The sequence below is a fragment of the Enterobacter sp. 4974935 genome (assembly GCF_058661735.1).
Window position 1 is genome coordinate 3477218 of record NZ_JBZWGT010000003.1, and the last position, 115343, is coordinate 3592560.

The following is a 115343-nucleotide window of genomic DNA, read 5'->3' on the forward strand; positions in this document are numbered from 1 at the left end:
TAACAATGAAAGCCAGTCCAGCTGGCGCATCATGGTAAACATCCGGCTGTTATACGGCGGCGTGCGGCGCAGAACGGGCGTCAGTTTACGTAGCCCGATCAGACTCAGCGGATTAAAACCGCTCAGGATCAGCCAGCCGTCATCAATCAAAACGCGGTCGGCTTCCCGCAGCAGACGATGGGGATCGCTGCACCAGGGCAGCGTGTGAGCGAGCAGACAGGCATCAATGGATTTTTCCGCAAACGGCAAATACAGCGGATCAGCCTTCACCTGAACCGGGGAGCCATTAAGCGATACGCTAACCTGATGCGAGATAGCGCAGCTTTCGGTATTGATTTCTGCGCTCAGATTGCCAATCTTAAGCAGGTGAAAACCATACATTTTCGCGAGCCAGGGTTTAAGCTGAAGTTCTAAGGCCTCGCGATAATATTCACCCCAGGGCAACTCTGCCCAACGTTCCGGTGGTGCGACAGTCTGAGGTATCCTTGCCGGTTTCATCAAAACACCCGCCACGCTATAAGAGGTAATGCATGAATCTTATCAGTATTTCCGCCTTTCAGGACAATTACATCTGGGTTTTAGTCGATGACGATCGCAGATGCATCATTGTTGATCCCGGCGAATCCGTACCGATCCTGCACGCGATAGAAGAAAACGACTGGCAGCCTGAAGCGATCCTCCTTACCCATCACCATCACGATCATGTCGGCGGTGTTCCCGATCTCCTTGCGCGCTATCCCCATATTCCCGTCTACGGACCAGCAGAGACACAGGATAAGGGTACGACGCAAGTTGTCGAAGAAGGCGAAAGTATCCTCATCCTCGGGTGCGAGTTTTCCGTATTTGCTACGCCAGGTCACACTTCCGGTCATCTCTGTTTCTACAGCAAACCTTATCTTTTTTGTGGCGACACGCTGTTTTCCGGCGGCTGTGGAAGGCTGTTTGAAGGCACGCCAGAACAGATGTATCAATCTTTACAAAAAATTAATGCGCTGCCAGCCGACACCGTAATTTGTTGCGCACATGAGTATACATTAGGGAATATGAAGTTTGCTGCAAGCGTACTACCAGAGGATCGGGCGATTCAGGATTTTTACCAGAAAGTGAAGGAGTTACGTGCAAAAAACCAAAAAACACTCCCCGTAATTCTGAAAAATGAGCGACAAATAAATTTATTTTTAAGAACGAATGACGTTGATTTAATTAATAAAATTAATCAAGAAACAAATTTGTTACAACCTGAAGCGCGATTTGCATGGTTAAGGTCAAAGAAAGATAACTTCAGATAATTGCGGGTTGCCTTTTCAAAATTTCGCCGTTATCATCGCTCGTCTTTTAAGCAACTATTGACACACACATGAAGGCAAAAGCGATATTACTCGCCTCTGTCCTGCTTGTAGGTTGCCAGTCACAAAACGGCAGCAACGTACAACAGCACGCACAGAGCCTTTCTGCGGCTGGTCAAGGGGAAGCAGGGAAGTTTACGAGTCAGGCGCGATGGTTGGACGATGGGACATCCTTCGCGCAGGAACAAGACTTGTGGGCCTCTATTGGCGACGAGCTAAAGATGGGAATTCCGGAAAACAGCCGGATTCGCGAACAGAAACAGAAGTATTTGAGAAATAAGAGCTATCTCCACGATGTAACATTACGGGCAGAGCCGTATATGTACTGGATAGCAGGGCAAGTTAAGAAACGTAACATGCCTATGGAACTGGTACTACTACCCATAGTGGAGAGCGCTTTTGACCCGCACGCGACGTCTGGCGCCAATGCAGCAGGCATCTGGCAGATCATTCCGAGCACAGGGCGAAATTATGGTTTAAAGCAGACCCGCAACTACGATGCGCGTCGTGATGTTGTCGCTTCAACGACAGCCGCTCTCGACATGATGCAACGTCTGAACAAGATGTTTGACGGCGACTGGTTATTGACTGTCGCGGCGTATAACAGTGGTGAAGGTCGTGTACTGAAGGCAATGAAAGCGAATAAAGCGCGTGGAAAATCCACAGACTTCTGGTCGCTCTCACTGCCACAGGAAACAAAGATTTACGTACCGAAAATGCTGGCACTGAGTGACATTCTCAAGAACAGCAAACGTTACGGTGTACAACTGCCAACACCAGACGAAAGTCGTGCACTGGCGCGTGTCCGCCTCAGCAGCCCTGTTGACATTCAACAGGTTGCCGATATGACGGGTATGTCGGTAAGTAAGCTTAAAACCTTTAATGCAGGTGTTAAAGGCTCCACGCTGGGTGCAAGCGGCCCGCGCTATGTGATGGTTCCGCAGAAACACGCGGAGCAGTTACGTGAGTCTTTAGCTTCGGGTGAAATTGCAGCCGTTCAGTCTACGCTGATTGCTGATACGTCGCCTGTAAGCAGCCGCAGCTATAAGGTGCGTTCAGGTGATACGCTTTCAGGTATTGCATCACGTCTTGGCGTGAATACGAAAGATCTCCAGCAGTGGAATAATCTGCGCGGATCCGGTCTGAAAGTGGGTCAAACGCTGACCGTAGGTGCAGGTAGCAGCGCACAGCGTCTCGCTAAAAACAGCGATAGCATTACCTATCGCGTACGTAAAGGCGACTCGCTGTCCAGTATTGCTAAGCGTCACGGCGTAAACATCAAAGATGTGATGCGCTGGAACAACGATACTGACAACCTGCAACCTGGCGACCAGCTGACGTTGTTTGTGAAAAACAGCGCTACGCCAGATTCCTGATAGTACGATCGCTTATTAAAAAGGCACCGATTCCCCTCGGTGCCTTTTTTGTTTATCCCGCTTTTTGCGCTTCAGCCATAATGGTGTCGCTGGTAAACGAACCATCGTCATGCAATTCAAAGTACGCCTTGACATCAGCAGAGGCACTCTCCTGATACAATCGGATCGCCTGAGTTAATGCCTCCGGTGTGCGCATCCGTGCAATCCATGACGTGAACTCCAGCGACAAACGGTCGGTTATCAATGAGCGTGAAATCAAGCCAGCTTCGGTGATAAACGTAAGCCACTCTCCACTGGAGTAGTTTTGCACGTGCGAGGTATCACGCAGCGCTTCAACCGTCTGGAGCCAGATATTCCGTACCGGATGCCCGGGAGACATCACGTCCATGATGATGAATATTCCGCCCGGTTTGAGCACGCGTTTCACTTCCCGTAATGCCTGCCCCACATCATGCCAGTGGTGTGCAGAGTAACGGCTAATCACAGCCTCAAAGGATGCATCCTCAAAGGGTAAAGATTCAGCGTAGCCCTGGCGCGTCGTGACGTTATTCAGCCCTTTCGCTTTCGCCGCTTCAGCAACCACATCCAGCATCTGGCTCGATAAGTCATACGCCGTCACCTGAGCAACCTGCTGTGCGGCGGTAAAACTGGCGTGCCCCGCCCCGCAGCCTAAGTCCAGCACGTGCGTGTCAGGAAACGCGGCGAGCCGTTCGCCGAGACGTACCAGATCGCGGCCAGAGGCATGTACGGCACTGCTCAGGTAGGCACTTGCCTGAGAACCAAACTGTTTTTCGACGTTGTCATGATGGGAGTGTGTTGTTGTCATGTTGCTGTCCTTTTATGGGTTAAAAAATAAAGGGCAGCACCCGCACAGGCCTGCCCCACGGCAGACCTGACGCACCATTATTTATCAGGTTTGCCGGGACTGAATTCGACTAGTAGAGGATTATGATCGGAGGCGCGCGTCACCAGAACGGAGGCGTCGTGCACGCTTAAACCCCGATAGAAGACAAAATCGAGAGGACGACCAAACGCTTTCTTGCGCTGGTCATCGTTAAAACGAACTTCACGCAGCGACATTTCACGCGCGAAGCGGTACAACGCGTTCATACGCGGACGGCTCCAGGCATTGAAGTCCCCGGCCATAATGATCGGCCCACTGTGATGAGCAATCTGATCGCCGATGGGAAGTAACTGCTTACTGTACACATCAACACCCAGGCTGAAGTTCACCGCATGAATGTTTACCACCATCAGCAGGCGGGTGTCGGGCAACGGATAGACCGTGACCAGCGCTGATTTTGCCAGACGCAGGATCGGCTCACGTTCACGCAGCGGGCAGCAATAGACCGGATGTGCGGCTGAAAGGGTCATCACCCCGGAAGGATGCTGTGGCAGAACAAAGGCAGGCACCTGATCGGCTGCAAGATAGTTCGTCGTTGCAAACCTGACCAGTTCAGGCGTGGTTTGCGCCTCCTGTAACAGAACCAGATGCGCATCTTTACCAAAATTTTGAAGTACGGATAACCACTCCGCACGCTGTTGCTTAAAGATGTTCCACACCAGTACGCGAATTTTTTCGTCACTGCTTAATGGAGTGCCCGCTGGTAATGCCTGGCTAAGGCTCGCAAACGACCCCGGAGGTAAGATCCTCTCCGCAGGCATTCCGGCAACATAACGCATGGCATAGGTATTTTTTCGCACTTTTGGAAACGGCCTCTGTAACATGAACCAGCCCGGAAAACGGACTGGTTCTAATGTTATAGGGATTTTAGGTCACACTTTCAACGCAATTACTGAGAAACCGCTTTCCAGTTTTGTAAGCAAGCACTTACTGATACTTATCCAAGTGCAACGCGAGCGGGTTTATCAAGCCGTCCACTGAGACCAATAAGGAGGAAAGCGATTAGCACAATTACCGCACCAATCCATGGCGTTTGGGTTAATCCAACATGTTCAACCACCTGCCCACCGATAACCGAACCGAGTGCGATACCGATATTAAATGCGGCGATATTCAGCCCAGATGCGACATCCACCGCATTAGGCGTATAACGTTCGGCTTTCTGCACAACATATACCTGCAATCCCGGCACGTTACCAAAAGCGAATATCCCCATAACCAACACCGTTACCAGCGCGGCGTATTGCATCGATGCGGTGAACTGGAAAATCATCAGCAGGGCAACCAGGGCGGCGAAGATGAATTTCAGCGCCGGTACCGCACCATGCTTATCCGCAAGCTTGCCGCCCCAGATATTGCCGATTGCGACGGAGATACCGTAGCCCAGTAAAATCCAGCTCACCGCGCCCGGAGAAAAACCAGCCAGTTCCTGCATCATCGGTGCAAGGAAGGTGAACGCAGTGAACACACCTCCATAACCCAGGGCCGTAACGGCATAGATCAGCAGCAGGCGCGGGTGTGTCAGAACTTTAACCTGATCGCTCAGGCTGGCGCTCGCGCGCCCCGGAATACTGGAGGGCACCAGCAGCAGGCTGGCTACCAGAGCAATCACGCCCAACAGCGATACCGCGAGGAAGGTTTCACGCCAGCCAAAATGTTGTCCGATAAACGTTCCTAACGGCACGCCGGTGACCAGCGCGACGGTTAAGCCGCCAAACATAATCGCAATGGCTGACGCCGCTTTCTCTTTTGGCACCAGGCTGGTTGCAATCGTGGAACCGATGGAGAAGAAGACACCGTGCGCGAGGCCTGTCAGCAGGCGGGCAATGACCAGCGTGGAGTAATCCGGTGACTGCCACGCCAGAATATTGCCAGCAGTGAAGAGCACCATCAGGGCAACTAACAGTTGTTTACGTGGAAAGCGTCCAGTCAGTGCGGTCAGCACAGGCGCCCCAACAGCGACGCCTAACGCGTAAATAGATACCAGCAGCCCGGCAGAAGGCAGCGAGATAGCGAGTTGTTCAGCAATGGTAGGAACAAGTCCTACAATAACAAATTCGGTCGTGCCAATTGCGAAGGCACTGATCGTCAGGGCAAGAAGCGCCAGTGGCATAAAATACTCCGTCTCTTCAGGATTAAGATGACAGGCAGTATGCGCCAGTGTTTAAATAACAAAAATGGTTAGAATCTCAATAGAATTTTGCAGGTGATGCAATAATGAAAGCCACATCGGAAGAACTGACTGTCTTCGTTGCCGTTGTTGAAAGCGGCAGCTTCAGCCGTGCTGCCGAACAGCTCGGACAGGCGAACTCCGCCATCAGCCGCTCGGTGAAAAAGCTGGAGATGAAGCTCGGGGTGAGTCTGCTCAACAGAACAACGCGGCAGCTCAGCCTGACGGAAGAAGGTGAACGTTATTTTCGACGCGTGCAGTCCGTTTTGCAGGAGATGGCGGCAGCAGAAACGGAAATCATGGAATCTCGCAGCACGCCGCGTGGGCTGCTGCGCATAGATGCGGCGACGCCGGTCGTGCTGCATTTCCTGATGCCGTTGATTAAACCCTTCCGCGAACGCTACCCGGAGATGACCCTGTCTCTGGTCTCTTCTGAGACGTTTATTAACCTGATTGAGCGTAAAGTTGACGTGGCGATCCGCGCGGGAACCCTGACGGATTCAAGTTTACGCGCTCGCCCTCTGTTCACCAGCTACCGCAAAATTATCGCGTCACCGCAATATATTGCAGAGCATGGCAAACCTGAGACCGTTGAGGAGCTGAAGCAGCACCTGTGCCTGGGCTTTACGGAACCTGTCTCGCTGAACACCTGGCCCGTGGCCTGTCATGACGGACAACTTCATGAGATCACCTGCGGACTTTCGTCTAATAGCGGGGAAACGCTGAAACAGCTATGTCTTGAAGGAAACGGGATCGCCTGTTTATCAGACTATATGATTGATAAGGAAATAGCCGCGGGCCAGCTAGTTGAGCTAATGGCTGACAAACGCTTACCTGTAGAGATGCCTTTTAGCGCGGTGTATTACAGTGACAGAGCGGTAAGTACGCGCATACGCGCATTTATCGACTTCCTTAGTGAGCATATAAAAACAGCTCCCGGAGGAGCTGTATGAGGGTTTAAAGGCACAGAGGGAGGGTTGTTATTAATCCCAGTTAGGTGCTAACCCTTCGGGGCTGACCAGACGATCGTTGCATTCCAGTGCAGCGATCGCTTTTTTGTCTTCATCATCGAGCTGGAGATCCCACGCTAACAGGTTACTTGCCAGGTTTTCACGTTTGGTTGAAGACGGGATCACGGCATATCCTTCACCTATCGCCCATGCCAGGATCACCTGTGCAGCTGTTGCATTGTGTTTTTCAGCGATGCGTGCAATCACTTCATCTTTCAGGGCCTTACCATATGCCAGCGTCATGTACGAGGTGATGTGAATGCCATGCTGTTTCGCCCAGTCCACAACTTTGCGGTTTTGCAGGTAAGGAGAGAGTTCAATCTGGTTAGTAGCAATATTCTCTTTACCCACTGCGGCAATGGCTTTTTCCATCAATGGGATAGTGAAATTCGAGATACCAATTTCACGCGTCAAGCCCTGCTCTTTTGCTTCCAGCAGCGCCTGCATGAACTCTTCTACGGAGACGGCATCGCCAGGTGATGGCCAGTGGATCAGCGTCAGATCAACATAGTCAGTACGCAGCTTTTTCAGACTTTCCTTCAGGCTCAGGATCAGCTTGTCTTTGCTGAGGTTCTCAATCCAGATTTTGGTGGTGATGAAAAGCTCATGGCGCGGTACGCCGCTCTCCTCGATAGCCTGACCTACGGCAGCTTCGTTGTCATAAATCTGCGCCGTATCAATAGCGCGATAGCCCAACTCGAGTGCGGTTTTAACAGATGCGATAACAACGTCGTCCTTCAGGCGAAAAGTGCCCAGACCCAGTGCAGGGATAGTCATATCATTCCTCAATCGTTATGTTCGTAAACTGAGGAGGATTATCGCCGTGGTTGTTATGTCGAAAAAGATCGTAAAACGCAGAGGATTTTTGCTAATTTCGCAATAGTAAAACGACAGATAAGAAAAAAGCCCTGAGCGTTAGCTCAGGGCTTTTAATAAGTGGCGGAACGGACGGGACTCGAACCCGCGACCCCCTGCGTGACAGGCAGGTATTCTAACCGACTGAACTACCGCTCCACCGAATACTTCTGTAACCACCGGATTAATGCACCGGCTTACTACTTAATTTGATGCCTGGCAGTTCCCTACTCTCACATGGGGAGACCCCACACTACCATCGGCGCTACGGCGTTTCACTTCTGAGTTCGGCATGGGGTCAGGTGGGACCACCGCGCTAAAGCCGCCAGGCAAATTCTGTTAATCTGTATCAGGCTGAAAATCGTGTCTGTCTCTCTTCGCCGAAACAGCTTCGGCGTTGTAAGGTTAAGCCTCACGGTTCATTAGTATCGGTTAGCTCAACGCATCGCTGCGCTTACACACCCGACCTATCAACGTCGTAGTCTTCAACGTTCCTTCAGGAGACTCAAGGTCTCAGGGAGAACTCATCTCGGGGCAAGTTTCGTGCTTAGATGCTTTCAGCACTTATCTCTTCCGCATTTAGCTACCGGGCAGTGCCATTGGCATGACAACCCGAACACCAGTGATGCGTCCACTCCGGTCCTCTCGTACTAGGAGCAGCCCCCCTCAATTCTCCAGCGCCCACGGCAGATAGGGACCGAACTGTCTCACGACGTTCTAAACCCAGCTCGCGTACCACTTTAAATGGCGAACAGCCATACCCTTGGGACCTACTTCAGCCCCAGGATGTGATGAGCCGACATCGAGGTGCCAAACACCGCCGTCGATATGAACTCTTGGGCGGTATCAGCCTGTTATCCCCGGAGTACCTTTTATCCGTTGAGCGATGGCCCTTCCATTCAGAACCACCGGATCACTATGACCTGCTTTCGCACCTGCTCGCGCCGTCACGCTCGCAGTCAAGCTGGCTTATGCCATTGCACTAACCTCCTGATGTCCGACCAGGATTAGCCAACCTTCGTGCTCCTCCGTTACTCTTTGGGAGGAGACCGCCCCAGTCAAACTACCCACCAGACACTGTCCGCAACCCGGATTACGGGTCTACGTTAGAACACCAGCCATTAAAGGGTGGTATTTCAAGGTTGGCTCCACGCAGACTGGCGTCCACGCTTCAAAGCCTCCCACCTATCCTACACATCAAGGACCAGTGTTCAGTGTCAAGCTATAGTAAAGGTTCACGGGGTCTTTCCGTCTTGCCGCGGGTACACTGCATCTTCACAGCGAGTTCAATTTCACTGAGTCTCGGGTGGAGACAGCCTGGCCATCATTACGCCATTCGTGCAGGTCGGAACTTACCCGACAAGGAATTTCGCTACCTTAGGACCGTTATAGTTACGGCCGCCGTTTACCGGGGCTTCGATCAAGAGCTTCGCGTTGCCGCTAACCCCATCAATTAACCTTCCGGCACCGGGCAGGCGTCACACCGTATACGTCCACTTTCGTGTTTGCACAGTGCTGTGTTTTTAATAAACAGTTGCAGCCAGCTGGTATCTTCGACTGATTTCAGCTCCGTCCGCAGGGACTTCACCTACCTATCAGCGTGCCTTCTCCCGAAGTTACGGCACCATTTTGCCTAGTTCCTTCACCCGAGTTCTCTCAAGCGCCTTGGTATTCTCTACCTGACCACCTGTGTCGGTTTGGGGTACGATTTCGTGTTACCTGATGCTTAGAGGCTTTTCCTGGAAGCAGGGCATTTATCACTTCAGCACCGTAGTGCCTCGTCATCACACCTCAGCGTTAATAAGGTACCGGATTTACCTGGAACCTCCGCCTACATGCTTAAACCGGGACAACCGTCGCCCGGCTGACATAGCCTTCTCCGTCCCCCCTTCGCAGTAACACCAAGTACAGGAATATTAACCTGTTTCCCATCGACTACGCCTTTCGGCCTCGCCTTAGGGGTCGACTCACCCTGCCCCGATTAACGTTGGACAGGAACCCTTGGTCTTCCGGCGAGCGGGCTTTTCACCCGCTTTATCGTTACTTATGTCAGCATTCGCACTTCTGATACCTCCAGCACCCCTCACAGGACACCTTCAACGGCTTACAGAACGCTCCCCTACCCAACAACGCATAAGCGTCGCTGCCGCAGCTTCGGTGCATGGTTTAGCCCCGTTACATCTTCCGCGCAGGCCGACTCGACCAGTGAGCTATTACGCTTTCTTTAAATGATGGCTGCTTCTAAGCCAACATCCTGGCTGTCTGTGCCTTCCCACATCGTTTCCCACTTAACCATGACTTTGGGACCTTAGCTGGCGGTCTGGGTTGTTTCCCTCTTCACGACGGACGTTAGCACCCGCCGTGTGTCTCCCGTGATAACATTCTTCGGTATTCGTAGTTTGCATCGGGTTGGTAAGCCGGGATGGCCCCCTAGCCGAAACAGTGCTCTACCCCCGAAGATGAGTTCACGAGGCGCTACCTAAATAGCTTTCGGGGAGAACCAGCTATCTCCCGGTTTGATTGGCCTTTCACCCCCAGCCACAGGTCATCCGCTAATTTTTCAACATTAGTCGGTTCGGTCCTCCAGTTAGTGTTACCCAACCTTCAACCTGCCCATGGCTAGATCACCGGGTTTCGGGTCTATACCCTGCAACTTAACGCCCAGTTAAGACTCGGTTTCCCTTCGGCTCCCCTATACGGTTAACCTTGCTACAGAATATAAGTCGCTGACCCATTATACAAAAGGTACGCAGTCACCCCATAAAGAGGCTCCCACTGCTTGTACGTACACGGTTTCAGGTTCTTTTTCACTCCCCTCGCCGGGGTTCTTTTCGCCTTTCCCTCACGGTACTGGTTCACTATCGGTCAGTCAGGAGTATTTAGCCTTGGAGGATGGTCCCCCCATATTCAGACAGGATACCACGTGTCCCGCCCTACTCTTCGAGTTCACAGCAAGTGTGCTTTCGTGTACGGGACTATCACCCTGTACTGTCGGACTTTCCAGACCGTTCCACTAACACACAAGCTGATTCAGACTCCGGGCTGCTCCCCGTTCGCTCGCCGCTACTGGGGGAATCTCGGTTGATTTCTTTTCCTCGGGGTACTTAGATGTTTCAGTTCCCCCGGTTCGCCTCGTTAACCTATGTATTCAGTTAACGATAGTGCAACGGATTGCACTGGGTTTCCCCATTCGGACATCGCCGGGTCAAAGGTTCATATCACCTCGCCGGCGCTTTTCGCAGATTAGCACGTCCTTCATCGCCTCTGACTGCCAGGGCATCCACCGTGTACGCTTAGTCGCTTAACCTCACAACCCGAAGATGTTTCACTTCATGATTGCGAAAATTTGAGAGACTCGAACACACCATTAAAGATGTGTCGTTTCAATTTTCAGCTTGATCCAGATTTTTAAAGAGCAAAACTTCGCAGTGCACCTTTTCAGGTTCACTCTGAAGTTTTCTTGTGTTCGCAGTAAAGGATGGTGGAGCTATGCGGGATCGAACCGCAGACCTCCTGCGTGCAAGGCAGGCGCTCTCCCAGCTGAGCTATAGCCCCATCGTAGTTATCTCTCTACCGGTAATTTTTGTTGAGGCAAGGCGTGGTGACACGAAGCATACTCAGGTATGTGAGTGTCGCCGCAACGCAGCATCAGCAAAAATTTGGTAGGCCTGAGTGGACTTGAACCACCGACCTCACCCTTATCAGGGGTGCGCTCTAACCACCTGAGCTACAAGCCTGCAGAGATTTTTTACTGCTGTTTTTCATCAGACAATCTGTGTGGACACTACAAAGGCAGGTTCTTTAAGGTAAGGAGGTGATCCAACCGCAGGTTCCCCTACGGTTACCTTGTTACGACTTCACCCCAGTCATGAATCACAAAGTGGTAAGCGCCCTCCCGAAGGTTAAGCTACCTACTTCTTTTGCAACCCACTCCCATGGTGTGACGGGCGGTGTGTACAAGGCCCGGGAACGTATTCACCGTGGCATTCTGATCCACGATTACTAGCGATTCCGACTTCATGGAGTCGAGTTGCAGACTCCAATCCGGACTACGACGCACTTTATGAGGTCCGCTTGCTCTCGCGAGGTCGCTTCTCTTTGTATGCGCCATTGTAGCACGTGTGTAGCCCTACTCGTAAGGGCCATGATGACTTGACGTCATCCCCACCTTCCTCCAGTTTATCACTGGCAGTCTCCTTTGAGTTCCCGGCCTAACCGCTGGCAACAAAGGATAAGGGTTGCGCTCGTTGCGGGACTTAACCCAACATTTCACAACACGAGCTGACGACAGCCATGCAGCACCTGTCTCAGAGTTCCCGAAGGCACCAATCCATCTCTGGAAAGTTCTCTGGATGTCAAGAGTAGGTAAGGTTCTTCGCGTTGCATCGAATTAAACCACATGCTCCACCGCTTGTGCGGGCCCCCGTCAATTCATTTGAGTTTTAACCTTGCGGCCGTACTCCCCAGGCGGTCGACTTAACGCGTTAGCTCCGGAAGCCACGCCTCAAGGGCACAACCTCCAAGTCGACATCGTTTACGGCGTGGACTACCAGGGTATCTAATCCTGTTTGCTCCCCACGCTTTCGCACCTGAGCGTCAGTCTTTGTCCAGGGGGCCGCCTTCGCCACCGGTATTCCTCCAGATCTCTACGCATTTCACCGCTACACCTGGAATTCTACCCCCCTCTACAAGACTCTAGCCTGCCAGTTTCGAATGCAGTTCCCAGGTTGAGCCCGGGGATTTCACATCCGACTTGACAGACCGCCTGCGTGCGCTTTACGCCCAGTAATTCCGATTAACGCTTGCACCCTCCGTATTACCGCGGCTGCTGGCACGGAGTTAGCCGGTGCTTCTTCTGCGGGTAACGTCAATCGACAGGGTTATTAACCCTGTCGCCTTCCTCCCCGCTGAAAGTACTTTACAACCCGAAGGCCTTCTTCATACACGCGGCATGGCTGCATCAGGCTTGCGCCCATTGTGCAATATTCCCCACTGCTGCCTCCCGTAGGAGTCTGGACCGTGTCTCAGTTCCAGTGTGGCTGGTCATCCTCTCAGACCAGCTAGGGATCGTCGCCTAGGTGAGCCGTTACCCCACCTACTAGCTAATCCCATCTGGGCACATCCGATGGCAAGAGGCCCGAAGGTCCCCCTCTTTGGTCTTGCGACGTTATGCGGTATTAGCTACCGTTTCCAGTAGTTATCCCCCTCCATCAGGCAGTTTCCCAGACATTACTCACCCGTCCGCCACTCGTCAGCGAAGCAGCAAGCTGCTTCCTGTTACCGTTCGACTTGCATGTGTTAGGCCTGCCGCCAGCGTTCAATCTGAGCCATGATCAAACTCTTCAATTTAAGTTTGATGCTCGTGAATTAAACTTCGTAATGAATTACGTGTTCACTCAGAGACTTGGTATTCATTTTTCGTCCGAGGACGTTAAGAATCCATGTCACTTTGAGTGCCCACACAGATTGTCTGATAAATTGTTAAAGAGCAGTTGCGACGCGCTTCAGCGCTCTGTCGCGAGGTGGCGTATATTACGCTTTCCTCTTTCAGAGTCAACCCGTTATTTCAGGATTTTTTCTCTTCAACCGACCGGGTTGTCTGTGAAGTGATTCACATCCGCCGTGTCGATGGAGGCGCATTATAGGGAGCCGCCGAGGAATGACAAGCGGAAAAATGCATTTTTATTTCAACCGCTCACCTTTTCACCAAAACGTCTATTTTTGGTGCTTTTTAATCTCTTTTGGCAGATCTGCCAGACTAGTTATCACCCAGTCAGCTGCATTTTCTGCTTCTGGGGTGACTGGTTTACCGGTCCGCACTAATACTTTGGTTCCCACACCCGCCGCCGCCGCTGCCTGCATATCCTCCAGTTTATCGCCCACCATAAAAGACGCGGCCATATCAATGTGCAGGAATTCCTGTGCAGAGATAAACATGCCCGGGTGTGGCTTACGGCAATCACATGTCTGACGATACGCTTCTACTGTTCCCTGTGGATGATGCGGACAATAATAGATGCCATCAAGATCAACGCCACGATCGGCCAGAGACCAGTCCATCCATTCCGTCAGCGTCTCGAACTGCGCTTCGGTGAATTTACCCCGGGCGATACCGGACTGATTAGTTACCACCACCAGCGCATAGCCCATCTCTTTCAGCTGGCGCATGGCATCTATTACGCCCTCAATAAATTCGAACTCATCAATCTCATGGACGTAACCGTGATCCACATTAATTGTGCCGTCACGATCGAGAAAAATTGCGGGTACAGATTTTGCCACCGGTTTGCTCCTGAAAAAGGCTTGTTCAGCTAGTATCTCATGAATCGCAGCGCAATAAAGTGCTCATCGCACAGAGGTGGATTGATTTAGACGTCTGGATGCCTTAACATCCATTTTGTTTACGGTCATTCCCCGTATCTGGCAGAAGAAAATGCCACGGCTAACTTACATACGATAAAAATAATCTAATGATTAAACTTTCCAATATCACCAAAGTGTTCCAGCAGGGGAACCGAACCATTCAGGCGCTGAACAACGTCAGCCTGCATGTGCCTGCTGGTCAGATTTATGGCGTCATTGGCGCATCGGGTGCGGGTAAAAGTACGCTGATCCGGTGTGTTAACCTGCTTGAGCGCCCGACCCAGGGCAGCGTAGAAGTTGGCGGCCAGGAGCTTACCGCTCTCTCAGAGAAAGAACTCACCAAAGCGCGTCGCCAGATTGGCATGATTTTCCAGCACTTTAACCTGCTGGCCTCACGCACGGTTTTTGGAAACGTGGCGTTACCGCTGGAGCTGGATAGCACACCAAAAGAAGAGGTTACGCGACGCGTCACCGAACTGCTGGATCTGGTTGGGCTGGGTGATAAGCATGACAGCTACCCGGCCAACCTCTCCGGCGGGCAAAAGCAGCGTGTAGCAATCGCTCGCGCGCTGGCAAGCAACCCAAAAGTGCTGCTGTGTGATGAAGCCACCAGCGCGTTAGATCCGGCCACCACGCGTTCTATCCTGGAACTGCTGAAAGACATTAACCGTCGTCTGGGCCTGACTATCCTCCTTATTACGCACGAAATGGACGTGGTGAAGCGTATCTGTGACTGCGTCGCCGTCATCAGCAACGGTGAGCTGATTGAGCAGGACACGGTCAGCGAAGTCTTCTCGCACCCGAAAACGCCTCTGGCTCAGCAGTTCATTCAGTCCACACTGCATCTGGATATTCCGGAAGATTATCTGGAACGTTTAAAAGCAGACGCAACGCCTGACAGCGTCCCGATGCTGCGCATGGAGTTCACGGGCCAGTCCGTTGACGCACCGCTGCTGTCCGAAACCGCGCGTCGCTTTAACGTGAATAACAACATTATTAGCGCGCAGATGGACTACGCCGGTGGCGTGAAGTTCGGCATTATGCTGACGGAAATGCACGGCACACAGGAAGAAACCCAGGCGGCAATTGCCTGGCTGCAAGAACATCACGTAAAAGTAGAGGTGCTGGGTTATGTCTGAGCCGATGATGTGGCTACTGGTTCGCGGCGTTTGGGAAACGCTGGCAATGACCTTCGTATCGGGCTTTTTTGGTTTTGTGATTGGGCTGCCGGTCGGCGTACTGCTGTACGTCACGCGCCCGGGTCAAATTATTGAAAACGCGAAGCTGTATCGCACGCTCTCTGCGCTGGTGAACATTTTCCGTTCTATACCGTTTATTATCCTGCTGGTGTGGATGATTCCGTTTACACGCGTTATTGTCGGGACGTCGATTGGTTTGCAGGCGGCAATTGTCCCGCTAACCGTAGGCGCCGCGCCGTTTATCGCCCGTATGGTGGAAAACGCCCTGCTGGAAATCCCAACAGGCCTGATTGAAGCTTCCCGCGCTATGGGTGCGACGCCAATGCAGATCGTTCGCAAAGTTCTGCTGCCTGAGGCGCTGCCTGGGCTGGTGAATGCAGCAACCATCACGCTTATCACCCTGGTCGGTTATTCCGCGATGGGCGGCGCCGTGGGTGCTGGCGGTTTAGGACAGATTGGATATCAGTACGGCTATATTGGCTATAACGCTACCGTAATGAATACCGTTCTGGTATTGCTGGTTGTGCTGGTTTACTTAATCCAATTCTCTGGCGATCGTATCGTCCGGGCTGTTACGCATAAATAACGTTACAAACAACACAAACTCGACGAGTTAAGGATATAACATGGCGTTTAAATTTAAGACCTTTGCAGCAGTAGGCGCACTGATTGGTTCGCTGGCACTGGTGGGTTGCGGTCAGGACGAAAAAGATCCGAACCACATCAAAGTAGGCGTTATCGTCGGTGCAGAGCAGCAGGTTGCTGAGGCCGCGCAGAAAATCGCGAAAGAAAAATATGGCCTGGACGTTGAGCTGGTGACCTTCAACGATTACGTTCTGCCGAACGAAGCGCTGAGCAAAGGCGACATTGACGCTAACGCCTTCCAGCATAAACCGTACCTGGATCAACAGATCAAAGATCGCGGCTACAAGCTGGTTGCTGTCGGTAACACCTTCGTTTACCCGATTGCCGGTTATTCCAAGAAAATTAAATCTCTGGATGAACTCCAGCCGGGTTCACAGGTTGCCGTCCCTAACGACCCAACCAACCTTGGCCGTTCGCTGCTTCTGCTCCAGAAAGTGGGCCTGATTAAACTGAAAGAAGGTGTTGGCCTGTTGCCGACCGTTCTGGACGTGACCGAAAACCCGAAAAATCTGAAAATTGTTGAGCTGGAAGCCCCTCAGCTGCCACGTTCTCTGGACGATGCACAGATCGCGCTGGCCGTTATCAACACCACTTACGCCAGCCAGATCGGTTTGACCCCTGCGAAAGATGGCATCTTTGTTGAAGACAAAGATTCCCCGTACGTCAACCTGATCGTGACTCGCGAAGACAACAAGGACGCGGAAAACGTGAAGAAATTCCTGCAGGCATATCAGTCTGAAGAAGTTTACCAGGAAGCCAATAAGGTGTTTAACGGCGGCGCGGTTAAAGGCTGGTAATCTCACCTCAGTGTAATATCATCAAGACGGGCATTTGCCCGTCTTGTCATTTGTGCGGTCAACTGCTTCAATATCTGACGTTTTGATTATCCACTGAGGAACTATTATGCGTGCTTTACCGATCTGTCTTTTAGCACTGATGCTGAGCGGCTGTTCTATGCTAAGCAGATCTCCTGTTGAACCCGTTCAAAGCACTGCAACCCCGCCAAAAGCGGAGCCAGCAAAACCGAAAGCGCCTCGCGCTGCGCCGGTACGTATTATTACTAAAGCCGACGAGCTGGTCGGTAAGCCATTCCGTGAACTGGGCGAAGTGAGCGGCGAATCCTGCCAGGCAACAAATCAGGACTCCCCTCCAAATATCCCAACAGCCCGCAAGCGTATGCAAATCAACGCGTCGAAAATGAAAGCCAACGCGGTGCTGCTGCACAGTTGCGAGGTCACCAGTGGTACGCCGGGCTGCTACCGTCAGGCGATATGTATCGGTTCTGCGCTTAACATCACGGCGAAATGAGTTCATTTCAGTTCGAGCCGATAGGCGTTATCCGCTCCCCTTATAAAGAAAAGTTCGCCGTGCCGCGTCAGCCGGGACTGGTCCTTAACGGCGGCGGCGAGCTGCATCTTGTCGCGCCGTATAATCAGGCCGATGCAGTGCGCGGGCTTGAGGCATTCAGCCATTTATGGGTGGTGTTTGTGTTTCACCAGACCATGGAAGGCGGCTGGCGTCCTACCGTGCGTCCTCCTCGTCTGGGCGGAAATGCCAGAATGGGAGTTTTTGCCACCCGCTCAACGTTCCGACCGAATCCAGTCGGGATGTCGCTGGTCGAACTGAAAGGGATACGCTGTCAGAAAGATCGGGTGATCCTGGAGTTAGGTAGCCTTGACCTGGTTGATGGTACGCCGGTCATCGATATTAAACCTTACCTGCCCTTCGCCGAAGCGCTGCCGGATGCCCGTGCAAGCTATGCTCAGGACGCCCCACAGGCAGAGATGCCGGTTTACTTCACATCTGAAATAACGACGCAAATCAGCCAGCTGGAAAAGCGCTATCCTCGTCTGCGTGACTTTATCGTCGAAGTCCTGGCGCAGGACCCTCGTCCCGCCTACCGCAAAGAGGAAGACGCCGGAAAAACGTACGCCGTCTGGCTGCTGGACTTTAACGTGCGCTGGCGCGTAACTGATGCAGGTTTTGAAGTGTTTGCCCTGGAACCCAGGTAATTTTGTTCTCCTCTCTTTTGGCATCTTTGCCACACTGGTAAACTAAACCACTTTTTTTGTGTCAGGCTGGTGTTTCAGCCTGTTCCAATCGTCGAAATGGAACCGTAACAACATGCGTACTAGCCAATATCTGCTCTCCACTCTGAAGGAGACACCTGCCGACGCCGAGGTGATCAGCCACCAGCTGATGCTGCGCGCCGGGATGATCCGCAAGCTGGCCTCCGGGTTATACACCTGGCTGCCGACCGGCGTGCGCGTCCTGAAAAAAGTCGAAAACATCGTGCGTGAAGAGATGAACAACGCCGGTGCTATCGAGGTGTTAATGCCGGTCGTTCAGCCTTCTGAACTGTGGCAGGAGAGCGGTCGCTGGGAGCAGTACGGTCCTGAACTGCTGCGTATTGCCGATCGTGGCGATCGTCCATTCGTTCTCGGCCCAACGCATGAAGAAGTGATCACCGATCTGATCCGTAACGAGCTGAGCTCTTACAAACAGCTGCCGCTGAACTTCTTCCAGATCCAAACCAAGTTCCGTGACGAAGTGCGCCCACGCTTTGGCGTGATGCGCTCTCGCGAATTCCTGATGAAAGATGCCTACTCTTTCCATACTTCTCAGGAATCACTGCAAGAGACCTACGACAAAATGTACGTGGCCTACAGCAAAATCTTCTCCCGCATGGGGCTGGATTTCCGTGCTGTACAGGCTGATACCGGTTCAATCGGCGGTAGCGCCTCTCATGAATTCCAGGTTCTGGCGCAGAGCGGCGAAGACGATGTAATTTTCTCTGACTCCTCTGATTACGCCGCCAACATTGAATTCGCAGAAGCGCTGGCACCAAAAGAACCACGCGGCGCGGCAACACAAGAGATGACGCTGGTTGATACGCCAAACGCGAAAACCATCGCCGAGCTGGTTGAACAGTTTAATCTGCCGATCGAAAAAACCGTGAAAACCCTGCTGGTGAAATCGGCTGAAGGCAGCGCTTACCCGCTGGTAGCCCTGCTGGTCCGTGGCGATCACGAGCTGAACGAAGTGAAAGCCGAGAAGCTGCCGCAGGTTGCCAGCCCGCTGACCTTCGCGACGGAAGCCGAAATCCGCGCCGTGGTGAACGCAGGCCCAGGTTCTCTGGGTCCGGTGAATATGCCTGTTCCTGTAGTGATTGACCGCACCGTTGCGGCGATGAGCGACTTCGCTGCGGGCGCAAACATCGACGGTAAACACTACTTCGGCATCAACTGGGATCGTGACGTGGCGACGCCGGAAGTGGCTGACATCCGTAACGTGGTCGCAGGCGATCCAAGCCCGGACGGCAAGGGTACCCTGATGATTAAACGCGGTATCGAAGTAGGCCACATCTTCCAGCTGGGCGATAAGTACTCGCGCGCAATGAACGCTGCCGTTCAGGGCGAAGATGGTCGTAACCAGGTTCTGACCATGGGCTGCTACGGCATTGGGGTAACGCGCGTTGTTGCGGCCGCTATCGAGCAGAACTATGACGAACGCGGAATCGTCTGGCCGGATAACATCGCGCCGTTCCAGGTGGCGATCCTGCCAATGAACATGCACAAGTCTTACCGCGTGCAGGAGCTGGCAGAGAAACTCTACGCTGAGCTGAGCGCGAAAGGTATCGACGTGCTGATGGATGACCGTAAAGAGCGTCCTGGCGTGATGTTTGCTGATATGGAACTGATCGGTATTCCACACACCATCGTCATCGGCGACCGTAACCTCGACAGCGATGAGATTGAATACAAGTACCGTCGCAACGGCGAAAAACAGATGATCAAGACGGGCGACATTCTTGATTACCTGGTGAAAGCCATCAAAGGCTAAGAAACAAAAAAACCCCGCCAGTGCGGGGTTTTTTAATGGCTATAACTTATTTGCTTTCGCAGTCTTTACCCGCAGCAAACTTCGCGTCTTTATCTGCCACCAGCGTTTTCACCAGCTCACCGCTATCGGGGTTTGGCTCCAGCGTAAAATGCCCTTCAACCGTCAGCAACACTGGTTTGCTGTCGTTACCGCGCGCGACGGCATAGTCACGCTCCAGCTGGGCATTGTTCGCCACGCTGACTTTCTTCCCGGTTGCACAGTCCGTGAAGATCGCCGCATCCGCCATGTAGAAATACATCCCTCGCATCGCCATTGGGGTTGCAGGCAGGGTCGCTTTTACCGGGGCCAGCGTGTAGTTGAACTGGGATTCAATCGGATTGCCTTCGCGATCGAGCATCTCCATCCCCTCGCCTTTGGCGCGGAAATACGTTTTATCGCCCGTGGTATCAGTCAATACCAGCTTTTCAGCCGTACGCGCCCATGTTCCGTATGTTGCAAAAGAAGACGGCTCTTTCGCCCCCTGATAGCGCTGGTTCATCACCCAGGTGCCATCTTTTTGCAGGAACAGAGAGGTTTCGATGCCTTCACAATCTGCACATGGCAATACGCCGCGCCAGCTCTGCTGCATCGGCTTCAATTCTTCGTTTTGCGTTGGCTGTAGTACCTGTGTTTCTGAACGGTTGTTACAGCCAAAAAGCGCGAACAGGCTTGTCACGGCCAGCGCTGATAATAATGCTTTTTTCACAATACATTCCTTATGAAAAAGTGTGTCCCTTTCGTCACATTACGGGTGACGGACTTTGCCACGCAGTGACTTTACGGTGGATTTCTGCGCCTTCGATGACAACCGACGTTCTTTCGATGCCCGCGTTGGACGTGTTGCCCGGCGACTTTTTTGTACAGCCGTCAGCTCTTTTATGACCGCCGCCAGTCTGGAAAGTGCCGCTTCCCGGTTCATTTCCTGGCTGCGATATTCCTGCGCTTTAATCACAATCACACCTTCACTGGTGATCAGATGATGGCTGGCGGCGAGCAGGCTTTCTTTATAATACTCTGGCAGGCTGGAGGCCCGGATGTCAAAGCGCAAATGGATAGCCGTTGAGGCCTTGTTAACGTGCTGCCCCCCTGCGCCCTGAGCACGGATGGCGGTGATCTCCAGCTCGTGATCAGGGATGCTGACGTTTCGGGACAACTCAATCATGATACGGGCTGCCAGGCCGTGAGATGAATTTCCAGATTATTCTGAGAATCGGAAAGCCAGATGGCGCCGTCCTGAATCGTTGCCTGAAGCGCCATTGTCCGGCTGGCGAACGCGCTCAGCTGTGCCAGTTGTTCATCATCCAGATACCAGACGGTAAGATTTTTGAACTGCGCACATTTATTTTTGTTTTGCTGCCACCAGATCTCCGCCGCGCGCTGGTTATAGGCAAACAACGCCACTTCAGCTGACTGGGTGCACGCCTTTTTGATCCGGCGTTCATCCGGCAGGCCAAGCTCAATCCATAAATCGATACCCAGATGATCGTTGCGCAGCCAGGCTTCCGGTTCATCTTCCGCGCTTAAACCACGGGTAAATTGCAGACGCTCGTCGGCATACTTAATCCACGCCAGCAGGCGCAGCATCATGCGCTCCTGGGTTTCAGAAGGGTGACGCGCCAGCGTCAATGACGCATCCAGAAACTGGTTACGGTCAAGATCCGCCACATTGACCACAGCTTTATAAATTGTCGCTTTCAGCGCCATGAGAGAACTCCTTTCGAATCAGGCGTACATTGTAGCGAAAACCGCAGCAAAAGGCTGTTACGAGGTGGTGGCACCCCGTTATCAAGGCGCTGATATTGCTTAAATGAGTATGGTATAGTCACCTTGCTAAACCGAGTTTAACTTCGTAGGCTTAATGATATCTCACAGTAAGTCAGTACGCTGGCAGGAGGTGATGTGAATAATTATTGTGAGTTGATTCGCAGACGGTATGCGGAAATTGCCAGCGGAGATCTGGGGTACATCCCGGATGCGTTGGGCTGTGTATTGAACGTGCTGAATGAAGTGGCCTCTGATGAGAGCCTTTCTGAATCGGTCAGGGAAAAAGCAGCGTATGCTGCGGCGAATTTACTGGTGAGCGATTATGTCGATGAATGATATCTATCAACCCATCAATTGTGATGACTATGACAACCTCGAACTCGCCTGCCAGCATCATTTAATACTGACGCTGGAGCTAAAAGATGGCGAAGTGCTAAAGGCAAAGGCCAGCGATCTGGTTTCCCGTAAAAATGTGGAATACCTGGTTGTGGAAGATGCAGGTGCAACGCGTGAGCTACGCCTCGACAAAATTGCCAGTTTCAGCCATCCGGAAATCGGCACCGTCGTGGTGAGCGAATCCTGATAACCAACGGGCAGCCAGGCTGCCCGTTACGCTTTCCATTCAAAATTGACACCCGCTTCAGCCCACCCTTCCTGGGTAATAAACACACCTGCCGCCGCGATGAGCGTGTCGCCGTAAAACAGAAGCGGCGTGGTATCACGTCGCCAGGGCGGAACGTTCTGTTCCTGCCAGATTTTCTTCAGTTTACGCCCGCCGTTACGCCCAACGATATGCAGCATGCCGCTGGCCCTGAAGCGTATGGTGACGTTCTCGTCCGGCTCAGGTAGACGCACATTGCCCGAATGGCTTAACGCAACGACACCGGCATTCAACGGTAGCGTTAATGCTTTTTCCGGCGACGGCCAGTCAAGCACAACGTCAGCCAGCGACGGCACAGATTTCACCCACCAGAGTTGCTCTTTATAGCGCCTGACGTCATAACCATTCAGGTGTATACACGGTGCGGCATCTTCCCGCGCCTGTGCAACTTCTTCCCAGATACGGTTGAGCATCGCCCGGGACGGCATAACCGCACGGTGGGAAGCCAGCCAGCGACGAATCAGAGCAGCCCGACGCACGGGGTTCATCACTTTCAACGGCGCAATGTTCAGGGCACCGTCAGCGGTAATCAGCGTATTCAGCTCCCCGCTCAGCAACTCATCCAGCAAGCTTTCCTGTTCAGCACAAAGCATGGCACTTCTGGCCACCGCTTCGGAAAAATGGGCCCAGCGCTCACTCAGCAGCGGTAAGACGCGCAGGCGCAGGAAGTTACGGTCGTAACTGTCGTCCTGATTGCTTTCGTCTTCAATCCAGCGCAGATGATGTTGCTGCGCCCAGGCTTCCAGTGATGCGCGCGTCTCACCCAGTAGCGGGCGGATGAGCTCTGTTTCAGCAAAACCAGCACGCTCAGGCATGGCGGATAAACCCGCAGGCCCGCTGCCCCGCTTGAGCGCCAGTAAAAACGTCTCGCACTGGTCGTCCAGATGCTGCGCGGTGACCAACGCTTCTCCAGGCTGTAACGCGCCGGAAAACGCGGCGTAGCGGGCTTTGCGCGCCTGCGCCTCAATACCCAGCCCTTCATCCTCAAGCGTGACGCGTTCAACGATTAGCGGGATCGCCCACCCTGAGCACACCGCTTCGCAGTGCGCCACCCACTCGTCGGCATGGGGGCTTAAGCCGTGATGGATATGCATCGCCCGCAGCTGGACGTCAGGCTCACGGTCGCGCCAGAGCTTAAGACGGTGCAGCAAAACGGTGGAATCCAGGCCACCGCTGAACCCCACCAGCAGCTGGCGGTAGGGTGAAACGGCGTGCGCGATAGCGGGTAAGGTCATAGGAAATTACACATAAAAAATGCCCGAACTGAACGGGCATTATCACACATGACGGCGATTACTGCTGATAAAGCTCCAGCGGCAGACCGTCCGGATCGTTGAAAAAAGTGAAACGTTTATCGGTGAAGGGATCGATGCGAATTGCTTCACAGGCCACGCCGTGGGCTTCCAGATGCTTTACCGCGCTGTCCAGGTTATCGACGCTGAAGGCCAGGTGGCGCAGGCCGCAGGCTTCCGGGCGCGAAGGACGCGCTGGCGGGAAAGGAAAAGAGAACAGTTCAATCACATATTGTCCGTTTAACGCCAGATCGCCTTTCCAGGAATCGCGCTCCTCGCGGTAGGCCTCGCTCAACAGCGTAAAGCCGAGAATGTCGCAGTAAAAGGCCTTACTTTTCGCGTAATCGGTGGCAATGATCGCAATATGATGAACAGCTTTTAAACCCAGCATAGTTTCTCCTTTTTATGATGTCCTGAACGTTACAACCGACAACCCGCCCCTGGCAAGCGGCCCCTTTTATTTTAGGACTCTCACCCAGTACACGCCGTTATCATCGCGTTTCGCACCGTGAATATCCGTCTCAAAGCCCGGATAGTGGCGCCCTATCGAACAGAGCATCAGCAGGAAATCGAGCACCGCCCGGCTCTCCTCGGTGATCATCTCGCCCGGCATCAGCAGCGGTACGCCCGGCGGATAAGGCAGGATCATGTTGGCTGATACCCGCCCGACCAGGTTCTCCAGTTCAATGGTTTCAACCTCCCCTTTAACCTGGCGTTGCCACGCCCTGTGCGGCGTGAGCTTCATTTCAGGCAGAACATCAAATGCCTGCAGCATCAGGCGCGGCAGATCGTGCTGGCGGATCAGCCTGTGGATCCCCTGGGCCAAATCCTGAATACGCATATTCCGGTAGAAGTCAGTATCTTCCGCGTAGAGATCCGGCAGCATGTTCTTCACCCGCAGGTTAAGATCGTACGCGCGCTTAAACTCCATAAGCCCGCGCAGCAGGCCCATCGCGCGGGTTTTATCGATCCCGATACTGAACAGGAACAGCAAATTATAGGGGCCGGTTTTCTCCACCACCACGCCGCGCTCATCAAGGAACTTCGCCACCAGCGCAGCCGGGATCCCTTCCTCACCCATCACACCCTGCTCATCCATGCCCGGCGTCAGGATCGTCACCTTAACCGGATCAAGGAACATGTGGTCTGCATCAGCATCCCGAAAACCGTGCCAGCTCTCCCCCGGCGCGACGGGCCAGCATTCTGCTTCATCAATCTCTTCCGGCTGCCAGATATCAAAGAACCAGCCTTCCGCTTCATCTTTAAGACGCTGAACCTCTTTTCGGAAATGCAGCGCCCGCTCCACCGAACGATTAATAAGGCGTTTCCCGGGATTGCCGCGCAGCATCGCCGCCGCCGTTTCGATGGACGCCACCAGCGGGTAGCTGGGCGACGTGGTCGTGTGCATCATGAATGCTTCGTTGAAGGTGTCCTCGTCGTACTCACCCTTGATGTGAATGAGAGACGCCTGGGAAAACGCGGCCAGCATTTTGTGCGTCGACTGCGTCTCGAAGAACACCTTGCCCGGCACCCGCTCGCCGCTCATCCCACTTTTACCCGAGTAAATCGGGTGGAAATTGGTGTAAGGCACCCACGCGGAGTCAAAGTGAATCGACGGCACGTCCAGCGTCTGCTTGATCCAGTTCGTGTTGTAAAGCAGCCCGTCATAGGTGGAGTTGGTGATCACCGCATGCACAGGCCAGCTTGCCTCGGGGATCGCCGCGATCTTATTTTCAATGGCTTCATACGCGAACTCACGGCGAGGAATGCCGCCGAGGATCCCCAGCGCATTACGCGTGGGAGACAGCCAGAGCGGCACGACGTCACTCATCATCAGCAAATGCGCCAGTGATTTATGGCAGTTCCGGTCAATCAGCAGCGTGCTACCGGCAGGCGCGGCATACATGCCGACGATCTTGTTCGACGTTGAGGTTCCGTTGGTCACCATGTAGCTCTGCTCGGCACCAAAGGTCCGGGCGATGTACTCTTCGGCTTCCAGATGCGGGCCGGTATGATCCAGCAGCGAGCCCAGCTCGGTCACTGAAATCGACACGTCCGCCTTCAGCGTATTGCCGCCAAAGAAATCGTAGAACAGGCACCCTACCGGGCTTTTTTGATAGGCCGTTCCCGCCATGTGGCCTGGCGTACAGAAGGTGTACTTCCCTTCATTCACATAGGTGAACAGCGCACGCGTAAACGGCGGGGTGATGTTATCAAGGTATTCGCCGGTGTACTGCTGAATGCGGGTCGCAATGTCCTCGGCAACGCCGAGTGAGTATTCGAAGAACCACAGCGCCATACGCATATCGTGGGCGCTGACGTCCATGGTCGAGTGAGTGTTGATAAAGGCGTACAGCGGAAGATATTCGTTGAGCTTATTGATCTCGCTGCACAACTCCATGTCGTATTCGTCCCAGTCGAATATCACGCCACAGATGCGCGGATTGTGTTCGATGAATTTCAGCAGGTCGGCGCTGTTTTGCGGCCAGATTAGCTGATATCCGCGTGCTTTAAGGGCCTGCTCAAGCTCCTTGATGGGTTCGTCTTTATAAAAGACGCCGTGTGGCCCCATGATGGCAATGATGTTCATGGTTTACCTCCTTGAAAAACATCAGATAAGCATAGTTAAGGTAAACGGCAGGTATAAAAAAAGCCGCAACAATGTGCGGCTTTTAGGATAATTGTGAGGCTTACGCGTAACCGTAGGTCATCAGGCGCTGATAACGACGGTTGAGCAGATCTTCTGTGCTCAGCACGTCCAGATCAGCCAGGTCTGCCAGCAGCTGCGCTTTCAGGGAAGCAGCCATCACTTCCGGCTTACGGTGCGCGCCACCCAGCGGTTCAGGGATAACGGTGTCGATCAGCTTCAGCTCTTTCAGACGTGGGGCAATGATGCCCATCGCTTCCGCAGCCAGCGGCGCTTTATCGGCACTTTTCCACAGAATGGAGGCACAGCCTTCCGGAGAGATAACGGAATAGGTGCTGTACTGCAGCATATTCACTTTATCGCCCACGCCAATTGCCAGCGCACCGCCGGAACCACCTTCACCGATAACGGTACAGATGACCGGCACTTTCAGGCGAGACATCTCACGCAGGTTGCGTGCGATGGCTTCAGACTGACCGCGCTCTTCTGCGCCAACACCCGGGTAAGCACCCGGTGTGTCGATGAAGGTGATGATTGGCATATTGAAACGCTCAGCCATCTCCATCAGACGCAGGGCCTTACGGTAGCCTTCTGGTGCTGGCATACCGAAGTTACGACGGATCTTCTCTTTGGTTTCACGGCCTTTCTGGTGACCAATGATCATCACCGGACGTCCATCAAGACGCGCGATACCGCCGACGATAGCTTTATCGTCAGCGTATGCGCGGTCGCCTGCCAGTTCGTCAAATTCGTCAAACGCCAGGCGGACATAATCCAGGGTGTACGGACGCTGTGGATGACGCGCCAGCTGGGCGATCTGCCATGCGCCGAGATCGGCAAAGATTTTGCGCGTCAGTTCTACGCTTTTTTCACGCAGACGATGCACTTCTTCGTCGATGTTAATATCCAGTTTTTCATCCTGACGGCTTACGGCTGTCAGAGAATCGATTTTCGCTTCCAGCTCTGCAATCGGCTGTTCGAAATCAAGGAAATTCAGACTCATAGTATTCCTGTATTAGTCAAACTCCAGTTCCACCTGCTCCGAACCAATGAGGCCACGGAGATCGTTCAGTAAACGATCGCTCGGAGAGACACGCCACGTTGCACCAAAGCGCAACCGCGCACGTGCATCCGCCCTCTGATAGTAGAGATGTACTGGAATGGTCCCCGAGCGGTGGGGTTCCAGAGACTGACGGAGTCGGTTTAAAAGCTGGTCATCAATTTGCCTGTCCGTCAGCGAGATAGCAAGCCCGCGAGCATATTTTTCCCGGGCTTCGTCAATGTCCATCACTTCGCGGGCGGTCATTTTAAGCCCCCCGCTGAAGTCATCAAAGCTGACCTGTCCGCTGACGATAAGTATGCGGTCTTTTTCCAGCAATTGCTGGTATTTATCCAGCGCGTCGGTGAACAACATCACCTCCAGACGCCCGGAACGGTCATCCAGGGTACAGATGCCGATACGATTGCCGCGCTTGGTGACCATTACCCTTGCAGCAATCACGAGCCCCGCAGCCGTGGTGATTTTACCACGTTCTGTCGGATGCATGTCTTTAAGCCTGTGGCCGCCGACATAGCGCTCAATTTCTTTCAGATACTGGTTGATCGGGTGTCCCGTCAGGTACAGGCCTAACGTCTCACGCTCCCCATCCAGCACCACCTGTTCTGGCCACGGCTGGCAGTTGGAATAGGACTGCTCGATCTGCTCTGGCTCTTCCGCCAGCACACCGAACATATCCGCCTGACCAATGGCTTCCGCTTTAGCATGCTGATCGGCCGCTTTCAGCGCATCGCCGAGCGAGTTCATCAGCGCGGCGCGGTGTGGCCCCAGCCGGTCAAACGCACCGGACATGATCAGTTTTTCCAGCACGCGCCGGTTCAGTTTTTTGGTATCGGTGCGGGCGCACAGGTCGAACAGCTCGCGGAAATAGCCGCCGTTGTTACGCGCTTCGATGATCGCCTCGATCGGCCCCTCACCCACGCCCTTGATCGCGCCGATCCCATAGACGATTTCCCCGTCATCGTTGACGTGGAAATGGTACAGGCCAGAGTTAATATCCGGCGGCAGGATCTTCAGCCCCATGCGCCAGCACTCGTCCACCAGGCCAACCACCTTTTCGGTGTTGTCCATATCGGCGGTCATTACCGCCGCCATAAACTCAGCGGGATAGTGAGCCTTCAGCCACAGCGTCTGATACGACACCAAAGCATAAGCGGCGGAGTGGGATTTGTTAAATCCGTACCCGGCGAATTTCTCCACCAGGTCGAAGATTTTCATCGCCAGTTCGCCATCGACGCCGTTTTTCTTCGCCCCATCTTCAAAGATAGAACGCTGCTTGGCCATCTCTTCCGGCTTTTTCTTACCCATCGCACGACGCAACATATCTGCGCCGCCAAGGGTGTAACCAGAAAGCACCTGGGCGATCTGCATGACCTGTTCCTGATACAGGATGATGCCGTAGGTTGGCTCCAGTACCGGTTTCAGGCTTTCATGCTGCCACTGCACATCCGGATAGGAAATCTCTTCGCGCCCGTGCTTACGGTCGATAAAGTTATCTACCATCCCCGACTGCAACGGGCCCGGACGGAACAGAGCCACCAGCGCGATCATATCTTCGAAGCAGTCTGGTTGCAGACGCTTAATCAAATCTTTCATGCCGCGGGATTCAAGCTGGAAGACGGCTGTCGTCTCGGAGCGTTGCAGCATGTCGAAACTTTTCTTGTCATCAAGCGGGATAGCCGCGATATCCAGCGGCGGCTCGCCGTTCTTCTCACGGCGGGCGTTGATCATCTCCAGCGCCCAGTTGATGATGGTCAGCGTACGCAAACCAAGGAAGTCGAACTTCACAAGCCCGGCGTATTCAACGTCGTTCTTGTCGAACTGGGTGACCGGATGCTGGCCCGCTTCATCGCAGTACAGCGGCGCGAAGTCAGTGATTTTGGTCGGGGCGATAACCACGCCCCCCGCATGCTTACCGGCGTTACGCGTGACGCCCTCCAGCTTGCGCGCCATGTCGATCAGCGCTTTCACCTCTTCGTCGGCTTCGTAGATTTCCGGCAGCTGAGGTTCAGCTTCAAAGGCTTTCGCCAGGGTCATGCCCGGATCGGGCGGCACCAGCTTAGAGATTCGATCGACAAAACCGTAGGGGTGGCCCAGAACGCGGCCCACGTCGCGGATAACCGCTTTCGCCGCCATCGTACCGAAGGTAATGATCTGTGAAACCGCATCACGACCGTACATATCGGCCACGTGCTCAATCACCTGGTCGCGTTTTTCCATGCAGAAGTCGACGTCGAAGTCGGGCATGGAGACACGTTCCGGGTTAAGGAAACGTTCGAACAGCAGGTCGAATTCCAGCGGATCGAGGTCGGTGATTTTCAGCGCATACGCCACCAGCGAGCCGGCACCTGAACCACGGCCCGGGCCAACCGGTACGCCGTTATCCTTCGACCACTGGATGAACTCCATTACGATCAGGAAGTAGCCAGGGAACCCCATCTGGTTGATCACCTGGAGTTCAATATCCAGACGCTCGTCATATTCAGGACGCTTCTCTTTACGGACCGCTTCATCCGGGAAGAGGAATTCCAGACGCTCTTCAAGGCCCTCTTTCGATTTCATGACCAGGAAATCTTCCGTGGTCATGTCGCCCGTCGGGAACTGCGGCAGGAAATATTCGCCGAGACGCACGGTGACGTTGCAGCGCTTGGCAATCTCTACGCTGTTTTCCAGCGCTTCCGGGATGTCGGAGAAGAGCTCACACATTTCCTCTTCGCTGCGCATGTACTGCTGCGATGAGTAGTTGCGAGGACGTTTCGGATCGTCGAGGGTGAAGCCGTCGTGGATAGCGACGCGAATTTCATGTGCGTCAAAATCGCCCGGCTCAAGGAAGCGCACATCGTTGGTGGCTACCACAGGCAGGCCACGCGCTTCCGCCAGGGCGACGGCCGCATGCAGATAGCTCTCTTCGTCTGCACGCCCGGTACGGATTAGCTCCAGGTAATAGCGATCCGGGAAATGCTCTTCGTAGAACGAGACGCACTGATCCACCAGCGCGTTGTTCCCGCGCAGCAGACATTTGCCGACATCCCCCATACGACCACCGGAGATCAGCAGCAGACCTTCGTTCAGCTCCGCCAGCCAGTCGCGGTCAATCCATGGACCCAGCGCGCCGTAGCCGCGCTGGTAGGCTTTTGAGATCAGCAGAGTGAGGTTCTGATAGCCCGTGTTATTCATGGCTAACACGGAAATTTGCGTCATCTCATCGCCGAGCAGGTCGCTCTGCACGTGGAAATCCGCGCCGACGATGGGCTTTAATCCTGCGCCATGCGCCGTTCCGTAGAACTTCACCAGGCCACACAGGTTGGTAAAATCGGTGATCGCCAGCGCAGGCATGCCAAGCGAGGCCGCCTTCTTTACCAGCGGCCCGGTCTTTGCCAGCCCATCGATCATGGAGTAGTCGCTATGCACCCGCAGGTGTACGAAACGTGGTTCAGCCATCTTCAGATCCCGCGTTACTTAATTGCTTGCGTCTTGATTCAGGACACCAGTCCCAGCGCGCGTTTCACCGGGCCAAAGCTGCGCCGATGATGTTCAGTTGCGCCATGTTCAGCCAGCTTTTCCAGATGGAAAGCCGTTGGATATCCCTTGTGCTGGGCGAAACCATACGCGGGATAAGTGAGGTCCAGCGCGGCCATTTCGGCATCGCGCGTCACTTTGGCAATGATTGACGCCGCACTGATTTCTGCGACGCGGCTATCGCCTTTAACAACAGCCATTGAAGGCATCGGCAGCGTCGGGCAACGGTTACCGTCGATCAGCACATACTCAGGCACAATCTTCAGGCCCGCAACGGCACGCTGCATCGCCAGCATGGTGGCGTGCAGAATGTTCAGATCGTCGATCTCATCCGGCTCTGCGCGCCCGAGACTCCAGGCCAGCGCCTTCTCTTTAATTTCATCGAACAGCGCCAGGCGGCGCTTTTCGCTCAGTTTTTTCGAGTCGTTCAGGCCAGGGATCGGGCGGGCTGGATCGAGGATCACCGCCGCGGTCACAACGGCACCCACTAACGGACCACGACCGACTTCATCCACACCGGCAACGAGGTGGGTATGGGGATAAATAAATTCCATCATTGTGCTAACTCCAGCACCGCATCGGCCGCCTGCTCATCAGCATTACAGCGGATCATTTGATGCAGTTCACGGAAAGTATCATGCATCTGGTGGCTGGTTTTACCGTTGGCCAGCAGCGGCAGTAATGCATCAGCCAGTGCCTGCGGCTGGCATTCATCCTGCAAGAGTTCTTTCACCAGCTCGCGACCTGCAAGCAGGTTTGGCAGGGATACGTAGTCTGTTTTTACCAGACGTTTTGCCAGCCAGAAGGTAAACGGTTTCATGCGATAACCGACCACCATTGGGCATTTTGCCAGCATACACTCCAGCGCAGCCGTGCCGGAAGCCAGCAGTGCGGCATCGCTCGCAAACATGGCTTGCCGTCCTTTCCCGTCCAGCAGGCGGACGTGAAGATCCGGGGCAACCTCGGCTTTGATACGCTCAAACTGCTCGCGGCGTTTGGCATTCACCAGCGGCACGACCACTTCAAGGTCTGGGTACGTCTTGCGGAGAATTTGCGCCGTTTTCAGGAAATCGGCACTTAGCATTTCAACTTCCGCACCCCGGCTCCCTGGCAGCAGCGCCAGACAGTGCACATCATGCGGGATGCCCAGTTCGTCACGCGCCGCATTTTTATCAGGGTCCAGCGGCATGGCATCCGCCATGGTATGACCGATAAAACGGCACGGGACATTAAACCTGTCGTAAAACGCTTTTTCGAAAGGCAGAAAAGCCAGCACCAGATTGGTGGACCGTCCGATTTTGAAAACGCGTTTCTGTCGCCACGCCCACACGGACGGGCTGACGTAATGGATAGTTTTGATCCCCTGCTTTTTCAGGTTCCCTTCAAGGGTAATATTGAAATCAGGTGCATCAATGCCGACAAAGACATCGGGCTTGAGGTCGGTAAAGCGGCGGGTAAGATCGGCGCGAATATGCAGCAGGCGACGCAGGCGGCCCAGCACCTCGACGATGCCCATCACAGCCAGCTCTTCCATTTCATACCAGGCTTCACAGCCTTCGGCCTGCATCAGCGGCCCAGCCACGCCCACAAAGCGGGCATTGGGTACACGGGCTTTAAGCGCGCGGATAAGACCTGCACCAAGAATATCGCCGGAGGTTTCTCCGGCGACCAGGGCGATGGTAAGCGGACGACTGTCGACCATTAACGAATCAGACCACGGGTTGAACGTTCAAAGAATTCCATGAACGTTTTCACTTCAGGGTGCTTATTCGCCAGCTCGGCAATTTCCGGCTTCGCCTCTTCCAGCGTTTTACCGCTACGGTACAGCAATTTGTACGCGTTGCGGATCGCGGTAATCGCTTCGCGGCTAAAGCCACGACGCTTAAGGCCTTCAATGTTCACGCCAAACGGCGTGGCATGGTTGCCCTGCGCAATCACAAACGGTGGGACGTCCTGCGCCACACCGGAGCACCCGCCGACCATCACGTGTGCACCGATGATGCAGAACTGATGGACTGCGGTCATGCCGCCAATAATTGCGAAATCATCGACCGATACGTGCCCCGCCAGCGTTGCGTTGTTGGCGAGAATACAGCGGCTACCCACGGTACAGTCGTGCGCAATATGCGCATTAACCATAAACAGGTTGTCGCTGCCCACCTTCGTCAATCCACCGCCTTGCGTTGTACCACGATGAATGGTGACGCTTTCGCGAATGCGGTTACGATCGCCGATTTCCACGCGGGTCGGTTCGCCAGCATACTTAAGATCCTGGTTAACTTCGCCGATGGAGGCGAACTGATAGATCTCATTGTTGCAGCCAATGGTGGTATGACCATTCACGACAACGTGAGATTTCAGTACTGTACCCTCACCAATTTCGACATGGGGTCCAACAATACAAAACGGGCCAATGTGGACGTTTGCGCCAATGATGGCACCCGTTTCCACAATGGCGGTAGGATGAATAAAGGCGGATTTATCAATCACGTATCAGGCCTCCCGGCTACGCGCACACATCATTGTCGCTTCGCAAACAACTTTGCCGTCAACCATAGCTACGCCTTTGAAGCGAGTCAGGCCGCGACGCGTTTTTTCAAAAGTGACTTCCATGATCATTTGATCACCAGGCACGACCGGACGCTTGAAGCGCGCTTCATCGATACCCGCGAAGTAATAGAGTTCACCCGGCTCCAGTTTACCTACGCTTTTAAACGCCAGAATACCGGTAGCCTGTGCCATCGCTTCCAGGATCAACACACCCGGGAAGATAGGTTTACCAGGGAAGTGCCCCTGGAAGAATGGCTCGTTAACGGAGACATTTTTCACTGCGCGCAGAAAACGACCTTCTTCAAAATCCAGCACACGGTCTACCAGTAAAAACGGGTAGCGGTGCGGCAGAAGTTCTAAAATCTCTTCAATATGCAGAGTATGAGTGTCAGTAGTCAAAATACTCTTCCTGTCAAATGTACTAAGTAGCAATAATAACACGGCCTGCCGGTTTATAAACAAAGCCGACAGGCCGGGAAATTTAGCGTTAAACGGATGAACGCTTAGTCTTGTTGATCGATTTTGCGCTCAATCGCTTTGAGTCGCTTGCTCATATCATCAATATTCATCACCAGTGCAGCTGTTTTACGCCATACCTTGTTCGGTTGCAGCGGGATACCGGAGGAATAAACGCCGGGCTCAGTGATGGGACGCATCACCATACCCATCCCCGTCACCGTGACTTTGTCGCATATTTCCATATGGCCATTGATCACGCTGGCACCGCCTATCATGCAGTAACGGCCTATTTTCAGGCTGCCTGCCATGATAACACCACCCGCAACTGCGGTATTGTCGCCAATCACAACGTTATGTGCAATCTGGCACTGGTTGTCTATGATAACACCGTTACCAATAATGGTGTCGTCAAGTGCACCACGGTCAATGGTTGTGCAAGCGCCAATCTCAACGCGATCGCCGATAATCACGCGACCCAGCTGCGGGATCTTAACCCAGTTACCCCGATCGTTGGCGTAACCGAATCCGTCAGAACCAATCACCGTGCTGGACTGTACGAGGCAATTCTCGCCAATCTCAACCTCATGGTAGACAGAAACATTGGCCCACAGACGAGTCCCTGCGCCAATTTTCGTATTTTTTCCAACAAAGCAGCCTGGCCCAATCACCACGTTATCACCCAGCACAACGCCGGATTCGATAACGGCGTTTGCGCCGACTGCCACGTTGTTACCCAGCTGAGCCGTTGGATCAATCGCAGCGCTGGCTGCAATGTTCTGCGCCGGCTGCGGCGTGGTATCAAGAATTTGGGCCATGCGTGCATAGGTCAGGTAGGGATTTTTCACTACCAGTGCAGCGTTAGTGGCAAACGGAAGATCGTCCTGCGTCAGAACAACGGCAGACGCCTGGCACTGAGCCAGGTGTTCACGGTACTTAGGGCTTACCATGAAGGTAATAGTGCCTGCTTTAGCAGATTGCATGGACGCAACAGCGGTGATGACGATATCGCCATCACCGTGTAATTCTGCATCCAACTGCTGAGCTAAATCAGCCAGTCGAATTGAAGGCATTACTTATTTAACCTGTTTCAGAACATCAGCGGTGATGTCTTTAACATCGCTGCTGTTGAATGCAACGGCGTTCGCATCAACAACCAGATCGATGCTCTGATCGGCTGCTACTGCTTTAACGGCAGACTGAATACGCGTCACCAGCTTGCCACGCTCTTCGTTAGAACGACGCTGACGATCCTGCTCGAAAGCCTGCGCTTTCTGAGAGAAGGTCTGGCGCTGAGACATGACGTCTTTTTCCAGTTTGCTGCGCTCGCTCGCTTTCATGGTAGAACCATCACGCTGTAAACGCTGCATCTTGGACTGAAGATCACCTTCCATACGTTGCAGTTCGCTCGCACGGCCTTTGAATTCGTTTTCCAGCGTTGCAGAAACGCCCGTTTTCTGTGCAACCTGCTGGAACAAATTACCCATGTTGACGATTGCAATTTTGTCCGCTGCCTGAGCAGAAGTTGCCATCGCTAAACCGAGACCTGCAGCTAATAACCACTTTTTCACAATTAACTCCTTACCATCCCATTGGCACCCGAGGGGTGCCGTTCTTTGCGTGGCAAGGCGACCGTTTTACCGATCGCCGGTTGTCAGCGCTACACTGCCAACGCATTCCATTGCAGCGGATTATTACCAGGTTTTACCAATGTTAAACTGGAACTGCTCCGCTTTGTCTCCATCGTATTTCTTGAACGGCTGGGCGTAGGAGAAGACCAACGGCCCCAGCGGTGACATCCATTGTAATGCGATACCTGCGGACATGCGAATGTTGCCCGGATCGCTGTAGTCCGGAACGCCCGCTGCACGCATCTGGGCGGTATTCTCCCAGTTGGTATCCCACACCGTACCTGCATCCATAAAGAAGGAGGTACGGACAGAGTTCGCGTACTTATCACTGATAAACGGCGTCGGCGTGATGAACTCGAGGCTCGCCACGGCCATGGCGTTACCGCCTACCGCATCATCAGAGCTACAGACTTGTTTTGAATCGCGGCTTGCGCAGTTATCTTCGTCATTACCGCCGTAGTAAACCGCTTTCGGACCAATGTTATTGGACTGGAAGCCACGAACGGTGCTTGAACCACCGGCGTAGAAGTTCTCATAGAACGGCAGCTCTTTGCTTCCGATACCGTCACCATAGCCCCAGCGGGTACGACCCAGTACGACCCACTTGTGGTCGTCATCAATTGGGAAGTAGGACGCCGTATCCAGAGTGACCTTGTAGAACTCGTTATCCGAGCCCGGGATCGTCACCTTACCGTTCAGGTTAACGCGTGAACCTTCCGTCGGGAAGTAGCCACGGTCAAGACGGTTGTAGGTCCAACCGTAGTTGAAGGTGAAGTCATCCGCGGCGAAACCGTTGTCATCGCTGGACGTACTTGCAGACTGACCGATGGAGTCCAGGTAACGCCACATCGCCACCTGCGGTTGCATGTTAGACAGGTCGTTATGCACGTACCCTAAACCTGCACGCAGGGTGTTGTATTCGTTAACCGGGAAGCCGAGCGTACCATCCAGACCGTAACTCTTGTTGGTATACGAGGAGAGGTCCGCGTCGTCCGCTTTAAAGTCGTTATAGAAGATACGACCACCCAGGCTTACACCGTCCACGGTGAAGTATGGGTTGGTAACGGAGAACTCAGAGTAGGTCTGGTAGTCGTTTTTCGTCCCGTTGATACCGACAGAGTAACCCGTACCCAGCCAGTTATCCTGCTGAACGCCGACCTGGAAGCTCACGCCACTTTCAGTACCGTAACCAATACCGAAGTTGAAACTACCGGTATTACGTTCTTTAACTTTATAAACAACATCCACCTGATCCGGACGACCTGGTACACGCTGAGTATCGGTATCGACCGTTTCGAAGTAGCCCAGACGGTTCAGACGCTCTTTACCCTGGTCGACCAGATCGCTTCCCAGCCATGCCCCTTCCATCTGGCGCATTTCACGGCGCAGAACGGAGTCTTTAGAGGTATCGTTACCTTCGAAGCGGATTTTACGCACGTAGAAACGGTTGCCCGCATCAACGTTAACGTGAAGCTTAACAGTCTTATCCGCGTCGTTAATTTCCGGCTGCGTTTGCACACGCGGATACGCATAACCATAACGGCCGAGCAGCTTCTTAATGCTGTCTTCCATTTTGGTGACTTTAGATCCGCTATAAAGATCGCCCGGCTGAATTTTGGTCAGAGATTCAATTTCAGCAGAATGTCCTGCCAGGTTGCCGCTGACTTCAACACCTGAAAGCGTGTATTTATCGCCTTCTGTGATGTTAACGGTAATGTAGATACCTTTCTTGTCCGGAGTCAGACTCACCTGAGTTGAATCGATGTTGAAACGGGCGTAACCGCGATCCAGATAGTAGCTGCGCAGGGTTTCAAGGTCACCCGCCAGTTTCTGTTTCTGGTATTTACGATCGCCTACCACGTTCCACCACGGCACTTCGTCACGCAGCTGGAAGTTGGAGATCAATTCGTCGGTGCTGAACGCGTGGTTACCCACGATGTTGATCTGCTGGATCTTCGCAGAAACACCTTCCTGGAAGACCAGTTTCAGGTCAACACGGTTACGTGGCAGCGGTGTAACAACCGCTTTAACGCTCGCGCTGTATTTACCGACGCTGTAATAGAAATCTTCCAGACCTTTTTCAATGTCTGCAAGGGTTGTCCGGTCCAGAGATTCCCCCACACGAACACCCGATGCCTCAAGGTTCTGCTTGAGCATGTCATCTTTCACCGACTTGTTGCCGGAGAAAGTGATGCTGGCAATCGTTGGACGTTCTTTTACCTGAACCACCAGCGTATCACCATCGCGCAGGACGCGGACGTCCTCAAAGTTGCCAGTGGCGAACAGAGCACGGATGGTGTTACTGATATCTTCATCATTAACCGTATCGCCGGGGCGCACAGGCATACTGAGGAGGGCCGCACCAACGGCGACACGCTGAAGGCCTTCGAAATGAATATCTTTCACTACGAACCCGTCAGCACCGTATACGGTCGCGCTGCTAAACAGCAGCGACGCTATGAGCAACTTTTTCATCGCCATCGTTATTATGCGTTCTTCCTAACTAACTCTCTTACAACCGAGAGAAATCATTGAAAAGTGCAAGCCCCATTAACAGCACCAGCAAAATCGAGCCAATGCGATAACTAAAGTCTTGAACTCGCTCGGATACCGGTCCGCCTTTTAGCTTTTCAATCGCTAAAAACAGCAGATGGCCCCCATCTAATACGGGAAGCGGGAACAGGTTGATTATCCCCAGGTTCACGCTAATCAGCGCAAGGAACATGAGATAGTAAATCACCCCGAACTCCGCTGACATCCCAGCCCCCTGAGCAATCGAAATTGGCCCACTGAGGTTGTTCAGTTTCACATCACCGGTTATCAATTTCCCCAACATGTTGACCGTAAGCTTCATCAGCTGCCATGTTTTATCCGTGGCCTCAACGATGGCGCTAAACGGCCCATACTGGCGTATTGTCTTGTACTCATCTGGCAGTGGGATCACTTTCGGCACAACGCCGGCAAACCCTTCCGCCTTACCGCCGCCCGATTTGGTATCCGGGGTGAGGGTCAGTGAGAGCGAACTCCCCTGCCTTTCCACTTCCAGCGCGAGCGGCTTGCCTGGATTATCGCGCACCAGAGTAACAAAGGTCATCCATTGTGTTAATGGCTGACCATCGACTTTAACGATCCTGTCACCCGCTTGTAAACCTGCTTTACTCGCTGCCGAATTAGACTGTACTTCGGCTAACACCGGCTCGATCTGCGCGCTGCGCGGGCGAATCCCCAGTGTAGCGACTGGATCCTCTTTGTCTGGCTCAAAGCGCCAGTGGCGTAAATCCAGCACTTTTTCCTGCCGCTGGTCGGAACCAAAAGGCGATACGCTGACGGTTGTCTGCTCATCACCGATTTTCGCAACCAGTTGTAACCTCACGGCATCCCAATCAGGGGTTTCGATACCATCAATCGCTTTAAGTTCCATTCCCGGTGTAATTTGCGCCGTTGCCGCAATGGAACCCGTGGTGATTTCACCCACAACCGGGCGTACGCCAGGCACGCCGATAATAAACACCAGCCAGTAGGCGAAGATAGCGAAGATGAAATTGGCTACCGGTCCGGCAGCGATGATGGCAGCACGTTGGCCAACAGTTTTATTGTTGAACGCGCTATGTCGAAGTTCCGGGGCGACAGGCTCAACGCGTTCGTCGAGCATTTTGACATAGCCGCCCAAGGGGATCAGAGCAATGACAAACTCGGTGCCATGCTTATCGGTGCGCTTCCAGAGCGATTTGCCAAAGCCAATCGAGAATCGCTCTACCCGCACACCACAGCGCCGGGCAACCCAGAAATGGCCAAATTCATGCACGGTAATCAGTACACCCAATGCAACAATGAACGCCGCCAGATTCCAGAGAATGCTCAGCATAAAACCTTCCGTTATATCGTCCCAAACACCAGTAAAAGCAGGCAAGCAAATACGGGAACAGCCGCGGTAAGGCTGTCAATGCGATCCAGTATTCCGCCATGTCCTGGAATCAGGTGACCACTGTCCTTAATCCCTGCTTCACGCTTAAACATGCTCTCGGTTAAATCACCCAGTACCGATGCCAGCGCCGCGAAAATCGAACATACCAGCAGCGTGGAGGGGGCAACCTCAAGATTCGCCCAGACGCCATAGCCCCAGGAGATAATCGCTGCCGTAAACAGGCCGCCGATGAAGCCTTGCCAGGTTTTGCCCGGAGAAACCTTTGGCGCCAGTTTATGTTTGCCAAACAGTTTACCAAACATATAGGCTCCGGAGTCAGCCCCCCAGACGAGAATCATCACATAAAGCAGCCATATTGCGCCGCTGTAGTGGTTTTCGTCATAGTGCCAGGCGCGCAGCGCAACCATACCCCAGAAGAACGGAACAATCGTGAGCAGACCAAAAATAAGGCGCAACACTTTAGAGTTACGCCAGATCGCCGCAGAGCCCGGGTAGAAAAGCACTAAAACAAGCGCAGCAATCCACCAGGCCAGCGATATCCATAAGGATCCGGCAACCAGCGGCTGGTGAACATCGTGATGATATTCAGGCAAGGTATACAGCATCAGGGCCAGTAAAAAACCACAGAGTACCGCCAGCCATACCCGCTGAGTGCGCGAGGTAAAGCCGCTAAGCTGCCCCCATTCCCACGCGGCGAGCATACACACCACCAACGTAACAATAGCGAATCCCACCGGAGGCAGTAAAAACAGCGCTGCGATAACGACGGGTATTAATACAAAAGCGGAAATCAGGCGATACTTCAGCAAAAGCTACCCCCATCAGGCGTTATCGCCACCAGGCTCGGTGCCGCCGAAACGACGCTCTCGATTGGCAAAGGCATGCAGCGCACCTTCAAAGTCTTGTTCATCAAAATCTGGCCAAAGAACATCCGTAAAGTAAAGTTCAGCGTAGGCAATTTGCCACAGCAAAAAGTTACTTATGCGATGCTCCCCCCCTGTCCTTATAACCAAATCCACGGGAGCCAGTTCATTCATGCAGATTTGCTGACTCAGCGCCTCTTCATCAATCTGGTCGGGTCTTAACAGCCCTTCCTGAACCTGCTCAGCCAAATGCCGAACCCCCTGGATAATATCCCAGCGTCCGCCGTAATTCGCCGCGATATTGAGCGTCAGGCCGGTATTGTTTTCCGTCAGCGCTTCAGCTTTGCGAATCCGTTCCTGCAAACGTGAGTTAAAACGACTGGTTTCGCCAATAATACGCAAGCGGACGTTGTGGCGGTGCAGGCTTTTTACTTCACTATCGAGCGCCCACACGAACAGTTCCATCAACGCAGTCACTTCTTGCGCAGGTCGATTCCAGTTTTCACTGCTAAAAGCATAGAGCGTTAACGCATCAATGCCGTTATTGGCGGCAAAAGAAACGGCGCGGCGAACAGATTTCGCCCCGGCTTTATGCCCAAAGGCTCGTATCTTCCCTTGTCTTTTCGCCCAGCGGCCATTGCCATCCATGATGATTGCAACATGGCGACAGCCATGTGCTGGCAAGTTTTCGCTTATTGGTTGATTCGCAGACAACATAACGCGTTTTTAGTCCCTGAAAGGATTTAACGGTACACAGGAATACTGAAGCCTATACATAAAAAAGCCGTGTCATACCACGGCTTACCTGACCACTTAAAGCCAAATACCTGCGATCAGGTGGCGCAGACTATATCACTGAAGCCCAACGCTAACAAATAGCACGACGACTAGTGCTTGCTTTATCACCAGCTTGCGAGACGTGTCACCTGTTTACGCGCAACAATACGTGCCTGTTCATCCACGGCCAGCACCTCTTCCACACTCTGCGGCTCACGCAAATCCATCATCTCCAGCACGGATAAATTCAACGCGGCGATATCAGTAAAGCGGATCTGCTGATTCAGGAATGCTTCAACGGTCACTTCATTGGCTGCATTAAGCGCCGTTGTCGCCGCCTGCCCCTGATCGAAGGCCGTCATCGCCAGTTTCAGGCAGGGATAACGGTCGTAATCAGGCTCGCTAAACGTCAGTGAACTCAGCTTGCAAAAATCGAGAGGCTTAACGCCCGATTTTACGCGGTTTGGCCACGCCATCGTATGAGCAATAGGCGTACGCATATCCGGCTCGCCCAACTGGGCCAGCACGCTGCCGTCCTGATAGCGCACCATCGAGTGAATCACCGACTGCGGGTGGATCAGCACTTCCATCTGTTTCGCCGACGCATTGAACAGCCAGCGAGCTTCAATGTATTCCAGACCTTTATTCATCATGGTGGCCGAATCGACGGAGATCTTACGCCCCATTGACCAATTCGGATGACGACACGCCTGATCCGGCGTCATTGCGCTCAATTCAGACAGTGGCGTTTCACGGAACGGGCCACCAGACCCGGTAAGCAGAATCGACACAACGCCATTCTGCTCCAGGTCAGCGTACCCCAGGTTTTGTTGAAAAGGTTGGGGTAAACTCTGAAAAATCGCGTTGTGCTCGCTATCGACCGGCAAAAGACGCGCCCCACGCTGTTTTACCGCCTCCATAAAAAGGCGTCCGCAGGTGACCAGCGACTCTTTATTTGCAAGCAGAACATCTTTTCCCGCATCAATAGCGGCAAGCGTCGGCAGAAGACCCGCCGCCCCGACGATTGCCGCCATTACCTGATCAACTTCATCAAGCGAGGCCATATCGCAAGCCGCCTGTTGCCCGCTGAGCACTTCGGTACGACAGCCCTTCTCCTGCAACAGCGCTTTCACCTGGCGGGCGCTCTCTTCATCATCCATCACCGCAAAACGAGGGGTAAACTCCATGCACTGTTCGACCATTCGCTGCACGTTTTTTCCGGCCACAAGTGCGGTCACGGTGTAGCTGTCGGGATTATGACGTACGACGTCGAGAGTGCTGCAACCGATAGAGCCGGTCGAGCCGAGGAGAGTGAGATGCTTCATGAGATGCCCAAAAGTTAGACCAGATAAAAGCAAAACGCCGCCAGCAAGACTCAATGTCCTTCTGAACGGCGTTTATCAGTGTATAGCGAAAATCAGAACTGCATCAGTTCCGCTTCTTTTTCTGCCAGCGCCGCATCAATTTTCTTGATCGCCGCGTCGGTCATTTTCTGAATGTCGTCCTGAGAACGACGATCGTCATCTTCGCTGATCTCTTTTTCTTTCAGCAGGGCTTTCACTTTATCGTTCGCATCGCGACGCACGTTACGCACGGAAACGCGACCCTGCTCTGCTTCACCACGTACGACTTTGATCAGATCTTTACGACGCTCTTCCGTCAGCGGAGGCAGTGGAACGCGAATATCCGCGCCCGCTGAGCTTGGGTTCAGGCCCAGGTCAGATGCCATGATCGCTTTTTCAACGGCCGGGCTCATTGAGCGATCGAACACGTTGATTTTCAGGGTACGGGTATCTTCTACCGTCACGCTCGCCAGTTGACGCAGTGGCGTAGGCGTACCGTAGTATTCTACGATGATGCCATCCAGCAGGCTTGGGGAAGCACGGCCAGTACGGATTTTGCTGATTTGGTTTTTGAACGCTTCTACGCATTTGTCCATGCGTACTTCAGCATCTTTTCTGATGTCGTTAATCACGATACGAATCCTTGAAAACTTGTCTCAGGCAGACTATCCGCCAGCACAGCGCTACAGGTGTGCTAAGTATAGTCGCGTTTAATTCATGACAGCGCCAAAGGCGCGTCCAGGTAAGATACCACTACAAAGTAAAGCGGAATCTTACCTGTATTTATCGCCGACGGAAATTATTCCGTGATCAAAGTGCCTTCTTTTTCGCCCATCACGACGCGACGCAGCGCGCCAGGCTTGTTCATGTTGAAAACACGGATCGGCAGTTTATGGTCGCGAGCCAGCGTGAAGGCGGCAAGATCCATCACTTTCAGCTCTTTATCCAGCACTTCGCTGTAGCTCAGCTGATCGTACATGGTCGCGGAAGGATCTTTTGCCGGGTCGGCAGTAAACACGCCATCTACTTTGGTCGCTTTCAGCACCACATCGGCTTCGATTTCGATACCGCGCAGGCAGGCTGCGGAATCGGTGGTAAAGAACGGGTTACCCGTACCGGCGGAGAGAATCACCACGCGGTTGTTGCGCAGCAGGCTGATAGCCTCTGCCCAGCTGTAGTTATCGCATACGCCATTCAAAGGAATAGCGGACATCAGGCGAGCGTTCACATAGGCGCGATGAAGCGCATCACGCATCGCCAGGCCATTCATCACGGTTGCCAGCATCCCCATGTGGTCGCCCACTACGCGGTTCATCCCCGCTTTCGCCAGACCAGCACCACGGAAAAGGTTGCCACCGCCAATGACCACGCCAACCTGAATACCCAGTTCGACCAGTTCTTTGATTTCCTGTGCCATGCGATCAAGGATGCTTGCGTCAATACCGAAGCCTTCCGATCCTTGCAGCGCTTCGCCACTCAGCTTAAGCAGAATGCGTTTGTACACGGGTTTTGCATTGGTAGCCATGTTTCTTTCCTGAGACTGTCAACGATTAAGATGGGGTTAATTCTGGCGACATGATATGTCGCAAATCAGCACAGCGATACTGGAGCCTGTCTGATTTCGTGAGACGGGTGACAAAAAGAAGCCGCCCTCAGGCGGCTCCTTTTCAATCATTAAGACTGCTTGGACATGGCAGCAACTTCTGCTGCGAAGTCAGTCTCAACTTTCTCGATGCCTTCGCCCACTTCGAAGCGGATGAAGCCAGTCACGTCAGCGTTGTGCTCTTTCAGCAGCTGAGCAACAGACTTGCTTGGATCCATTACGAAAGGCTGGCCAGTCAGAGAAACTTCGCCGGTGAATTTCTTCATGCGGCCTTCAACCATTTTCTCTGCGATTTCTTTTGGCTTACCAGACTGCATCGCGATGTCCAGCTGAACCTGGTACTCTTTCTCTACCACTTCAGCAGACACGTCTTCTGGCTTAACGAATTCTGGTTTGCTTGCAGCGATGTGCATTGCCAGCTGTTTAACCAGCTCTTCGTCAGCGCCTTTAGCCGCAACCAGAACACCGATACGCGCGCCGTGCTGGTAAGAGCCCAGAACATCGCCTTCCAGGGAAGATACGCGACGGATGTTGATGTTCTCACCGATTTTAGCAACCAGCGCAACACGCTCTTCTTCGAACTGTGCTTTCAGCACTTCAACGTCAGTGATTTTGCCTGCAACCGCTGCGTCCAGAACTTTGTTAGCAAATGCCTGGAAACCAGCATCTTTAGCAACGAAGTCAGTCTGGCAGTTAACTTCCAGAATGATGCCGTAGTTGCCGTCGATTTTGGTGATGATCACGCCGTCAGCAGCAACGTTGCCTGCTTTCTTAGCTGCTTTGATCGCACCGGATTTACGCATGTTTTCGATTGCCAGCTCGATGTCGCCGTTCGCTTCGGTCAGCGCTTTTTTGCAATCCATCATGCCTGCGCCAGTACGCTCACGCAGCTCTTTTACCAGGGATGCGGTAATTTCAGCCATTCTTAAATCCTCGGGAGATGTGAACTGCCCGGCCGGGAGCCAAACAGTATAAATTGAAAAAAGGGGCCGATAATGGGCCCCTATTCATACACGGTACTAATAAGGGGTAAAACCTTATTATTCAGCTTCTACGAAGCTTTCTTCCGCCTGAGAAGCCAGATCCTGGGAACGGCCTTCACGAACGGTAGCAGCTACAGCGCTCAGGTACAGGCTAACAGCACGGATTGCGTCGTCGTTACCCGGGATAACGAAGTCAACACCGTCCGGATCGGAGTTGGTATCAACGATAGCGAATACCGGGATACCCAGGTTGTTAGCTTCTTTGATTGCGATGTGCTCGTGGTCTGCATCGATTACGAACAGCGCGTCTGGCAGGCCGCCCATATCTTTGATACCGCCCAGGCTGTTTTCCAGCTTGTCCAGTTCACGAGTGCGCATCAGCGCTTCTTTCTTAGTCAGCTTATCGAAAGTACCGTCCTGAGACTGGGTTTCCAGATCTTTCAGGCGCTTGATGGACTGACGAACAGTTTTCCAGTTGGTCAGCATGCCGCCCAACCAGCGATGGTTCACGAAGAACTGGTCGCAGCTGTTAGCAGCATCTTTCACAGCTTCGCTTGCAGCGCGCTTAGTACCAACGAACAGAATCTTACCTTTACGGGAAGAGATCTTGCTCAGCTCAGCCAGGGCTTCGTTGAACATTGGTACAGTCTTCTCAAGGTTGATGATGTGAACTTTGTTACGTGCGCCGAAGATGAAAGGCTTCATTTTCGGGTTCCAGTAACGGGTCTGGTGACCGAAGTGAACACCAGCCTTGAGCATGTCGCGCATGGAAACAGTTGCCATGTTTAAAACCTCTATATTGAAAGTTGGGGTTATGCCTCCACGTATCCCATATTACCGACCCCGAAGGGCACCCCGGAATATGTGCCGATACGTGTGTGTTGTTACACAAAGTGAGATTTGTCGCTCCCGTCCAGCCTGTGTATCTGAGATGGATCGGAAGTCCGGCGCGCTTTATATCACAAAACACGGCCAGAAACCAATAATTGTTGGCGGAGTGTGCTGTTAATGATTCTCAATTTGGCACGGGGTGCGCCTGACTGATACCATTGACAACACTTACACTAGTATTGTCGAAAAAATCGACACCGATGGACAGATTACATGGCTATCTCTATTAAGACACCTGAAGAAATTGAAAAGATGCGCGTCGCCGGTCGTCTGGCCGCTGACGTGCTGGAAATGATCGAACCGTTTGTGAAACCGGGCGTCAGCACTGGCGAACTGGATCGCATCTGTAACGACTATATCGTCAACGAGCAGCACGCGGTCTCCGCCTGCCTTGGCTATCACGGTTTTCCAAAATCCGTCTGCATCTCTATTAATGAAGTGGTTTGCCACGGCATTCCGGATGACGAGAAGCTGCTGAAAGATGGCGATATCGTCAACATCGACGTGACCGTCATTAAAGACGACTACCACGGTGACACCTCTAAGATGTTCATCGTTGGCAAGCCAACGATTCTGGGCGAGCGCCTGTGTAAAGTCACCCAGGACAGCCTCTACCTGGCGCTGAAAATGGTGAAGCCAGGCATCCGCCTGCGCACCATCGGCGCCGCAATCCAGAAGTTTGTGGAAGCGGAAGGTTTCTCCGTGGTGCGTGAATATTGCGGTCACGGTATTGGTCGTGTGTTCCATGAAGAACCGCAAGTTCTGCACTATGATGCAGACGACGGTGGCGTAGTGCTGCAAAAGGGCATGACCTTCACTATTGAGCCAATGGTCAACGCGGGCGATTACCGCATCCGTACCATGAAAGATGGCTGGACGGTAAAAACCAAAGACAGAAGCTTGTCTGCCCAGTACGAGCATACTATTGTGGTTACAGACAACGGCTGCGAAATTATGACGTTGCGCAAGGATGACACCATCCCGGCGATACTGACGAACATTGAGTGATAAGAAGCCGGCGAATGCCGGCTTTTTTAATGGCGATAGCTTTTTCTTATGGGTGGCGCACGATGAGTAATCTCTTACCCGAACAGTATGCTAACACAGCACTTCCCACCCTCCCCGACCAGCCTGACAACCCGGGCGTCTGGCCACCGCATGAGCTGACCTGCGCGCATATCAAATCCCATATGGCGGTTTTCCATCGCTGGCTGGGTAGCGCATTTGATGCAGGCGTCTCAGCCGAACAGCTCATTGAAGCGCGCACCGAATTTATCGACCAGCTCCTGCAACGTCTGTGGATCGACTACGGTTTCGGGCAGGTGAGCGACGTCGCGCTGGTTGCTGTCGGCGGATATGGCCGGGGTGAACTGCATCCGCTCTCTGATATCGACCTGCTAATCTTAAGCCGTAAAAAACTGCCGGACGATCGGGCGCAGAAAATCGGTGAGCTGTTGACCCTGCTCTGGGACGTGAAGCTGGAAGTGGGTCACAGCGTGCGCACGCTGGAAGAGTGTCTGCTGGAAGGGTTATCTGACCTGACCGTCGCCACCAATTTAATTGAAACCCGCCTGCTGATTGGCGACGTGGCGCTGTTCCTCGAACTGCAAAAGCACATCTTTAGCGACGGCTTCTGGCCTTCAGAAAAATTCTTCGCCGCGAAAGTCGAAGAACAAAACCAGCGCCACCAGCGCTATCACGGCACCAGCTATAATCTCGAACCGGATATTAAAAGCAGCCCCGGTGGCCTGCGCGATATCCACACGCTGCAATGGGTCGCCCGTCGCCATTTTGGGGCCACCTCGCTGGACGAAATGGTCGGTTTTGGTTTTCTGACCGAAGCCGAACGTAACGAACTCAACGAGTGCCTGCATCTGCTCTGGCGCATCCGTTTTGCGCTGCACCTGGAGGTCAACCGCTACGATAACCGCCTGCTGTTTGACCGGCAGCTTAGCGTGGCGCAGCGCCTGAATTACCAGGGCGAGGGCAACGAGCCGGTCGAGCAAATGATGAAGGATTTCTTCCGCGTCACTCGCCGCGTCTCTGAGCTGAACCAGATGCTGTTACAGCTGTTCGATGAGGCGATCCTCGCGCTGACGGCAGACGAAAAACCGCGTCCGATTGATGACGAATTTCAGCTGCGCGGCACGCTGATCGATCTTCGCGACGAAACGCTGTTCATCCGCGAACCGGAAGCGATCCTGCGAATGTTCTATACCATGGTGCGCAACAGCACGATCACCGGGATCTACTCCACTACCCTTCGCCATTTACGCCATGCGCGGCGTCATCTGAAGCAGCCGCTGTGTTACATCCCGGAGGCGCGCTCGCTATTCCTGAGCATGCTTCGTCATCCGGGCGCCGTCAGCCGCGGTCTGCTGCCGATGCACCGACACAGCGTATTGTGGGCCTATATGCCACAGTGGTCGCATATTGTCGGGCAGATGCAGTTCGACCTGTTTCACGCCTATACGGTGGATGAGCACACGATCCGCGTCATGCTGAAGCTGGAAAGTTTTGCCAGAGAAGAGACGCGATCCCGCCATCCGCTGTGCGTTGATTTGTGGCCGCGCCTCTCTCACCCCGAACTGATCCTGATCGCCGCCCTGTTCCATGATATCGCCAAAGGGCGCGGCGGCGACCACTCCGTACTCGGTGCCCAGGACGTGCTGAAATTTGCCGAGCTGCACGGCCTGAACTCACGTGAGACGCAGCTTATTGCCTGGCTGGTTCGCCATCATCTGCTGATGTCGGTTACCGCTCAGCGTCGTGATATTCAGGATCCGGAAGTGATCAAGCAGTTCGCCGAGGAAGTGCAAACGGAGAACCGCCTGCGCTACCTGGTCTGCCTGACGGTAGCCGATATCTGCGCTACCAACGAAACCCTGTGGAACAGCTGGAAGCAGAGCCTGCTGCGCGAACTGTACTTCGCCACCGAAAAACAGCTGCGTCGCGGGATGCAGAACACCCCGGATATGCGCGAGCGCGTGCGCCACCACCAGTTGCAGGCGCTTGCCCTGTTGCGCATGGATAACATTAACGAAGAGGCACTACATCAGATTTGGGCGCGCTGTCGCGCCAACTACTTTGTGCGCCACAGCCCAAACCAGCTTGCCTGGCACGCCCGGCATCTGCTGAAGCACGACCTGACGAAACCAATGATTCTGCTCAGCCCGCAGGCCACGCGTGGCGGAACGGAGATCTTTATCTGGAGCCCGGACCGGCCTTATTTGTTTGCGGCGGTCTGCGCCGAACTGGACAGGCGTAACCTGAGCGTTCACGACGCGCAGATTTTTACCACCCGCGACGGCATGGCGATGGACACCTTTATTGTACTGGAGCCGGATGGCAGCCCGCTGTCGTCGGACAGGCATGAGGGGATACGCTTTGGCCTCGAGCAGGCGATTACGCAGCGCAGCTGGCAACCTCCGCAGCCGCGACGTCAGCCAGCAAAACTGCGCCACTTTACCGTCGATACCGAGGTCAATTTCCTGCCGACCCATACCGACCGTAAATCGTTCCTTGAGCTGATTGCGCTCGACCAGCCAGGGCTGCTCGCCCGCGTCGGCCAGGTTTTTGCCGATCTGGGAATTTCGCTTCACGGCGCCCGAATTACAACCATTGGCGAACGAGTAGAAGATTTATTTATAATCGCGACGGCCGACCGGCGTGCCCTTAATAATGACCTGCAACTTGAAGTGCAACAACGGTTGACAGCAGCCCTCAATCCAAACGATAAAGGGTGACGTGTTTTTTAGTGAAATGGAAAGAGTAAACAATGCAGCAGTTACAGAACGTTATTGAGTCCGCTTTTGAGCGTCGCGCCGACATCACTCCGGCAAATGTGGATACCGTGACCCGTGAAGCGGTAAACCAGGTTATTTCCCTGCTGGATTCCGGCGCGCTGCGCGTGGCAGAAAAAATCGACGGTCAGTGGGTTACTCATCAATGGCTGAAGAAAGCTGTGCTGCTCTCTTTCCGTATCAACGATAACCAGGTTATCGACGGAGCAGAAAGCCGCTACTTCGATAAAGTGCCAATGAAATTTGCGGATTACGACGAAGCGCGCTTCCAGAAAGAGGGCTTCCGCGTAGTACCACCGGCAGCCGTTCGTCAGGGGGCATTCATCGCACGCAACACCGTGCTGATGCCATCCTACGTGAACATCGGCGCCTACGTTGACGAAGGCACCATGGTGGACACCTGGGCTACCGTCGGCTCCTGCGCGCAGATCGGTAAAAATGTTCACCTGTCCGGCGGCGTCGGCATTGGTGGCGTTCTGGAGCCACTTCAGGCTAACCCAACCATCATCGAAGACAACTGCTTCATCGGCGCACGTTCCGAAGTGGTTGAAGGCGTGATCGTCGAAGAAGGTTCTGTGATCTCCATGGGCGTGTACATTGGCCAGAGCACCCGTATTTACGATCGCGAAACCGGTGAAATTCACTACGGCCGCGTTCCAGCCGGTTCCGTTGTGGTTTCCGGCAACCTGCCGTCTAAAGATGGCAAATACAGCCTGTACTGCGCGGTCATCGTGAAAAAAGTGGATGCGAAAACGCGCGGTAAAGTGGGCATCAATGAACTGCTGCGCACCATCGATTAATCGGGTATAACAAAAAGCGGGGGCAACCCCGCTTTTTTTATATCCGAAGGTGGCGAAAATAGATTTTTTCGTTAATTATTCATAGGTTATGTTGAGATCAAGGGTACCGCTATGTACGATAATCTGAAAAGTCTGGGCATTACCAATCCTGATGAAATTGATCGTTATAGTCTCCGCCAGGAAGCCAATAACGATATTTTGAAAATCTATTTTCACAAGGACAAAGGAGAGTTCTTCGCCAAAAGCGTGAAATTTAAATACCCACGCCAGCGTAAGACCGTTGTCGCTGACGGTATCGGTCAGGGATATAAAGAAGTACAGGAAATCAGCCCTAACCTGCGCTACGTTATCGACGAACTCGATCAAATCTGCCAGCGCGATCGCAGCGAAGTCGATCTGAAACGTAAGATCCTTGACGACCTGCGTCACCTGGAAAGTGTTGTTACCCATAAGATCAGCGAAATTGAAGCTGATCTTGAGAAATTGACGCGTAACAAATGAGCCGTTTTATTGCCCGGTGGCGCTTCGCTTACCGGGCCTACGAACGCATGTAGTCAGGGTAAAGCGAAGCCGCCACCCGGCAAACAGCATCATCTTTGTTCATCCAGCTGCAACGCCACATACAGCAGTAGCCGGTCGTCAAAATTCCCTAAATCCAGCCCCGTCAGTTCCGAGATCCGGTTTAACCTATACTCCAGCGTATTACGGTGAATAAACAGCGCTTTTGACGTTGCCAGCGGCTGCACGTTATGCCGGAACCACGCCTGCAACGTGCGGCGCAGCAGCCCGTTGTTGTCCATCGCTTTCAGACGCACAAGCGGGCGCGCCAGCTCGTTGGCCTGCCAGCCACCGCGCAAACTGTCGAGCAGGACCGGCAGCATCAGATCCTGATAGAAATAACTGCGGCTCTCCGGCATGCGCTGTTTACCCACCATCATGGTAGTGCGCGCCGTTCGCCATGAACGGGCGATACTTCCCGGCCCGGTAAAGTAATTTCCCAGCGCGACGCGAAAACGGAGCTGTCCGTTCTCCTTCATGCGCTCGATGAGCAGCTCAACGCGGCGACGATGATCTTCCGCGTCCCAGCGGCCAAACTGATTAAGCGCAGGCTTGAGCACCACCATTTCCGTCAAAGAGACGATTGCCACCAGGTTGTTACGCTCCGGCGTCGCCAGCATATTTTGCAGCTGCTGTAGCTCCACCATGGCGCTATCCACGCCAAGCTGGCCGCTATCCACCTCAATCACGGCGACCACGCGCGGCTGATTCAGGTCGATACCCAGACGCTGCGCCCACTCGCTCAGGGCAGGCGTGTGCTCCTCCGCCTGGATCAAATTCATCACCAGCTCTTCACGCAGGCGGCTGTCCTGGGCGAGCAGGTGCATCAGACGCGACTGCTCCAGCATCATCTCCGCCGTCATGCAGACCAGCTCGCCGTATTTACGCAGCGATTCAGGATCGCCGGTCAGACCGATAACGCCAACAATCTCTCCTTCCAGACGCAGCGGCAGGTTGATCCCCTGACGGACCCCGTGCAGATGTTTCGCCACGGCGTCATCAATGTCGACCACGCGCCCCTGAGAGAGCACCAGCAACGCCCCTTCGTGCAATTCACCAATACGCTCACGATCGCCGCTGCCGATAATGCGCCCTCGGGCGTCCATTACGTTGATATTGGTATCGATGATTCGCATGGTGCGCGCCACGATATCCTGCGCCATTTTGGTATCAAGATGCCAGCCAGCCATATAACCCTCCCGTGAGCAGAGCTCAAGCATAGGGAAGTTCAGCTAAGGCTGCATTGTGCAGATGCCCAAAGGCAGAGAGAGATGTATGGAGTTGTGGGAAAGGTCACAGAAAAGAGAAAGCCCCTGCGAACAGGGGCTTAAGAAGATTACTGCATCAGGAGATAAATAGAGGTATCACCACGCTGAATATTCAGTGCCAGCACGGACGGCTTGCTGTCGAGAATTTTGCGCAGTTCAGCGATGTTTTTCACCGGCTGCTGGTTAGCGCCCATGATCACATCACCTTTTTTCAGGCCGATACGGGCAGCAGGTGAGTTCGCTTTCACGTTGTTCACCACCACGCCTTTATCTGCCCCTTTGTTGCTCATCTCAGCACCTTCAATACCGCTGAAGATGGTGCTGGAATCCACCTGATTCTGACTGCTCTGTTGCAGTTCCAGGCTCACGTTAACTGGCTTACCTTCACGCAGCAGGCCGAGGGTCACTTTACTGCCGATTGGCATAGAACCCACTTCCGCACGCAGGGCGGCAAAGCTGCTGATCGGTTTACCGTTCAGAGAGGTGATCACGTCACCCGCTTTAATGCCGGCTTTCGCCGCTGAAGAGTTCGGCATGACCTGGCTCACGAATGCGCCGCGCTGAGCGTCCACTTTCATCGCTTTCGCCAGCTCGGAGTTCAGCTCGGTCCCCATGATACCCAGCTCACCGCGTTTCACCTGTCCATATTGCACCATCTGCGCAGTCAGGTTTTTCACCATGTTGCTCGGGATAGCAAAGCCGATACCGATGTTGCCACCGTCCGGTGCCAGGATAGCGGTGTTGATACCGATCAGTTCACCGTTCAGGTTAACCAGCGCACCGCCGGAGTTACCGCGGTTAATGGCCGCATCCGTCTGGATGAAGTTTTCATAGTTTTCCGCATTCAGGCCGCTACGTCCCAGCGCGGAGACGATACCCGAGGTCACGGTTTCGCCCAGACCAAACGGGTTACCGATGGCGACAGTGTAGTCACCCACGCGCAGCGCGTCAGAGTCGGCAAGCTTAATCGCCGTCAGGTTCTTCGGATCCTGAATTTGAATCAGTGCGATATCGGAGCGCGGGTCTTTACCGACCACTTTGGCATCGAATTTACGGCCATCGCTCATCTGAACCTTAATGGTGTTAGCATTATCTACCACGTGGTTATTGGTCACCACGTAGCCTTTCGCTGCATCAATAATAACGCCCGAGCCGAGTGCCATGAATTTCTGCTGCTGGCCGCCGCCCTGACCGTCATCCCCTGCGCCGCCCTGACAGAACGGGGAGCTCTGGAATGGCGAACCGTCCTGGCAGAATGGCGAATTGTCGCCGAAGAACTGCTGGAAATTACGCGGCATACGCGGCGTATTGACGGTTGTGCTGCCCTCAACGTTAATACTCACCACCGATGGCATCACTTTTTCGAGCATCGGGGCCAGGCTTGGCATCTGCTGTGCAGTCGCTGCCGAGGAAGCTGTCTCGGCCGCCGTCGCCAGAGGGGACAACGCTAAACCTAAACTCAGAGCCAGTGCACTCATTGCTAATGTGGTTTTTTTCATGTTTCTCAATCTCGATTTACCAGATAACGCAAAATTGCTGTGTAACTCAGATTCGTTTTATACCGCTTAGTTCCGGGATTAAGTTTATGGAAAAAGTAAAAATTTATTGGTCGTCTTTACAAAACTCATGGCTTATTCAACGGCCATAAGCTTGCGGTATTCATCCCAGGCATACAAATCTGTCATCCCGCTGATATAGTCCTGGATAAGACGACAGCGATAATAATATTCCATGACTGGCCATTGGGAAGAATGACGATCTATTTTACTGACGGCCTCAATGTATGCCAGCCGGTGACGGGTTGAAAGCTTCTGATAGAGACGAGATTCAATCGGCAGGCGGCGAACACGTTCATTTTCGACCAGCTCGCAAAACTCATCGACCGTCAGCTGGAGCAGCGGGCCATAAATTTCCAGCAACCCGCTGATAACCCGGTATCCTTGCAGCTCCAGCTGTTCGACATCCGGGTGGCTGAAAACATGGCGAACAGCCACGTTTTTATATAATTCAAGCAGCTGACTAAAACTGCTCTCATCTTCCAGCAGGGCGTGATTAAATTCCCCGCTAAATATCATCGGCAAATTATCAATGAAACGGGCGGCCGCATACGGCACCAGTTTATTCAGCGTATTGACCCGCAAATACATAAAGAACTGATCTTCGGTACTGCGGCTCAGCGAATTTGAACGCGATTTATCCCAGGCATTCTCGACGACCTGTGCAAACAGAGAACCTTTTTCATGCTCTCCCCAGGCATCGTGAAGATGCTGATACAGCTCCTCGACGCTGAATATTCTTTTTTCCACTGCGTCTTCCAGATCGGCCACGCAATAAGAAATGTCATCAGCCGCTTCCATAATCCACGTCAATGGAAAACGGCCATTCGGCGTTAGCGAAAGTTCTTTACGCAACCGTTCAATGTACGCTTCTTCCGACAGGTAATAGCCCGGTTTTTTCATCAGGTAGCTATGGGTGGCAGGCGTTTCCCCCATCCACCACGCGGGACGCGTGTATTTGAGAATACAGCCCACCTGCGCCCAGGTCAGATTCATGCGCATCAGGGAGTGCACCAGACGGATCCCCTGCGCGTTACCTTCGAAATGACACAGATCCTGACGCACCTTGCGGCGCAGATCGTTCAGGCTATCTTCGCCCTCACGCAGGCGTAAATCGCGTACCACACAGCGGTCATCGCTGAGCGGCTGGCTTATGGCGTCAGAGGGAAAAAGCCGCTGTTTAAACCAGTCATTGATGGCGGCCTCGCCGAAATGACCAAAGGGAGGATTGCCGATATCGTGCATCAGGCAGGCCATCTCAACGATGCTTTCGAACGGCCCGGTCAGTTCATCCAGCCCGTAGGTTTCCAGCAGACGTTGCTCTTTGAGACGGCTGAGGATCTCTTTTGCAATGTAGCGCCCCACCTGCTGCACTTCCATGGAGTGCGTTAACCGCGTACGCACCGCGGCGTTACGCTCCAGCGGGAACACCTGGGTTTTTTGCTGTAACCGGCGGATGGCGGGCGAATTGATGATGCGTCCGCGATCGCTTTCAAAAATGCGCAGGATCTCATGTTCGCTCTTATCGCCCTGTGGCGAACGGAAACGTCGGTGCCAGTTAATTTTGGTGCGAAAATCGATTGGTGCCATGTGCTCCCCCGCGTGAGAATGCGTTTCCCCTTAACCGCATGATAGACTATGCATCTTAACAAGGCACATCGCGAGTAAATCTATGAAAATCGGCATTATTGGTGCAATGGAAGAAGAAGTTACGCTGCTGCGTGACAAAATTGAGAACCGTCAGACCCTCTCCCTTGGTGGCTGTGAGATCTACACCGGCCAGCTGAACGGCGTTGACGTGGCTCTGCTGAAATCAGGCATCGGTAAAGTTGCAGCGGCACTGGGCGCGACCCTGCTGCTTGAGCGCTGCAAGCCTGACGTTATCATTAATACAGGTTCGGCGGGCGGTCTGGCGCCGACGCTGAAAGTGGGCGATATCGTGGTTTCCGACGAAGCGCGTTACCACGATGCAGATGTCACCGCATTCGGCTACGAATATGGTCAGCTTCCGGGCTGCCCGGCCGGGTTTAAAGCGGATGATAAGCTGATTGCCGCCGCTGAAAGCTGCATTAACGAGCTGAACCTCAATGCGGTGCGTGGCCTGATCGTCAGCGGCGATGCCTTTATCAACGGCTCTGTTGGTCTGGCGAAAATCCGTCATAACTTCCCGCAGGCTGTGGCCGTTGAGATGGAAGCCACGGCCATTGCGCACGTGTGCCATAACTTCAGCGTGCCGTTCGTGGTCGTTCGCGCGATCTCTGACGTGGCGGACCAGCAGTCCCACATCAGCTTCGACGAGTTCCTGGCCGTTGCGGCCAAACAGTCCACCGTGATGGTGGAAACCCTGGTGCAGAAACTGGCGCGTGGGTAAGGTGTCATTCAGGGCGCTGGTCGCCCTGCTTCTGCTCGCCCCGGCCTGGCTCATCGCCGCGCCGCGGGTGATCACACTCTCCCCTGCCAATACGGAACTGGCGTTTGCCGCCGGGATTACGCCCGTTGCGGTGAGCAGCTTTTCCGATTATCCACCGCAGGCCGCCCAAATCGAACAGGTTGCCACCTGGCAGGGAATGAACCTGGAACGCATCGTGGCGCTGAAGCCCGATCTGGTTCTTGCCTGGCGCGGTGGTAATGCCGAACGACAGGTGAACCAGCTCTCTTCGCTGGGAATAACGGTAAAATGGGTAGATGCGGTGAGCATCGAACAGGTGGCGCAAACCCTCCGTGACCTCGCGCCCTTCAGCCCTACCCCCCAACGCGCCGAGCACGCTGCACAGCAGATGCTCAACGACTATGCTGCGCTAAAAACCCGATACGGCACGCAACCGAAACAACGCGTTTTTCTGCAATTTGGCAGCCAGCCGCTGTTCACTACCGGGAAAGGTTCGATCCAGAACCAGGTGCTTGAGATCTGTGGAGGTGAAAATATCTTTGCCGAAAGCCGGGTCCCCTGGCCGCAGGTCAGTCGTGAGCAGGTTCTGGCGCGACAACCGCAGGCCATTGTGGTGGTCGGAAATGCGAGCGAGATTCCTAAAATAGAACAATTCTGGCATCGGCAGCTTAAAATTCCGGTCATCGCACTCAACAGCGACTGGTTTGAACGCGCCAGCCCGCGTATTATCCTCGCCGCAAAACAACTCTGCGCCGAACTGGCAGAGAGTCACTCAAACAGATAAATACCCTATTCGAGGATTTAACGATGCTCGTGTATTGGCTGGATATTCTTGGCACAGCCGTTTTTGCTATCTCCGGCGTTTTGCTTGCCGGAAAACTACGCATGGATCCTTTTGGCGTACTGGTGCTCGGCGTCGTTACGGCGGTAGGCGGCGGAACGATTCGCGATATGGCGCTGGCAAACGGCCCGGTATTCTGGGTAAAAGATCCAACGGATCTGGTGGTGGCGATGGTCACCTGCCTGTTAACCATCGTGCTGGTTCGTCAGCCTCGCAGACTACCAAAATGGATATTGCCAGTGCTGGATGCCGTCGGTCTGGCGGTCTTTGTGGGAATAGGCGTGAATAAAGCCTTTATTGCCGGGACTGGCCCGCTGGTGGCGATCTGTATGGGCGTGTTGACCGGCGTGGGCGGAGGGATTATTCGCGACATTCTGGCGCGAGAAGTCCCGATGATCCTGCGAACGGAAATCTACGCGACGGCCTGTATCATCGGGGGGATTGTTCACGCCACGGCATATTACACCTTTGCTGTACCACTGGAAAACGCGGCGATGCTGGGGATGGTGGTAACGCTGGTGATCCGTTTAGCGGCGATACGCTGGCACCTGAAGCTGCCGACGTTTGCACTGGATGAAAATTCAAGATAGGTGTCGTTTATAAGCCCGGTGGCGCTTCGCTTACCGGGCCTACAATTTGCATTCAGGTTAAATACTGAATGAAGAACCACACCCGCAGGTGCTGGTCGCATTCGGGTTAGTCACCACAAAGCGCGAACCTTCCAGACCTTCAGTGTAGTCCACTGAACCGCCCACCAGATATTGCAGGCTCATCGGATCAACCACCAGCGCGACGCCCTGTTTCTCGATAGTCATATCACCATCGTTAACCTGGTCGTCAAAGGTAAAACCATACTGGAAGCCACTACAGCCGCCGCCGGTAATATAAACACGCAGTTTCAGATCCGGATTGTCCTCGTCGGCAATCAGGGTTTTCACTTTTTTCGCTGCTGCTTCGGTAAATTCCAGCGGCAACGCTACGTCATCACTCATCTTATGCTCCCATGAATACTGCGACTGCTATTGGGTAAAAATCACCCAATTCTTTTTGTCATTATCTAATACCCTGGTAATTCATTCAAGTATTCTGCTTCAGGGCCTGTTCAGCTTCCTGTTTCGCCAGGGTACGGGCAAGAATGGTGGAGTATAGCGGTTTTCCACCCAGGAATTGGGCTAATAGTGTCGCGCCGAGGCAGGTAATGATCATTGGCAAAATGAGCTGGTAATTGTCGGTCATTTCCAGCACCAGCACGATCCCGGTCAGCGGCGCACGCAGGGAGGCCGCCAGCAGCGCCCCCATTCCCGCAACCGCAAACGTCCCCGCATCCAGATGGTAGGCCGGGAAGCCTGCCGCCGCCGCCATCCCGAACGCCGTACCCAGCAGCGTCCCCAGCGCCAGCATCGGGGCGAAAATGCCGCCCGGGGCACCAGAGGAGAAGCACAATACCGTGGTGATGACGCGTGAAATAAACATAAACAGCAGCAGGCCTACGCTGAAATTCCCCGCCGCGGCAATGGGAATCAGACCGAAACCGCCGCCCGCCGCATTCGGTTCGATAAAACCGAGGATCCCGCACACGCCACCAAGCAGGCCCCCCACCAGCACCCATTTCGTGGTATTTCCGCCATGGATGCGCTGAAACATATCCTGAGCCCGTAAAATCAGGGTGTTAAAAAGCGGGCCAACGACGCCAAAAATCATCCCAAGAATCAGATACAGCCACAAAGTATTGACCGGCGCATTGGTTAGCTTGCCAACTTCAATCACCGCCCCTTCGCCGTTAAAGACGCGAAAGACAATGCTCGACATAATCACGCCGGTAAACACCGCTTTAATGGAGATCAGGTTGTAGCGGAACTGGGCGCGCATCTCTTCAATGATAAACAGGATACCCGCCAGCGGCGCGTTAAACGCGGCAGACAGCCCGGCCGCCGCCCCCGTCGCCAGCAGCGTATGGCGCGCTTCAGCGCTGCGCATACGGAACAGATCGCCGACCATGCGCCCGACGTTACCGCCCAGCTGTACCGTTGGCCCTTCCCGACCGAGCACCATGCCCGCCCCGAGCGTTCCCATCCCGCCGATAAATTTCACAGGAAGCACGCGCCACCAGCGAACCGGGCGTAGCTCTTCCAGCGCCCCCTCAATTTCAGGGATCCCCGAGCCGCCTGCTTCAGGTGCGAATTTACGCACCAGAAAATAGCCCACCATGGCAAACAGCGCCGAAAGGCCAAAGGCCCACACCCAGACCAGCCATTCACGATCCGCGAAGCTGGCGACGGTACCTATGCGCCAGTTGAGCACCGCATTGACGGCTTTCTCAAACGCGACGCCTACCAGCCCGGCCAGCGTGCCCACAACGGCGGCTGCCACCAGAATGGCTAACGGGGTTTTGTCACGGTTGAGCAGCCGCCGGATACTGACCCGGTGCTTCGCGCGCGTAAACTGTTGTTGTTCAAAAGAAGGCGTGTTCTCGTTCATTACCTGTTCTGTTTCGTCATACAAAAGGCCGCAGGGATTCTACCAGAGACAATCCCCTCGTCCCCTGAAAAATACTTAACAATTGTTAAGCCTTCTATGGGGCAAAAATTTTATAACCTCTTCCGAATCACTTAGAATAGTTGCCTTAACTCATTTCTACGAACCAGGAACGACGCCATGAGCAAGTCTGAAAACCTCTACAGCGCAGCCCGCGAGCTAATCCCAGGCGGCGTGAACTCACCCGTGCGCGCCTTTACCGGCGTGGGTGGCACCCCGCTGTTTATCGAACGTGCGGATGGCGCATATCTGTATGATGTGGATGGTAAAGCCTATGTCGATTACGTCGGCTCCTGGGGCCCGATGGTACTGGGCCACAACCACCCGGCGATCCGCAATGCGGTGATTGAAGCCGCTCAGCGCGGCCTGAGCTTCGGCGCGCCAACCGAGATGGAAGTCAAAATGGCGGAGCTGGTCACCGAACTGGTGCCAACGATGGACATGGTGCGTATGGTGAACTCCGGTACCGAAGCGACCATGAGCGCTATCCGTCTGGCGCGCGGTTTTACCGGCCGTGACAAGATCATCAAGTTCGAAGGTTGTTATCACGGCCATGCCGACTGTCTGCTGGTGAAAGCTGGTTCCGGCGCGCTGACCCTCGGCCAGCCGAACTCCCCGGGGGTGCCGGCTGATTTCGCGAAACACACGTTGACCTGCACCTATAACGATCTGAACACCGTTCGCGCCGCGTTCGAGCAGTATCCGCAGGAGATCGCCTGCATCATCGTTGAGCCAGTTGCGGGCAACATGAACTGTATCCCACCGCAGCCTGACTTCCTGCCGGGCCTGCGCGCCCTGTGTGATGAGTTCGGCGCGCTGCTGATCATCGACGAAGTGATGACCGGCTTCCGCGTGGCGCTGGCGGGGGCGCAGTCATACTACGGCGTGGAGCCGGATCTGACCTGCCTCGGCAAAATCATTGGCGGCGGCATGCCTGTCGGCGCGTTCGGTGGACGTAAGGACGTCATGGACGCGCTGGCGCCAACCGGTCCGGTTTACCAGGCGGGTACGCTCTCCGGTAACCCGATTGCGATGGCGGCGGGCTTTGCCTGTCTGACCGAAGTGGCGCAGCCGGGTATCCACGAAACCTTGACGGACCGGACGACGCAACTGGCAAACGGTTTGCTGGAAGCCGCAGAAGATGCGGGTATTCCACTGGTGGTGAACCACGTGGGCGGGATGTTCGGGATTTTCTTCACCGATGCGAAAACCGTGACCTGCTATCAGGACGTGGTGAAATGCGACGTGGAACGCTTCAAACGCTTCTTCCACCTGATGCTGGAAGAAGGCGTGTATCTTGCCCCGTCAGCGTTTGAAGCGGGCTTTATGTCCGTGGCGCACAGCGAAGAAGATATCAATAACACCATCGACGCAGCGCGTAAGGTATTTGCGAAGCTGTAAAATGTGCGGCTTGATGCCCTCACCCCAACCCTCTCCCACAGGGAGAGGGAGCAAACACTAAAACGGCAATCTAAGGATTGCCGTTTACTTTTATTACCGACTCTGCTTTCTCAACAGATAAATAAAGTAAGGCGCGCCGATAAAGGTCGACAGGAGGCCCGCCGGGATCTGATACGGGAACAGCACCATCCTTCCGCACCAGTCAGCAAAGACCAGGATCGCCCCGCCCGTCAGCGCAGAGATCACGATATGCGGCAAAGTCCTGCGGAAACCCATCATACGGGCGATATGCGGCGCCATTAATCCGACAAAACTGAGCGGGCCGATAGTCATGGTGGCCGTCGCCGTCAGGCACGCGGCCAGCAGCAACAGCGCAATGCGCGTTGGCGTCAGCGCCACCCCGACCGCGCGGGCGGTATCCCCACCCAGCGGCAGAATGGTCATCCAGCGGCGGCACAGCGGCACAATCGCCAGCAGCACGATCATCACAATCCCGGTATGCACCACCTGACTGCCGTTGGCGTTGTATGTTGAACCGGAAATCCAGGTCAGGATCTGCGCCATGCGCGGATCGCCGCTCGCCTGCAACATCATCAGCAGCATAGTAAACGCGGTGCTGAGCGCCATCCCGGCCAGCAGCATGCGGTGAGGTGAGAAACCACCTCGCCCGGAGGCGATCAGGATAATCATCAGCGTGACTGCCGCACCGATACTCCCGGCAGGCATCAGCCAGCCGAACGCATTGCCCGGCACGAGGAACAACATCATCACTACGCCAAACGCGGCCCCGGAGCTAATCCCTAATACTTCCGGGCTTGCCATCGGGTTGCCGGTGAGACGCTGGATAATACAGCCCGCCACCGCCAGCATGACGCCCGCAATCAGCGCGGAGAAAATCCGCGGCCAGCGCCACTGCATGAGTTCATGCAGCAAATCCCCCGTTGCCCAGTGCCAGCCCGTGGCGTCGCGTCCCAGCGAGAGTGCGGCAAACGAGGCGATAACCAGCACTGCCAGCCCGGCAAGGCTGAACCACACCACCGACTGACGCTCGGCATGCACTTTATCGCCGGCATCCATCGCCGGAGCGCTAATGCTGCGCAGGCGCGGCAGCAGCCACAGCAGCAGCGGCGCGCCGATCAGGGCCGTCACCGAGCCCGTGGAAACTTCCATCCAGACGCGCGCCAGCCAGAGAATGAGCTGATCGGAAAGCCAGAGTATCAGCGCACCAATCAGCGGCGCCAGCATCAGACGCGCCAGCAGACGGCGCGCGCCGAGCATTTTTGCCAGCAATGGCGCAAACAGGCCGATAAAACCGATGATGCCGACGGCGTTAACCAGTAACGCGCTCAGCACAATCGCCAGGGTCAGGGCCGCCAGACGGGCCAGCGACAGCGCCAGCCCGAGATTGCGCGCCACGCCGTCGTCCAGGCCCATCAGCGTGAGCGGACGCAGCAGCAGCAGCGTCAGCACCACGCCGCCGAACAGCTGCGGCCACAGACGCTGGACGATACTCCAGTCGGTCTGGGTGAGCGTGCCGGTACTCCACATAAACATGCTTTGCAGCTGGTCGTGGTGAAACAGCACCAGCAGCTGGTTGATCGCCCCACAGTAGAGGCTGACGACCAGCCCCGCGAGGATCAGCGTAACCGGTGAGAGACGTTTTCCCCAGGCTACGCCAAAGACCAGCGCACCGACCACGCATGCGCCTGCCAGCGCGGCAAACTGCGAGGTTAACGCTCCCGGCAGGGTCCAGAGCGTGGTGATGGTGATCCCCAGCTGAGCCCCCGTCGCCACGCCCAGCGTGGTTGGCTCCGCCAGCGGGTTACGTAGCACCTGCTGAAACAGTACGCCCACCAGTCCCAGTCCCGCCCCGACCAGCAGGGAGATAGCCAGACGCGGCAGCAGGCTGTAGTGGAACAGCATTTGCTGAATATTGTCGATATCCGGTGCGGCAAACGCGGCTGTCCACTGATCGCGCGGTAACGCCGTGGTCAGGTTAAAGCCGGTTAATGCCAGGGCAGCCAGAAAAATGAGCGCTAACAGTAACATCGGGAAACGGGCCATACGCGTGCTCATGCCTTGCCTCCCAGTGCATTGTCCAGCACGCGGGCAAAATGCATGGCCGACAGCGTCGCGCCGTAGAACCATACCGCTGGCGCGCGCAGGAAGCGCTGCTCGCGGACAAACGGCATTGCCTGCCAGAGCGGAGTCGCCATCAGGGTTTGCATTTCGCGCTCATTGCCGTGGTCAAAGCACAGCACGTCCACATCACGAAACGCCGCCAGACGGTCAATCCCCACGGCGGTACTGCCCCAGAATGTCATCTCGCCTTCCCAGGCATTGCGAATGCCAAAGCTGTCGAGTACTTCCTGGAACAGACAGTTATTTCCAAAGACCAGCATATGGCGGGAATCCAGCAGGGTCACCATCAGCAAAGGCCGATCGCCACGGTGGGCAAAGCGCGGCTTAAGGGAATCAATCAGCGCATCAAATTCATTGAGATGTTTTTTCGCCTCAGCCTCACGGTTGAGGAACTGCGCCATCTCGTGGATGGAATTTTTTGCCATGGTCAGCGGCTTTTTACCGTCGCTAAAGGAAAAGCCCCGTCCGGGCGCAATCTTCGCCATGGTCTCTTCCGACGGGCCATACCCCGCAGACCAGAATAAATAAGACGGTTTCATCTGGGTGAGAAGCTCAAGGTTCGGCTCCGTACGCAGACCGATGTCGATGACGGAGTCCGGCAGTTTTGGCTCATTCACCCACAGGGTGTAGTTGGGAATATCGGCCACGCCGTAAGGCGTCACGCCCAGCGCCATCATCAGTTCGACGGGCAACCACTCCAGCGCCACGATGCGGTGCGGATCGACTGCGGCAGCGCGGGCCGGGCCCATCTTTAACAGCAGAGGTGAGAGTGCCATGGCCGTTAGCAGGCGACGGCGGCTAATTAATGTTGGATCCAGCATCAGTAGACAAAGCTCACGGGTGCAGCCCCGGCCGGGTGAGGCAGAATGCCCATAGGAATACCGTAGATATGTTCCAGCGTTTCGCTGCGCATCAGTTCGGCAGGCGTACCCTGAGCGATCATTTCACCGCCGCGCAGCGCTACCAGATAGTCGCAATAGCGTGCCGCCATGTTGATATCATGCAGAACGGCAATCACCGTCAGGCCGCACTGCTGACTTAAGCGATGCACCAGCGCCAGGACGTCAACCTGATGAGCAATATCCAGCGCTGAAGTGGGTTCGTCGAGCAACAGGCAGCGGCTGTCCTGCGCCACCAGCATCGCGATCCATGCGCGCTGACGCTCGCCACCGGACAGGCTATCCACCAGACGGTGCGCCAGCGGTTTTAACCCAACCAGCGCGATCGCCTCTTCCACTTTCTCTCTGTCAGCAACGCCAAAACGCCCGAGCGCACCGTGCCACGGATAACGTCCAATCGCCACCAGCTCGCGCACCGTCATCCCCTCCGCCTGCGGCAACTGCTGCGGCAGATAGGCCACCTTGCGGGCAAAGGCCTTACTGCTCCAGCTCGCCAGCGGCTGGTCATCCAGCAGAATGTCGCCCTCGGACGGTGGCTGATGACGGCCCAGCATCTTCAGCAGCGTCGATTTACCGGAACCATTGTGCCCGATTAAACCGGTCACTTTACCTGCGGGAAACGTCAAAGAGAGCGGATGCAGCAAGGTGCGCCCGGGTACGCGAAAGGAGAGATTGTTGAGCGTGAAGGTGGAGTCGGATTGCGTTTTAGTATCCTGCATGTCAGCCAACTTAAATAAAAAGGGCACGGCGAACCGTGCCCATAAAGAGGTTAGAAGCGGAAGGTCGCCGTGGCAACAACCTGGCGTCCTGCTCCCCAGTAGCATGCATACTCGCTGTAGCAGCTGGAGACGTATTCACGATCAAAGATGTTGTTCACGTTGACGCCGACGGAAGAGCCCGGCAGACCGAAGCGCGCCAGATCGTATTTCACGGTCGCATCCGCCAGGGCATAACCCGCGACGTTAAAGGACTCATAGGCTTTAGGCGACGCTGAGGAGTAGTACGTCACCGTGTTACCGATGTAGCGAGCACCCGCACCAACGGTCAGGCCACTTAGCGCCGTCTCGTGGAAGGTGTAATCCGCCCACAGTGATGCCATGTTGCGCGGTACTTCTGCCGGACGACGACCTTCATACCAGGTATCGTGGGTGTATTCCGCATCGGTGTAGCTGTAGGCCGCCGTCACGTTCACGTTAGCCGACACCGCCGCTTTCGCTTCCAGCTCAAAGCCTCGGGAGCGAATTTCACCGCCCTGCACGCTAAAGCCGCTGGTCGGGTTCGCCGGATCGGCGGTCAGGTTATTGTTCTTGGTCAGCTGGTATACCGCTGCCGTCACTACAACAGGCAGATCTTTTGGAACATACTTCACGCCCGCTTCATACTGCTTGCCGCGTGCCGGATCGAACGGTTTGCCGCCCTGGGTGGTGCCAGAGAGCGGTTCGAAAGATTCACTGTAGCTGAAGTATGGTGTAATCCCGTTGTCGAACAGGTAGTTAATCCCCCCGCGCCAGGTAAATGCCTGATCGTTAATTTCCGCGGTGGTTCCGTTATTACGGTTAAAGGCAGACGTTTTCGCAAAGTCATAGCGGCCACCCAAGGTGAGTACCCACTTATCCCATTCAGCCTGATCCTGCGCATAGAGCCCGGTCTGCTCCTGACGATTGAGCATGGCATACGGGAAGTTCACATTGACGTTCGCATTGCCGTGCTGAGGATTGTTCATGCTGATCGGATCGGCGGTGCCGTAGTCAGCATCAATGTCATTTCGCATACGAAGGTAATCCACACCCGTCAGCAGGGTATGGTCAACGGCGCCGGTCGCGAATTTCGACTGGAGCTGTGTATCAACCGTGAACGAGTTGAGATCTTCATCTGAGCGCACGTAGGCACGGCTGATCTGGGCCGGGGCGATATAGCCGTTACCGTAAACTGAACGGTACAGCGTGTTGATTTTGGTATAACGCAGGTTCTGACGCACGGTGAAGGTGTCGTTGAATTCATGCGCGAAGCTGTAACCCACCATTTTCTGACGACGGGAGATCTTATTGTCTTCATCACCTTCGTTGAAGTCGGTCGGCAGTTTGTGCGCTTTTCCGTTAGCATCATAGTAAGGCACAACGGTACCTTCACGTGGCAGCCAGCCGTAGTAACCCGCATCCGGATCGCTCTGGAAGTTGCTCAGGAAGGTGAAATCGGTTTTATCATCAGGACGCCAGCTGAAAGACGGCGCAATCGCGTAACGAGTAGACTTCACCATTTCCTGCTGCGCGTTCTCACTACGTCCCAGACCGGTCAGACGGTAGGACCACACACCGTCATCGTCAATCGCGTCGCTGAAATCAAACCCCGTCTGCCAGAGGTTATCCGTCCCCATTTTGAACTGAATTTCTTTCAACGGTTCCGTGGTTGGACGCTTGCTGACCATACTCACTACGCCGCCCGGATGGCTTTTGCCATACAGTACAGACGTCGGGCCACGCAGCAGCTCTACGCGCTCAAGGAAGTACGGGTCCATGGACGCTTCAGAGTAGTTGTCTCCCTGCAACTTCATACCATCCAGATACTGGTTGGTATTCACGGTGCTGGAGGTCGTGAAACCACGAATCGAAACCACATCGTAAGTTGTTGAGGCGCCGCGCGTTGCGAAAACGCTTGGGGTGTAGGCCAGGGCCTGTTTAACCGTCCCCGGCTGTTTCATGTCCATCTCTTCACGAGTCACAACAGAAATAGACTGCGGGGTTTTCTCAATGGGTGTATCGGTTTTCGTCGCCGTTGCAGTGCGTTTTGCCGCAATCGTCGGTGCAGGACCCCAGGCACTTTCCTGTGCAGCCGGTGCGGCAGTCACGGTGATGGTTTCTTCTTTCTTGGGGGTTTCAGCGGCCTGTGCATAAGCAGACATGCCGGCAACCGCTGTGGCTACGACGGCTGCGATTTTACGCAGCGACGTGTTAATTGGCTGAGCAGTATTGGAAAGCGCCATGATGGATCTCTGATGAAAAAGGTGAATGATAACGTAAACGAGAATTATTATTATGACCGCAGAATAATATGCGAAACGCTGACGGCATAGCAAGCGATATGCGGCCCTACAAGAATTGAGGGTTTAAGAAATAATCAACGGAAAACGGGTCGTTAATAAGGATTGAAAACAGGGTTAAGGAAATGAGTTGCTGAGGTGAAAAAATACCCCCTTCCAGGGAAGGGGGTGTCATAAGGGCTAGTTGCCGCCGAACATATCCTTGATCCAGCCGGCGACGCCGTCGCTGTCTTTCTTCTCTTCTTGCTGCTGCGGCTGTTGCTGCTGCGGCTGCTGAGGTTGAGAAGACTGATCGAACGGGTTACCTGTCGGTTCTTCTGGCTGGCTTTGCTGGCACAGCGCATCCGGGTTGGTCGTCCAGACCGGCAGCGAACGCACGCCGCCGCCACAGATGAAGTTACCCGAGCTGTCCACGCCCATATCGACGATATCTTCCGGGGCAACGAGGTTCAGCGGCACCGGAGACTGATTGGCCAGATAGCGCTGGTAAATCGACATCGCGCCGCTCGCACCATACAGTTTGGTCGGCTGGTTGTTATCGCGGCCCACCCAGGTGATCACCACTTCACGGCCATCAATACCGGCGAACCAGGTATCGACGTTGTTGTTGGTAGTCCCGGTTTTACCTGCCAGATGCAGACCAGGATACTTCGCCCCCAGCTGACGCCCGGTACCGCGCTGGACCACCTGCTGCATGGTCCACAGCGTCATATAGGCCGCCTGCGCCGGAACAGCGCGCTCCGCCTGCGGGAAGCTCTGATACAGCACGGAGCCATCTTCGGCAATCACCGAACGCAGGGCGGAAAGCGGCGCTCGGTTACCGCCGCTGGCGATGGTCTGGAACGCCTGGGCCACTTCGATTGGCGTCAGGTTAAGCGCCCCCAGGATCATCGCTGGCACAGGGTGCAGCTGATCTTTCGGTACGCCCAGCTTCTGCCAGGTGTCGGTGATGGCGGGGAGGCCCAGCGCCATGCCGAGGTTAACCGTTGGCACGTTCATGGAACGGGTTAACGCATCCACCAGCATCACCTGACCGCTGAACTGCTTATCATCGTTCTGCGGAGACCACACCTGGCCGTTAGGCTGGCGCAGGGAGATTGGCGCATCGGCAATCCAGGTGTTCAGTCGATAGAGATTCGGCTGGCTCAGCGCGGTCAGGTAGGTTGCCGGTTTTGCCAGAGAACCAATCGAACGACGCGCCTGCATCGCGCGGTTATAGCCCGCATACTGCGGCTCGGCGCCGCCCACCATGGCGCGAACTTCGCCGGTGTTGCGATCAACTACCACCATCGCGGTTTCCAGATCGCTCAGCTTACGCTGCTTCTTCAGAACCGGAATACCTTCAACCGCCGCTTTTTCTGCCGCATCCTGCGCCACGGAGTCGAAGGTGGTGAAGATCTTCACCCCGGAGAGATCTTTCACTTTATCTCCGAGCTTAGACTGCAGCTCCTGACGTACCATCTGCATAAAGGCAGGCTGCGGAGAGATCACCCCACCGCGCGGCTGAACGCCCAGCGGACGCGCGCTCAGCATGTCGTACAGCTCCTGGTCAATCACCTGCTGTTGTTGCAGCAGACGCAGCACCAGGTTACGACGCTCCAGCGCCAGTTTCGGGTTACGCCACGGGTTGTAGATCGACGCGCCTTTTACCATGCCCACCAGCAGCGCCTGCTGGTCAAGGCTCAGCTCTTCTACCGGACGGCCAAAGTAGTACAGGCTCGCCAGCGGGAAGCCGCGGATCTCGTTATCGCCGCTCTGACCGAGGTACACCTCGTTCATGTACAGCTCAAGAATACGATCCTTGCTGTAGCGCGCATCCATCAGCACGGCCATGTACGCTTCGTTGGCTTTACGCCAGTAAGAGCGCTCGCTGGAGAGGAACAGGTTTTTCACCAGCTGCTGGGTCAGGGTACTCGCCCCCTGCACCGTACGCCCCGCAGTCAGGTTAGCCAGTACCGCACGACCAATGGAGTAGAGGCTAATCCCGTCGTGCTCGTAGAAGTGGCGGTCTTCGGTTGCCAGCAGGGTATCCACCAGCAGATCCGGGAAGCCGTTACGCGCCACGAACAGGCGCTGTTCGCCGTTTGCGGACGACAGCATGGTGATGAGACGTGGATCGAGACGGAAGAAACCGAACTGGCGATCGTTATCCATGTTCTCAATGGTTTCCAGGCGATCGCCGTCAAAGGTCAGACGCGCGCGCACCTGCCCCTCTTTACTGTCCGGGAAGTCGAACGGACGGCGGATCATCTCAATGCTTTTCGCCTGGACGGTAAATTCACCCGGACGGGTCATTTTCGTGACCTGACGATACTGCGTGGCTTGCAGCAGCTTCACCATCTCATTCTTGCTGATGGACATGTCCGGCTCAAGGTTCACCATGCGGCCGTACACTGCCGCAGGCAATTGCCAGACTTTCCCGTCGATACGGCTGCGGATCTTCTGATCCAGATAAACGCCGTAAATCGCGATCAGGACAACAAAAACAATAAACAGCTTCAGCAGCAGCCAGAACCAGCCGCGCTTACCACGAGGCTTACGCCCTTTGCCTTTCCCTTTACGCGGCATCGGTTCTTCATCCTCATAATCGTCTTCATAGTCATCGTCATACTCCTCATCTCTGAGGCGACGACGGCTTACCTTTTCTTTCGCCGGACGCGTCGGCTTTCCCTTACGTCCTATTGGCTCGCGGTCATTCCCCGCCATGCTTTTTCTCCGCAACATTCAGGCGCAAAGGCCAGATTTTCTTATCTTGCACAGGTTAGTGAAAGAAGAAATCTCTCAAAATAAACAGCAAGACTTTCCTGACAGGAAAGTCTTTAGTGTTTTCTCCCTCTCCCTGTGGGAGAGGGCCGGGGTGAGGGCATCAGGCCGCACTTTCCCTTTCAGGCCGCACTCCCCCATTACGAATATTTCTTCGTGCGCCGTGTCGGCGCGGTATTCGCCGGATCGTCCGGCCAGACGTGTTTGGGATATCGCCCCTTCATCTCTTTCTGCACTTCACGATAGCTCCCCGCCCAGAACGCCCTCAGATCGCGGGTGATCTGCAAGGGACGATGCGCAGGCGAAAGCAGCTCAAGCACTAACGGCACGCGCCCTTCAGCGATGGACGGCGTGGTGGCCTCACCAAACATCTCCTGCATCCGAACCGCCAGCGCTGGCGGATTATCCTCATGATAACGAATGGCAATCCGACTCCCGGTTGGCACAGTGTAATGCCCAGGCAGTTCACTATCCAGACGTTGACGTAACGACCAGTCCAGTAAATTCTGTAACGCTGCCTTAACATCAAGCGCCTTCAGGGCGCGCAGGGAGTGTACGCCGCTCATCTGCGGCAACAACCACTGTTCAAGCGTCGCGAGCAGCGTCTCATCATCCACCGCTGGCCACCCCTGTTCCGGCAGCCACTTCGCGGCGCAGTGCAGACGTATACGATATTGTTCAGCCTCAGGCGTCCAGTTCAATACGCTCAGCCCTTTTTCCCGAATGCCGTTCAGCATCGCCTGGTGTAACTCTTCCTCCGACGGCTTCGCCAGCGGTTTTGTCCCGAGCGTCAGTTTGCCAATCTGGCTACGACGGAACGCCTTCAGCGTGCCCTGGGCATCATCCCATTCGACAATGTCAGATTGCTGAAGCAGCTGCGGGCAGGCACGCGTCAGGGCGTCAATATCTACGGCAACCGCCTGCAAGATGCGCGCATCCGGGGAGTGACTGCCCTGGAGTAAGAGCGGCGCGATCAGCCATTCATGACGCGTCAGAGCATCATCGCTGTCCAGCATCGCGCCCATCCCATTTGCCAGTTGATAACGACCATCCAGCCCGCGACGGCGCGCGATTCTGTCCGGGAAGGCCTGGGCCAGAAGAGGGATAACTTTATCGCTGTCAGGCGATCCTCCCCGGCTCTTCAGGCGGTGACACAACTGCTGCGCGCGCTGTTGCCAGTTTCCCTGCTGGCGTGAAAAGGCCTGTCCCAGATCGCTGCTGCCACCGCGCGGCGGCTCCTCAAGAATAGCCGCCAGTTTTGCCGCCGTGGCAATTTCATCGTCGCCTTGTGCTGCCACCAGCATCGCTGCCAGACGCGGATCGTTGCCCAGCGCCGCCATTTTCTGGCCGCGCGCCGTCAGTCGCTCGCCTTCCAGCGCGCCAAGCTGGGTCAGCAGGCTGCGCGCGGCGGAAAGGTTCACAACAGGCGGAGGATTAAGCCAGGTGAGCTGGTCAGGGTCCGGGCAGCCCCACTGCATCAGATCCATTACCAGCCCGGAGAGATCGCTTTGTAAAATCTCAGGCGTACTCTGCAATGCCGCACGCTCCGCCTGCTCGGCGCTGGTTAAATGCAGGCAAATACCCGGCTCAAGACGCCCTGCTCGGCCTGCGCGCTGCACCATTGAGGCCTGGCTGATGCGCTGCGTCAGTAGCCTGGTCAGCCCGGTACGCGGATCAAAACTGGCCACCCTCTCCTGCGTACTGTCCACCACCAGGCGAATGCCTTCGATGGTCAAACTGGTTTCGGCGATATTGGTCGCCAGTACCACTTTGCGCTGCCCCGCCGGTGCGGGAAGGATCGCCTTGCGCTGGTCAGCCAAATGCAGCGCGCCGTAGAGCGGGCACAGCATAACGTCACTGCTCACCCTGGATGCCAGTTGCTCCTGTACGCGCTGGATTTCGCCTACGCCGGGTAAAAACAGCAGCAGCGAGCCGGGTTCCTGACGGAGCAATTCGGCGGTGGCGATGGCAACGGCTTCGTCAAAACGCTGATGGGCAGGCAGCGGCTGATAGCGGCGCTCGACCGGGAACGCACGCCCTTCAGAGGAGATCATCGGCGCGTCAGGGAGCGTCTGCCGGAGCCGCTCGTTATCCAGCGTCGCCGACATAATCAGCAGCCGAAGGTCGTCGCGCAGCCCCTGCTGAACGTCGAGCAGCAGCGCAAGGGCCAGATCGGCCTGGAGGCTGCGCTCGTGAAATTCATCAAGGATCACCAGCCCGACGCCGCTCAGCTCCGGATCGTTTTGCAGCATACGGGTAAGAATGCCTTCAGTGACCACCTCCAGCCGCGTAGACGGGCCAATGCAGATTTCGGCGCGCATCCGGTACCCTACCGTCTCGCCCGGTTTTTCATTCAGCAGTTCCGCCAGGCGCTGCGCCACATTGCGCGCCGCCAGCCTGCGCGGTTCCAGCAGGATAATTTTCCCGCTGATGCTCCCCTCGCGCAGAATTTGCAGGGGCAGCCAGGTGGATTTACCCGCTCCGGTGGGCGCGCTGAGCAAAACCTGTGGCGCATGTTCTAAGGCTGCGAGAAGCTCAGGAAGGACGACGGCGACGGGCAAAGAGGACACTTACGGCTCCAGAGGGTTAACATTAATCGGCGTACATTGTAGCATCGGCGCATATCATTACCGAGTCTTGCGCATGTCTGAGTCAAAACGGCTATTCTTCGCCATTGGATTACCCACCACGCTTCAACGGCAAATTGTTCGCTGGCGCGCCAGCCACTTCCCCGCGGAAGCGGGCCGCCCTGTCGTCGCCGCCAATATGCACCTGACGTTAGCTTTTCTTGGCGAGGTGAGCGCAGAAAAGCAGCGCGCGTTAAGCGCAATGGCCGGACGCATTTCTCAGCCGGGTTTTACGCTGCATCTTGACGATGCCGGGCAATGGCTGCGCTCTCGGGTGGTCTGGCTGGGGACGCGGCAGCCCCCTCGCGGACTGCTCCAGCTCGCAAATATGCTGCGGGCACAGGCCGCGCGCAGCGGCTGTTATCAAAGCCCGCAGCCGTTTCATCCCCACATTACCCTGCTGCGCGATGCGGGTCAGGCTGTTGCCATCCCGCCACCGGGCTTTCACTGGTCCTTTCAGGTGAATGAATTTGCGCTGTACGAATCTGCCTTTGTACAAGGACGCACCCGCTATACTCCGCTCCAGCGCTGGACGCTGGGCGATACGTTAAGGAATCCTGATGAAGTTTAGCCCTGCACTCCAGCCCGCCACGCTGATCCAGCGTTACAAACGCTTTCTCGCTGACGTGATCACGCCTGAGGGCGAAACGCTCACGCTGCATTGTCCTAACACCGGCGCCATGACCGGTTGCGCCACACCGGGTGACACGGTCTGGTATTCCACATCAGAAAATACTAAACGCAAATATCCTCATACCTGGGAAATGACCGAGACGCAAAGCGGGGCATTTATTTGCGTTAATACCCTGCGCGCAAATCAGCTGGTTAAGGAAGCCCTGACAAATGGAATCCTTCCTGAACTGGTGGGTTACGGCACGCAAAAAAGCGAAGTGAAATATGGCGATGAAAGCAGCAGAATTGATTTTATGTTACAGGCGGAAGACCGCCCTGAGTGCTATATTGAAGTGAAATCAGTGACGTTAGCGGAAGAGGAAAACGGCTTCTTTCCGGATGCGGTAACGCTACGTGGCCAGAAGCATCTGCGGGAGCTAATGAGTGTAGCGGCGGCGGGCAAGCGCGCCGTGTTGCTGTTTGCGGTTCTGCATTCAGCCATTGAACGGTTTTCCCCGGCCCGTCATATTGATCCTAAATACGCGCAATTGTTGAATGAGGCACAAAAGCAGGGGGTAGAGATTTTCGCTTATAAAGCGGAACTTTCTGCCGATAATATGACTCTGAGATCCTCTCTTCCCATTGTCCTATAAGGGATTAGACGATTGACTAATAAGTGTTCTGGCCGCGTGCGCAAATACGCTTTTCCTCACAGGGTTGTCAAGTGTTACGTTTAGATAATTGCCATACGGAAAAGCATCTGCTATTTATAGCGACCTGATTTTTCCCCCAACACGGGGATCGATAGTGCGTGTTAAGGAGAAGCAACATGCAAGAAGGGCAAAACCGTAAAACATCGTCCCTGAGTATTCTCGCCATCGCTGGGGTGGAGCCGTATCAAGAGAAGCCGGGCGAAGAGTATATGAACGAAGCCCAGCTGTCGCACTTCAAGCGTATTCTTGAAGCATGGCGTAATCAACTCAGGGATGAAGTCGATCGCACCGTTACACATATGCAGGATGAAGCTGCTAACTTCCCGGATCCGGTCGACCGTGCCGCTCAGGAAGAAGAGTTCAGCCTCGAACTGCGTAACCGTGACCGCGAGCGCAAACTGATCAAAAAGATCGAGAAAACGCTGAAAAAGGTCGAGGACGAAGATTTTGGCTACTGCGAATCCTGCGGTGTTGAAATCGGTATTCGTCGTCTGGAAGCGCGTCCAACAGCCGATCTGTGCATCGACTGTAAAACGCTGGCAGAAATCCGCGAAAAACAGATGGCTGGCTAACGCCTTCCCTCTCACTACTCTGCTAAGGCGGGAGTTTCTCCCGCCTTGTTACCGTTGATATGTCTGAATCTCACTATATCGGGCGCTTTGCGCCATCTCCCTCCGGTGAATTACACTTCGGCTCATTAATTGCCGCGCTCGGCAGCTACCTACAGGCTCGCGCCCGTCAGGGTAAATGGCTGGTTCGCATTGAAGATATCGATCCTCCGCGTGAAGTTCCCGGTGCGGCAGAAACTATTCTGCGTCAGCTGGAACATTACGGTCTTCACTGGGACGGCGACGTACTCTGGCAGTCTCAACGCCATGATGCCTACCGTGAACGTCTGGCGTGGCTTGCTGAACAGGGCCTTTCCTATAACTGCACCTGCACGCGTGCGCGAATTCAGAGCGTGGGTGGCGTTTACGACGGCCACTGCCGTACGCGGCACAACGGCCCTGAGAATGCCGCCGTACGGCTGATACAGCGCGCTCCGGTGACGCAGTTTACCGATGTCCTCTCAGGAACCATTCAGGCGGATGATCGTCTGGCGCGTGAAGATTTTATTATTCACCGTCGCGATGGCTTGTTTGCCTATAACCTGGCGGTGGTTGTCGATGACCATTTCCAGGGCGTCACGGAAATCGTGCGTGGGGCGGATTTGGTTGAGCCTACCGTGCGGCAAATATCGCTTTACCAGCAGTTTGGCTGGACGGTGCCGGATTACATCCATCTGCCGCTGGCGGTCAATGAACAGGGGAGTAAGCTGTCAAAACAGAATCATGCCCCGGCGCTGCCTGACGGCGATCCGCGCCCGGTATTGATCGACGCGCTGCGATTTCTCAACCAGAATGTAACGCAGGAATGGCAGGATCTGAGTCTGGATGAATTGCTGAAAACGGCCATTGCTGACTGGACGCTTATGGCCGTGCCAAAAATCCAGCATTCTCAAATGCGTTGCGCTGAGCTATGATTAGCCGCTTTTTTGATAACAAAACACACTACGAGGTGTACTATTTTTACCCGAGTCGCTAATTTTTGCCGTAAAGTGCTGAGCCGCGAAGAGAGCATGGCGAATGATGCTATTGCACAGCCACACATGTCGGTCATTCCGCGTGAGCAGCACAATATTTCCCGCAAAGATATCAGTGAAAATGCCCTCAAGGTGCTCTATCGTCTGAATAAAGCAGGCTACGAGGCCTATCTCGTCGGCGGCGGGGTGCGCGATTTACTGCTGGGCAAAAAACCAAAAGATTTCGACGTGACGACCAGCGCCACGCCTGAACAGGTGCGTAAATTATTCCGCAACTGCCGTCTGGTTGGCCGCCGTTTCCGGCTGGCGCACGTGATGTTTGGACCGGAAATTATTGAAGTGGCGACCTTCCGCGGTCACCACGAAGCGGGCGTCAACGATCGCACAACTTCCCAGCGCGGCCAAAACGGCATGCTGCTGCGCGACAACATCTTCGGCTCTATTGAAGAAGATGCTCAGCGTCGCGATTTCACCATCAACAGCCTTTACTACAGCGTGGCGGATTTTACCGTGCGCGATTACGTCGGCGGTATGCAGGATCTGAAAGACGGCCTGATTCGCCTGATCGGCACGCCGGAAACGCGCTATCGCGAAGATCCGGTCCGGATGCTGCGCGCCGTGCGTTTCGCCGCCAAGCTAAACATGCGTATCAGCCCGGAAACCGCAGAGCCGATCCCGCGCCTGGCGACGCTGATTAACGACGTCCCCCCTGCCCGTCTGTTTGAGGAGTCGTTAAAGCTGCTCCAGGCAGGCTACGGGTTTGAAACCTACAATTTGCTGCGTGAATACAACCTGTTCCAGCCGCTGTTCCCGACCATTACCCGCTACTTCACCGAAAACGGTGACAGCGCAATGGAGCGGATGATTGCACAGGTGCTGAAGAACACGGATACCCGTATTCATAACGATATGCGCGTGAATCCGGCGTTCCTGTTCGCGGCCATGTTCTGGTATCCGCTGCTGGAAACGGCGCAGCGCATTACCCAGGAGAGCGGCCTCGCCTATTATGATGCGTTCGCGCTGGCGGCAAACGACGTGCTGGACGAAGGCTGTCGCACGCTGGCGATCCCGAAACGTATTACCACGCTGGTGCGTGATATCTGGCAGCTTCAGCTGCGTATGTCCCGCCGTCAGGGTAAACGTGCCTGGAAACTGATGGAGCATCCTAAGTTCCGCGCCGCGTTCGATTTGCTCTCTCTGCGTGCTGAAGTCGAAAGAAACCAGGAGCTACAGCGCCTGGCTCAGTGGTGGGGAGAATTTCAGGTCTCTGCACCACCGGAGCAAAAAGATATGCTCACGGATCTCGATGACGAGCCGGCACCGCGCCGTCGTCACCGTCGCCCGCGCAAGCGCGCGCCGCGTCGTGAAGGCACGGCATGACCCTGGCGTATATTGCCATCGGCAGCAATCTGGCCTCTCCGCTGGAGCAGGTTAACGCTGCCGTTCAGGCGCTGGGGGAGATCCCGCAAAGCCATATCGTGGCGGTCTCCTCCTTTTACCGTACGCCCCCGCTCGGCCCGCAGGATCAGCCTGATTATCTGAACGCCGCCGTGGTGCTGGAAACAGCCCTTGACGCAGAAACGCTGCTGGATAATACCCAGCGTATTGAGCTACAGCAGGGTCGCGTACGTAAAGCCGAACGCTGGGGACCGCGCACGCTCGACCTCGATATTATGCTTTTCGGCCACAAGGTGATTAACACCGAGCGCCTCACCGTTCCGCACTATGACATGAAAAACCGTGGGTTTATGCTCTGGCCGCTGTTTGAAGTCGCCCCCGATCTCACCTTCCCTGACGGCACCTCGCTGAACGCCGTTCTGCAAAGCCTCAACGCGGAAAAACCGGTCCGCTGGTAATCCCGTGTCACCCCCGATTAGCCATGTGTCAAATATGGTTAATCGATTGCCTAAAATCATTGTTCCCTCGAATGTTACTGTTAGAATGCGCAAAGATCCGCTTTTGGGCCATCAGGAAACAGTATGAAACCAACTACCATCTCCTTATTGCAGAAATGCAAACAGGAAAAGAAACGCTTCGCCACTATCACCGCGTATGACTACAGCTTCGCAAAACTGTTTGCCGAAGAAGGGATCAACGTCATGCTGGTCGGAGACTCGTTAGGGATGACGGTACAAGGACATGATTCCACTCTGCCGGTCACGGTCGAGGATATTGCTTACCATACCCGCGCCGTGCGCCGGGGTGCGCCCGCCTGCCTGCTACTTTCCGATCTGCCGTTTATGGCGTATGCCACCCCGGAACAGGCCTTTGAAAATGCGGCAACTGTGATGCGCGCCGGCGCCAATATGGTCAAAATCGAAGGCGGCGACTGGCTGGTCGATACGGTGAAAATGCTCACCGAACGGGCCGTGCCAGTTTGCGGGCACTTAGGGCTGACGCCGCAGTCCGTTAATATCTTTGGCGGTTATAAAGTTCAGGGGCGTGGCGATGCGGCGCAGACGCTGTTTGATGATGCCCTGGCGCTGGAAGCCGCTGGTGCACAGCTGCTGGTGCTGGAGTGTGTGCCGGTTGAGCTGGCTAAGCGTATCACTGAGGCGCTGTCGATTCCGGTGATCGGCATCGGCGCGGGCAACGTCACCGATGGCCAGATTCTGGTCATGCACGACGCCTTCGGGATCACCGGCGGTCACATTCCAAAATTTGCTAAAAATTTCCTGACAGAAGCAGGCGACATGCGTGCTGCTGTGCGGCAGTATATTGCCGAGGTTGAGTCCGGCGTTTATCCGGGCGAAGAACACAGTTTCCATTAAGGAGTCCAGGTGTGCTAATCATAGAAACTCTGCCGCTGCTGCGCCAGCATATCCGCCGTGCACGTCAGGAAGGTAAACGTATCGCCCTCGTCCCGACCATGGGCAATCTGCACGACGGCCATATGAAGCTGGTCGATGAAGCGAGAGCCCGTGCAGATATCGTGGTAGTCAGTATCTTCGTTAACCCGATGCAGTTCGATCGCGAAGACGATCTGGCGCGCTATCCACGTACCTTGCAGGAAGATTGCGAGAAGCTCAAAAAACGTTATGCGGATATCGTCTTCGCACCGGCCCCCGCAGATGTTTATCCTCAGGGTACCACTGAAGCGACCTACGTCGACGTACCGGGTATTTCGACCATGCTGGAGGGTGCCAGCCGTCCGGGCCATTTCCGCGGCGTTTCCACCATCGTCAGCAAGCTGTTTAACCTGGTGCAGCCGGACATCGCCTGCTTTGGCGAGAAAGATTTCCAGCAGCTGGCGCTGATCCGCAAAATGGTTGCCGATATGGGCTACGACATAGAGATTGTCGGCGTGCCGATTGTACGTGCGAAAGATGGCCTGGCGCTTAGCTCCCGTAACGGCTATCTGACTGCGGAACAGCGTAAAATTGCGCCAGGCTTAAGCAAAGTCATGAATACCATGGCAGAGCAACTGCTGGCAAAAGAATTAACCGCAGAAGAAATCATCGCTCTGGCTGAACAGGCGCTGAACGAGAAAGGTCTTCGTGCTGACGACGTTCAAATTCGGGATGCCGATACGCTTCTGGAACTCTCAGATACCAGCAAACGTGCGGTAATTCTGGTGGCGGCTTGGCTCGGCCAGGCCCGCCTTATCGACAACAAAGTGGTTGAACTGGCGTAGTTTTACTACCCGGAAGTGAAAGGTAAACGTAATGATTCGCAAAATGCTACAAGGTAAGCTTCACCGTGTGAAAGTCACCCAGGCCGACCTGCACTATGAAGGCTCCTGCGCGATCGACCAGGATTTTCTCGACGCGGCGGGTATTCTCGAAAACGAAGCTATTGATATCTGGAACGTTAATAACGGCAAACGCTTTTCAACGTACGCGATTGCCGCTGAACGCGGGTCTAAAATCATCTCCGTTAATGGGGCAGCGGCGCACTGCGCGGACGTGGGTGATATCGTCATTATTGCCAGCTTTGTGATGATGTCTGACGAAGAGGCACGTCGCTGGCAGCCAAAAGTGGCATACTTTGAAGGCGATAATGAAATGAAACGTATTGCGAAGGCAATTCCGGTTCAGGTTGCCTAAGCCAATAGTACTGTTATAAATTACCCGACAAATAGGTTGGGTAATTTATACATAATTAAAATGAATAGCGTTCTTTTTATATATTTTTATTAATATATTCAAGTCACCCTGCCGAACACCTACTCATCAAAATGATGAACAATTATTATCATTCACTATTAAATAATCATATTGACTTAAAGATCGTTTAAGTATTTCTAACGCCTAACGGCTTCTCACAACCATTACTCATCACTTAGAATCCTTTTCCCGAAGCATCTGTTCGGAACGAACATAAGCCTTGCTTATGTTCACTTTTCTAGCATTTAAATATGGATATAAAAAATGTCTTTTAATAAATTAGGTCTGGCAACTGTAGTAGCAATGGTTCTGAGTGCGGGTTCTGCAATGGCAGCTGATATTCCTTCAGATACAGGCACTATTACTTTCCACGGTATGGTTTCTAATAACACCTGTAAAGTATCCCTGGATCAGAAGATTGACCAGGATGGTAATGATTTTGACGTTAACCTGGATACCGTGTTTGTAAAAGACTTCGCTAATGCGCTGGGTACCACCAGCACCCTGGGAGAAAAGAAATTCTCCCTCACCCTGACAGGTTGTGATTCTGCTACCGTCAACCAGGCATCTGCTCAGTTTGATTCCTGGGCGGGTTCTTCTTCAACTTCCGGCGGTCTGCTGGTTCCACCATCAAATACTCAAGGCGCCGCTAAAAACGTCAATCTGGTACTGTCAAACGATGGCAACTCCGCTACCGATCAGATCAAACTGGATCAGACCAACAATACCCAGAAAGCAACGATTGATACCACAGGCGCAGGCGCACTTTACTACCGTGTAGCGTATACCCAGGGTCAGAACTGGGATGCGGCCAACAACCCAGTGTCAGCTGGTGTGGTTCAGGCACAAGCTGCATTCACCATGATCTACGAGTAATTTTAAGCGCATAAATAAAATGCTCATATTATCCCCTGACGTACGTCAGGGGACTATTGATATCATTCCAACAGGAAGTGGAAAAATGTTAAGCACATCATTTTATAAAGGATTTAAAGCTGCCTGCTTTACAGCTGCTGCTGTCGCGTCATTCCAGGCAAGCGCAGATATCGTTATTTCGGGAACACGTATTGTTTATCAGCAGTCGCAAAAAGATGTCATCGTTTCTTTAGACAACCGTGGCAAAAAGCCACTATTAGTTCAATCATGGCTCGATGACGGTCGCGATGACACCAACCCACAGGAATTAAAACTACCGTTTATTATTACTCCACCAGTATCCCGAATTGATCCGCAAAAAGGTCAATCCGTTCGGATCTCATACCTGGGTGGTTCATTGCCGCAAGATCGCGAATCCCTATTCTGGTTCAATGTGCTCGAGATTCCACCGAAGTCAAAAGTGAAAGACGGTGAAAATCCTAACCAGCTCCAGCTGGCATTCCGCACACGTATTAAACTCTTTTTCCGACCTGACGGCCTGAAAGGTACGCCAGGAGATGCAGCCGCCAAAGTAACGTGGTCACAACAAAAACAAGGTAATACGCTAAACCTGATCGCACACAATGATTCCCCTTACAACGTTTCTATTTCAAATGTAAAGCTGAAATCAGCAAATAAAGAGTACCAGGTTGAGCATAAATCTATTTTACCGTTTAGTACTCAAATTATGCAGGTAAAAGGTTTAGGTAGTACTGCCACCGGCACTGTTGCTTACGAAACCATTAATGACAATGGCGGCTCTGATACTTTTGAAAGCAAAGTAAATTAATAACCGCACCACCGCCACATTATAAATATAACACGTATGAATGATTCATAGCATTCATACGACGACTTGTCTGGATGAAGCATGCTATTTCAACGATCAATTTTATGTCTCGCAATCTGTGCAGCATTTCCTCTGCATGCCAGCGAGACTGAAAAAAAAGCTGTAGACACCTCATCCGAAACAGAATCGGCCATTGAATTTAATGACCAGTTCCTTATCGATAATGGTGGAGGTATCAATGTCGATCGTTATGCTTATGGCAACCCAGTTCTGCCAGGTACTTACCGTGTAAAAGTGAATTTGAATGGCAATTCAAAATCCACGGTCGAGATGACATTCATTGATAACAAAACGCCACGTGCCTCAGCATGTCTGACTAAACTCACGCTGACACAGGCAGGCGTTGATACCAGCATATTAGGCGATGATGTCAAAAACGACGAAACGTCTTGCGTAGATATCAAAAAATATTATCCCGGTGCTTCTGAAAATTTTGATAGTAGCAAGCAGGAAATGGATCTTAATTTCCCGCAAATCTACGTGCTTAAACTTCCAGCAGGGTATGTCGATCCTTCATTATGGGATAATGGTGTTCCGGCCGGATTACTCTCATACGATCTTAATACCTGGCACAGCGAGTCAAACGGCACCAATTCAGATACCGCTTATGCGGGCTTGCATTATGGCCTGAACGTGGGGCCGTGGCGTTTACGTTCTCGCGGCAGTCTGAACTGGGACAGCGATAATGGCACACATTATTCCAGCCAGGATATCTACCTCCAGCGAGACATCACACCACTTAACGCACAGATGGTAATGGGTGATTCCTACACACGCGGTGATGTCTTTGACTCGGTGAGCCTGCGTGGTGCGCGTATGTATAACGATGACCGCATGCTCCCGGAAGGCACCTCTGGCTACGCGCCAGTAATTCGTGGTGTGGCAAACAGTAACGCCAAAGTTAGCGTAACGCAAAGCGGCAATAAAATTTATGAAACCACCGTTCCACCCGGTGCTTTCGAGATCAATGACCTCAGTACAACAGGCTATGGCAATGATTTGATTGTCACTGTAGAGGAAGCCGATGGAAGTAAACGGACGTTTACCGTTCCGTTCTCCTCAGTTACACAAATGCTCCGCCCAGGCTCCAGCCGCTGGGATGTGGGTTTAGGTGAGCTGAATGATGATTCATTGCACGATAAGCCAAACGTTGGCTACGCAACTTACGCGTATGGTCTGAATAATACCTTTACCGGTTACGTGGGTGCGCAATATACGGATATGGATTTCTACGCCGGCCTGCTTGGTCTGGCTATGAATACCCGTATTGGTGCATTCGCATTAGATGTTACCGGGTCCTATGCCGATATCGACGGGCTGGACACGCTTAAAGGGCAAAGTTATCGGCTGACCTACAGCAAAATGCTTGAAGCTACTAACACATCTCTTAACGTGGCAGCTTATCGCTTCTCTACAGAAGATTATCTCAGCCTTAACGATGCCGCCTCATTGCAGGACAGTATTCATCACGAGGAATATGGCAATCGATCTTATGACAGCAATGCCGAGCTTTATGCTGATTATCAGCGTACCAAAAACCAGATACAGGTCAGCCTGAACCAGCCATTGAATGTTAACGGTGATGAATACGGCTCACTCTATATTAGCGGCACCTGGCAGGATTACTGGAATGACTCTAGCTCCACCTCCGACTACAGCGTGGGTTACAACAATAGTTTTGCTTACGGTAGCTATAGCGTTTCTGTGCAACGCACGTACAACGAAACAGGGGAAAAGGATGACAGCGTTTATTTAAACGTCAGTATTCCATTCAGCATATTCAATAAAGATAGCGCGCAGTCAGGCGGATTCAATAACGTCAACATGAGCCTGCGCACTGATTTAAAAGGCGGTACCAGTTTTAACTCTACGGCAAGCGGCAACTCCAAAAACAGTGAAGTGAGCTATTCCGTTAGCGCCTCATCAAGCGGGGGCAACTACGGCAACCTGAACCAGGTCAGTGGCTATAGCTCATGGAACAGTCCTTACGGGCCGCTCGGTGTCTCAGCGTCCTTTGGCGATGACAATAGTAAACAGTATTCCGCGAGTTATAACGGCGGAATGGTTGTCCACTCGGGTGGCGTTGTATTTACATCCGGCAGTATCGGCGAAACGGATTCACTTGCGCTGGTAAAAGCAAGTGGCGCAACGGGTGCTCGGCTGGGTTACGGCCAAAGCCGCATTAACAGCTCCGGGTACGGGATTATGCCGTATATGTCAGCCTACAGAGAAAACCGAGTATCGCTCGATATCAGTACTCTCGAAGCAGACGTTGAAATCAAAAATACCAGCGCAGTTGCCGTACCTCGCAATGGCTCCGTTGTATTAGTGAATTTTGAAACGGATGAAGGTCGTTCGCTTGTTCTGGAATTACAACGTTCTGATAACGGCTTTATTCCGCTAGGTGCAGACGTTCTGAATGAGAAAAACGAATCTATCGGAACGGTAGGCCAGGCAGGACAAGCTTATGTACGCGGTGTGGAAGACAAAGGCGCTCTCCGGGTGGTATGGGGAAGCGATGGATCCAGCTCTTGCACGGTGCATTATCAGATTCCTGAAAATGCGAAGAAAGCAGGCTTAACCACGATTCTGAGTAATCAACAGTGCCAAATGTAATGATGTTAAAACAGGGAATCACACCCATGGGAAATAATATGAAGAAAAATCATTGCGGTTATTCATTAATCGCATTAGCAATGTTAGCGATGTCAGGTTCTGCTGCGGCAGCCGATCTCAATGTTAACTTCACTGCCAATATCCGCGAAACCACCTGCGATATGAAACTGGTCGGCGGTACGGGTTCAGATACGCAGCAAACGCTGACTATCGGTAATAACGGTCAGGTACGTTTAGATGATGTCAAAGCCGGAACGGCAAATGCCAATTTCAAAATTGTGCTCGTTGAATGCCCGGCGTCGCTGACCTCGTTAAAAACAACCGTAAAAGGAACCAAATCAGGTTATTTAGCTAGCGGCCTTGTTAACCAGATTGCAAAAACTAACGGTGGCGCTGATTACTCTGCGGCTGAAATCGCCAGAGCCGATGCACCAAATACTCCTTTTATCATTAACTCAACCCTGGATTCAGAGCGCCTGGTCTGGAGTCCGACAGAAATCCAGAATAAGGAAGTTGCTCTGGTGGCCACCTTACGTGAAACAAAAGAAAACAGCATGACCATTGGTGATTTTCAGGCCGTGGCGACCTTTGAATTTAGCTACGAGTGATTAGTGCAGGAAAACGGAGCAACATTATGAAATTCAATTCTACTTTTATCGCCCTGTCCGTTTCTGCTCTTCTGTTCTCGGGAATGGCAAGCGCAGCAATTACAGGCACCCCTAGTGTCGAATTAACGATTAAATCAAAAATTGTATCAGGCACATGTACCGCAAAAGTACTTAACGATGCAGGCACAGCCTCCACTGAAATTGCGTTCGGCGACGTATACAAATCCGATCTGGTGAACAAAACCCGTGTCGAGCCGCTCAAGATTAGTTTCACCAACTGTTCTGGAGTAACCAAGGCAACGGTGTCCGCTGCGAAAGGCGCTGGTGGTGAATGCAGTGGCGTCAACAAGACGGGTGATTCTTACTCTGGCGGCTTAGCAACGGGCTTTGAGATCTGGTCGGGTGTTGTCGATACTGGCGAGCTTATGAGCTGTAACACGCCTCCGGCTGCTAAGGATGTCACCATTACTGATGGTACCGGTGAATTCCCGATGAATTCCCGTATCGTTATCGGGCAAGGCCAAACCATTGCTGATGTAGGCGCGGGGGCGGTTACTGCGCCAGTCACGTTTACTATCGCTTATCCATAATACCAGGAACCAGTATGCAACAATCACCGTTTATTTTATACCAGCCCGGTCTTGTGTTGCTTATGGGCTTGGCTGGTGGCATCTTGCCTGGCGTAAGCCAGGCAAGCTCAGGATTAGACGTAAATATTACCGCTAACATTGTTAATAGCACCTGTAAGATGACCGTGGAAAATGACGGCGAAATTTATCTCCCCAATGCGATGCGCAGTTGGTTTTATAACCCGGATGGTAGCGATCGTTTTACTGCAACCGATGATGCAGGCGGTACGCCTTTTAAGATCCATGTAGATGATTGCTATGGAGACAGCGGTACGGCTAAAAAGCTGAGTTTTAGCTTTTCGCCGCAGTCGGGTTTCTGGCCAGGACAAAATCAGGTTTTCAAAAGTGATGATACCGCCGCAGGCGCGGCAAAAAATGTCGGCGTCGTCGTTTTCTCAGAAAAATATAAAAAGAATGTTTTAAACAACGACGGCACGTCAAAAATCACTTATGACGTAAGCGGTCAGGATACTGCATTTTTAACGGATTATCAGTTCTATGCCCGATATCAAAATATTGGCGTAGTGGCTGGTGGTGTCGTTACCAGTAAAGTATTGGTTGACGTCACTTACGAATAATAATCAGAACAGGAAAAAGGATGAGAATGTTCAACTTTATAAGACAGGGTTTCAACGTGAAAGGCACAATGGCGTTTGCCATGGCGAGCGCGTTATTAACCCTCAGCCACTCCTGCTGGGCAGATGAGTGCCGCATGAATAATGGAAAAGGCGGCACAACCACGCTGATCAATTCTGACTACTCAGGTGGCACCGTACGTCTTCCCCCTCCGGGTAATTATGCCAGTACTCTTTTTAACGTTAACCTGACACCAGGCATTCAGGCCGAATGTGGTATGGGGGACGATGGTTTTAACCTCGTGTCACAAACAAACCCGACCTTGCTGATGGGGAGCAGTTATGGCAGGGCTATGTTTGAAACAAATATTCCGGGGATTTATTATTCCGTAAGGGTGCACACCGCAGAAAGCGATGGAGGCATGGGTGGTTACTTCGCTATGAATACTACTGGCTGGACTACCGTTGCATCCTCAGGTAAGTCTGACCCCTGGGATAGAAAATGGATAAACACCTCAGTTCAAATTTATATTGATGAAGGTTACAGAGGCAACCCGAACAAAGAAACCGCAATCAGACCCAAACCCGGCACTCTGGGTAAAATGGCTATTGGTAATCCAGATGATACTAACAACCGACCATGGACATTTGTGGTCAACGAGGACTCATTCCAGATCCCGATCGTTCTTCCAACCTGCGACATGGCCATGCTATCGGATGGTACTAATAATGTTAACCTGGGAGAATATTATGTTTCAGACATTAAAAACAATCGGGTTAAGGATATCCCTTTTTCCATTAGCTTAAGCAATTGTACCGGTGTGGCAAATATCACAACCAAACTCACCACCTCAAAGCTAACCGGAAAAAATAATGATCTTCTTGGTAATACGCTTTCGTCCGGAGCTGAAGGCGCAGGCGTGAAAATCATGTATAACGGAACCTCTCAACTTCTGCCGAATAATCCTGACTCATCCTATGTCATAACGGATTACCAAACCCCTGAATCCAAGCAAATTAATTATGTTGCTCAACTGGTAGCAAACGGAAACACAGTGAAACCGGGGTCGTTTAAAGCCACCGGCGTATTCACCCTTTCATACGACTAACCGCTATCCCTGCGGCTGATTACTGATCAGCCGCGACATCGTCTCCAGTGAATCCGTTCTTAAGATATACAAACGCTTCAACAGGAACGGATTATCCCCCGGCTTCACCTTCCCTTTCATCGTCGTCACTGCCAGATGAAAACCAGCGTCATTCGCTGCCTTTATCGCTTTATTGTCATAGCCGCCAAATGGATACGACACATACAACACGCGCGGGTTGAACTGCGCCAGTGCACGACGTGAGCGTTCAAAATCAAAAAGGATCACGTGATAGCTACGGCTCAACAGGATGGGGTGTTTATAGCCATCCACGCGATGCAGGAAATGAGTGTGAGACTGAATGTCGAACACATCCTGGATGCCCTTGATTTCCTGAACGCTCATAAACTGTAGCGATTTTGGATCCCACTTCTGCGGATGGCCTTTGATTCGGGATGAAATTATAAACGCCGTCGCGTTGAAGCCATATTCTTTCAGCACCGGATACGCATAGCGGCTCACCGATTTCAGGCCATCATCAAAGGTGATCACCACCGCTTTCGCGGGCAGGTTCATCTTGTTACGCACGTACCCTTCAAGCTGGTACATCGTCAGCGTGGTGTAGCCCTGATCGCGTAACCATGCCATCTGATTATTAAACGCACGTACGCTGGTCGTCGTGGAGGTATGTCGAAAACGGGTGTTCTCTTCATCACGCAAAATATGATGGTAGGTCAGAACCGGTAGCCCGTTATCTTCCTGCGCATCCAGGCTGCTTACCCATGCCAGACGATTACCGATACGGATCTGGAACCAGGTCTGGTTCAGGCGGTCTTTCAGCTTATTCAGAATCGGATAGCGAAGATTAGCGCTTAAGGTGCCAAAGGGCGCGCTTCCGCTGCTGGGGGCGTTATACACCGGCGTGTCTTTCCAGGTAATGAGGTTTTGATTACTGAGCGGCTTGTTCAAGTCACCCAGGCTATCCTCAACGCGTTGTTTGCCCTGAACTTTTTCAAGGTGGTCTTTATCAATAAACCCCGTACCGAATCCGAAACGAAATTCATAGTAATCCGCCGCGGCCGGAAAGACAGCGAGGATCTGCCCGGCGCGGACATTCCCCACATTCACAACGGCATTTCCTACCTGCGCCCAGATGGCCGCATCTTCGGTGGTTTGCATATACTGAGCAGGAAGGCCTTGCTGGCTGGTCAGGCTGGCAGACGCACCACCGGAAACCACGAGCAGAAGGATAAAGATAACGCGCTTGAGCATGGAATATAAATCGACACAGAAAATCAGCCGCCATTGTAACAAAAGCGGCATCAATACCAATGTTTAATGCTTATACAGATCGTGAAGCAGAACAAAAGGCGGGTTCTTCTGCTGCTGGTGCCACAAGCTGCTCACGCCCGGCGAGCCCTGCGCCACAATGGCGTGACGAAATTCAGCGCTGCTCAACGTTGCGCGCAGCGGATACATCGCTTCGAGTAAAGGCAGGCTGATACCGGAGATTACTTCACAGTTATCGTGCTTATGGCTCATTAGGGCAGCCGCACGGTATGGCGCCGCGCCGGATCTGTCAGTGAGAAAAATCACGCCATCGCCGGTGTCGGTTTCATGCAGCGCGTCACACATCATCCGGCTGAGCATATTGGTGCTCAGCCCTCGCCAGTAATTTACCGCACGACATTGCGCCAGGGGGCCAAATCGGGCCGCCAGCTTAAGCAGCATTTCCTGTGCCTCTTCATCGTGGCAGGTGATCACCCATCCCAGCATAACGTCTCTCCTTAGCAGGCGAGTAGTTTATCCAGGTGAAGGTTAGTTTACGGTGATAACTGTCAAAGAAAGTGCCCGGCAAACAGAACGTCGCCGGGCAGAAGGTTAGCTACGCAGCCCGCGTCCGCGCTGGATCAGATACCAGCACAGCAGATAGAACGCCACGATAAACACCACCAGCACCACAACGGTGGTGAACAGCGGGACATCGGCAATGCCGAGGAAGCCAAAGCGGAAGCCGCTGATCATGTAGACAATCGGGTTCAGGTGCGACAGCGCCTGCCAGAACGGCGGCAACAGCGTCAGGGAGTAAAACACCCCGCCCAGATAGGTCAGCGGCGTCAGCACGAAGGTCGGGATCAGGCTGATGTCATCAAACGTTTTAGCAAACACCGCGTTCAGCAGCCCGGCGAGGGAGAACAGGATCGCCGTCAGCAATAATGTGAGCGCCACGAAAAGCCACGAATGCACCTGGAACGGGACGAAGAACAACGAAATCGCCGTCACCAGAATCCCCACGCACAGCCCGCGCGCTACGCCGCCGCCCACGTAACCGGCGATGATCACATGCGTTGGCACCGGGGCCACCAGCAGCTCTTCAATGTTGCGCTGGAACTTGGCGCTAAAGAACGACGACGCTACGTTCGCGTAAGCGTTGGTGATCACCGCCATCATGATCAGGCCCGGCACGATAAACTGCATATAGGTAAAACCGTGCATCTCACCAATGCGGGAGCCAATCAGGTTACCGAAAATGATGAAGTAGAGCGTCATAGTGATCACCGGCGGCACCAGGGTTTGCACCCAGATACGCATAAAGCGGTTAATCTCTTTTGCCCAGATGCTTTTCAGCGCGACCCAGTAAAGATGCGTCATGCCTTGTCTCCTTGTTTGTCGTGCACCAGAGAGACAAACAGCTCTTCCAGTCGGTTTGCTTTGTTACGCATGCTTAATACCTGAATGCCCTGCGCACTCAACTGTGAGAACACGCTGTTGATACCCTGCTCGCGCAGCACTTCTACCTCCAGCGTCGAGGTATCGACCAGGCGATAGTTGTAGCCCTCCAGTTTCGGCAGCGCGCTTTTCGCCGCCAGATCGAGGATAAAGGTCTCTGATTTGAGCTTGGAGAGCAGATTCTTCATCGAGGTGTTTTCCACCAGCTCACCGTGCTGAATGATGCCGATATTGCGGCACAGCATTTCCGCCTCTTCCAGATAGTGCGTGGTCAGAATGATGGTGGTGCCTTTATCGTTCAGATCTTTCAGGAAGCCCCACATGGAACGACGCAGTTCAATATCCACGCCAGCAGTCGGCTCATCAAGGATAAGCAGCTTTGGCTCGTGCATCAGCGCGCGGGCAATCATCAGGCGGCGCTTCATCCCCCCGGACAACATCCGCGCGCGTTCGTTACGCTTCTCCCACAGGTCGAGCTGTTTCAGATACTTTTCGCTGCGCTCAAGCGCCTCTTTGCGCTCAACGCCATAATAACCCGCCTGGTTAACAACAATCTGCTGTACCGTCTCAAACGGGTTGAAGTTGAACTCCTGCGGCACCAGCCCCAGCTGACGCTTGGCGTTGACCACATCTTTTTGCAGATCGTAGCCAAACACGCTGACGCGGCCGGAGGTTTTGTTGACCAGCGAGCTGATGATCCCGATGGTGGTGGATTTCCCCGCCCCGTTCGGCCCCAGAAGCGCGTAGAAATCTCCCGCTTCGACTTTAAGATCTATCCCGCGCAGCGCCTGAACGCCCCCCGGGTAGGTTTTTTTGAGCTGTTCAAGCTCCAGTGCAATCGCCATGAATTCAACTTACCTTAAGTTCTGACACACGTTGTGTGGTTTCATTAAAAGTCGGGTTACCCTATAGTAGCGCAACGCAATCACTTGGTTACAGGTCGCTAACCTCCATGAACGACATAGATACACTCATCAGCAACAATGCACTATGGTCAAAAATGCTGGTGGAGGAAGACCCCGGATTTTTTGGAAAACTCGCGCAAGCGCAGAACCCGCGCTTTCTCTGGATTGGATGTTCTGACAGCCGTGTCCCCGCCGAACGTCTGACGGGTCTTGAACCTGGCGAACTGTTTGTTCACCGCAATGTGGCTAACCTGGTTATTCATACCGATCTCAACTGCCTTTCGGTTGTGCAGTACGCCGTTGACGTTCTTGAGGTTGAGCACATCATTATTTGTGGCCACTACGGCTGCGGCGGCGTGCAGGCGGCGGTCGAAAACACAGAGCTGGGGTTAATCGATAACTGGCTGCTGCACATTCGTGATATCTGGTTCAAACATAGCTCACTGCTGGGCGAAATGCCGCAGGAGCGCCGTCTCGACACCCTGTGTGAGCTGAACGTAATGGAGCAGGTCTATAACCTGGGCCACTCGACGATTATGCAGTCTGCCTGGAAACGCGGGCAGAAGGTCTCCATCCACGGCTGGGCGTACGGTATTCACGACGGTCTGCTGCGCAATCTGGAAGTGACCGCCACCAACCGCGAAACGCTGGAACAGCGTTACCGCTCGGGAATTGCCAACCTCAAGCTTAAGCATGTGAACCATAAATAACAAAGCCGGGGGTTTTCACCCTCTCCCTGTGGGAGAGGGCTGGGGTGAGGGCAACAGCCCGCAATTATTCGTCCAGAATCACTACTTTCCCAACATACGGCAGATGGCGATAACGCTGCGCGTAATCAATGCCGTAACCCACCACGAATTCGTCCGGGATGGAGAAACCAACGAACTCCACCGGCACCTGCACTTCACGGCGTTCAGGCTTATCCAGCAGGGTACAAATCGCCAGTGATTTTGGTTCACGCAGGCTCAGGATCTCACGCACTTTAGAGAGCGTGTTACCGGAGTCGATGATGTCCTCAACAATCAACACATCTTTGCCACGAATATCTTCATCCAGATCTTTCAGGATTTTCACATCACGGGTTGTGGACATGCCGCTGCCGTAACTGGAGGCGGTCATAAAATCGACCTCGTGCGGCACCTGCACTTCACGGCACAGGTCTGCCATGAACATGAAAGAACCACGCAACAGACCGACCAGCACCATTTCGCTGCCGCTGTCCTTGTAATGTTCGGTGATTTGACGACCCAGTTCGGCGATACGCGCTTTGATCTCGGCTTCCGGGATCATCACTTCAACAGTATGTTTCATATTACTAACCAAATGATTTTAGTGAAAATCTCTCAATGCGGATGACTCTCGCTCCGGCATCGATACGCAAGCCAGCCATTATACCAGTAAATGGATTGCCCTGGCGTATGAGTTATAAAAAGCAATATTTGTGATTCCGATCACAGTTGTTAATACCTATAATTAATTGCTAGCAAATAATTAACAAAACTGACGAGTACTTTTCTATGGCTGAAACAAAAACTAAACAGCCGCGTCTACTGGTGACATTAACAGCCGCGTTTGCCGCATTCTGCGCGCTGTATTTGTTAATCGGTGGCGTATGGCTGGTCGCGATTGGCGGCTCCTGGTACTACCCGATTGCGGGTCTGGTTATGGTTGGCGTAACCGTCCTGCTTTTACGCAGAAAACAATCTGCTCTGTGGCTGTACGCAGCGTTACTGCTCGCAACCATGATCTGGGGCGTCTGGGAGGTCGGGTTCGACTTCTGGGCGTTGACGCCGCGCAGCGACATTCTGGTCTTCTTCGGTATCTGGCTGATCCTGCCGTTTGTCTGGCGTCGTCTGATCGTCCCTTCCAGTGGTGCTGTAGCCGGTCTGGTCGTTGCCCTGCTGATTAGTGGCGGCATCCTGACCTGGGCCGGATTCAACGACCCGCAGGAGATCCACGGTACGCTGAACACTGAATCCACACCGGCTGCGGCTATTTCGCAGGTGGCTGACGGCGACTGGCCAGCCTATGGTCGAAATCAGGAAGGTCAACGTTACTCCCCGCTGAAGCAGATCAACGCGGACAACGTGAAAAACCTGAAGGAAGCCTGGGTATTCCGTACCGGCGACCTGAAAATGCCGAACGATCCGGGTGAGCTGACCAACGAAGTGACCCCGATTAAAGTGGGCAACATGCTCTACCTGTGTACGGCGCACCAGCGTCTGTTCGCGCTCGACGCGGCCACCGGTAAAGAGAAATGGCACTTTGATCCACAGCTGAACTCCAACCCGTCGTTCCAGCACATAACCTGCCGCGGCGTCTCTTACCACGAAGCGCGCGCTGATAATGCCAGCCCGGAAGTCATTGCCGACTGTCCTCGCCGCATTATGCTGCCGGTGAACGATGGCCGCCTGTTTGCCATCAACGCTGAGACCGGTAAGCTGTGCGAAACCTTCGCTAACAAAGGCATTCTGAATCTTCAGACCAACATGCCGGACACTACGCCGGGTCTGTATGAGCCGACCTCCCCGCCAATTATTACCGATAAAACCATCGTGATTGCCGGTTCGGTAACGGATAACTTCTCTACCCGCGAAACCTCCGGCGTTATCCGTGGTTTCGACGTGAACACCGGTAAACTGCTGTGGGCCTTCGACCCGGGCGCGAAAGATCCCAACGCGATCCCATCGGATGAACACACCTTTACCTTTAACTCACCGAACTCCTGGGCACCGGCAGCGTATGACGCGAAGCTGGACCTGGTTTACCTGCCGATGGGCGTGACCACGCCGGATATCTGGGGTGGTAACCGTACGCCGGAGCAGGAACGTTACGCCAGCTCCATCGTGGCGCTGAACGCAACGACCGGTAAACTGACATGGAGCTACCAGACCGTTCACCACGATCTGTGGGATATGGATATGCCGTCCCAGCCAACGCTGGCGGACATTACCGTTAACGGTAAAACCGTTCCGGTGATTTACGCCCCGGCCAAAACCGGCAACATCTTCGTGCTGGATCGCAGCAACGGTAAGCTGGTTGTTCCTGCGCCGGAAAAACCGGTTCCGCAGGGTGCGGCCAAAGGCGACTACGTTACCAAAACGCAGCCGTTCTCTGATCTGAGTTTCCGTCCGGAGAAAGACCTCAGTGGTGCAGACATGTGGGGTGCCACGATGTTTGACCAGCTGGTATGCCGCGTGATGTTCCACCAGCTGCGCTATGAAGGCATCTTCACGCCGCCGTCAGAGCAGGGCACGCTGGTCTTCCCGGGTAACCTGGGGATGTTCGAGTGGGGTGGGATCTCCGTTGACCCTAACCGTCAGGTCGCCATCGCTAACCCAATGGCGCTGCCGTTCGTTTCCCGTCTGATCCCACGCGGTCCGGGTAACCCAATGGAGCAGCCTAAAGATGCGAAAGGCAGCGGTACCGAAGCCGGTATCCAGCCGCAGTATGGCGTTCCTTATGGTGTGACCCTGAATCCGTTCCTTTCTCCGTTCGGTCTGCCGTGTAAACAGCCTGCCTGGGGTTACATCTCCGGTCTGGATCTGAAGACCAACAAGATCGTCTGGAAGAAACGTATTGGTACGCCACAGGACAGCATGCCGTTCCCGATGCCTGTTCCAGTGCCGTTCAATATGGGTATGCCAATGCTGGGTGGCCCAATCTCCACCGCCGGTAACGTGCTGTTCATCGCGGCAACCGCAGATAACTACCTGCGCGCGTACAACATGACCAACGGTGAAAAACTGTGGCAAGGCCGTCTGCCAGCCGGTGGACAGGCTACGCCGATGACCTATGAAGTGAATGGCAAGCAGTACGTTGTCATCTCCGCAGGTGGTCACGGTTCGTTTGGCACGAAGATGGGCGACTATATTGTCGCGTATGCACTGCCTGACGACGCTAAGTAATGAAAAAGCCCGGTGGCGCTAACGCTTACCGGGCTTTCGGGTGTCCTAGGTAGGCCGGGTAAGGCGAAGCCGCCACCCGGCTTTTTTTATACGGTAAAGCCCAGCATCATCCCCGTATCTTCATGCTCCAGCAGATGGCAGTGGGCCATATAGGCAAACTCTTTCGGCGCTTCGTGGTCGAACTTCACCAGCACCTCGCTGACACCGCCTTCCACCCTCACCGTATCTTTCCAGCCCCGGCGATGCGCGTCCGGCGCTTTACCGTTCTCAGAGAGAATACGGAACTGCGTGCCGTGGATATGGAACGGGTGCAGCATCATGTCGCCTTCGCCTGAAATCACCCAGCGTTCAAACTGCCCTTTCGTGGCGGCGAACATGGGCGTGTTCATATCGAACGCTTTGCCGTTGATGCGGTTGGCGTCGTGGAAATCGAAACCATGGCCGCCGTGATCCATGCCGCCCATTTTACCGTGGTCCATATTCATATGGCCCATCATCTGGCCGTGGTGCATTCCCGCCATGGCCTGATTGCCGTACTTCTTCATCAGCGCCTGCATGCCCATCATGTCGAGCATCGGGTCCATGGAGAGCTGAAGTTTACGCTGCGTAAGCCCGTCCAGCGACGGGAGTGCGGGTAGCGTGGTGAGGGCGTCCGGCAGCGTACCGGAAGCGGCGATCTGTAGCGGCTGAATGCGCAGGACCGGATGGGGTTTATCAAACGGCGCAACGGCCATCCCCATCTGGCTGACCGGCAGGGTCACCAGGTCAAACGCTTTGCCATCGCTGATATCCACCAGCACCTCGAAGCGCTCGCCCATCAGCATCGGCAGCTCGCTCACCTTCACCGGTTCCGGCAGCAGGCCGCCGTCGCTTGCCACCACATACAGCGGGCGTTTATCGCTGGTGGCGAAGTTCAGCGAGCGGGCGTTACAGCCATTTAGCAGGCGTAAACGCAGCCAGCCTTTTGGCGCGGCATGCTGCGGGTAGATTGCGCCGTTGGTCAGCAGCGTATCGCCAAACCATCCTACCGCCGCGCTCATTACGTCCAGCTGATAGTCAATTTGCCCGTCAGCGCTGAATTTTTTGTCCTGCACAATCACCGGGACATCGTCGATACCCCACTGTTTTGGCAGGCGCAGCAGGCGGCTTTCATCGTCTTCAATCAGCACCAGACCGGCCAGCCCCATCGCCACCTGATGGCCCGTTTTGCCATGCTGATGCGGGTGGAACCAGCAGGTCGCCGCACGCTGGTCAGGAGTAAAGGTGACGCTGCGTTTACCACCAGGCCTGATGACGCCCTGAGGCCCCCCATCCACTTCGCCCGGGACTTCCAGCCCATGCCAGTGCAGCGTGGTCTCTTGCGCTAGCGTGTTGTGAATGTCTACCGTCACCGCCTTCCCTTTGCGTAACTGCAACGCAGGGCCGAGCAAATTGCCGTTATAACCCCACGTCGTGGCGGCGTGCTGACCGAACGTGGTTTTACCGGCCTGCACCACAAGCTGAATGCGGCTGCGGGCATCTGCGGCGAGTAATTCAGGTATGGGTAAAGCAGGTCTGTCGGCGGCAAAAACGGCGCGGCTCCAGAGCGGTAACGCGCTGGCAACCCCCAGCGCGGCAGAAAATTTTAAAAAATCACGACGTTGCATGTGCATTTCCTTATTTCCAGCAGGCGATCTTTTGAGCATAAACCCTCCCCTTACCGGAAGGTCAAGCACGGCGGCAATAATAAAGATCGTCGGCCTGGCATCAAGTATGCTAACGTTAATTTTCCGTGATGCAGTGGTAAAGGCAATGAAGACGTTTTTCAGAACAATTTTGTTCGCCAGCCTGATGGCGATGTGTGCGAACAGTTACGCGCTAAGTGAAAACGAAGCGGAAGATATGGCCGATCTGACGGCAGTTTTTGTTTTTCTGAAAAACGATTGTGGTTACCAGAATTTACCCAATGGGCAAATTCGTCGCGCACTGGTCTTTTTTGCCCAGCAGAACCAATGGGATCTCAGCAACTACGACAGCTTCGACATGAAGGCGCTCGGTGAAGACAGCTACCGTGATTTAAGCGGTATTGGCATTCCCACTGCTAAAAAATGCAAAGCGCTGGCTCGCGATTCACTCAGCCTGCTCGCCTACGTGAAGTAACCTTCCCGACGCCCCTTGTTGACCCGCTAACCGCTTCACGGCGGTGTTGTGTTGCGCCCATCTGCCGGATGTAATGGATGTTAACGAAGGAGGTGCTCCCCATGACCGAAAAAACGGTATGGCAAGAAACGCTGCATGACCAGTTTGGTCAGTATTTTGCCGTGGATAACGTGCTCTATCATGAGAAAACCGATCATCAGGATCTGATAATCTTCGAAAACGCCGCCTTTGGCCGCGTAATGGCGCTGGACGGCGTGGTGCAAACCACCGAGCGCGACGAGTTTATCTATCACGAAATGATGACCCACGTCCCGCTGCTGGCCCACGGCCACGCGAAGGACGTGCTGATTATCGGCGGCGGCGACGGCGCGATGCTGCGTGAAGTCTCGCGTCATCAGAATGTCGAAACCATCACCATGGTGGAAATCGACGCCGGTGTGGTGTCGTTCTGCCGCCAGTATCTGCCCAACCACAATGCTGGCAGCTATGACGATCCGCGGTTTAATCTGGTTATCGACGATGGCGTCAATTTTGTTAACCAGACCACGCAAACGTTTGATGTCATTATCTCTGACTGTACCGACCCTATCGGTCCGGGCGCGTCGCTGTTTACCTCGTCGTTTTACGAAGGCTGCAAGCGCTGCCTGAAGCCTGGCGGGATTTTTGTGGCGCAAAACGGCGTTTGCTTCCTGCAACAGGATGAAGCGCTTGATAGCCACCGTAAGCTGAGCACCTATTTTGCTGACGTCAGCTTCTACCAGGCGGCGATCCCCACTTACTACGGCGGGATCATGACCTTTGCCTGGGCGACGGATAACGACGTCCTGCGCCATCTCTCCACCGAAATTATCCAGGCCCGCTTCCACCAGGCCGGACTCAAATGCCGATACTACAACCCGGCGATCCACACCGCAGCCTTTGCGTTGCCTCAATATCTGCAAGACGCGCTGTCCTCAAAGGAGGTGAACTAATTGAAAAAGCTTAAACTGCATGGCTTTAACAATCTGACCAAAAGCCTGAGTTTTTGTATTTACGATATCTGCTACGCCAAAACAGCAGAAGAGCGCGATGGTTATATCGCCTATATCGATGAACTCTACAACGCCAACCGTCTGACCGAGATCCTGACAGAGACCTGCTCGATTATCGGCGCCAACATCCTGAATATCGCGCGCCAGGATTACGAGCCGCAGGGAGCAAGCGTCACCATTCTGGTCAGCGAAGAGCCGGTTGACCCGCAGCTTATCGACAAAACCGAGCACCCCGGCCCGCTGCCAGAAGTGGTTGTCGCCCACCTGGATAAAAGCCATATCTGCGTGCACACCTACCCGGAAAGCCACCCGGAAGGCGGACTGTGTACCTTCCGCGCGGATATTGAAGTGTCGACCTGCGGCGTGATTTCACCGCTGAATGCGTTGAATTATTTAATCCACCAGCTGGAATCCGATATCGTCACTATTGATTATCGCGTACGCGGTTTTACCCGTGATATCAACGGCATGAAGCACTTCATCGATCATGAGATCAACTCCATTCAGAACTTCATGTCCGACGACATGAAGTCGCTATACGACATGATGGATGTGAACGTCTATCAGGAGAATATCTTCCACACCAAAATGTTACTTAAGGAATTCGACCTTAAGCACTACATGTTCCACACGAAGCCGGAAGATTTAAGCGAAGAAGAGCGTAAGGTCATTACCGACCTGCTCTGGAAAGAGATGCGCGAAATTTACTACGGCCGTAACATTCCGACCGTGTAATCGTGGCCCGAAGCAGGGACGCTTCGGGGAGTTACTTCTGTTTCATAAAGTCGCGGTAGGCGTTCACCACTTTCAGGAAATCTTCCACACCGCACAGCGACAGGCTTTCTTCGTCGTAGTAGCTCATCCCCTCTTCCATCTCATCACCCGAGAACTCAAGCTGGTTGGCACGCACCATCACCTCTTCGCCATCCATCCACAGGGTGTATTCGTGCCCGGCGCGTTGCCAGGAGCGTTCACTGCCTTTCACCGTTTCCGCTGCCTGTTCGACTTCATCCAGCAGCGCGAGGTTCTCTTTCACCTCTTCGTTAAACCAGTGTCCAACGGCTTCGTGCCCCATCGACATTCGCACTTTCACCACGCCGGTGATGTCGCGCAAAAATTCGTAATCCATAGCGTTTTCCTCTGCAAAGCCATTAGGGTAATTATCGCAGCAGAGAGGAAGAAAAAAAGCGGGAGAGGTGGGAGGAATGAAAATAAAAAAATACCCCTCACCCTGGCCCTCTCCCAAAGGGAGAGGGGTTAGGGGTGAGGGGTTGGTTTTTATACTGCCGTCTGGAAGATCACCCCGTCAGCCTTCTCGGTGTACTGAGAGAGCTGGTCGAAGTTCAGATAGCGATAGGTATCCACCGCCGTCTTATCTACCTGAGCCACAAAGGTCTGGTACTCTTCCGGCGTTGGCAGTTTGCCAATCAGCGCCGCAACCGCTGCCAGCTCCGCAGAAGCCAGGTAGACGTTCGCACCGGTACCTAAACGGTTCGGGAAGTTACGGGTCGAGGTGGAGACCACCGTCGCGCCGTCGGCTACGCGCGCCTGGTTGCCCATACACAGGGAGCAGCCCGGAATTTCAATACGCGCCCCGCTCTTACCGAACACGCTGTAGTAGCCCTCTTCGGTCAGCTGCGCCGCATCCATACGGGTTGGCGGCGCCACCCACAGACGGGTCGGCAGCTGGCCTTTGTGAGTATCCAGCAGCTTACCGGCAGCACGGAAGTGGCCGATGTTGGTCATACAAGAGCCGATGAACACTTCGTCGATCTTATCGCCCTGTACGTCAGAGAGCAGACGCGCATCGTCCGGATCGTTTGGCGCACACAGGATTGGCTCTTTGATATCCGCCAGATCGATGTCGATCACCGCCGCGTACTCTGCGTCAGCGTCAGCTTCCAGCAGCTGCGGATCCGCCAGCCATTTTTCCATGCCCTGAATACGACGCTCCAGCGTACGGCGGTCGCCGTAGCCTTCCGCAATCATCCACTTGAGCAGCACGATGTTGGAGGTCAGATACTCAATAATCGGCTCTTTGTTCAGCTTGATGGTACAGCCCGCAGCAGAACGCTCGGCAGAGGCATCGGTCAGCTCGAACGCCTGCTCAACTTTCAGATCCGGCAGACCTTCAATTTCCAGAATGCGGCCAGAGAAGATGTTTTTCTTGCCCTTCTTCTCAACGGTCAGCAGACCCTGTTTGATGGCATACAGCGGGATTGCGTGCACCAGATCGCGCAGAGTGATGCCCGGCTGCATTTTGCCTTTGAAGCGCACCAGCACGGATTCAGGCATGTCGAGAGGCATCACGCCGGTCGCTGCGGCAAACGCCACCAGACCGGAGCCCGCAGGGAAGGAGATACCAATCGGGAAACGGGTATGAGAGTCACCGCCGGTACCCACGGTATCCGGCAGCAGCATGCGGTTCAGCCAGGAGTGGATAACGCCGTCGCCCGGACGCAGGGAGACACCGCCACGGTTCATAATGAAGTCAGGCAGCGTGTGGTGCGTAGTGACGTCAACCGGCTTCGGATATGCCGCAGTGTGGCAGAAGGACTGCATGACCAGGTCAGATGAGAAGCCCAGGCACGCCAGGTCTTTCAGTTCATCACGGGTCATTGGACCGGTGGTGTCCTGAGAGCCCACGGAGGTCATTTTCGGCTCGCAGTACGCGCCAGGACGGATACCGGCGACGCCGCAGGCGCGACCGACCATTTTCTGTGCCAGCGAGAAGCCGCGATTGCTTTCCGCCACGTCTTTCGCCTGACGGAACACGTCACTGTGCGGCAGACCCAGCGCTTCACGCGCCTTGGTGGTCAGGCCACGGCCAATGATCAGCGGAATACGGCCACCGGCACGCACTTCGTCGATCAGCACGTCGGTTTTCAGCTCGAAGCTTGCCAACAGTTCGTTGGTTTCGTGGTTGCGCACTTCGCCTTTATACGGGTAAACGTCAATCACGTCGCCCATGTTCAGGTTGCTCACGTCCACTTCAATTGGCAGAGCGCCCGCATCTTCCATGGTGTTGAAGAAGATTGGCGCAATTTTGCCGCCGAGGCACAGGCCGCCGCCGCGCTTGTTCGGCACGTGCGGAATGTCGTCGCCCATGAACCACAGCACGGAGTTGGTGGCGGATTTACGGGAAGAACCGGTACCAACCACATCACCGACGTAGGCCAGCGGGAAACCTTTCTCCTGAAGCGCTTCGATCTGTTTAATCGGGCCAACGCTACCCGGCTGATCCGGCTCGATGCCTTCACGGGCGTTTTTCAGCATCGCCAGGGCGTGCAGGGGGATATCAGGACGAGACCACGCGTCCGGAGCCGGAGAGAGGTCATCGGTGTTGGTTTCACCGGTAACCTTAAAGACGGTCACGGTAATTTTTTCAGCAAGCGCAGGGCGGTTCAGGAACCATTCGGCATCGGCCCAGGACTGCATCACCTGCTTCGCGTAAACGTTGCCTGCTTTGGCTTTTTCTTCTACATCGTAGAAGTTATCGAACATCAGCAGCGTTGAAGAGAGCGCTTTGGCAGCAATCGGTGCCAGCTTTTCGTTGTCCAGCGCGTCAATCAGCGGATGAATGTTATAGCCGCCCTGCATGGTGCCGAGCAGTTCAATGGCTTTTTCAGGAGTAACCAGTGGGGAGGTGGCTTCGCCTTTGGCGATAGCAGCAAGGAATCCGGCTTTTACGTAGGCAGCTTCATCTACGCCAGGCGGTACGCGGTTGATCAGCAGATCTAACAGGAATTCTTCTTCGCCCTCAGGCGGGTTCTTCAGCAGCTCGACGAGCGCGGCCATTTGGGTTGCATCTAAAGGTTTGGGTACAATTCCCTCGGCGGCACGTTCTGCTACGTGCTTACGGTATTCTTCTAGCACGACGGTTCTCCTCGCTCTCATTGTCATATGCGGCGGGCGTTCTCTTCACGCTCCTGTGAGACAGCAGTTTGTAGGGTAAATGCCCGATACCGCGTCGGGCAGCATAGCAGGATTTCTGCACAGTGTTAATCTGTTTACAAAAAAGCAACATTAAATTATTTGCTGAATCGTTAAGCATGGTGTAGCGGGGAGACGAGGCGAATCTTGTCCTCTTTCCCGTCGCCTTTTCAGCTATCCGATATAATTGTGTAATAAATACTCACACTCTTTATCCGGACGCTCCGGTTGGTTTCCCAACAATAGTCAAAACTGTAAAACACGAGTGAATGATACTCGCGGCAACAGCAACGCCTCACGGCACTGCACTCGTCTCGTTGGAGTCAATCTATGAAGTTGCCTTTTAAACCACATCTTCTTGTTCTGCTTTGCAGTGCGGGGCTGTTTGCCGCCTCGGGTGTCATGTACGTTAAAAGCCGCGCAACGGAACCTGCTACGCCTGCTCCGGTTACACAACAACCTGGCGCACCGGTAGCCCAGCCTGCGCCCGTCGCTGCCCCGGTCTACACTGCGGCGCAAATCGACCAATGGGTTGCCCCTGTCGCGCTTTACCCGGATGCCCTGCTGTCGCAAATCTTGATGGCGTCGACCTACCCGTCAAATGTTATTCAGGCCGCGCAGTGGTCGAAAGACAATCCTAAAATGCAGGGTGATGCCGCCCTGCAGGCGGTAGCCACCCAGCCGTGGGATCCCAGCGTAAAATCCCTGGTTGCGTTTCCTCAGCTGATGTCGTTGATGGGCGAAAATCCGCCATGGGTACAAAATCTGGGAGACGCCTTCCTTGCACAGCCGAAAGATGTGATGGATTCCGTACAGCGGCTGCGCCTGCTGGCCCAACAAACGGGTGCGCTGCAATCCACACCGCAGCAGACGGTCACCACCGTCACGAAACCTGCATCGACAAAAACCACGACAACCGCAACGCCTACCAGCCCAACGGTGATCAAGATTGAATCCGCCGATCCGCAGGTAGTGTATGTTCCCACGTATAACCCGAATACGGTTTATGGTACCTGGCCTAACACCGCTTACCCGCCGGTCTATCTTCCGCCTTCACCCGGCGAGCAATTCACTGACAGTCTGGTTAAAGGATTAGGTTTTAGCCTCGGGGTCGCTACAACCTACGCCATTTTCAGCAATATTGACTGGGATGACGACGACTGGGATCACCATCATCACGATGATGACTGGGACAATCACGGCGGTTATAACCGCAACGGTGATAACAACATCAATATCAACGTGGATAATTTCAACAGAATCAGCGGGCAGCACCTGAACGGTAATAACCACACCTGGCAGCACAATCCTGCCTATCGTGAAGGCGTGCCTTACCCGAATAACCAGCTGGCTAACCGCTTCCACTCTACACATACAGCCACCGGGCTAAGCGCGACGCAGCAAAAACCAGTCAATCGCGACAGCCAGCGCCAGGCCGCTCTCAGCCAGATGGAACAATCAACGGGTAAAACCCTCCCACACTCAGTACATACAGCCACGCGGGATGCTCAACGTCTGGCCTCAACGCAACAGTTGAAGCAGATCTCGCAGCGAAATAACTATCGTGGATATGACACCAGGCCACAGGCCGTAAAACGGACGAGCACGCCGCAGCGTGAACATCATCAGACTGACATGCACAGACAGGAGAAGCGGGTTTCACAGACGGTACAGCAGCCAGCCAGGCTGCATCGGGCCAATGCCCTGAGCGGCAACGACAGCCGCTCCGCGAACTGGCAGGCGCAGCAGCAGCGCGGGGCGCAAAGCCGGCAGCTCGCTACTCGTCAACATCAGCCGCGCCAGCTCACTGGCGAACGCGCTGAACGCCATGAATTCCGTCATCGTTAAGGGAGCCGACATGAAACGTCAATTACTCAGTGGAAAGGTGTTGTTCATGGTCTCGGCGGCCGTCATGGCACAGCAATCGTTCAGTTCGCCAGAACAGGCGACCAGTGCGCTGGCAAGCGCCATCAGCGAGCAAAACGAAAGTGCGATGAACAATTTGCTCGGTGAAAACTGGCGCGATTTCCTGCCGCCCGAAGGCGTTGATCCCGAAGCGGTCGATCGCTTCCTGCGCGACTGGAACGTTCATCATAAAACCGTCATCAGTGGCAACGTGGCGCACCTGGTGGTGGGCGATAACGGCTGGCAGCTACCGATCCCGGTGGTCAAAACGGCATCTGGCTGGCAGTTTGATATGCAGGAAGCCGCAGAAGAGATCCTGACCCGCGAAATCGGGCGCAACGAACTCGCAGCCATCGAAGCGCTTCACGCCTATGTTGATGCCCAGCAGAGCTATTTTGCGATGAACCAAAAGTACGCGCAGAAGATAGTCAGTTCTGAAGGTAAAAAGGATGGACTGTACTGGCCCGTCGCTCCCGGTGAAACGCCCAGCCCACTGGGTCCGGCGTTCAGTCCTCCACAGTCGGGGGCGGGTTACCATGGTTACCGATTCCGCATCCTGCCGGATAAAAATGGCTTTGCCATGGTCGCCTGGCCGGTGAACTACGGTCAGACGGGGGTAATGAGCTTTGTAATTAACCAGGATGACGCGGTTTATCAGGCAGATCTCGGCAACGATTCGGCGCAGAAAGCGCAGGCTCTTAGTGAATACCAGCCGGATAAGACCTGGCAGCCTGTCACACCCTGAACGCAGCGCATAAAAAAAGCGGCCTGAGGCCGCTTTTTTCATCTGAAGAAACTTATTTCTTCTTCGCTTTCGCGTTTGGCAGGTCAGTAATGCTACCTTCAAACACTTCTGCCGCCAGGCCCACGGACTCATGCAGAGTCGGGTGTGCGTGGATGGTCAGCGCGATGTCTTCTGCGTCGCAGCCCATTTCGATAGCCAGACCGATTTCACCCAGCAGCTCGCCGCCGTTGGTACCGACAATCGCACCACCGATGACGCGGTGAGTTTCTTTGTCGAAGATCAGTTTGGTCATACCGTCTGCGCAGTCGGACGCGATAGCACGGCCAGAAGCAGCCCACGGGAAGGTGGCAGTTTCGTAGCTGATGCCTTTCTCTTTCGCTTCTTTCTCAGTCAGACCAACCCATGCAACTTCTGGCTCGGTATACGCGATAGATGGGATCACTTTCGGATCGAAGTAATGCTTCATGCCGGCGATAACTTCAGCGGCAACATGACCTTCGTGAACACCTTTGTGCGCCAGCATTGGCTGACCGACGATATCGCCGATAGCAAAGATGTGCGGCACGTTGGTACGCAGCTGTTTGTCAACGCGGATGAAGCCACGGTCGTCCACTTCCACGCCAGCTTTGCCCGCGTCGAGGTTTTTACCGTTCGGCACACGGCCAATAGCCACCAGTACGGCGTCGTAACGCTGTGGTTCGGATGGGGCTTTTTTGCCTTCCATGGAAACGTAAATACCGTCTTCTTTCGCTTCAACGGCAGTCACTTTGGTTTCCAGCATCAGGTTGAATTTCTTGCTGATGCGTTTGGTGAAGACTTTAACGATATCTTTGTCGGCTGCCGGGATTACCTGGTCGAACATTTCAACCACGTCGATCTCTGAACCCAGCGCATGGTACACAGTACCCATTTCCAGACCGATGATACCGCCGCCCATAACCAGCAGACGCTTAGGAACGGTTTTCAGCTCCAGCGCATCGGTGGAATCCCACACGCGTGGATCTTCATGTGGAATGAATGGCAGTTCGATTGGGCGAGAGCCTGCCGCGATGATCGCGTTGTCGAAGTTGATCACGGTTTTGCCGTTTTCGCCTTCCACTTCCAGGGTGTTCGCACCGGTGAATTTACCCAGACCGTTTACCACTTTCACTTTACGGCCTTTGGCCATACCCGCCAGACCGCCGGTCAGCTGAGTGATAACTTTCTCTTTCCAGGTACGAATTTTGTCGATATCGGTTTTCGGCTCGCCGAAGACGATACCGTGTTCAGCCAGCGCTTTGGCTTCTTCGATAACTTTCGCTACGTGCAGCAGCGCTTTAGAAGGGATACAGCCGACGTTCAGACAAACACCGCCGAGGGTGCTGTAACGTTCTACGATGACGGTTTCCAGACCTAAATCCGCGGCGCGAAATGCTGCGGAGTAACCTGCCGGGCCTGCCCCAAGTACTACGACCTGAGTTTTGATTTCTGTGCTCATCATGACCTCTTAATGTATACCCGTCGTCCACCGGGTCGTTCTATCCGCCCGTATTTTACAAAATTGTTAACAATTTTGAAACAACAAACGGCTCACGAATTATCGCTTTCACCAATAACCTCAAAAACCCCATGAGATTATCAGAAAAAAGCCGGCCGACTGGCCGGCTTTTCGATTACATCACCAGGCGGCGAATGTCGCTCAGGGTGTTGTTAATGATGGTGATGAAACGCGCACCATCAGCCCCGTCGATTACGCGGTGGTCGAAGGACAGAGAGATTGGCATCATCAGACGCGGCACGAACTCTTTGCCATTCCACACCGGCTCCATCGCGGACTTGGACACACCGAGGATAGCCACTTCCGGCGCGTTTACAATCGGCGCGAAGTGGGTGGTACCCAGGCCGCCGATGCTGGAGATAGTGAAGCAGCCGCCCTGCATTTCGCCGGCAGTCAGCTTACCATCACGCGCTTTTTTGGAGATGGTGGTCAGTTCACGGGACAGCTCGGTAATGCTCTTCTTGTTCACGTCTTTGAAGACCGGAACCACCAGACCATTTGGCGTATCAACCGCAACACCGATGTTGATGTATTTCTTCAGCGTCAGCTTCTGGCCGTCTTCGGACAGGGAGCTGTTGAAGCGTGGCATCTGCTCAAGGGCAGCGGCAACGGCCTTCATGATAAAGACCACTGGGGTGAACTTCACGTCCAGCTTACGCTTCTCAGCTTCGGCGTTCTGCTGTTTACGGAACGCTTCCAGATCGGTGATATCGGTCTTATCGAAGTGCGTAACGTGCGGGATCATCACCCAGTTACGGCTCAGGTTAGCACCAGAGATTTTCTGGATACGGCCCAGCTCCACTTCTTCGATTTCACCGAACTTGCTGAAGTCCACTTTCGGCCATGGCAGCATGCCCGGGATACCGCCGCCAGCTGCTGCCGCAGGTGCAGCTTCGGCGCGTTTCACCGCGTCTTTCACGTAAGCCTGAACGTCTTCGCGCAGGATACGACCTTTACGGCCGGTGCCCTTCACTTTCGCCAGGTTCACACCGAATTCGCGCGCCAGGCGACGAATCAGTGGAGTCGCGTGGACGTAAGCGTCGTTTTCAGCGAACTCAGATTTTTCTGCTTTAGCAGCAGGGGCAGCAGCAGGTTTAGCAGCCTGAGCCGGTGCAGCAGCAGGTGCCGGAGCAACCGCGGCAGCCGGAGCGGCGGCAGGCGCTGCGCCTTCCACTTCGAAGACCATGATCAGAGAGCCGGTAGACACTTTGTCGCCGGTGCTGATTTTGATCTCTTTAACGGTACCGGCGAACGGCGCAGGCACTTCCATAGAAGCTTTGTCGCCTTCAACGGTGATCAGTGACTGTTCAGCGGCAACTTTGTCGCCCACTTTCACCATCACTTCGGTCACTTCAACTTCGTCACCGCCGATATCCGGTACGTTAACGTCTTTCGCGCCGCCAGCAGCCGCTGGTGCAGCCGCCGGAGCCGGAGCAGCAGCCTGAGCAGGCGCAGCGGCAGATGCTGCACCCGCCACTTCGAAGACCATGATCAGCGAGCCGGTAGACACTTTGTCGCCGGTGTTGATCTTGATCTCTTTAACGGTACCGGCGAACGGTGCTGGCACTTCCATAGAGGCTTTGTCGCCTTCTACGGTGATCAGTGACTGCTCAGCCGCAACGGTGTCGCCCACTTTCACCAGGATTTCGGTAACTTCAACTTCGTCACCGCCGATGTCAGGCACATTTACTTCTTTCGCTGCCGCGGCCGCTGCTGGAGCAGCAGCAGGAGCGGCTTCTTTCTTCTCTTCCTGCGCAGGTGCAGCAGCTGCTGCACCGTCGGCGGAATCGAAAATCATGATCAGTTTGCCAGTCTCGGTTTTATCGCCAACAGAGACTTTGATCTCTTTAACGATGCCAGCCTGAGGAGACGGGACTTCCATAGAGGCTTTGTCGCCTTCTACGGTGATCAGCGACTGTTCAGCTTCAACTTTGTCGCCTACTTTGACCAGGATCTCGGTGATTTCAACTTCATCAGCCCCGATGTCCGGTACATTGATTTCGATAGCCATTATTCTTTTACCTCTTACGCCAGACGCGGGTTAACTTTATCTGCATCGATGTTGAATTTGGTGATTGCGTCCGCAACCACTTTCTTATCGATTTCGCCACGTTTAGCCAGTTCGCCCAGTGCTGCTACTACCACGTAGGAAGCATCAACTTCGAAGTGGTGACGCAGGTTTTCGCGGCTGTCAGAACGACCGAAGCCGTCAGTACCCAGTACGCGATAATCATCAGCTGGAACGTAAGTACGAACCTGCTCAGCGAACAGTTTCATATAGTCAGTAGACGCCACCGCTGGCGCGTCGTTCATCACCTGAGCGATGTACGGAACGCGTGGGGCTTCCATTGGGTGCAGCATGTTCCAGCGCTCACAATCCTGGCCATCACGCGCCAGTTCAGTGAAGGAGGTCACAGAGTACACATCGGAACCCACACCGTAGTCTTTCGCCAGGATCTGCGCTGCTTCACGAACGTGACGCAGGATAGAACCGGAACCCAGCAGCTGAACTTTACCTTTGCTACCTTCGATGGTTTCGAGTTTGTAGATACCTTTACGGATACCTTCCTCGGCACCTGCTGGCATTGCCGGCATGTGGTAGTTTTCGTTCAGGGTGGTGATGTAGTAGTAAACGTTCTCTTGCGCTTCACCGTACATGCGCTGCAGACCGTCATGCATGATGACTGCCACTTCGTACGCGTAAGACGGGTCGTAAGAGATACAGTTAGGGATAGTCAGAGACTGAATGTGGCTGTGGCCATCTTCGTGCTGCAGACCTTCACCGTTCAGGGTCGTACGACCAGAAGTACCACCAATCAGGAAGCCGCGAGCCTGCTGGTCGCCGGCCTGCCAGCACAGGTCACCGATACGCTGGAACCCGAACATGGAGTAGTAGATGTAGAACGGGATCATCGGCAGGTTGTTGGTGCTGTAAGAGGTCGCAGCAGCCAGCCAGGATGCGCCTGCGCCCAGCTCGTTGATACCTTCCTGCAGGATCTGACCTTTCTCGTCTTCTTTGTAGTATGCAACCTGCTCACGGTCCTGCGGGGTGTACTGCTGGCCGTTCGGGCTGTAGATACCGATCTGACGGAACAGACCTTCCATACCGAAAGTACGCGCTTCGTCGGCGATGATTGGAACCAGACGATCTTTGATTGACTTGTTCTTCAGCATCACGTTCAGGGCACGAACGAAAGCGATAGTGGTAGAGATCTCTTTGTTCTGCTCTTCCAGCAGCTGAGAGAAGTCTTCCAGGGCTGGCAGTTCCAGCTTCTCGGTGAAGTTAGGCTGACGAGCAGGCAGGTAGCCTTTCAGCGCCTGACGACGTTCGTGCAGGTACTTGTGCTCTTCAGACCCTTCCGGGAAGGTGATGTAAGACAGGTTTTCTACCTGCTCATCGGTCACTGGAACGTTGAAACGGTCGCGGATATAACGCACGCCGTCCATGTTCATTTTCTTAACCTGGTGAGCGATGTTTTTACCTTCTGCGGTATCACCCATGCCGTAACCTTTGATGGTGTGGGCCAGGATCACAGTCGCTTTACCTTTGGTTTCCTGCGCTTTTTTCAGTGCAGCGTAAACTTTCTTCGGATCGTGACCACCGCGGTTCAGCGCCCAGATCTGCTCGTCAGTCCAGTCTGCAACCAGGGCTGCGGTTTCAGGATATTTGCCGAAGAAGTGCTCACGAACGTAGGCACCGTCTTTGGATTTGAAGGTCTGGTAGTCGCCGTCAACGGTTTCGTTCATCAGCTGGATCAGTTTACCGCTGGTGTCTTTACGCAGCAGCTCATCCCAACGACCGCCCCACATGACTTTGATCACGTTCCAGCCTGCACCCGCGAAGATGCCTTCCAGTTCGTTAATGATCTTGCCGTTACCGGTTACCGGACCATCCAGACGTTGCAGGTTACAGTTGATGATGAAGCACAGGTTGTCCAGCTTCTCACGGGTCGCGATGGTGATCGCGCCTTTAGATTCTGGCTCATCCATTTCACCGTCGCCCAGGAAGGCGTAAACGGTCTGCTCAGAGGTGTCTTTCAGACCACGGTGTTCCAGGTACTTCAGGAATTTAGCCTGATAGATTGCACCAATTGGACCCAGACCCATAGATACGGTCGGGAACTGCCAGAACTCAGGCATCAGTTTAGGGTGCGGATAAGAAGACAGACCCTTACCGTGAACTTCCTGACGGAAGTTGTTCATCTGCTCTTCAGTCAGACGACCTTCCAGGAAGGCACGTGCATAGATGCCCGGAGAGATGTGGCCCTGGAAGTACACCAGATCGCCGCCGTCTTTCTCGTTGGCTGCACGGAAGAAGTGGTTGAAGCACACTTCGTAAACGGTCGCAGAGGACTGGAAGGACGCCATGTGGCCACCCAGTTCCAGATCTTTCTTGGATGCGCGCAGAACGGTCATGATAGCGTTCCAGCGGATAGCAGAACGGATACGGCGTTCCAGATCCAGATTGCCCGGGTATTCCGGTTCGTCTTCGACGGCAATCGTGTTTACGTAGTTGCTAGCCCCTGCACCTGAAGCCACTTTCACGCCGCCTTTGCGCGCTTCTGAAAGCAGCTGATCAATCAGATACTGAGCACGCTCAACACCTTCTTCACGGATGACCGATTCGATCGCCTGTAGCCAGTCGCGAGTTTCGATCGGATCCACGTCATTTTGGAGACGTTCTGACATGGGGGTATTCCTTATCTATCTAATACGTTGATTTGTCTGGAACCTGTCCCATTGTGCTCTCGGTTAAGAACACAATAAGACAGGTTCTGCGTTTAGTTGCCGCGCTCTAAAAGTACCTGGCGCTTAATCCTTTCGTTGCTGTATGCGGCGCAATGAACGCTCGCGACGCGATTGTTCACGGCTGCGGTCCAGCAAGATTTCCTCAATGAAAGCCAGATGGCGGTGCGACGCTTCACGCGCCTGCTCCGGTTCCCCGGCCATTATCGCCTCGAATACTCGGGTGCGATGGTTGCTTACCAGCGGGAGCATCTCCCGACGGGCATACAACAATTCAAAATTCTGACGAACGTTCTGGGCCAGCATGGGCTCCATGCAGCGTAGCAGATGGAGGAGCACCACGTTGTGCGCTGCTTCGGTGACGGCAATTTGATACTGGACAACGGCGCTGGATTCGGCGTCTAAGTCGCCGGACTGCTGTGCCCGTTCAATGGCCTGATGCAGCTCGCGAATACGTACGCGGTCTTCATCAGTGCTGCGAAGGGCAGCGTAATAGGCCGCGATACCTTCCAGCGCGTGACGGGTCTCAAGCAGATCAAACTGGGATTCTGGGTGGTCAGAGAGAAGTTCTACCAGCGGGTCGCTGAAGCTCTGCCACAGGCTGTTTTGCACAAAGGTTCCGCCACCCTGACGACGGAGCAACAGGCCCTTTGCTTCGAGACGTTGAATCGCCTCACGCAGAGAGGGGCGTGAAACGTCGAACTGTTTTGCCAGCTCGCGTTCTGGCGGGAGTTTCTCGCCCGGGCGCAGTGTCCCTTCGAGAATCAAAAACTCCAGCTGCTGCTCAATCACATCGGAAAGTTTTGGTTGGCGAATTTTGCTGTAGGCCATATTCCCTGTCTTACGCCTTTTTGCCCGGAGTCAATTGGTCTTACCAATTTCATGTTCGTATCGCTAAAGTAACAAAGTATTCACCTTCTGTCCATATTGGTTTTGATTGAAATCAGGAAACCCGGCACATTTTAACAACCTTACAGAACTAACGTTTCAGGAATGTAACTTTGCACAAATGAAATGGTTACTCCCAAAGGGGCAGTTTTAACCATATTGAAACGAGGGCTTTTGCAATCTGAAGCGATTCAACAAGGCAAAATATGAAAATTCGCCCACTTATGACGCATTTCTATTCTATAGGTTGGGGTATGAGGGGTTAACGTACCGATTTACAATTGGTTTCTTTTTATTCAAGTCGTCATCAGTCCTTCATAAAGCAGGTGCATTCGCTGGCACTTACCACTATTCTGGCGCTAACGGAAGCCATCTCCGCTTTTTTCGGTATCGTTAACCGTAAAGAAATAAATACAGAATATGGACTTTCATAATTACACACGCACAGCGTGAACATAACAACCACACACGAGGTTTCAAATGGAAGCTCAACAGCATGGCGATCAGCTAAAGCGCGGTCTTAAAAACCGCCATATTCAGCTCATCGCCCTGGGCGGTGCTATTGGTACTGGCCTGTTTCTGGGCAGTGCGTCCGTTATCCAGTCGGCCGGTCCGGGCATCATTCTGGGTTACGCGATTGCAGGTTTCATTGCGTTTTTGATTATGCGCCAGTTAGGGGAAATGGTCGTTGAGGAGCCGGTTGCAGGCTCTTTTAGCCACTTTGCCTATAAATACTGGGGCAGCTTTGCGGGCTTCGCCTCTGGATGGAACTACTGGGTTCTTTACGTGCTGGTTGCTATGGCGGAACTCACCGCCGTCGGTAAATACATTCAATTCTGGTACCCGGAGATCCCCACCTGGGCGTCTGCGGCAGTCTTCTTCGTGCTGATCAACGCCATTAACCTGACCAACGTGAAAGTGTTTGGGGAAATGGAGTTCTGGTTCGCCATTATCAAAGTAATTGCCGTTGTAGCGATGATCATTTTTGGCGGCTGGTTGCTCTTCAGCGGCAACGGTGGCCCGCAGGCAACCGTGCGCAACCTCTGGGAACAGGGCGGGTTCCTGCCGCACGGCATGACCGGCCTGGTAATGATGATGGCGATCATTATGTTCTCCTTCGGCGGTCTGGAGCTGGTGGGCATCACCGCCGCGGAAGCCGACAACCCGGAGCAGAGCATCCCGAAAGCCACAAATCAGGTTATCTACCGTATTCTGATCTTCTACGTGGGCTCCCTGGCGGTCCTGCTCTCCCTGCTGCCATGGACACGCGTCACGGCGGATACCAGCCCGTTTGTGCTGATCTTCCACGAGCTGGGCGACACCTTCGTGGCCAACGCGCTTAACGTCGTAGTGCTGACCGCCGCGCTCTCTGTTTATAACAGCTGCGTTTACTGCAACAGCCGTATGCTGTTCGGCCTGGCGCAACAGGGCAACGCACCGAAAGCGCTGCTTACCGTTGATAAACGTGGCGTACCGGTTAACACCATTATCGTGTCGGCGGTCGTGACGGCGCTTTGCGTTCTGATTAACTACCTGGCACCGGAATCGGCCTTCGGCCTGCTGATGGCGTTGGTGGTTTCCGCGCTGGTGATCAACTGGGCGATGATTAGCCTCGCGCACATCAAGTTCCGCCGCGCCAAGCAGCAGCAGGGCGTAACCACGCGCTTCCCTGCCCTGCTCTATCCGCTGGGGAACTGGGTTTGCCTGCTGTTCATGGCGGCCGTGCTGGTCATCATGCTCATCACGCCAGGCATGGCGATTTCCGTCTACCTCATCCCGGTGTGGATTGCGATCCTCGGCGTGGGCTATATGGTGAAACAGAAAAATGCCAAAACGGTGAAAGCGCACTAAGTGTTTTCTCGCTGTACCCGCGGTTGCGGGTACAGCGTCTTGTTACCTTCCTCACAAATTCACGCCAACAGCAAAATCCTCCATATCACCGCCCTTATATTGCAACGCATATATCCGTTTGCCAGCGAATAATTCTCTCCATACCGAAACCCGGAGATCTGTCGATGGATAACAACAAACTGTCAGTAAAAGAAAAGATCGGCTATGGCATGGGTGACGCCGGATGCAACATTATCTTTGGCGCCATCATGTTATTTGTTAACTATTTTTATACGGATATTTTTGGTCTGGCGCCTGCGCTGGTTGGGGTACTGCTGCTGTCCGTTCGCGTGATTGACGCCGTAACGGACCCAATCATGGGCGCGATTGCCGACCGTACCCGCAGCAAATATGGCCGATTTCGTCCATGGCTACTGTGGATTGCCTTCCCCTATGCGCTGTTCAGCATCCTGATGTTCACCACCCCAGAGTGGAGCTATAACAGCAAAGTTATCTATGCATTTGTCACCTACTTCCTGCTGTCGCTGACCTATACCGCCATCAACATTCCGTACTGCTCGCTCGGTGGCGTGATCACCAACGACCCAAAAGAGCGCGTAGCCTGCCAGTCCTATCGTTTTGTTATGGTCGGTATCGCCACGCTGCTGCTGTCGCTTACGCTCCTGCCAATGGCTGACTGGTTCGGTGGGGATAACAAAGCCAAAGGCTACCAGATGGCGATGACCGTGCTGGCGCTGATTGGTACCTGCATGTTCCTGTTCTGCTTCGCCACGGTGCGCGAGCGCGTTCGCCCGGCTGTACAAACCCACGACGAACTGAAAAACGACCTGAAGGATGTGTGGAAGAATGACCAGTGGGTGCGCATTCTGCTTCTGACGCTCTGCAACGTCTGCCCGGGCTTTATCCGCATGGCGGCCACCATGTATTACGTCACCTGGGTAATGGGGCAAAGCACCCATTTCGCCACGCTGTTTATCAGCCTGGGCGTTGTCGGCATGATGTTCGGCAGTATGCTGGCGAAAGTGCTGACCGACCGCTGGTGCAAGCTGAAGGTCTTCTTCTGGACCAACATCGCGCTGGCGATTTTCTCCTGCGCCTTCTACTTCTTCGACCCGAAAGCGACGACAACCATTGTTGTGCTTTACGTCCTGCTGAATATCCTGCACCAGATCCCATCCCCTCTGCACTGGTCACTGATGGCCGACGTGGACGACTACGGTGAATGGAAAACCGGGAAACGTATCACCGGGATAAGCTTCTCCGGCAACATCTTCTTCCTGAAGCTGGGTCTGGCGATTGCCGGGGCGATGGTTGGCTTCCTGCTCTCCTGGTACGGTTATGACGCGGGCGCAAAAGCGCAGAGCGCGGATGCCATCAACGGCATTGTGCTGCTCTTTACCGTCATCCCTGGCATTGGATATTTAATTACCGCGGGCGTTGTACGTCTGCTGAAAGTGGACCGTGAGACCATGAAGCAAATCCAGTCCGATCTGGAGAAGCGTCGCACCAACTATCGTGAACTGAGCGACTATCAGGAATTTAAAGCCGCTGAGACTAAATAAGGAAAGCCGAATGCAAACCTGGCCAAACCCGTTTATTGAACAACGCGCCGACCCGTATATCCTGCGCCACGAAGGACAATATTACTTTATCGCCTCCGTGCCGGAGTATGACCGGCTGGCGATCCGCCGCGCGGACTCGCTGGAAGATTTAGGCAATGCCGAAGAGGTAGTTGTCTGGCGCAAGCCCGACACCGGCCCGATGAGCCAGCTGATCTGGGCACCGGAACTGCATCATATCGACGGCAAGTGGTACATCTACTTTGCCGCCACACATACCCAGGCGCTCGACGAACTCGGGATGTTCCAGCATCGCATGTTCGCCATTGAATGCGCAGATCGCGATCCGCTCACCGGTACGTGGGTGGAAAAAGGGCAAATCAAAACCCCGTTTGACACCTTCGCGCTGGATGCCACTACCTTTGTGCATCAGGGCAAACGCTGGTATCTGTGGGCGCAAAAAGCCCCGGACATTTCCGGTAACTCCAATCTTTACCTGTGTGAAATGGAAAATCCGTGGACGCTGAAAGGCGAGCCGGTGATGCTCAGTAAACCGGAATATGACTGGGAGTGCCGCGGATTCTGGGTCAACGAAGGCCCGGCGGTGCTGTTCCATGGCGATAAGCTATTTATCAGCTATTCCGCCAGCGCCACCGACGAGAATTACTGCATGGGATTACTGTGGATAGACGTAGATGCCGCTCCGCAAAACCCGGCTAACTGGCATAAATCCCCGCGCCCGGTGTTCGTCACCAGCTACGAAAACCGTCAGTATGGACCAGGCCATAACAGCTTTACGCAGACGCCGGAAGGCGACGATGTGCTGGTCTACCACGCGCGA

General features: G+C 54.1%; 97 protein-coding genes, 3 tRNA genes and 3 rRNA genes (2 of these 103 running past the window's edge). 45 read left to right on the top strand and 58 right to left on the bottom strand.

Annotation, left to right across the window (positions count from 1 at the left end; all coding sequences use genetic code 11):
- A protein-coding gene (locus tag AC4OVS_RS17960) for a class I SAM-dependent methyltransferase (protein WP_302215633.1) crosses the window boundary here: on the bottom strand, positions 1-498 show its 5' portion. 219 nt of this gene lie to the left of the window's left edge; the window shows 498 of its 717 coding nt (coding positions 1-498); the start codon lies at positions 496-498; the stop codon falls past the left edge of the window.
- A gap of 32 nt (positions 499-530) precedes the next feature.
- On the opposite strand from AC4OVS_RS17960, the gene gloB reads away from it, so the two are divergent.
- Positions 531-1289 carry a hydroxyacylglutathione hydrolase gene (gene gloB, locus AC4OVS_RS17965; protein WP_491922607.1) on the top strand — a complete coding sequence of 253 codons (759 nt, stop codon included), beginning with the start codon at positions 531-533 and terminating at the stop codon, positions 1287-1289.
- Positions 1290-1357: 68 nt separating this feature from the next.
- The gene (gene mltD, locus AC4OVS_RS17970; protein ID WP_022647128.1) at positions 1358-2722 is read left to right on the top strand and encodes a murein transglycosylase D; all 1365 of its coding nucleotides are present in this window, start codon (positions 1358-1360) and stop codon (positions 2720-2722) included.
- A gap of 52 nt (positions 2723-2774) precedes the next feature.
- Here mltD and AC4OVS_RS17975 read toward each other — a convergent pair whose 3' ends face one another.
- The 3 genes from AC4OVS_RS17975 to AC4OVS_RS17985 form a co-directional block, all read right to left on the bottom strand.
- A complete protein-coding gene (locus tag AC4OVS_RS17975; RefSeq protein ID WP_491922608.1) occupies positions 2775-3548 on the bottom strand; it encodes a class I SAM-dependent methyltransferase in 774 nt (257 codons plus the stop codon).
- Positions 3549-3625: 77 nt separating this feature from the next.
- Positions 3626-4426, bottom strand: a complete 801-nt coding sequence (locus AC4OVS_RS17980) for an endonuclease/exonuclease/phosphatase family protein (RefSeq protein WP_032621812.1) — start codon at positions 4424-4426, stop codon at positions 3626-3628.
- A gap of 137 nt (positions 4427-4563) precedes the next feature.
- Positions 4564-5739, bottom strand: a complete 1176-nt coding sequence (locus AC4OVS_RS17985; RefSeq protein WP_022647125.1) for an MFS transporter — start codon at positions 5737-5739, stop codon at positions 4564-4566.
- Between the two features lie 104 nt (positions 5740-5843).
- Here AC4OVS_RS17985 and yafC point away from each other — a divergent pair, with 104 nt between their 5' ends.
- Positions 5844-6749, top strand: coding sequence for a DNA-binding transcriptional regulator YafC (yafC, locus tag AC4OVS_RS17990; protein WP_022647124.1), 906 nt, complete (start codon positions 5844-5846; stop codon positions 6747-6749).
- Between the two features lie 30 nt (positions 6750-6779).
- Here yafC and dkgB read toward each other — a convergent pair whose 3' ends face one another.
- The 8 genes from dkgB to gmhB form a co-directional block, all read right to left on the bottom strand.
- Entirely contained in the window at positions 6780-7583 is an 804-nt protein-coding gene (gene dkgB, locus AC4OVS_RS17995) for a 2,5-didehydrogluconate reductase DkgB (RefSeq protein ID WP_048966286.1), read from the bottom strand.
- A 160-nt stretch (positions 7584-7743) separates the two neighbouring features.
- Positions 7744-7820: transfer RNA gene (locus tag AC4OVS_RS18000), tRNA-Asp, on the bottom strand.
- A 55-nt stretch (positions 7821-7875) separates the two neighbouring features.
- Positions 7876-7991: ribosomal RNA gene (gene rrf, locus AC4OVS_RS18005) — 5S ribosomal RNA — on the bottom strand.
- A gap of 71 nt (positions 7992-8062) precedes the next feature.
- Positions 8063-10968, bottom strand: a 23S ribosomal RNA gene (locus AC4OVS_RS18010).
- A 172-nt stretch (positions 10969-11140) separates the two neighbouring features.
- Positions 11141-11216: transfer RNA gene (locus AC4OVS_RS18015), tRNA-Ala, on the bottom strand.
- Between the two features lie 105 nt (positions 11217-11321).
- Positions 11322-11398 (bottom strand) — tRNA-Ile (locus AC4OVS_RS18020).
- A gap of 70 nt (positions 11399-11468) precedes the next feature.
- Positions 11469-13010: ribosomal RNA gene (locus AC4OVS_RS18025) — 16S ribosomal RNA — on the bottom strand.
- Together the 16S, 23S and 5S rRNA genes with 3 tRNA genes alongside form the textbook arrangement of a ribosomal RNA operon.
- Before the next feature lie 366 nt (positions 13011-13376).
- Positions 13377-13943 carry a D-glycero-beta-D-manno-heptose 1,7-bisphosphate 7-phosphatase gene (gmhB, locus tag AC4OVS_RS18030; protein WP_022647122.1) on the bottom strand — a complete coding sequence of 189 codons (567 nt, stop codon included), beginning with the start codon at positions 13941-13943 and terminating at the stop codon, positions 13377-13379.
- A 188-nt stretch (positions 13944-14131) separates the two neighbouring features.
- On the opposite strand from gmhB, the gene metN reads away from it, so the two are divergent.
- The 6 genes from metN (at position 14132) to proS (ending at position 19711) form a co-directional block, all read left to right on the top strand.
- Positions 14132-15163 carry a methionine ABC transporter ATP-binding protein MetN gene (metN, locus tag AC4OVS_RS18035; RefSeq protein WP_032625582.1) on the top strand — a complete coding sequence of 344 codons (1032 nt, stop codon included), beginning with the start codon at positions 14132-14134 and terminating at the stop codon, positions 15161-15163.
- Entirely contained in the window at positions 15156-15809 is a 654-nt protein-coding gene (locus AC4OVS_RS18040) for a methionine ABC transporter permease MetI (protein WP_003856130.1), read from the top strand. Before metN ends, AC4OVS_RS18040 begins: the two co-directional genes overlap by 8 nt.
- A gap of 40 nt (positions 15810-15849) precedes the next feature.
- On the top strand, positions 15850-16665 hold the full coding sequence (gene metQ, locus AC4OVS_RS18045) for a methionine ABC transporter substrate-binding lipoprotein MetQ (protein WP_006810023.1): 816 nt from the start codon (positions 15850-15852) through the stop codon (positions 16663-16665).
- 106 nt (positions 16666-16771) lie between these two features.
- Positions 16772-17176, top strand: coding sequence for an Rcs stress response system protein RcsF (gene rcsF / locus AC4OVS_RS18050; protein WP_491922609.1), 405 nt, complete (start codon positions 16772-16774; stop codon positions 17174-17176).
- The gene (gene tsaA / locus AC4OVS_RS18055) at positions 17173-17880 is read left to right on the top strand and encodes a tRNA (N6-threonylcarbamoyladenosine(37)-N6)-methyltransferase TrmO (RefSeq protein WP_023299375.1); all 708 of its coding nucleotides are present in this window, start codon (positions 17173-17175) and stop codon (positions 17878-17880) included. Before rcsF ends, tsaA begins: the two co-directional genes overlap by 4 nt.
- A gap of 112 nt (positions 17881-17992) precedes the next feature.
- Positions 17993-19711, top strand: coding sequence for a proline--tRNA ligase (proS, locus tag AC4OVS_RS18060; RefSeq protein ID WP_023299374.1), 1719 nt, complete (start codon positions 17993-17995; stop codon positions 19709-19711).
- Between the two features lie 46 nt (positions 19712-19757).
- Here proS and nlpE read toward each other — a convergent pair whose 3' ends face one another.
- Genes nlpE through AC4OVS_RS18075 form a run of 3 tightly spaced genes read right to left on the bottom strand, consistent with a single transcriptional unit; the run spans position 19758 to position 21454 of the window.
- The gene (gene nlpE, locus AC4OVS_RS18065) at positions 19758-20456 is read right to left on the bottom strand and encodes an envelope stress response activation lipoprotein NlpE (RefSeq protein WP_006810026.1); all 699 of its coding nucleotides are present in this window, start codon (positions 20454-20456) and stop codon (positions 19758-19760) included.
- Positions 20457-20495: 39 nt separating this feature from the next.
- Complete coding sequence (arfB, locus tag AC4OVS_RS18070) at positions 20496-20912, bottom strand: alternative ribosome rescue aminoacyl-tRNA hydrolase ArfB (RefSeq protein ID WP_022647119.1); 417 nt, start codon at positions 20910-20912, stop codon at positions 20496-20498.
- Positions 20909-21454, bottom strand: a complete 546-nt coding sequence (locus AC4OVS_RS18075) for a YaeQ family protein (protein WP_022647118.1) — start codon at positions 21452-21454, stop codon at positions 20909-20911. Before AC4OVS_RS18075 ends, arfB begins: the two co-directional genes overlap by 4 nt.
- 195 nt (positions 21455-21649) lie before the next feature.
- Between AC4OVS_RS18075 and AC4OVS_RS18080 the strand changes: the two genes are divergently transcribed.
- Positions 21650-21850, top strand: a complete 201-nt coding sequence (locus AC4OVS_RS18080) for a YaeP family protein (RefSeq protein ID WP_003856146.1) — start codon at positions 21650-21652, stop codon at positions 21848-21850.
- Entirely contained in the window at positions 21837-22097 is a 261-nt protein-coding gene (gene rof / locus AC4OVS_RS18085) for a Rho-binding antiterminator (RefSeq protein WP_023305471.1), read from the top strand. The genes AC4OVS_RS18080 and rof overlap by 14 nt, the downstream gene beginning before the upstream one ends.
- Before the next feature lie 26 nt (positions 22098-22123).
- Here rof and tilS read toward each other — a convergent pair whose 3' ends face one another.
- From tilS to rpsB, 20 genes are all read right to left on the bottom strand, one after another.
- The gene (tilS, locus tag AC4OVS_RS18090) at positions 22124-23410 is read right to left on the bottom strand and encodes a tRNA lysidine(34) synthetase TilS (protein WP_032625579.1); all 1287 of its coding nucleotides are present in this window, start codon (positions 23408-23410) and stop codon (positions 22124-22126) included.
- 58 nt (positions 23411-23468) lie between these two features.
- Entirely contained in the window at positions 23469-23858 is a 390-nt protein-coding gene (locus AC4OVS_RS18095) for a VOC family protein (protein ID WP_022647115.1), read from the bottom strand.
- A 66-nt stretch (positions 23859-23924) separates the two neighbouring features.
- Positions 23925-26057, bottom strand: a complete 2133-nt coding sequence (locus tag AC4OVS_RS18100; RefSeq protein ID WP_491922610.1) for a lysine decarboxylase LdcC — start codon at positions 26055-26057, stop codon at positions 23925-23927.
- A gap of 100 nt (positions 26058-26157) precedes the next feature.
- Positions 26158-27117 carry an acetyl-CoA carboxylase carboxyl transferase subunit alpha gene (gene accA / locus AC4OVS_RS18105; RefSeq protein WP_003856154.1) on the bottom strand — a complete coding sequence of 320 codons (960 nt, stop codon included), beginning with the start codon at positions 27115-27117 and terminating at the stop codon, positions 26158-26160.
- Between the two features lie 12 nt (positions 27118-27129).
- Positions 27130-30612, bottom strand: coding sequence for a DNA polymerase III subunit alpha (gene dnaE, locus AC4OVS_RS18110; protein WP_022647113.1), 3483 nt, complete (start codon positions 30610-30612; stop codon positions 27130-27132).
- A gap of 38 nt (positions 30613-30650) precedes the next feature.
- On the bottom strand, positions 30651-31247 hold the full coding sequence (gene rnhB, locus AC4OVS_RS18115) for a ribonuclease HII (protein WP_023305468.1): 597 nt from the start codon (positions 31245-31247) through the stop codon (positions 30651-30653).
- Positions 31244-32392, bottom strand: coding sequence for a lipid-A-disaccharide synthase (gene lpxB / locus AC4OVS_RS18120; RefSeq protein WP_491922611.1), 1149 nt, complete (start codon positions 32390-32392; stop codon positions 31244-31246). The genes rnhB and lpxB overlap by 4 nt, the downstream gene beginning before the upstream one ends.
- Entirely contained in the window at positions 32392-33180 is a 789-nt protein-coding gene (gene lpxA / locus AC4OVS_RS18125; protein WP_003856164.1) for an acyl-ACP--UDP-N-acetylglucosamine O-acyltransferase, read from the bottom strand. Before lpxA ends, lpxB begins: the two co-directional genes overlap by 1 nt.
- A 3-nt stretch (positions 33181-33183) precedes the next feature.
- Positions 33184-33639 (bottom strand): 3-hydroxyacyl-ACP dehydratase FabZ, encoded by a 456-nt coding sequence (fabZ, locus tag AC4OVS_RS18130; protein ID WP_003856165.1) that lies wholly within the window; start codon positions 33637-33639, stop codon positions 33184-33186.
- 104 nt (positions 33640-33743) lie between these two features.
- Positions 33744-34769: a UDP-3-O-(3-hydroxymyristoyl)glucosamine N-acyltransferase gene (gene lpxD / locus AC4OVS_RS18135; RefSeq protein ID WP_022647110.1), complete on the bottom strand. Its 1026-nt coding sequence runs from the start codon at positions 34767-34769 to the stop codon at positions 33744-33746.
- Positions 34770-34772: 3 nt separating this feature from the next.
- Positions 34773-35267: a molecular chaperone Skp gene (gene skp / locus AC4OVS_RS18140; RefSeq protein ID WP_006810039.1), complete on the bottom strand. Its 495-nt coding sequence runs from the start codon at positions 35265-35267 to the stop codon at positions 34773-34775.
- A gap of 123 nt (positions 35268-35390) precedes the next feature.
- Positions 35391-37808 (bottom strand): outer membrane protein assembly factor BamA, encoded by a 2418-nt coding sequence (gene bamA / locus AC4OVS_RS18145; protein WP_022647109.1) that lies wholly within the window; start codon positions 37806-37808, stop codon positions 35391-35393.
- A 31-nt stretch (positions 37809-37839) separates the two neighbouring features.
- Positions 37840-39192 carry a sigma E protease regulator RseP gene (gene rseP / locus AC4OVS_RS18150; protein ID WP_022647108.1) on the bottom strand — a complete coding sequence of 451 codons (1353 nt, stop codon included), beginning with the start codon at positions 39190-39192 and terminating at the stop codon, positions 37840-37842.
- Positions 39193-39203: 11 nt separating this feature from the next.
- Entirely contained in the window at positions 39204-40061 is an 858-nt protein-coding gene (gene cdsA / locus AC4OVS_RS18155; RefSeq protein WP_003856175.1) for a phosphatidate cytidylyltransferase, read from the bottom strand.
- Positions 40062-40073: 12 nt separating this feature from the next.
- Positions 40074-40832 (bottom strand): (2E,6E)-farnesyl-diphosphate-specific ditrans,polycis-undecaprenyl-diphosphate synthase, encoded by a 759-nt coding sequence (gene ispU, locus AC4OVS_RS18160; RefSeq protein ID WP_003856176.1) that lies wholly within the window; start codon positions 40830-40832, stop codon positions 40074-40076.
- Positions 40833-41017: 185 nt separating this feature from the next.
- Positions 41018-42217, bottom strand: coding sequence for a 1-deoxy-D-xylulose-5-phosphate reductoisomerase (gene ispC, locus AC4OVS_RS18165; RefSeq protein ID WP_023299367.1), 1200 nt, complete (start codon positions 42215-42217; stop codon positions 41018-41020).
- A 92-nt stretch (positions 42218-42309) separates the two neighbouring features.
- Positions 42310-42867 carry a ribosome recycling factor gene (gene frr, locus AC4OVS_RS18170; protein ID WP_003856180.1) on the bottom strand — a complete coding sequence of 186 codons (558 nt, stop codon included), beginning with the start codon at positions 42865-42867 and terminating at the stop codon, positions 42310-42312.
- Positions 42868-43034: 167 nt separating this feature from the next.
- Positions 43035-43760 (bottom strand): UMP kinase, encoded by a 726-nt coding sequence (gene pyrH / locus AC4OVS_RS18175; RefSeq protein ID WP_008501910.1) that lies wholly within the window; start codon positions 43758-43760, stop codon positions 43035-43037.
- Between the two features lie 149 nt (positions 43761-43909).
- Positions 43910-44761: a translation elongation factor Ts gene (gene tsf / locus AC4OVS_RS18180; protein WP_015572722.1), complete on the bottom strand. Its 852-nt coding sequence runs from the start codon at positions 44759-44761 to the stop codon at positions 43910-43912.
- Between the two features lie 117 nt (positions 44762-44878).
- Positions 44879-45604 (bottom strand): 30S ribosomal protein S2, encoded by a 726-nt coding sequence (gene rpsB, locus AC4OVS_RS18185; RefSeq protein ID WP_022647105.1) that lies wholly within the window; start codon positions 45602-45604, stop codon positions 44879-44881.
- 321 nt (positions 45605-45925) lie between these two features.
- Here rpsB and map point away from each other — a divergent pair, with 321 nt between their 5' ends.
- The 4 genes from map (at position 45926) to AC4OVS_RS18205 (ending at position 50816) form a co-directional block, all read left to right on the top strand.
- Positions 45926-46720 carry a type I methionyl aminopeptidase gene (gene map / locus AC4OVS_RS18190; RefSeq protein WP_022647104.1) on the top strand — a complete coding sequence of 265 codons (795 nt, stop codon included), beginning with the start codon at positions 45926-45928 and terminating at the stop codon, positions 46718-46720.
- 62 nt (positions 46721-46782) lie between these two features.
- Positions 46783-49458 (top strand): bifunctional uridylyltransferase/uridylyl-removing protein GlnD, encoded by a 2676-nt coding sequence (glnD, locus tag AC4OVS_RS18195; protein WP_063148831.1) that lies wholly within the window; start codon positions 46783-46785, stop codon positions 49456-49458.
- 32 nt (positions 49459-49490) lie between these two features.
- Entirely contained in the window at positions 49491-50315 is an 825-nt protein-coding gene (dapD, locus tag AC4OVS_RS18200; RefSeq protein ID WP_003856214.1) for a 2,3,4,5-tetrahydropyridine-2,6-dicarboxylate N-succinyltransferase, read from the top strand.
- 111 nt (positions 50316-50426) lie between these two features.
- On the top strand, positions 50427-50816 hold the full coding sequence (locus tag AC4OVS_RS18205; protein ID WP_022647102.1) for a DUF3461 family protein: 390 nt from the start codon (positions 50427-50429) through the stop codon (positions 50814-50816).
- 89 nt (positions 50817-50905) lie between these two features.
- Here AC4OVS_RS18205 and AC4OVS_RS18210 read toward each other — a convergent pair whose 3' ends face one another.
- The 3 genes from AC4OVS_RS18210 to dgt form a co-directional block, all read right to left on the bottom strand.
- Entirely contained in the window at positions 50906-52063 is a 1158-nt protein-coding gene (locus AC4OVS_RS18210) for a CdaR family transcriptional regulator (protein ID WP_003856217.1), read from the bottom strand.
- 146 nt (positions 52064-52209) lie between these two features.
- Positions 52210-53640 (bottom strand): serine endoprotease DegP, encoded by a 1431-nt coding sequence (gene degP, locus AC4OVS_RS18215; RefSeq protein ID WP_023299364.1) that lies wholly within the window; start codon positions 53638-53640, stop codon positions 52210-52212.
- A 132-nt stretch (positions 53641-53772) separates the two neighbouring features.
- On the bottom strand, positions 53773-55287 hold the full coding sequence (gene dgt, locus AC4OVS_RS18220) for a dGTPase (protein ID WP_023299363.1): 1515 nt from the start codon (positions 55285-55287) through the stop codon (positions 53773-53775).
- An 82-nt stretch (positions 55288-55369) separates the two neighbouring features.
- Here dgt and mtnN point away from each other — a divergent pair, with 82 nt between their 5' ends.
- Genes mtnN through AC4OVS_RS18235 form a run of 3 tightly spaced genes read left to right on the top strand, consistent with a single transcriptional unit; the run spans position 55370 to position 57517 of the window.
- Positions 55370-56068: a 5'-methylthioadenosine/S-adenosylhomocysteine nucleosidase gene (gene mtnN, locus AC4OVS_RS18225; RefSeq protein WP_003856223.1), complete on the top strand. Its 699-nt coding sequence runs from the start codon at positions 55370-55372 to the stop codon at positions 56066-56068.
- Positions 56061-56870, top strand: a complete 810-nt coding sequence (gene btuF, locus AC4OVS_RS18230) for a vitamin B12 ABC transporter substrate-binding protein BtuF (protein WP_022647099.1) — start codon at positions 56061-56063, stop codon at positions 56868-56870. The genes mtnN and btuF overlap by 8 nt, the downstream gene beginning before the upstream one ends.
- Positions 56871-56893: 23 nt before the next feature.
- Positions 56894-57517, top strand: coding sequence for a TRIC cation channel family protein (locus AC4OVS_RS18235; RefSeq protein WP_003856227.1), 624 nt, complete (start codon positions 56894-56896; stop codon positions 57515-57517).
- Between the two features lie 57 nt (positions 57518-57574).
- On the opposite strand, the gene erpA is transcribed toward AC4OVS_RS18235, so the two are convergent.
- Entirely contained in the window at positions 57575-57919 is a 345-nt protein-coding gene (gene erpA / locus AC4OVS_RS18240) for an iron-sulfur cluster insertion protein ErpA (protein ID WP_003856230.1), read from the bottom strand.
- 85 nt (positions 57920-58004) lie between these two features.
- Positions 58005-59405 (bottom strand): H(+)/Cl(-) exchange transporter ClcA, encoded by a 1401-nt coding sequence (gene clcA, locus AC4OVS_RS18245; protein WP_022647097.1) that lies wholly within the window; start codon positions 59403-59405, stop codon positions 58005-58007.
- 177 nt (positions 59406-59582) lie between these two features.
- Between clcA and hemL the strand changes: the two genes are divergently transcribed.
- Entirely contained in the window at positions 59583-60863 is a 1281-nt protein-coding gene (hemL, locus tag AC4OVS_RS18250) for a glutamate-1-semialdehyde 2,1-aminomutase (protein WP_015572714.1), read from the top strand.
- A 93-nt stretch (positions 60864-60956) separates the two neighbouring features.
- On the opposite strand, the gene fhuB is transcribed toward hemL, so the two are convergent.
- The 6 genes from fhuB to hrpB form a co-directional block, all read right to left on the bottom strand.
- Complete coding sequence (fhuB, locus tag AC4OVS_RS18255; RefSeq protein ID WP_491922612.1) at positions 60957-62939, bottom strand: Fe(3+)-hydroxamate ABC transporter permease FhuB; 1983 nt, start codon at positions 62937-62939, stop codon at positions 60957-60959.
- Positions 62936-63826: a Fe(3+)-hydroxamate ABC transporter substrate-binding protein FhuD gene (gene fhuD, locus AC4OVS_RS18260; protein WP_126502806.1), complete on the bottom strand. Its 891-nt coding sequence runs from the start codon at positions 63824-63826 to the stop codon at positions 62936-62938. The genes fhuB and fhuD overlap by 4 nt, the downstream gene beginning before the upstream one ends.
- Entirely contained in the window at positions 63826-64623 is a 798-nt protein-coding gene (fhuC, locus tag AC4OVS_RS18265) for a Fe3+-hydroxamate ABC transporter ATP-binding protein FhuC (RefSeq protein WP_367074807.1), read from the bottom strand. The genes fhuD and fhuC overlap by 1 nt, the downstream gene beginning before the upstream one ends.
- 50 nt (positions 64624-64673) lie before the next feature.
- Complete coding sequence (gene fhuA, locus AC4OVS_RS18270) at positions 64674-66884, bottom strand: ferrichrome porin FhuA (RefSeq protein WP_023299357.1); 2211 nt, start codon at positions 66882-66884, stop codon at positions 64674-64676.
- A gap of 237 nt (positions 66885-67121) precedes the next feature.
- The gene (mrcB, locus tag AC4OVS_RS18275; RefSeq protein ID WP_023305460.1) at positions 67122-69647 is read right to left on the bottom strand and encodes a bifunctional glycosyl transferase/transpeptidase; all 2526 of its coding nucleotides are present in this window, start codon (positions 69645-69647) and stop codon (positions 67122-67124) included.
- Positions 69648-69844: 197 nt separating this feature from the next.
- Entirely contained in the window at positions 69845-72274 is a 2430-nt protein-coding gene (hrpB, locus tag AC4OVS_RS18280) for an ATP-dependent helicase HrpB (protein ID WP_491922613.1), read from the bottom strand.
- A gap of 73 nt (positions 72275-72347) precedes the next feature.
- On the opposite strand from hrpB, the gene thpR reads away from it, so the two are divergent.
- The 16 genes from thpR (at position 72348) to AC4OVS_RS18360 (ending at position 86646) form a co-directional block, all read left to right on the top strand.
- Positions 72348-72902, top strand: coding sequence for an RNA 2',3'-cyclic phosphodiesterase (gene thpR, locus AC4OVS_RS18285; protein ID WP_491922614.1), 555 nt, complete (start codon positions 72348-72350; stop codon positions 72900-72902).
- Positions 72892-73596, top strand: a complete 705-nt coding sequence (gene sfsA, locus AC4OVS_RS18290; RefSeq protein ID WP_023299353.1) for a DNA/RNA nuclease SfsA — start codon at positions 72892-72894, stop codon at positions 73594-73596. Before thpR ends, sfsA begins: the two co-directional genes overlap by 11 nt.
- Before the next feature lie 176 nt (positions 73597-73772).
- Entirely contained in the window at positions 73773-74228 is a 456-nt protein-coding gene (gene dksA / locus AC4OVS_RS18295) for an RNA polymerase-binding protein DksA (RefSeq protein ID WP_001155232.1), read from the top strand.
- Between the two features lie 59 nt (positions 74229-74287).
- Complete coding sequence (gluQRS, locus tag AC4OVS_RS18300) at positions 74288-75178, top strand: tRNA glutamyl-Q(34) synthetase GluQRS (protein ID WP_022647088.1); 891 nt, start codon at positions 74288-74290, stop codon at positions 75176-75178.
- A gap of 42 nt (positions 75179-75220) precedes the next feature.
- On the top strand, positions 75221-76618 hold the full coding sequence (pcnB, locus tag AC4OVS_RS18305) for a polynucleotide adenylyltransferase PcnB (RefSeq protein ID WP_071785222.1): 1398 nt from the start codon (positions 75221-75223) through the stop codon (positions 76616-76618).
- On the top strand, positions 76615-77094 hold the full coding sequence (folK, locus tag AC4OVS_RS18310) for a 2-amino-4-hydroxy-6-hydroxymethyldihydropteridine diphosphokinase (RefSeq protein ID WP_038415362.1): 480 nt from the start codon (positions 76615-76617) through the stop codon (positions 77092-77094). Before pcnB ends, folK begins: the two co-directional genes overlap by 4 nt.
- Before the next feature lie 123 nt (positions 77095-77217).
- The gene (gene panB / locus AC4OVS_RS18315; protein ID WP_022647086.1) at positions 77218-78009 is read left to right on the top strand and encodes a 3-methyl-2-oxobutanoate hydroxymethyltransferase; all 792 of its coding nucleotides are present in this window, start codon (positions 77218-77220) and stop codon (positions 78007-78009) included.
- Positions 78010-78020: 11 nt separating this feature from the next.
- Positions 78021-78872 (top strand): pantoate--beta-alanine ligase, encoded by an 852-nt coding sequence (panC, locus tag AC4OVS_RS18320; RefSeq protein ID WP_063148374.1) that lies wholly within the window; start codon positions 78021-78023, stop codon positions 78870-78872.
- Positions 78873-78903: 31 nt separating this feature from the next.
- Positions 78904-79284: an aspartate 1-decarboxylase gene (panD, locus tag AC4OVS_RS18325; RefSeq protein WP_022647084.1), complete on the top strand. Its 381-nt coding sequence runs from the start codon at positions 78904-78906 to the stop codon at positions 79282-79284.
- A 324-nt stretch (positions 79285-79608) separates the two neighbouring features.
- Positions 79609-80220 carry a fimbrial protein gene (locus AC4OVS_RS18330; protein WP_023299349.1) on the top strand — a complete coding sequence of 204 codons (612 nt, stop codon included), beginning with the start codon at positions 79609-79611 and terminating at the stop codon, positions 80218-80220.
- Positions 80221-80305: 85 nt separating this feature from the next.
- Positions 80306-81049: a fimbrial chaperone gene (locus tag AC4OVS_RS18335; RefSeq protein WP_022647082.1), complete on the top strand. Its 744-nt coding sequence runs from the start codon at positions 80306-80308 to the stop codon at positions 81047-81049.
- 81 nt (positions 81050-81130) lie between these two features.
- A complete protein-coding gene (locus AC4OVS_RS18340; protein ID WP_022647081.1) occupies positions 81131-83725 on the top strand; it encodes an outer membrane usher protein in 2595 nt (864 codons plus the stop codon).
- Between the two features lie 38 nt (positions 83726-83763).
- Entirely contained in the window at positions 83764-84333 is a 570-nt protein-coding gene (locus AC4OVS_RS18345; protein WP_032625598.1) for a fimbrial protein, read from the top strand.
- 26 nt (positions 84334-84359) lie between these two features.
- Positions 84360-84923, top strand: a complete 564-nt coding sequence (locus tag AC4OVS_RS18350) for a fimbrial protein (RefSeq protein WP_023299346.1) — start codon at positions 84360-84362, stop codon at positions 84921-84923.
- A 14-nt stretch (positions 84924-84937) separates the two neighbouring features.
- On the top strand, positions 84938-85540 hold the full coding sequence (locus tag AC4OVS_RS18355) for a fimbrial-like protein (protein WP_022647078.1): 603 nt from the start codon (positions 84938-84940) through the stop codon (positions 85538-85540).
- Positions 85541-85560: 20 nt separating this feature from the next.
- Complete coding sequence (locus AC4OVS_RS18360; protein WP_050483641.1) at positions 85561-86646, top strand: fimbrial protein; 1086 nt, start codon at positions 85561-85563, stop codon at positions 86644-86646.
- Between the two features lie 3 nt (positions 86647-86649).
- Here the strand turns inward: AC4OVS_RS18360 and AC4OVS_RS18365 are convergent, their stop codons facing one another.
- From AC4OVS_RS18365 to AC4OVS_RS18380, 4 genes are all read right to left on the bottom strand, one after another.
- The gene (locus AC4OVS_RS18365; protein ID WP_032670914.1) at positions 86650-87897 is read right to left on the bottom strand and encodes a polysaccharide deacetylase family protein; all 1248 of its coding nucleotides are present in this window, start codon (positions 87895-87897) and stop codon (positions 86650-86652) included.
- A gap of 63 nt (positions 87898-87960) precedes the next feature.
- Positions 87961-88401: a PTS sugar transporter subunit IIA gene (locus AC4OVS_RS18370; protein ID WP_491922615.1), complete on the bottom strand. Its 441-nt coding sequence runs from the start codon at positions 88399-88401 to the stop codon at positions 87961-87963.
- Between the two features lie 105 nt (positions 88402-88506).
- The gene (locus AC4OVS_RS18375) at positions 88507-89277 is read right to left on the bottom strand and encodes an ABC transporter permease (protein ID WP_022647074.1); all 771 of its coding nucleotides are present in this window, start codon (positions 89275-89277) and stop codon (positions 88507-88509) included.
- Positions 89274-90200 carry an ABC transporter ATP-binding protein gene (locus tag AC4OVS_RS18380; protein ID WP_003856300.1) on the bottom strand — a complete coding sequence of 309 codons (927 nt, stop codon included), beginning with the start codon at positions 90198-90200 and terminating at the stop codon, positions 89274-89276. The genes AC4OVS_RS18375 and AC4OVS_RS18380 overlap by 4 nt, the downstream gene beginning before the upstream one ends.
- Before the next feature lie 107 nt (positions 90201-90307).
- On the opposite strand from AC4OVS_RS18380, the gene can reads away from it, so the two are divergent.
- Positions 90308-90970: a carbonate dehydratase gene (can, locus tag AC4OVS_RS18385; protein WP_003856301.1), complete on the top strand. Its 663-nt coding sequence runs from the start codon at positions 90308-90310 to the stop codon at positions 90968-90970.
- Positions 90971-91034: 64 nt separating this feature from the next.
- On the opposite strand, the gene hpt is transcribed toward can, so the two are convergent.
- Entirely contained in the window at positions 91035-91571 is a 537-nt protein-coding gene (hpt, locus tag AC4OVS_RS18390; RefSeq protein WP_003856303.1) for a hypoxanthine phosphoribosyltransferase, read from the bottom strand.
- A gap of 206 nt (positions 91572-91777) precedes the next feature.
- Between hpt and AC4OVS_RS18395 the strand changes: the two genes are divergently transcribed.
- Complete coding sequence (locus tag AC4OVS_RS18395; protein ID WP_491922616.1) at positions 91778-94168, top strand: glucose/quinate/shikimate family membrane-bound PQQ-dependent dehydrogenase; 2391 nt, start codon at positions 91778-91780, stop codon at positions 94166-94168.
- A gap of 86 nt (positions 94169-94254) precedes the next feature.
- Here AC4OVS_RS18395 and cueO read toward each other — a convergent pair whose 3' ends face one another.
- Positions 94255-95814, bottom strand: a complete 1560-nt coding sequence (gene cueO / locus AC4OVS_RS18400) for a multicopper oxidase CueO (RefSeq protein WP_032677186.1) — start codon at positions 95812-95814, stop codon at positions 94255-94257.
- 145 nt (positions 95815-95959) lie between these two features.
- On the opposite strand from cueO, the gene AC4OVS_RS18405 reads away from it, so the two are divergent.
- From AC4OVS_RS18405 to speD, 3 genes are all read left to right on the top strand, one after another.
- Positions 95960-96307 carry a YacC family pilotin-like protein gene (locus tag AC4OVS_RS18405; protein WP_003856306.1) on the top strand — a complete coding sequence of 116 codons (348 nt, stop codon included), beginning with the start codon at positions 95960-95962 and terminating at the stop codon, positions 96305-96307.
- Positions 96308-96408: 101 nt separating this feature from the next.
- Positions 96409-97278, top strand: coding sequence for a polyamine aminopropyltransferase (gene speE, locus AC4OVS_RS18410; protein WP_022647071.1), 870 nt, complete (start codon positions 96409-96411; stop codon positions 97276-97278).
- Complete coding sequence (gene speD, locus AC4OVS_RS18415; RefSeq protein WP_022647070.1) at positions 97279-98073, top strand: adenosylmethionine decarboxylase; 795 nt, start codon at positions 97279-97281, stop codon at positions 98071-98073. It begins immediately after the preceding gene.
- Between the two features lie 31 nt (positions 98074-98104).
- Here the strand turns inward: speD and yacL are convergent, their stop codons facing one another.
- Together yacL and acnB are read right to left on the bottom strand one after the other, a co-directional pair.
- Positions 98105-98467 carry a protein YacL gene (yacL, locus tag AC4OVS_RS18420; RefSeq protein ID WP_022647069.1) on the bottom strand — a complete coding sequence of 121 codons (363 nt, stop codon included), beginning with the start codon at positions 98465-98467 and terminating at the stop codon, positions 98105-98107.
- 149 nt (positions 98468-98616) lie between these two features.
- Positions 98617-101214, bottom strand: a complete 2598-nt coding sequence (gene acnB, locus AC4OVS_RS18425; RefSeq protein ID WP_022647068.1) for a bifunctional aconitate hydratase 2/2-methylisocitrate dehydratase — start codon at positions 101212-101214, stop codon at positions 98617-98619.
- Positions 101215-101601: 387 nt separating this feature from the next.
- Between acnB and AC4OVS_RS18430 the strand changes: the two genes are divergently transcribed.
- Positions 101602-103119: a DUF3300 domain-containing protein gene (locus AC4OVS_RS18430; RefSeq protein WP_155025544.1), complete on the top strand. Its 1518-nt coding sequence runs from the start codon at positions 101602-101604 to the stop codon at positions 103117-103119.
- Positions 103120-103129: 10 nt separating this feature from the next.
- A complete protein-coding gene (locus AC4OVS_RS18435) occupies positions 103130-103921 on the top strand; it encodes a DUF2950 family protein (RefSeq protein ID WP_491922617.1) in 792 nt (263 codons plus the stop codon).
- A 52-nt stretch (positions 103922-103973) separates the two neighbouring features.
- Here the strand turns inward: AC4OVS_RS18435 and lpdA are convergent, their stop codons facing one another.
- From lpdA to pdhR, 4 genes are all read right to left on the bottom strand, one after another.
- Positions 103974-105398: a dihydrolipoyl dehydrogenase gene (lpdA, locus tag AC4OVS_RS18440; RefSeq protein WP_003856313.1), complete on the bottom strand. Its 1425-nt coding sequence runs from the start codon at positions 105396-105398 to the stop codon at positions 103974-103976.
- A gap of 175 nt (positions 105399-105573) precedes the next feature.
- Positions 105574-107469, bottom strand: coding sequence for a pyruvate dehydrogenase complex dihydrolipoyllysine-residue acetyltransferase (gene aceF, locus AC4OVS_RS18445; protein ID WP_491922618.1), 1896 nt, complete (start codon positions 107467-107469; stop codon positions 105574-105576).
- Between the two features lie 14 nt (positions 107470-107483).
- Complete coding sequence (gene aceE, locus AC4OVS_RS18450) at positions 107484-110147, bottom strand: pyruvate dehydrogenase (acetyl-transferring), homodimeric type (protein ID WP_337257910.1); 2664 nt, start codon at positions 110145-110147, stop codon at positions 107484-107486.
- 123 nt (positions 110148-110270) lie between these two features.
- Positions 110271-111035 (bottom strand): pyruvate dehydrogenase complex transcriptional repressor PdhR, encoded by a 765-nt coding sequence (pdhR, locus tag AC4OVS_RS18455; protein ID WP_006173806.1) that lies wholly within the window; start codon positions 111033-111035, stop codon positions 110271-110273.
- A gap of 537 nt (positions 111036-111572) precedes the next feature.
- Between pdhR and aroP the strand changes: the two genes are divergently transcribed.
- The 3 genes from aroP to AC4OVS_RS18470 all read left to right on the top strand — a co-directional run.
- Complete coding sequence (aroP, locus tag AC4OVS_RS18460; protein ID WP_023299335.1) at positions 111573-112943, top strand: aromatic amino acid transporter AroP; 1371 nt, start codon at positions 111573-111575, stop codon at positions 112941-112943.
- A gap of 164 nt (positions 112944-113107) precedes the next feature.
- Entirely contained in the window at positions 113108-114505 is a 1398-nt protein-coding gene (locus AC4OVS_RS18465; protein WP_022647062.1) for a glycoside-pentoside-hexuronide (GPH):cation symporter, read from the top strand.
- Between the two features lie 10 nt (positions 114506-114515).
- A protein-coding gene (locus AC4OVS_RS18470; RefSeq protein WP_063841249.1) for a glycoside hydrolase family 43 protein crosses the window boundary here: on the top strand, positions 114516-115343 show its 5' portion. 123 nt of this gene lie beyond the right edge of the window; 828 of the gene's 951 nt are visible here — the first part of the coding sequence; its start codon is at positions 114516-114518; its stop codon lies off the right edge, out of view.

Coding starts and splice junctions, on each gene's coding strand:
- rpsB (WP_022647105.1), bottom strand. CDS start 45,604: ATGGCAACTGTTTCCATGCGCGACATGCTCAAGGCTGGTGTTCACTTC.
- accA (WP_003856154.1), bottom strand. CDS start 27,117: ATGAGTCTGAATTTCCTTGATTTCGAACAGCCGATTGCAGAGCTGGAA.
- aceE (WP_337257910.1), bottom strand. CDS start 110,147: ATGTCAGAACGTCTCCAAAATGACGTGGATCCGATCGAAACTCGCGAC.
- aceF (WP_491922618.1), bottom strand. CDS start 107,469: ATGGCTATCGAAATCAATGTACCGGACATCGGGGCTGATGAAGTTGAA.
- AC4OVS_RS18375 (WP_022647074.1), bottom strand. CDS start 89,277: ATGACGCATCTTTACTGGGTCGCGCTGAAAAGCATCTGGGCAAAAGAG.
- AC4OVS_RS17975 (WP_491922608.1), bottom strand. CDS start 3,548: ATGACAACAACACACTCCCATCATGACAACGTCGAAAAACAGTTTGGT.
- fhuA (WP_023299357.1), bottom strand. CDS start 66,884: ATGGCGCTTTCCAATACTGCTCAGCCAATTAACACGTCGCTGCGTAAA.
- AC4OVS_RS18340 (WP_022647081.1), top strand. CDS start 81,131: ATGCTATTTCAACGATCAATTTTATGTCTCGCAATCTGTGCAGCATTT.
- lpdA (WP_003856313.1), bottom strand. CDS start 105,398: ATGAGCACAGAAATCAAAACTCAGGTCGTAGTACTTGGGGCAGGCCCG.
- tsaA (WP_023299375.1), top strand. CDS start 17,173: ATGAGTTCATTTCAGTTCGAGCCGATAGGCGTTATCCGCTCCCCTTAT.
- proS (WP_023299374.1), top strand. CDS start 17,993: ATGCGTACTAGCCAATATCTGCTCTCCACTCTGAAGGAGACACCTGCC.
- rseP (WP_022647108.1), bottom strand. CDS start 39,192: ATGCTGAGCATTCTCTGGAATCTGGCGGCGTTCATTGTTGCATTGGGT.
- metN (WP_032625582.1), top strand. CDS start 14,132: ATGATTAAACTTTCCAATATCACCAAAGTGTTCCAGCAGGGGAACCGA.
- metQ (WP_006810023.1), top strand. CDS start 15,850: ATGGCGTTTAAATTTAAGACCTTTGCAGCAGTAGGCGCACTGATTGGT.
- AC4OVS_RS18335 (WP_022647082.1), top strand. CDS start 80,306: ATGTTAAGCACATCATTTTATAAAGGATTTAAAGCTGCCTGCTTTACA.
- rof (WP_023305471.1), top strand. CDS start 21,837: ATGTCGATGAATGATATCTATCAACCCATCAATTGTGATGACTATGAC.
- dnaE (WP_022647113.1), bottom strand. CDS start 30,612: ATGGCTGAACCACGTTTCGTACACCTGCGGGTGCATAGCGACTACTCC.
- ispU (WP_003856176.1), bottom strand. CDS start 40,832: ATGTTGTCTGCGAATCAACCAATAAGCGAAAACTTGCCAGCACATGGC.
- arfB (WP_022647119.1), bottom strand. CDS start 20,912: ATGATTGAGTTGTCCCGAAACGTCAGCATCCCTGATCACGAGCTGGAG.
- AC4OVS_RS18380 (WP_003856300.1), bottom strand. CDS start 90,200: ATGGCGATTGCACTGGAGCTTGAACAGCTCAAAAAAACCTACCCGGGG.
- fhuD (WP_126502806.1), bottom strand. CDS start 63,826: ATGCTGGATCCAACATTAATTAGCCGCCGTCGCCTGCTAACGGCCATG.
- tsf (WP_015572722.1), bottom strand. CDS start 44,761: ATGGCTGAAATTACCGCATCCCTGGTAAAAGAGCTGCGTGAGCGTACT.
- AC4OVS_RS18345 (WP_032625598.1), top strand. CDS start 83,764: ATGAAGAAAAATCATTGCGGTTATTCATTAATCGCATTAGCAATGTTA.
- cueO (WP_032677186.1), bottom strand. CDS start 95,814: ATGCAACGTCGTGATTTTTTAAAATTTTCTGCCGCGCTGGGGGTTGCC.
- gloB (WP_491922607.1), top strand. CDS start 531: ATGAATCTTATCAGTATTTCCGCCTTTCAGGACAATTACATCTGGGTT.
- fhuC (WP_367074807.1), bottom strand. CDS start 64,623: ATGCAGGATACTAAAACGCAATCCGACTCCACCTTCACGCTCAACAAT.
- AC4OVS_RS18075 (WP_022647118.1), bottom strand. CDS start 21,454: ATGGCGCTGAAAGCGACAATTTATAAAGCTGTGGTCAATGTGGCGGAT.
- folK (WP_038415362.1), top strand. CDS start 76,615: ATGACCCTGGCGTATATTGCCATCGGCAGCAATCTGGCCTCTCCGCTG.
- pyrH (WP_008501910.1), bottom strand. CDS start 43,760: ATGGCTACCAATGCAAAACCCGTGTACAAACGCATTCTGCTTAAGCTG.
- AC4OVS_RS18435 (WP_491922617.1), top strand. CDS start 103,130: ATGAAACGTCAATTACTCAGTGGAAAGGTGTTGTTCATGGTCTCGGCG.
- lpxB (WP_491922611.1), bottom strand. CDS start 32,392: ATGGTCGACAGTCGTCCGCTTACCATCGCCCTGGTCGCCGGAGAAACC.
- degP (WP_023299364.1), bottom strand. CDS start 53,640: ATGAAAAAAACCACATTAGCAATGAGTGCACTGGCTCTGAGTTTAGGT.
- AC4OVS_RS18465 (WP_022647062.1), top strand. CDS start 113,108: ATGGATAACAACAAACTGTCAGTAAAAGAAAAGATCGGCTATGGCATG.
- AC4OVS_RS18405 (WP_003856306.1), top strand. CDS start 95,960: ATGAAGACGTTTTTCAGAACAATTTTGTTCGCCAGCCTGATGGCGATG.
- AC4OVS_RS18235 (WP_003856227.1), top strand. CDS start 56,894: ATGCTCGTGTATTGGCTGGATATTCTTGGCACAGCCGTTTTTGCTATC.
- AC4OVS_RS18350 (WP_023299346.1), top strand. CDS start 84,360: ATGAAATTCAATTCTACTTTTATCGCCCTGTCCGTTTCTGCTCTTCTG.
- hpt (WP_003856303.1), bottom strand. CDS start 91,571: ATGAAACATACTGTTGAAGTGATGATCCCGGAAGCCGAGATCAAAGCG.
- map (WP_022647104.1), top strand. CDS start 45,926: ATGGCTATCTCTATTAAGACACCTGAAGAAATTGAAAAGATGCGCGTC.
- thpR (WP_491922614.1), top strand. CDS start 72,348: ATGTCTGAGTCAAAACGGCTATTCTTCGCCATTGGATTACCCACCACG.
- AC4OVS_RS18395 (WP_491922616.1), top strand. CDS start 91,778: ATGGCTGAAACAAAAACTAAACAGCCGCGTCTACTGGTGACATTAACA.
- AC4OVS_RS17985 (WP_022647125.1), bottom strand. CDS start 5,739: ATGCCACTGGCGCTTCTTGCCCTGACGATCAGTGCCTTCGCAATTGGC.
- mltD (WP_022647128.1), top strand. CDS start 1,358: ATGAAGGCAAAAGCGATATTACTCGCCTCTGTCCTGCTTGTAGGTTGC.
- lpxD (WP_022647110.1), bottom strand. CDS start 34,769: ATGCCTTCAATTCGACTGGCTGATTTAGCTCAGCAGTTGGATGCAGAA.
- AC4OVS_RS18040 (WP_003856130.1), top strand. CDS start 15,156: ATGTCTGAGCCGATGATGTGGCTACTGGTTCGCGGCGTTTGGGAAACG.
- yafC (WP_022647124.1), top strand. CDS start 5,844: ATGAAAGCCACATCGGAAGAACTGACTGTCTTCGTTGCCGTTGTTGAA.
- panB (WP_022647086.1), top strand. CDS start 77,218: ATGAAACCAACTACCATCTCCTTATTGCAGAAATGCAAACAGGAAAAG.
- fhuB (WP_491922612.1), bottom strand. CDS start 62,939: ATGAGCACGCGTATGGCCCGTTTCCCGATGTTACTGTTAGCGCTCATT.
- can (WP_003856301.1), top strand. CDS start 90,308: ATGAACGACATAGATACACTCATCAGCAACAATGCACTATGGTCAAAA.
- AC4OVS_RS18210 (WP_003856217.1), bottom strand. CDS start 52,063: ATGGCTGGCTGGCATCTTGATACCAAAATGGCGCAGGATATCGTGGCG.
- AC4OVS_RS18205 (WP_022647102.1), top strand. CDS start 50,427: ATGTACGATAATCTGAAAAGTCTGGGCATTACCAATCCTGATGAAATT.
- clcA (WP_022647097.1), bottom strand. CDS start 59,405: ATGAACGAGAACACGCCTTCTTTTGAACAACAACAGTTTACGCGCGCG.
- yacL (WP_022647069.1), bottom strand. CDS start 98,467: ATGGATTACGAATTTTTGCGCGACATCACCGGCGTGGTGAAAGTGCGA.
- dapD (WP_003856214.1), top strand. CDS start 49,491: ATGCAGCAGTTACAGAACGTTATTGAGTCCGCTTTTGAGCGTCGCGCC.
- AC4OVS_RS18095 (WP_022647115.1), bottom strand. CDS start 23,858: ATGCTGGGTTTAAAAGCTGTTCATCATATTGCGATCATTGCCACCGAT.
- dkgB (WP_048966286.1), bottom strand. CDS start 7,583: ATGACTATCCCTGCACTGGGTCTGGGCACTTTTCGCCTGAAGGACGAC.
- mtnN (WP_003856223.1), top strand. CDS start 55,370: ATGAAAATCGGCATTATTGGTGCAATGGAAGAAGAAGTTACGCTGCTG.
- dgt (WP_023299363.1), bottom strand. CDS start 55,287: ATGGCACCAATCGATTTTCGCACCAAAATTAACTGGCACCGACGTTTC.
- erpA (WP_003856230.1), bottom strand. CDS start 57,919: ATGAGTGATGACGTAGCGTTGCCGCTGGAATTTACCGAAGCAGCAGCG.
- speE (WP_022647071.1), top strand. CDS start 96,409: ATGACCGAAAAAACGGTATGGCAAGAAACGCTGCATGACCAGTTTGGT.
- tilS (WP_032625579.1), bottom strand. CDS start 23,410: ATGACCTTACCCGCTATCGCGCACGCCGTTTCACCCTACCGCCAGCTG.
- AC4OVS_RS18365 (WP_032670914.1), bottom strand. CDS start 87,897: ATGCTCAAGCGCGTTATCTTTATCCTTCTGCTCGTGGTTTCCGGTGGT.
- AC4OVS_RS18355 (WP_022647078.1), top strand. CDS start 84,938: ATGCAACAATCACCGTTTATTTTATACCAGCCCGGTCTTGTGTTGCTT.
- dksA (WP_001155232.1), top strand. CDS start 73,773: ATGCAAGAAGGGCAAAACCGTAAAACATCGTCCCTGAGTATTCTCGCC.
- rcsF (WP_491922609.1), top strand. CDS start 16,772: ATGCGTGCTTTACCGATCTGTCTTTTAGCACTGATGCTGAGCGGCTGT.
- ispC (WP_023299367.1), bottom strand. CDS start 42,217: ATGAAGCATCTCACTCTCCTCGGCTCGACCGGCTCTATCGGTTGCAGC.
- AC4OVS_RS18370 (WP_491922615.1), bottom strand. CDS start 88,401: ATGCTGGGATGGGTGATCACCTGCCACGATGAAGAGGCACAGGAAATG.
- hemL (WP_015572714.1), top strand. CDS start 59,583: ATGAGCAAGTCTGAAAACCTCTACAGCGCAGCCCGCGAGCTAATCCCA.
- AC4OVS_RS18100 (WP_491922610.1), bottom strand. CDS start 26,057: ATGAACATCATTGCCATCATGGGGCCACACGGCGTCTTTTATAAAGAC.
- glnD (WP_063148831.1), top strand. CDS start 46,783: ATGAGTAATCTCTTACCCGAACAGTATGCTAACACAGCACTTCCCACC.
- aroP (WP_023299335.1), top strand. CDS start 111,573: ATGGAAGCTCAACAGCATGGCGATCAGCTAAAGCGCGGTCTTAAAAAC.
- mrcB (WP_023305460.1), bottom strand. CDS start 69,647: ATGGCGGGGAATGACCGCGAGCCAATAGGACGTAAGGGAAAGCCGACG.
- gluQRS (WP_022647088.1), top strand. CDS start 74,288: ATGTCTGAATCTCACTATATCGGGCGCTTTGCGCCATCTCCCTCCGGT.
- panD (WP_022647084.1), top strand. CDS start 78,904: ATGATTCGCAAAATGCTACAAGGTAAGCTTCACCGTGTGAAAGTCACC.
- bamA (WP_022647109.1), bottom strand. CDS start 37,808: ATGGCGATGAAAAAGTTGCTCATAGCGTCGCTGCTGTTTAGCAGCGCG.
- pdhR (WP_006173806.1), bottom strand. CDS start 111,035: ATGGCCTACAGCAAAATTCGCCAACCAAAACTTTCCGATGTGATTGAG.
- AC4OVS_RS18430 (WP_155025544.1), top strand. CDS start 101,602: ATGAAGTTGCCTTTTAAACCACATCTTCTTGTTCTGCTTTGCAGTGCG.
- AC4OVS_RS18330 (WP_023299349.1), top strand. CDS start 79,609: ATGTCTTTTAATAAATTAGGTCTGGCAACTGTAGTAGCAATGGTTCTG.
- AC4OVS_RS18360 (WP_050483641.1), top strand. CDS start 85,561: ATGAGAATGTTCAACTTTATAAGACAGGGTTTCAACGTGAAAGGCACA.
- sfsA (WP_023299353.1), top strand. CDS start 72,892: ATGAAGTTTAGCCCTGCACTCCAGCCCGCCACGCTGATCCAGCGTTAC.
- rnhB (WP_023305468.1), bottom strand. CDS start 31,247: ATGATGGAATTTATTTATCCCCATACCCACCTCGTTGCCGGTGTGGAT.